The organism is Nocardia takedensis NBRC 100417 (genome assembly GCF_000308695.1).
Classification (GTDB): Bacteria; Actinomycetota; Actinomycetes; order Mycobacteriales; family Mycobacteriaceae; genus Nocardia; species Nocardia takedensis.
In genome coordinates this window covers 54816-166721 of sequence record NZ_BAGG01000115.1, presented here as the reverse complement: position 1 = coordinate 166721, position 111906 = coordinate 54816, and the positions used below count along the sequence as shown (strand labels likewise).

Annotated in this window: 114 protein-coding genes (1 of these 114 cut by a window edge); 65 read left to right on the top strand and 49 right to left on the bottom strand. The window is 69.1% G+C overall.

The features are described 5' to 3' along the window. Window positions 1–357: the 3' portion of a polysaccharide deacetylase family protein gene (locus tag ON30_RS25085; RefSeq protein ID WP_040710667.1), read on the top strand. 354 nt of this gene lie to the left of the window's left edge; the window shows 357 of its 711 coding nt (coding positions 355–711); the start codon falls outside the window, past its left edge; its stop codon occupies window positions 355–357. A gap of 3 nt (window positions 358–360) precedes the next feature. On the opposite strand, the gene ON30_RS25080 is transcribed toward ON30_RS25085, so the two are convergent. Both ON30_RS25080 and ON30_RS25075 read right to left on the bottom strand, forming a co-directional pair. Continuing rightward, entirely contained in the window at window positions 361–789 is a 429-nt protein-coding gene (locus ON30_RS25080) for a PPOX class F420-dependent oxidoreductase (protein WP_051029941.1), read from the bottom strand. A gap of 39 nt (window positions 790–828) precedes the next feature. After that, a complete protein-coding gene (locus ON30_RS25075; RefSeq protein ID WP_040710665.1) occupies window positions 829–1695 on the bottom strand; it encodes an SDR family NAD(P)-dependent oxidoreductase in 867 nt (288 codons plus the stop codon). A 45-nt stretch (window positions 1696–1740) separates the two neighbouring features. On the opposite strand from ON30_RS25075, the gene ON30_RS25070 reads away from it, so the two are divergent. After that, window positions 1741–2184, top strand: a complete 444-nt coding sequence (locus tag ON30_RS25070; protein WP_051029940.1) for a MarR family transcriptional regulator — start codon at window positions 1741–1743, stop codon at window positions 2182–2184. A 212-nt stretch (window positions 2185–2396) separates the two neighbouring features. Then, window positions 2397–3002, top strand: a complete 606-nt coding sequence (locus ON30_RS25065; protein WP_051029939.1) for a hypothetical protein — start codon at window positions 2397–2399, stop codon at window positions 3000–3002. 187 nt (window positions 3003–3189) lie between these two features. Here ON30_RS25065 and ON30_RS25060 read toward each other — a convergent pair whose 3' ends face one another. After that, window positions 3190–3735 (bottom strand): carboxymuconolactone decarboxylase family protein, encoded by a 546-nt coding sequence (locus ON30_RS25060; RefSeq protein WP_040710664.1) that lies wholly within the window; start codon window positions 3733–3735, stop codon window positions 3190–3192. Between the two features lie 143 nt (window positions 3736–3878). On the opposite strand from ON30_RS25060, the gene ON30_RS25055 reads away from it, so the two are divergent. Then, entirely contained in the window at window positions 3879–4757 is an 879-nt protein-coding gene (locus ON30_RS25055; RefSeq protein ID WP_040710662.1) for a nuclease-related domain-containing protein, read from the top strand. On the opposite strand, the gene ON30_RS25050 is transcribed toward ON30_RS25055, so the two are convergent. The 6 genes from ON30_RS25050 to urtA all read right to left on the bottom strand — a co-directional run bounded on the left by ON30_RS25050 (window position 4758) and on the right by urtA (window position 10271). Then, the gene (locus ON30_RS25050; protein WP_040710660.1) at window positions 4758–5456 is read right to left on the bottom strand and encodes a GntR family transcriptional regulator; all 699 of its coding nucleotides are present in this window, start codon (window positions 5454–5456) and stop codon (window positions 4758–4760) included. A gap of 8 nt (window positions 5457–5464) precedes the next feature. Beyond that, window positions 5465–6157, bottom strand: coding sequence for an urea ABC transporter ATP-binding subunit UrtE (gene urtE, locus ON30_RS25045; protein WP_040710658.1), 693 nt, complete (start codon window positions 6155–6157; stop codon window positions 5465–5467). Continuing rightward, complete coding sequence (urtD, locus tag ON30_RS25040; protein ID WP_040710656.1) at window positions 6150–6980, bottom strand: urea ABC transporter ATP-binding protein UrtD; 831 nt, start codon at window positions 6978–6980, stop codon at window positions 6150–6152. The genes urtE and urtD overlap by 8 nt, the downstream gene beginning before the upstream one ends. Then, window positions 6977–8125 carry an urea ABC transporter permease subunit UrtC gene (gene urtC, locus ON30_RS25035; RefSeq protein WP_040710654.1) on the bottom strand — a complete coding sequence of 383 codons (1149 nt, stop codon included), beginning with the start codon at window positions 8123–8125 and terminating at the stop codon, window positions 6977–6979. The genes urtD and urtC overlap by 4 nt, the downstream gene beginning before the upstream one ends. Then, entirely contained in the window at window positions 8122–9006 is an 885-nt protein-coding gene (urtB, locus tag ON30_RS25030) for an urea ABC transporter permease subunit UrtB (RefSeq protein ID WP_040710652.1), read from the bottom strand. Before urtB ends, urtC begins: the two co-directional genes overlap by 4 nt. A gap of 62 nt (window positions 9007–9068) precedes the next feature. Continuing rightward, window positions 9069–10271: an urea ABC transporter substrate-binding protein gene (urtA, locus tag ON30_RS25025; RefSeq protein ID WP_051029963.1), complete on the bottom strand. Its 1203-nt coding sequence runs from the start codon at window positions 10269–10271 to the stop codon at window positions 9069–9071. Window positions 10272–10742: 471 nt separating this feature from the next. On the opposite strand from urtA, the gene ON30_RS25020 reads away from it, so the two are divergent. The 3 genes from ON30_RS25020 to ON30_RS37765 all read left to right on the top strand — a co-directional run bounded on the left by ON30_RS25020 (window position 10743) and on the right by ON30_RS37765 (window position 15710). Next, window positions 10743–12569: an acyl-CoA dehydrogenase gene (locus tag ON30_RS25020; RefSeq protein ID WP_040710650.1), complete on the top strand. Its 1827-nt coding sequence runs from the start codon at window positions 10743–10745 to the stop codon at window positions 12567–12569. A gap of 296 nt (window positions 12570–12865) precedes the next feature. Next, a complete protein-coding gene (locus ON30_RS37770) occupies window positions 12866–14689 on the top strand; it encodes an ATP-dependent nuclease (RefSeq protein ID WP_157183826.1) in 1824 nt (607 codons plus the stop codon). A gap of 13 nt (window positions 14690–14702) precedes the next feature. After that, window positions 14703–15710 (top strand): DNA cytosine methyltransferase, encoded by a 1008-nt coding sequence (locus ON30_RS37765; protein WP_083911649.1) that lies wholly within the window; start codon window positions 14703–14705, stop codon window positions 15708–15710. Window positions 15711–15712: 2 nt separating this feature from the next. Here the strand turns inward: ON30_RS37765 and ramB are convergent, their stop codons facing one another. Further along, on the bottom strand, window positions 15713–17119 hold the full coding sequence (ramB, locus tag ON30_RS25005) for an acetate metabolism transcriptional regulator RamB (RefSeq protein WP_040710645.1): 1407 nt from the start codon (window positions 17117–17119) through the stop codon (window positions 15713–15715). Window positions 17120–17213: 94 nt separating this feature from the next. Here ramB and ON30_RS25000 point away from each other — a divergent pair, with 94 nt between their 5' ends. From ON30_RS25000 to ON30_RS24980, 5 genes are all read left to right on the top strand, one after another. Continuing rightward, on the top strand, window positions 17214–18752 hold the full coding sequence (locus ON30_RS25000) for an ATP-dependent DNA ligase (protein WP_040710644.1): 1539 nt from the start codon (window positions 17214–17216) through the stop codon (window positions 18750–18752). A gap of 92 nt (window positions 18753–18844) precedes the next feature. Next, on the top strand, window positions 18845–20260 hold the full coding sequence (locus tag ON30_RS24995) for an inorganic phosphate transporter (protein WP_245554198.1): 1416 nt from the start codon (window positions 18845–18847) through the stop codon (window positions 20258–20260). A 13-nt stretch (window positions 20261–20273) separates the two neighbouring features. Next, on the top strand, window positions 20274–20555 hold the full coding sequence (locus ON30_RS24990) for a hypothetical protein (protein ID WP_040710643.1): 282 nt from the start codon (window positions 20274–20276) through the stop codon (window positions 20553–20555). An 11-nt stretch (window positions 20556–20566) separates the two neighbouring features. After that, a complete protein-coding gene (locus ON30_RS24985) occupies window positions 20567–21016 on the top strand; it encodes a DUF3349 domain-containing protein (RefSeq protein WP_373282624.1) in 450 nt (149 codons plus the stop codon). A gap of 11 nt (window positions 21017–21027) precedes the next feature. After that, window positions 21028–21327, top strand: coding sequence for a DUF3349 domain-containing protein (locus tag ON30_RS24980; protein WP_040710642.1), 300 nt, complete (start codon window positions 21028–21030; stop codon window positions 21325–21327). 3 nt (window positions 21328–21330) lie between these two features. Here ON30_RS24980 and ON30_RS24975 read toward each other — a convergent pair whose 3' ends face one another. Together ON30_RS24975 and nagA are read right to left on the bottom strand one after the other, a co-directional pair. Further along, a complete protein-coding gene (locus tag ON30_RS24975) occupies window positions 21331–22284 on the bottom strand; it encodes a hexose kinase (protein WP_083911661.1) in 954 nt (317 codons plus the stop codon). Next, entirely contained in the window at window positions 22281–23435 is a 1155-nt protein-coding gene (nagA, locus tag ON30_RS24970; RefSeq protein ID WP_040710641.1) for an N-acetylglucosamine-6-phosphate deacetylase, read from the bottom strand. The genes ON30_RS24975 and nagA overlap by 4 nt, the downstream gene beginning before the upstream one ends. Window positions 23436–23662: 227 nt before the next feature. On the opposite strand from nagA, the gene ON30_RS24965 reads away from it, so the two are divergent. From ON30_RS24965 to ON30_RS24945, 5 genes are all read left to right on the top strand, one after another. Then, complete coding sequence (locus ON30_RS24965) at window positions 23663–24316, top strand: TetR/AcrR family transcriptional regulator (protein ID WP_040710640.1); 654 nt, start codon at window positions 23663–23665, stop codon at window positions 24314–24316. Between the two features lie 84 nt (window positions 24317–24400). After that, the gene (locus ON30_RS24960; protein WP_051029961.1) at window positions 24401–25252 is read left to right on the top strand and encodes an ABC transporter ATP-binding protein; all 852 of its coding nucleotides are present in this window, start codon (window positions 24401–24403) and stop codon (window positions 25250–25252) included. Next, entirely contained in the window at window positions 25249–25995 is a 747-nt protein-coding gene (locus tag ON30_RS24955) for an ABC transporter permease (protein WP_040710639.1), read from the top strand. Before ON30_RS24960 ends, ON30_RS24955 begins: the two co-directional genes overlap by 4 nt. Beyond that, window positions 25992–26789, top strand: coding sequence for an ABC transporter permease (locus tag ON30_RS24950; protein WP_040710638.1), 798 nt, complete (start codon window positions 25992–25994; stop codon window positions 26787–26789). Before ON30_RS24955 ends, ON30_RS24950 begins: the two co-directional genes overlap by 4 nt. Before the next feature lie 73 nt (window positions 26790–26862). Further along, window positions 26863–27933 carry an ABC transporter substrate-binding protein gene (locus ON30_RS24945; RefSeq protein ID WP_040710636.1) on the top strand — a complete coding sequence of 357 codons (1071 nt, stop codon included), beginning with the start codon at window positions 26863–26865 and terminating at the stop codon, window positions 27931–27933. 34 nt (window positions 27934–27967) lie between these two features. On the opposite strand, the gene ON30_RS24940 is transcribed toward ON30_RS24945, so the two are convergent. Together ON30_RS24940 and ON30_RS24935 are read right to left on the bottom strand one after the other, a co-directional pair. Further along, on the bottom strand, window positions 27968–29008 hold the full coding sequence (locus ON30_RS24940) for an XdhC family protein (protein ID WP_040710634.1): 1041 nt from the start codon (window positions 29006–29008) through the stop codon (window positions 27968–27970). A 6-nt stretch (window positions 29009–29014) separates the two neighbouring features. Beyond that, entirely contained in the window at window positions 29015–29629 is a 615-nt protein-coding gene (locus ON30_RS24935) for a nucleotidyltransferase family protein (protein WP_373282629.1), read from the bottom strand. Between the two features lie 175 nt (window positions 29630–29804). Between ON30_RS24935 and uraD the strand changes: the two genes are divergently transcribed. The 9 genes from uraD to puuE all read left to right on the top strand — a co-directional run bounded on the left by uraD (window position 29805) and on the right by puuE (window position 39867). Further along, window positions 29805–30299 (top strand): 2-oxo-4-hydroxy-4-carboxy-5-ureidoimidazoline decarboxylase, encoded by a 495-nt coding sequence (gene uraD / locus ON30_RS24930; RefSeq protein ID WP_040710632.1) that lies wholly within the window; start codon window positions 29805–29807, stop codon window positions 30297–30299. Beyond that, the gene (uraH, locus tag ON30_RS24925; protein WP_040710630.1) at window positions 30296–30613 is read left to right on the top strand and encodes a hydroxyisourate hydrolase; all 318 of its coding nucleotides are present in this window, start codon (window positions 30296–30298) and stop codon (window positions 30611–30613) included. The genes uraD and uraH overlap by 4 nt, the downstream gene beginning before the upstream one ends. Window position 30614: 1 nt before the next feature. After that, on the top strand, window positions 30615–31520 hold the full coding sequence (gene pucL, locus ON30_RS24920; protein WP_040710628.1) for a factor-independent urate hydroxylase: 906 nt from the start codon (window positions 30615–30617) through the stop codon (window positions 31518–31520). Then, entirely contained in the window at window positions 31508–32881 is a 1374-nt protein-coding gene (locus tag ON30_RS24915) for an 8-oxoguanine deaminase (protein ID WP_373282628.1), read from the top strand. The genes pucL and ON30_RS24915 overlap by 13 nt, the downstream gene beginning before the upstream one ends. Before the next feature lie 170 nt (window positions 32882–33051). Further along, complete coding sequence (locus tag ON30_RS24910) at window positions 33052–33897, top strand: FAD binding domain-containing protein (RefSeq protein ID WP_040710626.1); 846 nt, start codon at window positions 33052–33054, stop codon at window positions 33895–33897. Then, the gene (locus ON30_RS24905; RefSeq protein ID WP_040710624.1) at window positions 33894–36722 is read left to right on the top strand and encodes a molybdopterin-dependent oxidoreductase; all 2829 of its coding nucleotides are present in this window, start codon (window positions 33894–33896) and stop codon (window positions 36720–36722) included. Before ON30_RS24910 ends, ON30_RS24905 begins: the two co-directional genes overlap by 4 nt. Continuing rightward, entirely contained in the window at window positions 36719–38002 is a 1284-nt protein-coding gene (locus tag ON30_RS24900; protein ID WP_051029937.1) for a DUF6986 family protein, read from the top strand. Before ON30_RS24905 ends, ON30_RS24900 begins: the two co-directional genes overlap by 4 nt. Beyond that, window positions 38003–38968: an allantoicase gene (gene alc / locus ON30_RS24895; protein WP_040710623.1), complete on the top strand. Its 966-nt coding sequence runs from the start codon at window positions 38003–38005 to the stop codon at window positions 38966–38968. Then, window positions 38965–39867: an allantoinase PuuE gene (gene puuE, locus ON30_RS24890; protein WP_040710621.1), complete on the top strand. Its 903-nt coding sequence runs from the start codon at window positions 38965–38967 to the stop codon at window positions 39865–39867. The genes alc and puuE overlap by 4 nt, the downstream gene beginning before the upstream one ends. 4 nt (window positions 39868–39871) lie before the next feature. Here puuE and ON30_RS24885 read toward each other — a convergent pair whose 3' ends face one another. Further along, window positions 39872–41017 (bottom strand): lipase family protein, encoded by a 1146-nt coding sequence (locus ON30_RS24885; RefSeq protein ID WP_040710620.1) that lies wholly within the window; start codon window positions 41015–41017, stop codon window positions 39872–39874. Between the two features lie 433 nt (window positions 41018–41450). Between ON30_RS24885 and aceA the strand changes: the two genes are divergently transcribed. From aceA to metE, 3 genes are all read left to right on the top strand, one after another. Continuing rightward, complete coding sequence (gene aceA, locus ON30_RS24880; protein WP_040710618.1) at window positions 41451–42740, top strand: isocitrate lyase; 1290 nt, start codon at window positions 41451–41453, stop codon at window positions 42738–42740. A 341-nt stretch (window positions 42741–43081) separates the two neighbouring features. After that, the gene (locus tag ON30_RS24875; RefSeq protein WP_040710617.1) at window positions 43082–43951 is read left to right on the top strand and encodes a 3-hydroxybutyryl-CoA dehydrogenase; all 870 of its coding nucleotides are present in this window, start codon (window positions 43082–43084) and stop codon (window positions 43949–43951) included. 98 nt (window positions 43952–44049) lie between these two features. Next, a complete protein-coding gene (metE, locus tag ON30_RS24870) occupies window positions 44050–46350 on the top strand; it encodes a 5-methyltetrahydropteroyltriglutamate--homocysteine S-methyltransferase (protein ID WP_040710616.1) in 2301 nt (766 codons plus the stop codon). A 66-nt stretch (window positions 46351–46416) separates the two neighbouring features. Here the strand turns inward: metE and ON30_RS24865 are convergent, their stop codons facing one another. The 4 genes from ON30_RS24865 to ON30_RS24850 form a co-directional block, all read right to left on the bottom strand. Continuing rightward, on the bottom strand, window positions 46417–46737 hold the full coding sequence (locus ON30_RS24865) for a helix-turn-helix domain-containing protein (protein WP_040710615.1): 321 nt from the start codon (window positions 46735–46737) through the stop codon (window positions 46417–46419). Next, complete coding sequence (locus ON30_RS24860) at window positions 46734–47102, bottom strand: type II toxin-antitoxin system RelE/ParE family toxin (RefSeq protein ID WP_040710613.1); 369 nt, start codon at window positions 47100–47102, stop codon at window positions 46734–46736. Before ON30_RS24860 ends, ON30_RS24865 begins: the two co-directional genes overlap by 4 nt. Before the next feature lie 19 nt (window positions 47103–47121). Beyond that, entirely contained in the window at window positions 47122–48360 is a 1239-nt protein-coding gene (locus tag ON30_RS24855; protein WP_083911647.1) for an AI-2E family transporter, read from the bottom strand. 119 nt (window positions 48361–48479) lie between these two features. Beyond that, entirely contained in the window at window positions 48480–49532 is a 1053-nt protein-coding gene (locus ON30_RS24850; RefSeq protein ID WP_040710612.1) for an NAD(P)-dependent alcohol dehydrogenase, read from the bottom strand. Window positions 49533–49649: 117 nt separating this feature from the next. Between ON30_RS24850 and ON30_RS24845 the strand changes: the two genes are divergently transcribed. Continuing rightward, window positions 49650–50783 (top strand): S1C family serine protease, encoded by a 1134-nt coding sequence (locus ON30_RS24845; protein WP_040710611.1) that lies wholly within the window; start codon window positions 49650–49652, stop codon window positions 50781–50783. A gap of 1 nt (window position 50784) precedes the next feature. On the opposite strand, the gene ON30_RS24840 is transcribed toward ON30_RS24845, so the two are convergent. Next, on the bottom strand, window positions 50785–51351 hold the full coding sequence (locus ON30_RS24840; protein ID WP_051029936.1) for a vitamin K epoxide reductase family protein: 567 nt from the start codon (window positions 51349–51351) through the stop codon (window positions 50785–50787). Further along, window positions 51348–52103: a DsbA family protein gene (locus ON30_RS24835; protein WP_040710610.1), complete on the bottom strand. Its 756-nt coding sequence runs from the start codon at window positions 52101–52103 to the stop codon at window positions 51348–51350. Before ON30_RS24835 ends, ON30_RS24840 begins: the two co-directional genes overlap by 4 nt. A 382-nt stretch (window positions 52104–52485) precedes the next feature. Between ON30_RS24835 and ON30_RS24830 the strand changes: the two genes are divergently transcribed. Beyond that, the gene (locus tag ON30_RS24830; protein ID WP_040710608.1) at window positions 52486–53205 is read left to right on the top strand and encodes an ESX secretion-associated protein EspG; all 720 of its coding nucleotides are present in this window, start codon (window positions 52486–52488) and stop codon (window positions 53203–53205) included. A 21-nt stretch (window positions 53206–53226) separates the two neighbouring features. Continuing rightward, complete coding sequence (locus ON30_RS24825) at window positions 53227–54072, top strand: polyphosphate kinase 2 family protein (protein WP_040710607.1); 846 nt, start codon at window positions 53227–53229, stop codon at window positions 54070–54072. Between the two features lie 3 nt (window positions 54073–54075). Here the strand turns inward: ON30_RS24825 and ON30_RS24820 are convergent, their stop codons facing one another. The 5 genes from ON30_RS24820 to ON30_RS24800 form a co-directional block, all read right to left on the bottom strand. Then, the gene (locus tag ON30_RS24820; protein WP_040710863.1) at window positions 54076–54708 is read right to left on the bottom strand and encodes a class I SAM-dependent methyltransferase; all 633 of its coding nucleotides are present in this window, start codon (window positions 54706–54708) and stop codon (window positions 54076–54078) included. A 109-nt stretch (window positions 54709–54817) separates the two neighbouring features. After that, the gene (locus ON30_RS24815; protein ID WP_157183825.1) at window positions 54818–55123 is read right to left on the bottom strand and encodes a hypothetical protein; all 306 of its coding nucleotides are present in this window, start codon (window positions 55121–55123) and stop codon (window positions 54818–54820) included. Window positions 55124–55384: 261 nt separating this feature from the next. After that, window positions 55385–56635, bottom strand: coding sequence for a saccharopine dehydrogenase family protein (locus ON30_RS24810; protein ID WP_040710604.1), 1251 nt, complete (start codon window positions 56633–56635; stop codon window positions 55385–55387). 36 nt (window positions 56636–56671) lie between these two features. Beyond that, entirely contained in the window at window positions 56672–58096 is a 1425-nt protein-coding gene (locus ON30_RS24805) for an ABC1 kinase family protein (protein WP_040710601.1), read from the bottom strand. 180 nt (window positions 58097–58276) lie between these two features. Beyond that, a complete protein-coding gene (locus ON30_RS24800) occupies window positions 58277–59074 on the bottom strand; it encodes a TetR/AcrR family transcriptional regulator (RefSeq protein ID WP_083911646.1) in 798 nt (265 codons plus the stop codon). Window positions 59075–59214: 140 nt separating this feature from the next. Between ON30_RS24800 and ON30_RS24795 the strand changes: the two genes are divergently transcribed. The 5 genes from ON30_RS24795 to ON30_RS24775 all read left to right on the top strand — a co-directional run bounded on the left by ON30_RS24795 (window position 59215) and on the right by ON30_RS24775 (window position 63470). Beyond that, window positions 59215–60537 (top strand): DUF445 domain-containing protein, encoded by a 1323-nt coding sequence (locus ON30_RS24795; RefSeq protein ID WP_051029935.1) that lies wholly within the window; start codon window positions 59215–59217, stop codon window positions 60535–60537. A 177-nt stretch (window positions 60538–60714) separates the two neighbouring features. Further along, entirely contained in the window at window positions 60715–61254 is a 540-nt protein-coding gene (locus ON30_RS24790) for a helix-turn-helix domain-containing protein (protein ID WP_040710600.1), read from the top strand. Continuing rightward, a complete protein-coding gene (locus ON30_RS24785) occupies window positions 61251–61922 on the top strand; it encodes a hypothetical protein (protein WP_040710598.1) in 672 nt (223 codons plus the stop codon). The genes ON30_RS24790 and ON30_RS24785 overlap by 4 nt, the downstream gene beginning before the upstream one ends. A 59-nt stretch (window positions 61923–61981) precedes the next feature. Next, window positions 61982–62287, top strand: coding sequence for a DUF2516 family protein (locus ON30_RS24780; protein ID WP_040710597.1), 306 nt, complete (start codon window positions 61982–61984; stop codon window positions 62285–62287). A 139-nt stretch (window positions 62288–62426) separates the two neighbouring features. After that, on the top strand, window positions 62427–63470 hold the full coding sequence (locus tag ON30_RS24775) for an alpha/beta fold hydrolase (RefSeq protein ID WP_040710595.1): 1044 nt from the start codon (window positions 62427–62429) through the stop codon (window positions 63468–63470). Window positions 63471–63525: 55 nt separating this feature from the next. Here the strand turns inward: ON30_RS24775 and purU are convergent, their stop codons facing one another. Together purU and ON30_RS24765 are read right to left on the bottom strand one after the other, a co-directional pair. Next, the gene (gene purU, locus ON30_RS24770) at window positions 63526–64404 is read right to left on the bottom strand and encodes a formyltetrahydrofolate deformylase (RefSeq protein ID WP_040710594.1); all 879 of its coding nucleotides are present in this window, start codon (window positions 64402–64404) and stop codon (window positions 63526–63528) included. Between the two features lie 67 nt (window positions 64405–64471). Then, a complete protein-coding gene (locus ON30_RS24765) occupies window positions 64472–65011 on the bottom strand; it encodes a GNAT family N-acetyltransferase (protein WP_040710592.1) in 540 nt (179 codons plus the stop codon). A gap of 160 nt (window positions 65012–65171) precedes the next feature. Between ON30_RS24765 and deoC the strand changes: the two genes are divergently transcribed. Continuing rightward, the gene (gene deoC, locus ON30_RS24760; RefSeq protein WP_040710591.1) at window positions 65172–65840 is read left to right on the top strand and encodes a deoxyribose-phosphate aldolase; all 669 of its coding nucleotides are present in this window, start codon (window positions 65172–65174) and stop codon (window positions 65838–65840) included. Window positions 65841–66130: 290 nt separating this feature from the next. Here the strand turns inward: deoC and ON30_RS24755 are convergent, their stop codons facing one another. Next, window positions 66131–66637, bottom strand: coding sequence for a hypothetical protein (locus tag ON30_RS24755; RefSeq protein ID WP_040710590.1), 507 nt, complete (start codon window positions 66635–66637; stop codon window positions 66131–66133). 110 nt (window positions 66638–66747) lie between these two features. Between ON30_RS24755 and ON30_RS41270 the strand changes: the two genes are divergently transcribed. Together ON30_RS41270 and ON30_RS24745 are read left to right on the top strand one after the other, a co-directional pair. Then, window positions 66748–67836 carry a hypothetical protein gene (locus tag ON30_RS41270; protein WP_245554197.1) on the top strand — a complete coding sequence of 363 codons (1089 nt, stop codon included), beginning with the start codon at window positions 66748–66750 and terminating at the stop codon, window positions 67834–67836. Then, complete coding sequence (locus tag ON30_RS24745; protein WP_051029934.1) at window positions 67811–68665, top strand: hypothetical protein; 855 nt, start codon at window positions 67811–67813, stop codon at window positions 68663–68665. Before ON30_RS41270 ends, ON30_RS24745 begins: the two co-directional genes overlap by 26 nt. A gap of 187 nt (window positions 68666–68852) precedes the next feature. Here the strand turns inward: ON30_RS24745 and ON30_RS24740 are convergent, their stop codons facing one another. Genes ON30_RS24740 through ON30_RS24715 form a run of 6 tightly spaced genes read right to left on the bottom strand, consistent with a single transcriptional unit; the run spans window position 68853 to window position 75695 of the window. Then, window positions 68853–70088 (bottom strand): allantoate amidohydrolase, encoded by a 1236-nt coding sequence (locus ON30_RS24740; protein ID WP_040710589.1) that lies wholly within the window; start codon window positions 70086–70088, stop codon window positions 68853–68855. 29 nt (window positions 70089–70117) lie between these two features. Then, window positions 70118–71434 carry an FMN-binding glutamate synthase family protein gene (locus ON30_RS24735; protein WP_040710587.1) on the bottom strand — a complete coding sequence of 439 codons (1317 nt, stop codon included), beginning with the start codon at window positions 71432–71434 and terminating at the stop codon, window positions 70118–70120. A gap of 24 nt (window positions 71435–71458) precedes the next feature. After that, window positions 71459–72178, bottom strand: a complete 720-nt coding sequence (locus tag ON30_RS24730) for a GltB/FmdC/FwdC-like GXGXG domain-containing protein (protein WP_051029933.1) — start codon at window positions 72176–72178, stop codon at window positions 71459–71461. After that, a complete protein-coding gene (locus ON30_RS24725) occupies window positions 72163–73062 on the bottom strand; it encodes a class II glutamine amidotransferase domain-containing protein (protein ID WP_040710584.1) in 900 nt (299 codons plus the stop codon). Before ON30_RS24725 ends, ON30_RS24730 begins: the two co-directional genes overlap by 16 nt. 39 nt (window positions 73063–73101) lie before the next feature. Beyond that, complete coding sequence (glnT, locus tag ON30_RS24720) at window positions 73102–74466, bottom strand: type III glutamate--ammonia ligase (protein WP_040710582.1); 1365 nt, start codon at window positions 74464–74466, stop codon at window positions 73102–73104. A gap of 38 nt (window positions 74467–74504) precedes the next feature. Continuing rightward, window positions 74505–75695: an NAD(P)/FAD-dependent oxidoreductase gene (locus ON30_RS24715; RefSeq protein WP_040710580.1), complete on the bottom strand. Its 1191-nt coding sequence runs from the start codon at window positions 75693–75695 to the stop codon at window positions 74505–74507. Window positions 75696–75929: 234 nt separating this feature from the next. Between ON30_RS24715 and ON30_RS24710 the strand changes: the two genes are divergently transcribed. From ON30_RS24710 to ON30_RS24690, 5 genes are all read left to right on the top strand, one after another. Further along, window positions 75930–76313 carry a cupin domain-containing protein gene (locus tag ON30_RS24710; protein WP_040710578.1) on the top strand — a complete coding sequence of 128 codons (384 nt, stop codon included), beginning with the start codon at window positions 75930–75932 and terminating at the stop codon, window positions 76311–76313. A gap of 4 nt (window positions 76314–76317) precedes the next feature. Then, window positions 76318–77109, top strand: a complete 792-nt coding sequence (locus ON30_RS39375; protein WP_157183824.1) for a dimethylamine monooxygenase subunit DmmA family protein — start codon at window positions 76318–76320, stop codon at window positions 77107–77109. A 38-nt stretch (window positions 77110–77147) separates the two neighbouring features. Continuing rightward, window positions 77148–78044 (top strand): PDR/VanB family oxidoreductase, encoded by an 897-nt coding sequence (locus tag ON30_RS24700; protein WP_245554208.1) that lies wholly within the window; start codon window positions 77148–77150, stop codon window positions 78042–78044. A gap of 11 nt (window positions 78045–78055) precedes the next feature. After that, the gene (locus ON30_RS24695; protein ID WP_040710574.1) at window positions 78056–79084 is read left to right on the top strand and encodes a heme-dependent oxidative N-demethylase family protein; all 1029 of its coding nucleotides are present in this window, start codon (window positions 78056–78058) and stop codon (window positions 79082–79084) included. 84 nt (window positions 79085–79168) lie between these two features. Further along, entirely contained in the window at window positions 79169–80527 is a 1359-nt protein-coding gene (locus tag ON30_RS24690) for an ammonium transporter (protein ID WP_040710573.1), read from the top strand. 69 nt (window positions 80528–80596) lie between these two features. Here the strand turns inward: ON30_RS24690 and ON30_RS24685 are convergent, their stop codons facing one another. Together ON30_RS24685 and ON30_RS24680 are read right to left on the bottom strand one after the other, a co-directional pair. After that, window positions 80597–81271 carry a helix-turn-helix domain-containing protein gene (locus ON30_RS24685; protein WP_040710571.1) on the bottom strand — a complete coding sequence of 225 codons (675 nt, stop codon included), beginning with the start codon at window positions 81269–81271 and terminating at the stop codon, window positions 80597–80599. Between the two features lie 75 nt (window positions 81272–81346). Next, window positions 81347–82075, bottom strand: a complete 729-nt coding sequence (locus ON30_RS24680) for an LmeA family phospholipid-binding protein (protein WP_040710569.1) — start codon at window positions 82073–82075, stop codon at window positions 81347–81349. A gap of 98 nt (window positions 82076–82173) precedes the next feature. Between ON30_RS24680 and ON30_RS24675 the strand changes: the two genes are divergently transcribed. Next, complete coding sequence (locus ON30_RS24675; RefSeq protein ID WP_040710567.1) at window positions 82174–82782, top strand: type IV toxin-antitoxin system AbiEi family antitoxin; 609 nt, start codon at window positions 82174–82176, stop codon at window positions 82780–82782. Here ON30_RS24675 and ON30_RS24670 read toward each other — a convergent pair. The 3 genes from ON30_RS24670 to ON30_RS24660 form a co-directional block, all read right to left on the bottom strand. Then, complete coding sequence (locus tag ON30_RS24670; protein ID WP_245554196.1) at window positions 82756–83580, bottom strand: class I SAM-dependent methyltransferase; 825 nt, start codon at window positions 83578–83580, stop codon at window positions 82756–82758. The two genes, ON30_RS24675 and ON30_RS24670, sit on opposite strands and share 27 nt — an antisense overlap. Further along, window positions 83550–84071, bottom strand: a complete 522-nt coding sequence (locus tag ON30_RS24665) for a DUF2505 domain-containing protein (RefSeq protein ID WP_040710565.1) — start codon at window positions 84069–84071, stop codon at window positions 83550–83552. The genes ON30_RS24670 and ON30_RS24665 overlap by 31 nt, the downstream gene beginning before the upstream one ends. A gap of 263 nt (window positions 84072–84334) precedes the next feature. Beyond that, a complete protein-coding gene (locus tag ON30_RS24660; RefSeq protein ID WP_040710563.1) occupies window positions 84335–84823 on the bottom strand; it encodes a DUF2505 domain-containing protein in 489 nt (162 codons plus the stop codon). Window positions 84824–84865: 42 nt separating this feature from the next. Between ON30_RS24660 and ON30_RS24655 the strand changes: the two genes are divergently transcribed. Together ON30_RS24655 and ON30_RS24650 are read left to right on the top strand one after the other, a co-directional pair. After that, the gene (locus tag ON30_RS24655; RefSeq protein ID WP_051029959.1) at window positions 84866–85954 is read left to right on the top strand and encodes a UDP-N-acetylmuramate dehydrogenase; all 1089 of its coding nucleotides are present in this window, start codon (window positions 84866–84868) and stop codon (window positions 85952–85954) included. 69 nt (window positions 85955–86023) lie between these two features. After that, entirely contained in the window at window positions 86024–87262 is a 1239-nt protein-coding gene (locus tag ON30_RS24650; RefSeq protein WP_040710561.1) for a L,D-transpeptidase, read from the top strand. Between the two features lie 87 nt (window positions 87263–87349). On the opposite strand, the gene mscL is transcribed toward ON30_RS24650, so the two are convergent. Beyond that, window positions 87350–87904 (bottom strand): large conductance mechanosensitive channel protein MscL, encoded by a 555-nt coding sequence (gene mscL, locus ON30_RS36360; protein WP_306307395.1) that lies wholly within the window; start codon window positions 87902–87904, stop codon window positions 87350–87352. 92 nt (window positions 87905–87996) lie between these two features. Then, window positions 87997–88731 (bottom strand): SDR family oxidoreductase, encoded by a 735-nt coding sequence (locus ON30_RS24640; protein WP_040710558.1) that lies wholly within the window; start codon window positions 88729–88731, stop codon window positions 87997–87999. A gap of 65 nt (window positions 88732–88796) precedes the next feature. Here ON30_RS24640 and ON30_RS24635 point away from each other — a divergent pair, with 65 nt between their 5' ends. The 8 genes from ON30_RS24635 (at window position 88797) to ON30_RS24600 (ending at window position 97961) form a co-directional block, all read left to right on the top strand. Next, on the top strand, window positions 88797–89606 hold the full coding sequence (locus tag ON30_RS24635) for an alpha/beta fold hydrolase (RefSeq protein WP_040710556.1): 810 nt from the start codon (window positions 88797–88799) through the stop codon (window positions 89604–89606). Window positions 89607–89734: 128 nt separating this feature from the next. After that, the gene (gene mshA, locus ON30_RS24630; protein WP_040710555.1) at window positions 89735–91156 is read left to right on the top strand and encodes a D-inositol-3-phosphate glycosyltransferase; all 1422 of its coding nucleotides are present in this window, start codon (window positions 89735–89737) and stop codon (window positions 91154–91156) included. Beyond that, window positions 91153–91662 carry a type III secretion system chaperone family protein gene (locus ON30_RS24625; protein WP_040710554.1) on the top strand — a complete coding sequence of 170 codons (510 nt, stop codon included), beginning with the start codon at window positions 91153–91155 and terminating at the stop codon, window positions 91660–91662. Before mshA ends, ON30_RS24625 begins: the two co-directional genes overlap by 4 nt. Before the next feature lie 139 nt (window positions 91663–91801). After that, window positions 91802–92695 (top strand): ROK family protein, encoded by an 894-nt coding sequence (locus ON30_RS24620; protein ID WP_040710553.1) that lies wholly within the window; start codon window positions 91802–91804, stop codon window positions 92693–92695. Window positions 92696–92741: 46 nt separating this feature from the next. Continuing rightward, window positions 92742–93479 (top strand): phosphoglyceromutase, encoded by a 738-nt coding sequence (locus ON30_RS24615; RefSeq protein WP_040710846.1) that lies wholly within the window; start codon window positions 92742–92744, stop codon window positions 93477–93479. A gap of 263 nt (window positions 93480–93742) precedes the next feature. Further along, complete coding sequence (locus tag ON30_RS24610; protein ID WP_040710551.1) at window positions 93743–95794, top strand: CocE/NonD family hydrolase; 2052 nt, start codon at window positions 93743–93745, stop codon at window positions 95792–95794. A 245-nt stretch (window positions 95795–96039) separates the two neighbouring features. Then, a complete protein-coding gene (locus ON30_RS24605) occupies window positions 96040–97275 on the top strand; it encodes a sensor histidine kinase (protein ID WP_040710549.1) in 1236 nt (411 codons plus the stop codon). After that, window positions 97272–97961 (top strand): winged helix-turn-helix domain-containing protein, encoded by a 690-nt coding sequence (locus ON30_RS24600; RefSeq protein ID WP_040710547.1) that lies wholly within the window; start codon window positions 97272–97274, stop codon window positions 97959–97961. Before ON30_RS24605 ends, ON30_RS24600 begins: the two co-directional genes overlap by 4 nt. 60 nt (window positions 97962–98021) lie before the next feature. Here ON30_RS24600 and ON30_RS24595 read toward each other — a convergent pair whose 3' ends face one another. The 6 genes from ON30_RS24595 to ON30_RS24570 all read right to left on the bottom strand — a co-directional run bounded on the left by ON30_RS24595 (window position 98022) and on the right by ON30_RS24570 (window position 102266). Next, on the bottom strand, window positions 98022–98354 hold the full coding sequence (locus tag ON30_RS24595; RefSeq protein WP_040710546.1) for a hypothetical protein: 333 nt from the start codon (window positions 98352–98354) through the stop codon (window positions 98022–98024). A 107-nt stretch (window positions 98355–98461) separates the two neighbouring features. Then, complete coding sequence (locus ON30_RS36355; RefSeq protein WP_051029930.1) at window positions 98462–98947, bottom strand: hypothetical protein; 486 nt, start codon at window positions 98945–98947, stop codon at window positions 98462–98464. A 2-nt stretch (window positions 98948–98949) separates the two neighbouring features. Then, window positions 98950–99381: a hypothetical protein gene (locus ON30_RS24585; protein WP_040710545.1), complete on the bottom strand. Its 432-nt coding sequence runs from the start codon at window positions 99379–99381 to the stop codon at window positions 98950–98952. 22 nt (window positions 99382–99403) lie between these two features. Further along, on the bottom strand, window positions 99404–99937 hold the full coding sequence (locus tag ON30_RS40520; protein WP_040710544.1) for a hypothetical protein: 534 nt from the start codon (window positions 99935–99937) through the stop codon (window positions 99404–99406). Window positions 99938–100126: 189 nt separating this feature from the next. After that, window positions 100127–100951 carry a glycosyltransferase family 2 protein gene (locus ON30_RS24575; RefSeq protein WP_245554195.1) on the bottom strand — a complete coding sequence of 275 codons (825 nt, stop codon included), beginning with the start codon at window positions 100949–100951 and terminating at the stop codon, window positions 100127–100129. 460 nt (window positions 100952–101411) lie between these two features. Beyond that, a complete protein-coding gene (locus ON30_RS24570; RefSeq protein ID WP_040710844.1) occupies window positions 101412–102266 on the bottom strand; it encodes a DUF3109 family protein in 855 nt (284 codons plus the stop codon). 86 nt (window positions 102267–102352) lie between these two features. On the opposite strand from ON30_RS24570, the gene ON30_RS24565 reads away from it, so the two are divergent. The 9 genes from ON30_RS24565 to ON30_RS24530 all read left to right on the top strand — a co-directional run bounded on the left by ON30_RS24565 (window position 102353) and on the right by ON30_RS24530 (window position 110967). After that, on the top strand, window positions 102353–103387 hold the full coding sequence (locus ON30_RS24565; protein WP_040710541.1) for a Ppx/GppA family phosphatase: 1035 nt from the start codon (window positions 102353–102355) through the stop codon (window positions 103385–103387). Then, complete coding sequence (locus ON30_RS41265) at window positions 103384–104946, top strand: Rv0497 family membrane protein (protein ID WP_051029929.1); 1563 nt, start codon at window positions 103384–103386, stop codon at window positions 104944–104946. Before ON30_RS24565 ends, ON30_RS41265 begins: the two co-directional genes overlap by 4 nt. 5 nt (window positions 104947–104951) lie before the next feature. Then, on the top strand, window positions 104952–105866 hold the full coding sequence (locus ON30_RS24555; RefSeq protein ID WP_051029928.1) for a sugar phosphate isomerase/epimerase family protein: 915 nt from the start codon (window positions 104952–104954) through the stop codon (window positions 105864–105866). Window positions 105867–105986: 120 nt separating this feature from the next. After that, window positions 105987–106877 (top strand): thioesterase family protein, encoded by an 891-nt coding sequence (locus tag ON30_RS24550; protein WP_083911640.1) that lies wholly within the window; start codon window positions 105987–105989, stop codon window positions 106875–106877. Window positions 106878–106949: 72 nt separating this feature from the next. Next, on the top strand, window positions 106950–107786 hold the full coding sequence (gene proC / locus ON30_RS24545; RefSeq protein ID WP_040710540.1) for a pyrroline-5-carboxylate reductase: 837 nt from the start codon (window positions 106950–106952) through the stop codon (window positions 107784–107786). 252 nt (window positions 107787–108038) lie between these two features. Next, window positions 108039–108323: a helix-turn-helix domain-containing protein gene (locus ON30_RS24540; protein WP_174387558.1), complete on the top strand. Its 285-nt coding sequence runs from the start codon at window positions 108039–108041 to the stop codon at window positions 108321–108323. Between the two features lie 240 nt (window positions 108324–108563). Next, window positions 108564–108665, top strand: a complete 102-nt coding sequence (locus tag ON30_RS37755; RefSeq protein ID WP_003402602.1) for a 30S ribosomal protein bS22 — start codon at window positions 108564–108566, stop codon at window positions 108663–108665. 251 nt (window positions 108666–108916) lie between these two features. Beyond that, window positions 108917–109948, top strand: coding sequence for an NAD-dependent epimerase/dehydratase family protein (locus tag ON30_RS24535; protein WP_051029956.1), 1032 nt, complete (start codon window positions 108917–108919; stop codon window positions 109946–109948). Further along, complete coding sequence (locus tag ON30_RS24530) at window positions 109945–110967, top strand: lysophospholipid acyltransferase family protein (protein WP_040710539.1); 1023 nt, start codon at window positions 109945–109947, stop codon at window positions 110965–110967. Before ON30_RS24535 ends, ON30_RS24530 begins: the two co-directional genes overlap by 4 nt. A gap of 6 nt (window positions 110968–110973) precedes the next feature. Here the strand turns inward: ON30_RS24530 and ON30_RS24525 are convergent, their stop codons facing one another. Next, on the bottom strand, window positions 110974–111906 hold the full coding sequence (locus ON30_RS24525) for an HAD family hydrolase (RefSeq protein ID WP_051029955.1): 933 nt from the start codon (window positions 111904–111906) through the stop codon (window positions 110974–110976).

Sequence of the window (111906 nt, the reverse complement as noted above, 5' to 3'; positions counted from 1 at the left end):
GTGCGCGCCGAGATCGAGGACACCGACGCCGAGATCGCGAAGACCGGCTACACCGGCCCCGTCACCTTCCGCCCGCCCTACGGCAAGAAACTCTGGGCTCTGCCGAAGTACCTGTCCGACCACGACCGCACCACGATCATGTGGGATGTCGAACCCGACTCCGGCGTGCCCGCGAGCAGCGAGGAGATCGTGGCGGCCACCGTCGACCGGGTGCGTCCCGGCTCGATCGTGCTGCTGCACGTGATGGCCGATTCGCGTGGGCCGTCGCGGGCCGCGCTGCCCCGCATCCTCGCCGAACTGCGCTCGGCGGGCTACCGGCTCGTCACCGTGTCGGATCTGCTCGCGCGCGCGAGGTGACGCTCAGCGCGGCAGTTCCAGCATGCCGTAGGCGCGCTCGGGGATCAGCGTGACCAGCACGCGGCGGTCGCGGACCATCGCCCGCCGGTAGTCGTCCCAGTCCTCGTGCTCGCCGAGCGCCTCGCGGTAGTAGTCGACCAGCGCGTCGACGGCGGGATCGTCGGGCGTGGTCGCGACCTCGGTCAACTCCACGCGACTCTCCAGCACCACGTAGGAGTAGAAGTCCGCCGCGGTCACGTGCAGCGCCGCCCACGGTTCCCGGCGCAGGTTGAAGTATTTGGCGCGGTCGGCGGTGATCGAGATGCGGATGCGGCCGTCCGGGCCGGTCACGTGCAGGACGTTGGACAACTGCGGGCGGCCGTCGCGGCGCAGGGTGGTCAGCACCGAGTGTTTGGTCGTGGCGGCGTATTCCAGGGCGGTGGCGAGTTCCATGACGGGTGCAACCGCCGCGACCGGGTCCGCCTTCCCGCCTCACATGCCGTGACGGAATCGGGCGTGCCGGACCGCGTCGAACCGGTCCGGCAGGGTGCGGTCCAGGTGCGCGGCGAAACGGCCGAGCAGCGGCCCGATGCGGCGCGGTCGGTCGATGACGGCGTCGCAGACGACCTGCGCGCCCTGGTCGGCGGTCAGCGCGGGCGCGTCGCGGTGCACCGGGTTGGGCGCGATCATCGGCGTGCGGACCAGCGGCATGTAGATGGAGGTGAAGCGGACGTTCTCGGTGTGGGTCTCGATCTGGAGGGTGGCGGTCAGCGAATCCAGCGCGGCCTTGGACGCGACGTAGGCGCCGTAGCCGGGGCCGCCGAACAGGTTGGCCACCGACAGCACCGACACGATCTGGCCCTCGCGCCGCTCCCGCATGCCGGGCAGTACGGCGAGCATGAGCCGGGTCGGGGCCAGGTAGTTCAATCGCAGGGTGCGTTCGTAGTCGTGGAAGCGGTCGTAGGACTCGTCGAGTCTGCGCCGGATCGAGCGGCCCGCGTTGTTGACCAGGATGTCGACGCCGCCGTGTTCGGCGAGCACCCCGGCGGCCATGGCGTCCAACTGGTCGAAATCGTTGAGGTCGCAGGGGTGGACCGCGGCCGATCCGCCCGCGGCCTCGATCTCCTTCGCGACCTCGCGCAGTTCGGGTTCGCGGCGCGCGACCAGCAGCACGTGCGCCCCGGCCGCGGCCAGTCGCAGGGCCGCGGCCCGCCCGATCCCCGAGGACGCGCCGGTGATGAGGATCCGTCGGCCGTCGGCCATCTCGCGCAGCGTGCGACGCCGCCGCAGCCGGGTCAGGCTGATCTGGGTGTCGAGGCTGTTCCTGACGAGATGGGTCCACTCCCCAATTCCATACATAGTGATACATCTTAAGTTATATAACTGGTGATGTATATTGCCGGGATGGATGCCGCCGGGCTACATCTCATCGCACGCCGCCTGCGTGCCATCGCCTTCGCCGCCACGGGGACCACCGGCGCCCGCCGCTTCGCCCCCAGCGACTACGCCGTCATCGAGGACGTCGCCCTCTACCCCCTGTCCTCGATCCGCGACATCACCGAGCGCACCGCCATCGCCCAGAGCCTGGTCTCCCGCATCGTCGCCCGCTACCGCGAAGACGGCCTGCTCATCACCACCGCCGACCCCCGCGACGGCCGCCGCGTCCTGGTCAGCGTCGAACCCACCGCCATGGTCGAAGTCTTCCGCACCCGCGGCCGCGCCCCCATCGACACCGCCCTGGCCACCGAACTCCCCCACCTCACCCCCACCCAACTCCGCCGCCTCGACATCCTCCTCGACGAAGTGGCCGACATCCTCGCCACCGACCCCGAACCCCCTCTCTCCTAGCGGCCAACTCGTCCGCCGGATATGGCCGTCATCGAGGTCCGCGCGCGTGCTCCGAACATGCGAATCCGGCCGCGGTGTATCCGAACCGGTCGGACGGGACTTCGGAGTTGTAGGGACACAACGCAATTGCGCGCACCGACGCGCCGTGCGAACTGGGAGCTCCGGGCAGCCGACCCTACGCTTGCGCGGTGACGAACGACCCGAGAGTCCGCATGGTGGAGGAGGCGTATCGACGCTGCCGAGGTCCGGTCGCCTATCTGGACGAGTCCTATCAGGTTTCGGATCCGGTGGTGGCGCCTGCGGAGACCTTCTACATCTTCACGGCGGTGATCGTCGCGTTCGAGCAGATGTCGGAACTGCGTGAAGGTCTGGGGGACATCGCGCACAGCGGTCGATGGCACACGACCGAAGCGCTGTTGAGCGACAGCGGGCGCGCGAAGACGCGGGACATGCTGAAGTTTCTCGGCCACGGTCCGGAAACGTGCATCATCGCCTTCCGCGTTCCGGTGGACGCCGACGACCACGACGGCGAGGTCGCGCGGCGGGCTTGTTACCGCGGCTTGGCCGTCGCGCTCACCGGCGGTGGGGCGGGTGCATGGTCACCCGTGGAACTGTTGGTGCTCGAGGAGCGCAACCAGAACAACTTTCGCAACAAGGACCGCAAGAACCACAAAGAGTTGATCGCCGAGAAGCGGATTCCGCAGCCGACGCGCTTGCTGCAGACGTCGCCGGGGGTGGAGCGGCTGCTGTGGTTGCCGGATCTGGTGTCGTCCGCGTTTCGCCGCAGCATCACCCACACGGACGACACCAGGACGTAGTTCGATGAGGTGCGGGACCGAGTGCACTTCGTGGAGTCGATCGAGTGAGCGGACCCGTGCACTCGCCCTGAAAAGAAGCAGCCCCCGGCTGCCGTAGCTACACCGAGGGCCTGGCCGACTATCGCGAGGAACGTCGGGAACGCCAGCTCATTGCTCACCTCATTCTAGCACGGTGATCGCGCGCGATTCAGAGGCCGTCGCGTTGGATGCGGAGGGTGGTGATGGTGGAGGCGAGGCCCTCGTATTGGTTGACCAGCAGGACGAATTCGATGAGGCTGCGGTCGTCGTAGTGCGCGGACAGGAGGGTCCAGGTCTCGTCGTCGAGGTCGCGGGTCCGGACTATCTGGTCGACGGCGGTGAGCAGGGCTCGGTGCTTGGCGGACCAGTCGGGGGCGGTGGGCCCCGCCTGGATGCGGGTGAGGATTTCGGGGGTGATGCCCGCGCGGCGGCCGAGGCGGATGTGGTGATCGGTCTCGTAGTCGCACTCGCGCAGGTGGGCGACGCGCAGGATCACCAATTCGGATTCGTGCCTGGGCAATCGGCCGCCGGGCATGAGTTTGCCGGAATAGTGCAGCCAGCCGCGGAACAGGCCGCGGGTGCGGCCGAGGGTGGAGAACAGGTGGGCGTCGCCGGTGCCCGCGGCGCGGGAAAGGACCTGCCACACAGCCCAGTTGATCGGTCCGAGTTCGCGTAGTCGGCCGGGGGCGATGCGTGGTCGCGTCGTCGAAACCATGGTCCTTGCCTCTCGTCGTGCGCGGATGGGGAGCGCGGAACCGGTGTGTCAGCGTACCCTTTCGGTGGTCGCGATGTGCCGGGCGAATCTCGCGCACGTCGGTTCCGGCGCGTCGGATCGTGGTGGGCAGGGGTTGTTGCGCGATGCTGGTGAAGGTCAGGTCGGGGGCTGCGCTCTCGGGCGCGGAACGCGAGTTCGTCGATGCCGTGCGCGCGATCCCGGTGACCTGTCTGGCGGCGCTGGACGTGCAGGTCGGCGGTAACGGCACCCGCCGGGTGGACGCGGTGCTGTTCACGCCGCGGGGGATCACGGTGCTCGCGGTGAAGGGTTTCCGCAGGCGACAGAGCGGCATCCTCGATCTGTCCGACGACGGCCCGTGGACGATCAGCGATTCGCCGCTGGACCTGGACGAACAGCCGGGCGCCGATCCGGTGGCGCAACTGGAGCAGTCGGTGTTCGTGGTCCGGTCGGCGCTGGAGCGGTCGTTGCAGGACGCGGGGCACGTGTGCGGCGCGGTGCTGCTGGTCCCGTATCGCGGTGTGGTGGTGCGGCCCGCGCGCACGAGTCTGCGGCCAGGGCTGGACGTCGTGGTGGCCAATGTCCCCGATTCCACCGAGTTGCGGATCTATGTGGAGAACTTCTCGGCGGCCTCGCGGGACTGGACCGCCGACCGGGTGGTCGCGGCGACGCGCGCCCTCGGTCTGGACCCGCCTTCGCGCGCGGAACTGATCGCCGACGGGTTCGCCGCCGCCACGCCGCCCCCGATCGCGGCGGTGCTGCCCGAGTACCGGCCGAAACCGAAACCGGTGCCGGGTCCGGCCAGTCGCGGTCAGTCGATCGGGGGTTGGGCGGTGCTGGCGGTGGCGTTGATCGGGGTGGTCGTGGTGCTGGGCGTGGTGGTCACGGCGTGGATCGCGGACACCGACGGACCCGGGGAGCGGGCCACCCAGACCACGACGGCCGAACCGACGACGCCCGCGTCCAGGCCGCAGAACTGTTTCCCGTTCCAGACCGACTGCTGATCAATCCCGCATCGCGCGACCGAATTTGGTGAGCCGGAGGGCTTGTTGGGCGCGGGTCAGGACGTGCGCGCGGGACGTGTCGATGTGGGCGATGAGGGTGCGCAGCGCGGTGCCCGGATCGCCGGCGAGCAGTTGTTCGGCGATGCGGATGTGGTCGGCGGACATGGTCGCGATGCGGTCGGGGGTGGGCAGGTCGAGGGTGCGCAGTGGGCGCACCCGGACGTAGACGCCGGTGAGCGCTTCGGCGAGCGCGGTGTTGCCCGCCGCGGCGAGCAGGGTGGTGTGGAATTGTTCGTCCGCGGCGACCAGCGCGGGTCCCGGGTCGGGCGGCGCGTCGCGCAGGGCCCGCCAGCGGTCCAGTTCGGTGCGCACCAGGGTGAGGTCGTGGGCGGTGTCCTCGGCGTGGTCGAGGACGCGTTGGATTCCCCTGGTCTCCAACACGATCCGCAGTTCGTAGAGGTGGTCGAGTTCTTCGAGGCGGGGACGGTAGGGGTAGAGGCCGTCGCCGTGGCGTTCCACGAGTCCGTCGGCTTGCAGGCGGGCCAGCGCCTCGCGCACGGGTGTGCGCGAGACGCCGTAGGCTTCGGCCAGGCGTTCCTCGCCCAGGCGTTCGGTCGGCACGATCGCTCCGGCGGCCAGGTCCCGGCGCAGCGAGTGGTAGACCCGCTCGCTCAACGGGACCCGCCTGTTGCGAGCCACGGTCCCGCTCAGATCGCCATCGCCGAGCGCACGTCGGTCTCCGCGCCCGCGCCGCCCGCGCCCTCGGACCCGACCCGACCGGATTGCAGCACGTAGTAGCGTTGCGCGGCCTGCAACGCGAAGCCGATGTGTTGTTCGACCAGCAGCACGCTCAGACCGCCGCGCTGGGTCAGGTCGATGATGGTGCGTTCGATCTCGGCGACGACCGAGGGCTGGATGCCTTCGGTGGGTTCGTCGAGGATGAGCAGTTTGGGTTCGGTGATCAGGGCCCGCGCGATCGCCAACTGCTGGCGCTGGCCGCCCGAGAGCAGTCCGGCCTTGCGGGTGAGCAGATCCTTCAGCGCCGGGAACAGGTCCAATGATTCGGCGATGAGCGCTTTGCCGCGTTTGCGTCCGTCGGCGACGACCTGGAGGTTCTCGGCGGTGGTGAGTTGCGGGAAGCTCTGCTGGCCCTGCGGCACGTAGGCGATGCCGCGTTTGACCCGCCGCGAGGGCGGCATCTTGGTGATGGTCTCCCCGTCGAAGCGGATCTGACCGGATTTGGCGCCGATCAGTCCGACGGCGGTGCGCAACAGGGTGGTCTTGCCCGCGCCGTTGTGGCCCATGACGGCCACGACGCTGTCGTCGGGCACGGTCAGCGTGACACCGTGGATGACCTCGGTGCGGCCGTATCCGGAGCGGACATCGATCAGTTCAAGCATCTGCGGCCTCCTTGGTCGGCGCGGTGGACTCGTCCTCGAGTTCGGTGCCGATCGCGGCGGCGGTGCCGAGGTAGACCTCCTGCACCTTCGGGTCGGCCTGCACCTGTTCGACGGTGCCCTCGCTGAGCACCTTGCCGCCCGCGAGCACGGTGACGGAGGTGGCGAAGGAGCGCATGAAGTCCATGTCGTGTTCGACGACGACCACGACCCGCTCGCCGCCGATGCGGCGCAACAGGTTTCCGGTCTCGTCGCGTTCCTCGGCGCTCATGCCCGCGACGGGTTCGTCCAGCAGCAGCACCGAGGCGTTCTGCACCAGCAGCATGCCGATCTCGAGCCATTGCTTCTGCCCGTGGGCGAGCACGCCCGCGGGTTTGTCGCGCAGGTCGGTCAACCCGGTGATCTCCAGCGCCTCCTCGATGCTCGGGAGCACGGATTTGCGGCGGCGCAGCAGGGTCAGCGCGGAGCGGCCCGCGCCCGCGGCGATGTCGAGGTTCTGCAACACCGACAGCTGTTCGAAGACGCTGGCGGTCTGGAAGGTGCGGCCGACGCCGAGGCGGGCGATCTGGTGCACCTTCTTGCCGAGCAGTTGCGCTCCCGATTTGGTCGCCGATCCGGTGGCCGGGACCAGGCCGGTGATGGCGTCGATGAGGGTGGTCTTGCCCGCGCCGTTGGGGCCGATGAGGAAGCGCAGATCGCCCTGGAAGACGGTCAGGTCCACATCGGTGACGGCCTTGAAACCATCGAAACTGACCGAGAGGCCGCGGATTTCGAGGTATTCGCTGTCCATGCCCGCGTTGCCGCCGAGCTTGGGTTCGTTGCTCATCGCGTGTGCACCTTCTCCTCGACGGGCGTCGGTTCGGCGGGTTGCTCGACCGGTTCCGGTTGCGGCGGTTCGGTTTTCGCGAATCGCGCGAGGTAGGCGCCCTTGAGCATCGGCCACACGCCCGCGAGTCCGGCGGGGATGAACCCGACGACCACGATGAACAGGATTCCTTGCAGGTAGGTCCAACCCGAGGGGAACTGTTCGGACAGCGCGGTCTGCGCCCAGGCCACGCCGATCGCGCCGAGGACCGGGCCGAGCAGGGTGGTGCGTCCGCCGATGGCGACGCCGATCAGGAACGCGATCGACGGGACGACGCCGATGTCGGCGGGGGAGATGATGCCGACGATCGGGGTGAACAGCGCGCCCGCGATCCCGGCGAAGAAGGCCGCGACCACGTAGGCGACGATCTTGACGTTGGCGGGGTCGTAACCCAGGAAGCGCACCCGCTCCTCCTGGTCGCGCACGGCGACGAGCAGTTCGCCGTAGCGGCTGTGCATGAGTTGGCGGACCAGCGCCACCACCGCGAGCAGGGTGCCCGCGGCGATGAAGAACAGCATCTGCCGGTTGGCCGGGTCGGAGAGTTTGAAGCCGAAGAAGGCGCGGAAATCCGACAGGCCGGTGAAACCGCCGATGGCCTGCTGGCCGGTGAGCAGGATCGCCAGCGCCGCGGCCAGCGCCTGACTCAGGATCGCGAAGTACGCGCCCTTGACCCGCCGCTTGAACACGCCGTAGCCGAGCACGGCCGCGACCAGGCCGGGCAGGATCAGGATCGCCAGGATGGCGACCGGACCCGAGGCGAACGGCTGCCAGAACGAGGGCAGTTCGCGGATGCCCGAGATCTCCATGAATTCGGGGACGTCGTTGCCGAGGCGGGTGGCGTCGGCCATCTGCAGGTGCATGGCCATGATGTAGGCGCCGAGTCCGAAGAACACGCCTTGGCCCAGGGTGAGCATTCCGCCTCGCCCCCAGGCCAATCCGATACCCGCCGCGACGATCGCGAAGCACAGGAATTTCGCGAGCAGGTTCAACCGGAAATCGCTGAGGACCGCGGGGGCCACCGCGAACAACAGGATCGCGGCGACGGCGAAGCCGCCGAGCGCGGTCAACGAGGAGTGCGCACGCATCCGCTGGGTGAGTGTGGTCATGCCAGACTCCTTGTCCGAACGGTGAACAGGCCCTGCGGCCGGACCTGCAAGAAGATGACGATCACGACGAACACGACGACCTTGGCGATCGAGGCCGTGGTCGAGTACTCGATGAAGGAGTTGAGCAGGCCGAGCGCGAACGCCGCGATCACGGTGCCCTTGATCTGGCCGAGTCCGCCGATGACGACCACCAGGAACGCGTCGATCAGATAGCTCTGGCCGATCGTGGGGCTGGTCGAGCCGATCAACGTCAGCGCGACACCGGCCACGCCCGCCAGGCCCGAGCCGATGAAGAAGGTGCTGATATCGGTGAATCTGCTGGACACGCCGCTGGTTTCGGCGAGTCCGCGGTTCTGCACCACCGCGCGGATGCGGCGGCCCAGCGGTGTCGTCTTGAGCGCGATCGCCAGCACGATCACCGCGACGACGGCCAACACCAGGATGAAGATGCGGGTCTTGGGCACCACCGCGCCCAGGATCGTCACACCGCCGCCGAGGAATTCGGGGACCAGGACGTTCTTGGCGGGCGCGCCGAAGATGTCGCGCGCGGCCTGTTGCAGGACCAGGCCGACGCCGAAGGTCACCAGCAGGGTGTCCAACGGCCGGTCGTACATCCAGCGGATGAGTCCCATCTCCAGCGCCGCCCCCAACGCACCGCCGACCAGGAACCCGATGACCAGCGAGACCAGCAGTGACACGCCCGCCGAGCTGAACACCTTCTGCACGACGTAGGTGGTGTAACAGCCGGCCATGATGAACTCGCCGTGCGCCATGTTGATCACGCCCATCTGACCGAAGGTCAGCGACAGGCCCAGCGCCGCGAGCAGAAGAATCGATCCGAGGCTCAACCCGGTGAAGAGCTGACCGACGACGACATCCATAGAGTGCTCCTAACATCGGCCGGTGCGGGACGGTCGCGACCGTCCCGCACCGACGCGCACGATCACTTCAGGTTCTTGGCCCACTCGTAGGACTTCAGGTACGGGTCCGGCTGGATCGGGGAACCGGAATCCCACACCGTGTAGATGAGGCCGTCGGGGCGGATCTCACCGATGCGGGCGGTCTTGGTGATGTGGTGGTTGGAGCCGTCGATGGTGACCTTGCCCTCGGGGGCGTCGAAGCTCACGCCGTCGGCCGCGGCCTGGATGTCGGCGACCGCGAAGGAGTTGGCCTTCTCGACGGTGTTCTTCCACAGGAAGACCGAGGCGTAGGCGGCTTCCATCGGGTCCGAGGTGGGCTTGCCCGCGCCGAAGGCGGCCTTGTAGGCGTCGACGAACGCCTTGTTCTGCGGGGTGTCGACGGTCTGGTAGTAGTTCCACGCGGTCAACTGGCCCGCGATGTTCTGCGCGCCGATGCCCGCGACCTCCTCCTCGGCGATCGACACCGAGACCACCGGCATGTCGGCGGCCTTGAGGCCCGCGTTGGTGTACTCGCGGAAGAAGGCGACGTTGGAGTCGCCGTTGAGGGTGTTGAACACCGCGTCGGCGTCGGCGGTGCGCACCTTGTTGACGATGGTGGAGAAGTCGGTCGAGCCCAGCGGGGTGTAGTCCTCGCCCTTGATCTCGATGCCGTTGGCCGCCGCGTACGCCTTGATCTCGCGGTTGGCGGTCTGCGGGAACACGTAGTCCGAGCCGACCAGGTAGAGGGACTTGACGCCCTTCTGCTTGAGGTAGTCCAGCGCGGGCACGATCTGCTGGTTGGTGGTCGCGCCGGTGTAGAAGATGTTCTTGCTGTCCTCGAGGCCCTCGTACTGGACGGGGTAGTAGAGCAGCGAGTTCAGGCTCTCGAACTTGGGCTTCATGGCCTTGCGGCTCGAGGAGGTCCAGCCGCCGAACACCGCGGCGACACAGTCGGAGCTGATGAGCTTCTCGGCCTTCTCGGCGAAGGTCTTCGGGTCCGAGGCGCCGTCCTCCAGCACGATCTCGACCTTCTTGCCCAGCACACCGCCCGCGGCGTTGATCTGGTCGATCGCCAGCTTGGTGGAGTTGGCGACGGTGACCTCGGAGATGGCCATGGTGCCCGAGAGCGAGTGCAGCGAGCCGACCTTGATGGTGGGCTTGGACGTGTCGACGCAGGAGGCCGCGTTCGACCCTTCGGTGGTGGCGTCGTCCTTGGCGCCGCAGGCGGTCAGCAACAGGCCCGCCATCGCGAGCGCGGTCGGTGCGACCAGCACTTTCGTCAGGCGCGAGCGCGTCGACCCTGAGGTGGAACGAGGCCGGCGGGCGGCACGGGAATCAGGCATGGGGCGGGACCCTTCTCACTTCATCAGGTAGCGGCGGCGTTGGCTGCGCCGCGCCGAATACGCCCGCTTTCGCACCGGTCAGATGCGTAGACCGGTGTGTATACAACGGCTGTATTCGTGGTGCGAACGGTAGACGTCCGTTGTTGCGCCGGAATATCTCTCGGTGACGACTCGATTGCCGATGTTTCCGCGATGTGAACGTTTCCGGTTACCTTTCGGCCACCGGATGTGAGCGCGGAGTTCACCTACGACGATCGGCCGTGGTCCCTACGGTTGCGTAGCCCGAGTCGGGTGCGGCAGGCTGCGTTCGTACAACGTCAGAACACCCGATCGGGGGACGTGCGCCCCCGTGGTTCGTAGGTCGAGGAGGCCGGCGTGGGGCACTACAGGGCTAATGTGCGCGATCTCGAGTTCAACCTGTTCGAGGTGCTGGAACTGGGCAAACTCCTCGACACCGGGGCATACGGCGACCTGGACACCGACACGGTGCGGGAGATCCTGGCCGAGGTGCGACGGCTGGCCGAAGGGCCGGTGGCCGAATCCTTCGCCGCCGCCGACCGCGACCCGGTCACCTACGATCCGGCTACGTTCTCGGTGGTCGTTCCCGAACCGTTGCGACGCACCGTCGCCACCGTCCACGAGGCCGATTGGAGCCGACTCGGGCTACCCGAGGGCATGGGCGGCACCCCCGCTCCCGCGGCGGTGGTGTGGGCCGTCAACGAGATGCTGACCTGTGCCAATCCCTCGGCGAGCTTCTTCAACATGGGCCCGGTGATGGCCGCGGTGCTGTTCGGCATCGGCACCGACGAACAGCGCGAGTGGGCGCGCCAGGGCTACGAACGCGGCTGGCAGGGCACCATGGTGCTCACCGAACCCGACGCGGGCTCCGACGTCGGCGCGGGCCGCGCCAAAGCCGTCCCCCAGGAGGACGGGTCCTGGCACATCGAGGGTGTCAAGCGGTTCATCTCCGGCGCGGACGTCGGCGACACCGCGGAGAACGTCTTCCACCTGGTGCTGGCCCGCCCGGAAGGGGCGCGCGCGGGCACCAAGGGCCTGTCGCTGTTCTACGTCCCGAAATTCCTCTTCGACCCCGAGACGCTGGAACTCGGCGAACGCAACGGCGTCCACGTCACCGGGCTCGAACACAAGATGGGCCTGAAGTCCTCACCCACCTGCGAACTCACCTTCGGCGGCGACGTGCCCGCGAAGGGCTGGCTGGTCGGCGGCGAGCACAACGGGATCGCGCAGATGTTCAAGGTCATCGAGAACGCCCGCATGGTCGTCGGCATCAAATCCACCGGCACGCTGTCCACCGGATACCTCAACGCCCTCGACTACGCCAAACAGCGCGTGCAGGGCGCTGATCTGACGCAGATGGCCGACAAAGCCGCCCCGCGCGTCACCATCACCCACCACCCCGACGTGCGGCGCTCGCTGGCGATGCAGAAGGCGTACGCGGAGGGGCTGCGCGCGGTCTACCTCTACACCGCCGCGCACCAGAACGCCGACGTCGCGCAACTGGTCTCGGGCGCGGACCCGGATCTCGCGCACCGCGTCGACGATCTGCTGCTGCCGATCGTCAAAGGTGTAGGTTCCGAACGCGCCTACCAACTGTTGACCGAATCGTTGCAGACCCTCGGCGGCTCCGGATATCTCCAGGACTATCCGATCGAGCAGTACATCCGCGACGCGAAGATCGACTCCCTCTACGAGGGCACCACCGCCATCCAGGCCCAGGATTTCTTCTTCCGCAAGATCCTGCGCGACGGCGGCACGGCGCTCGGCCACCTGTCCGCGCGCATCCAGGAGTTCCTGGACACCGGTTCGGGCCGCTTGGCGACCGAACGCGCCCTGCTGGCCACCGCCGCCGCCGACGTGCAGGCCATGACGGCCGCGCTGACCGGTTACGCGCTGGCCGCCCAGCAGGAACCCACCGAGCTGTACAAGGTGGGGCTCGGCTCGGTGCGCTTCCTGATGGCGGTCGGCGACCTGCTCATCGGCTGGCGTCTGCTGGTCCAAGCCGAGGTGGCCGCCGCCGCGCTCGCCACCGGCCCCGCCGAGCGCGACCACGCCTTCTACACCGGCAAAGTCGCCGTCGCGCAGTTCTTCGCCCGCAACGTCCTCCCCCAACTCACCGCCACCCGCGCGATCATCGCCGCCCTCGACACCGACATCATGACCCTCGACGAAGCCGCCTTCTGAGCAGTAGCCTCAACACCCGCCCGAATCGGTTGCGGCGCTTGGCGAAGCCAGGGCAATGGGGGCGCGACCAGCGACCGTCATCGCAGATACGGTCGTGTTGACCGTCAACTGACGATGATGGTGACTTCTCGTATGTCGTTCGGGCGGTGTCGATCTCGTCGTTCTATGATGCTCCGTGAGTCGAGGAAGAGTTTGACGAATCGTTCCTCTGGGTACTCGCGGTCGGCGTAGCGTCTTCGGGCGAGCTGCGGTGGGGCCGAGGTGCCCCGTCGGAACACGAAGCGCTGGGGGAAAGATTGTCTGAAAAAGAGCACGAGAAGCTGAAGAAAATGTGGGAATCGAAGCAGTTCGAGCCTGCGATTCGCTACATCAGGTTCCCGATGTTCAGAAATCTATCGACAAACATGAGAATCGACTTCAAGTATCCGATAACCGCGCTTGTCGGACCGAATGGTTCCAACAAGTCGGCCATACTTCGTGCCTTGCAAGGCAGTCCTCGGGGAAATGATCTCGGTAGATACTGGTTTGGCACAGCCGTAGATGAGATATCGCCGCTTGAGCGCCATCGATTTATATATGGACGTCTGTCACCCAGCACCGGCGGTATGGTCGAGGTTGTCAAGACCAGGATCGGGAGAAGGCGAGAATCCAGAGCTGGGAAAATCGCCGATCCGGACCTGTTTGAACCGAGTCGACCTCTGACAACTTGGCCTGATGAGATGGAAAAGTTCTCCCCACCGGCTCGGGTTGTCGAGGGTGATGCTTCCTCCACGCGATGGTCCGCAATCGCAAAGGATGTAGTCTACCTGGACTTCCGGTCGCAACTGTCGGCCTTCGACTGGGCATTCCATCAGTCCGAGGTGGCTACCGAAGGAGAAGGGACTCCGACGGAAATCCAACTATTGAACGCTCGAAAACACAGAATCCGTAACCGTGCTGCCCGCCTCTCGAGGGCGGTGACGGATGCGCTGGGAACGGACCAATGGTTCAGAGTCGAGCGCGTGGTTGAATCAGTCAAGGATCTGGCAGATTCAGAGCGTCAATGGGTTTCGCGAATTCTCGGAAAAGACTACTCGCGTGTACGACTTATTCACCATCGGTATTTCAATCGGAACAGTGGAGGATGGACGGTTCTGCTCGAGTCCAAGGAGTTGCGGTATTCGGAAGCTTTTGCGGGCAGTGGGGAATTCGCGGTAGTGATGTTGGTTTATCGACTCAGTACTGCACGGCCGAAATCCTTGGTTTTGATCGACGAACCCGAGGTGTCGTTGCACCCGACGGCTCAGCGGATGCTGTCGGAGTATCTGGTGTACTCGGCGAAGACTCATAGACATCAAATTGTATTTGCGACACACTCCTCCGACATGATCCGCCGCCTGCCTGCTGAAGCCGTCAAAGTTCTGACGGTCCGTGCTGATGACGGCAAGGTGGACATCCCGATTCAGGACTCGCTGCCTCAGTATGCTTTCAATGCGCTTGGTGTAGAGTTCGAGCACGCCGCAGTGATAGTCGAGGATCAACTCGCAACAAAACTCGTGCAGTATGCCCTCGTGGGTTCGCCCGACGCGAACGCGGTAGACGTCAAGTTCATCCCCGGCGGAGCGGATACGCTGTGGACTTATTACATTCCGATGTGGGCGCACGAGGGGCGCGGAGATATCCTGCTGCTGCTGGATGGTGATCAGGAAGTTGCACCGCCGCGACCGGCGGCGAATATTCCGCCAGCAGAACTCGAAACTGAATTGACTGTGTCGTTCAAGGGGAACGCGCCGAAATTGCCCTACAGCTCCAAAGAAGAAGGAAATTCGGCGCTTCATCGTCAAGATTCAGTTGTCAAAACGTTGGAGTGGCGACGTCGGTTCGTCCGGTTCTTGCCCTGTCTGACGCCAGAGATCTTCCTATGGCCCCATCGCATCGCAGACGATCCGGGCCCGACGGCGACGCCGGACAACTGCAAACAGCTCTGGCGAGACTACGCCGAGGCCCAGACGGGCGAGCTGCCGGACGCGGATAGTATCCTTACGTTTCAACTTCAAGCGCTAAACCGCGTTCCAACTGACGATGTGGTGTTGGAGCGGATCCGCGAGGCCGTGAACGAGTTTATCAGGAGTCAGCCATGAACCCGACGGACATATCGGTTATCGATTTTTTTCGGGGTGCGGTGGCACGAGTCAAGGCTTCACGGAAGCGGGCATGCGTATTACTGGCGGTATTGATTTCGACCACGATTCCGCAGAGACATTTCGTGCAAATTTCCCACGGGCTCATTTTATAGAGGATGATATCCGCTCGATTCCGGTAGATCGGATTCGAGCGATCATGCCTAGTGGCCCAACGCTCTTTGCTGGATGTGCACCTTGTCAGCCGTTTTCTCGCCAGAACAAATCTGCCAACGAGGATGATCCGCGGAGGAATCTGCTATACGAATTCACCCGCTTCGTGGCCGAGCTGACGCCAGAGTTCGTGGTAGTGGAGAATGTGCCCGGCTTGCAGAATCCGAAGAAAAGTGGTCCACTTGATGACTTTCTTGCTGCGTTGAAAGGCGCGGGTTACCAATCCGAGGTTTCTGTGCTTCGAGCATTGGAGTACGGCGTCCCGCAGGAGCGGAAGCGGTTGGTGGTAGTTGCGTCGAGAGTCGGCATGCCGGCCCTGCCAGAACCGACGCACGTCGTAAATGGTGTGCCGGCACGCACCGTTCGTCAGACTATCTACGACCTTCCTCGAATAGGCGACGGTGAGGTCCATCCAGAGGATCCCGATCATGCTGCTATGCGTCTATCCGAGATCAACAAGATGCGCATCCGAGCCACACCTGAGGGCGGAGGGCGTCGCCACTGGAAAGATGAGCTGATTTTGCCCTGCCACGCCCGCCATGGTGGCCACACAGATACCTACGGACGCATGTGGTGGGATCGACCCGCATCCGGACTCACGACCCGTTGCATCTCCTATAGCAACGGACGCTTCGGGCACCCGGAGCAACACCGAGCCATCAGTGTGCGCGAAGCGGCCTGCTTGCAGACTTTTCCCGCGGCATTTCGCTTCTCGGGCACGATGACCTCGAAAGCGCGGCAGGTCGGAAATGCCGTGCCGCCGCTGTTGGCCCGACGCGTGGGCCAAGCGTTGGTAGCCGCGGCTTGAGCTTATTTCAGGACGTAGGGGGAGACGGAGCTGCGGTGTTCGCTGATGTCGAGGACCTTGCCCAGGGGTGGGAAGGCGCGTTGGGGGCAGTTGGCGCGTTCGCAGACGCGGCACCCGGCGCCGATGGGGGTGGCGTTTACTTCGCCGAGGTCTAGGCCGTCGGCGTAGACGACGCGGCCCGCGTGCCGTAGTTCGCAGCCGAGACCGATGGCGAAGGTCTTGCCCGCCTGGCCGTAGCGGGTGGCGCGGCGTTCCACGGTGCGCGCCACCCACAGGTATTTGCGGCCGTCGGGCATCTCGGCGATCTGGGTCATGATCTTGCCGGGGTAGGCGAAGGTCTCGTAGACGTTCCACAGCGGGCAGGTGCCGCCGCTGGAGGAGAAGTGGAATCCGGTGGCGGACTGACGTTTGGACATGTTCCCCGCCCGGTCCACGCGTACGAAAGAGAAAGGGACGCCGCGCAGTTTCGGCCGTTGCAGCGTGGACAGCCGGTGGCAGATCGTCTCGTAGCTCTGGGTGAAGAACGCCGAGAGCCGTTCGATGTCGTAGCGGAAATCCTCGGCGACCTCGTGGAAATGCGTGTACGGCAGCACGGTGGCCGCCGCGAAATAGTTGGCGAGTCCGAGCATGGCCAGTTTGCGGGTGTCCTCGGTGACGAAATTGCCTTCCTCCACCGATTTCTCCAAAAGGTCGCCGCATTCGAAGTAGGCCAGTTCGGCGGCGAGTTTGAAGGTGCGCTGCCCACCGGACAGGTGCGGGGCGATCTCCAGGCGGCGCAGTTCGGGGTCGTAGCGGTGCAGTACGCCTTCGCCGAGGTCGATGCGTTCGACGATGGTGACGTCGTGGGCGCGTAGTCGCCGGGCGATCTCGCTGTTGACGTCGCCGCCGTGGAAGCGGATGCGCGCGGTGAGTTCTTCGGCGGCGGTGTCGAGGTCGTGGATGTAGTTCTGCCGCTGGTAGAAGAAGTCGCGGACCTCTTCGTGCGGTTTGCTGATGGCCCCGCTGCCCGCGCCGTCGGCGAAACGGTCCTCGGTGGCGGCGGCCAACTGCGCGGTGGTGTTGCGGTAGCGGTTGTGCATGGTGACCAGCGCGCGCGCCATGCTGGGGTGCGCGGAGACGATGTCGGCGATCTCCTGGGTGTCGGCCTCGATGCCGAGTTCGCGGTCCATGACGACTTCCTGGAGTTCGGCGATGAGCCGGGTGTCGTCCTGGGAGGAGAAGAAGGTGGCGTCGACGCCGAAGACTTCGCTGATCCGCAGCAACACCGGTACGGTGAGCGGGCGGACGTCGTGCTCGATCTGGTTGAGGTAGCTGGCCGAGATCTCCAGTTTCGCGGCGAGTGAGACCTGGCTCAGCCCCCGCTCGGTGCGTAGCTGTCGAAGCCGGGCCCCGACGTAGGTCTTGGCCATATGTCCAGATTATGGGCGTCTTCGCAGACTTGCCAAGTAAAGAATTAGCAGTTGTCCTGAGCGATTTGTCACAGCGACGGGTTACGGTCGTCAGGTGCTGTTCTCGGATGTCGTGCAGACTTCGGAGACCGTTCGCGCGACCCGGTCCCGGAAGACGAAGATCGCCGCCATAGCCGCGCTGTTGGACGCCGCCGACCCCGCCGAGCTGGAACCGGTGGTCGCGTGGGTGTCGGGCGAACTCACCCAGGGCCGCCTGGGCACGGGGTGGCGCACCCTGTCGGGCCTGGCGATCGACCCCGCGCCCGAACCCGCGCTCACCGTCGAGGCGGTGCAGTCGGCGTTCACCGCGCTGGCCGGGACGGCGGGCGCCGGTTCCGCGGCCCGGCGCAAGCAACTGTTGGGCGACCTGTGGGGCGCGGCGAGCGCGCCGGAGCAGGCGTTCCTGCTGCGGTTGCTGTCCGGCGAACTGCGCCAGGGCGCGTTGACCGCGCTGGTCAGCGAGGCCGTCGCCCGCTCGGCCGATGTGCCGGTGGACGCGGTGCGCCGCGCCTACATGCTCTGCGGGCAACTGCCGCGCACCGCCGTGGCCGCCCGCGCGGGCGGCGAGCGGGCGCTGGCCGAGTTCCGGCTCGAGGTGGGCAGGCCGATCCGGCCCATGCTGGCCTCGCCGGGCGCGAGTCTGGACGAGGCGATGGCCGAATTCGACGGCGAGTTCAGCCTCGAGATCAAGATGGACGGCGCGCGCATCCAGGTCCACCGCGACGGGGAGGAGGTGCGGGTGTTCACCCGGACCCTGCGCGAGATCACCTCCGGTGTTCCCGAACTGGTCGAGTTGGTCCGCGGCCTGGACTGCACCAGTGTCGTGCTGGACGGGGAGACGCTCGCGCTGACCGACGACGGCCGACCCCGCCCGTTCCAGGAGACGATGAGCCGGTTCTCGGTGTTCGACCCCGCCCTGCTCGCGCCGGGGGTCAACCCCACCAGGGAACTGCTGCTGCACCCGTACTTCTTCGACTGCCTGCACCTGGACGGCCGCGATCTGCTCGACGAACCGCTGCGCGAGCGTCGCGCCGCGCTGGCGAAAGTGGCGGGCCCGCACAGCATCCCCGCGTTGACCAGGCCGGATGCCGAGGCCGCCGCCGAGTACGTGGACGGCGCGCTGGCGGCGGGGCACGAAGGCGTGATGGTCAAATCGCTGGAAGCGCCGTACGCGGCGGGTCGTCGCGGTCGCGCCTGGCAGAAGATCAAACCCATCCACACCCTGGATCTGGTGGTGCTCGGCGCGGAGTGGGGTTACGGGCGACGCACCGGCTACCTGTCGAATCTGCACCTCGGGGCGCGCGATCCGGAGACGGGCGAACCGGTGATGGTCGGCAAGACGTTCAAGGGCCTGACCGACGCGCTGTTGCAGTGGCAGACCGCCGAGTTCCCGCGGCACGAACGCTCCCGCGACGAGTACACCGTGTTCCTGTGGCCGGAATTGGTGGTGGAGATCGCCTTGGACGGCGTGCAGGTCAGTCCGCGCTATCCGGGCGGGGTGGCGCTGCGGTTCGCGCGGGTGGTGCGCTACCGGCCGGACAAGACGCCGGCCGAGGCCGACACCATCGATTCCGTGCGCGCGCTGTTGCCCTGAGGGCGGGCAGAACACCGTACTCGGTTGCGAAATGGTTCCATCCGCCGGTAGCGGTGTAGTAACCCGACTGACCGGTCTTGCACACTGGAGGGGTGACCGCCGAACTGCTGATTCTGCTGATCGTGATCGTCACGGCACTCGCGTTCGATTTCACCAACGGTTTCCACGACACCGCCAACGCCATGGCGACCTCCATCGCCACCGGAGCGCTGCGTCCCCGCGTCGCCGTCGCCCTCTCGGCGGTGCTGAACCTGGTCGGCGCGTTCCTGTCGGTCGCGGTCGCCGCCACCGTCGCCAAAGGGATCGTGCGACTCAACGAGGTCAGCGGACAGAACCTGCTGCTCATCGTGTTCGCCGGACTGGTCGGCGGCATCCTGTGGAATCTGTTCACCTGGCTGCTGGGCCTGCCGTCGAGTTCCTCGCACGCGCTGTTCGGCGGCCTGATCGGGGCGACCGTCGCCGCGCTCGGGTGGAACGGGGTGATCTGGGCCTCCGGCCAGGACGGCGTCCTGACCAAGATCGTGGTGCCCGCCGTGCTCGCGCCGATCATCGCCGCACTCGTCGCCGCCATCGGCACCTGGGGCGTCTACCGGAGCACCCGCCACTCCGACCAGGACAAGGTCGTCGAGGGCTTCCGCTGGGGGCAGATCGGGTCGGCCTCGCTGGTGTCGCTGGCCCACGGCACCAACGACGCCCAGAAGACGATGGGCGTGATCTTCCTGGCGCTGGTCGCCCACGGCACGCTCACCGCGAGCGACCCGATGCCGCTGTGGGTGATGGCCTCCTGCGCCGTCGCCATCGCCGCGGGTACCTATCTGGGCGGCTGGCGGATCATCCGCACCCTGGGCAAAGGGCTGGTCGAGATCGACTCCCCGCAGGGTCTGGCCGCCGAATCCTCCTCCGCCGCGATCATCCTGACCTCCGCCCACTTCGGCCTGCCGCTGTCGACCACGCAGACCGCCACGGGTTCGATTCTCGGCACCGGACTCGGCAAGGGAGCCGAGGTCCGCTGGTCCGTGCTGGGCCGGATGGCGGTGGCCTGGACGCTGACCCTGCCGATGGCGGGCCTCGTCGGCGCGCTCTGCTGGGCGCTGGCGCACCTGATCGGCGGACTGCCCGGTGTGCTGGTGGTCTTCGCGATCCTGCTCGTGCTGGCCGCGCTGATGTACGCGCGGTCGCGGCGCGACCCGGTCGACCGGACCAACGTCAACGACTGGCCGCCCGCCGACACGCCCGGGGGTGACGACACGGTGCGGGCCGATCCCGGACCCGGCGCGGTGGCCGCGCCCGCTCCCGTCGCCGACCCGCCGCGACCGGTGTCCGTGTCGAGTGTCGCGGTGGACGCGCCGGTCGAGCGGGAGCAGACTCCGGGTGAGTCGGTTCCGGCCGGTGGTCCCGCGAACGGCGAGTTGATCCACGATCCGCTCGCGTTGCCCGCCGACCGGGCGACCGACGGCGACCGGGACCCCACCCGACGGATGAACGGCGTGTCCGGAACCGAGCACTGAGGAGGCAGCGCACATGCACACGTTCGTGACGAATCTCCACTCGCTGTGGCAGGTCACCCTGGCGGCGCTGATCTTCGGCGCGGGCCTGCCGATCGTGTTCGCGGTCGGCGTGCGCTGGTGGTCGGCGACCCACACCGTCGACCCGGACGGCACCGCGCGCCGCGACAATGTCGCCTTCGCGGGCGCGCTGGCCTGTTTCGCGATCGTGCTCGCCGCGATCATCACCGGCATCCTCTACACGGCCAAGGCGTTCCTGTCCGCGCGCCTGGGCATCCACCTGTTCGGCGAATCCTGAAGGGCGCGCCCGTGACCGAACCTTTCGCGACCGACCGCACCTCCTCCGGCATGGACGACCACGTCGTGACGGCCGCCGCGTCGGACCACTCCGGCGGGTCGACCGGGCTGTTCGAGACCGCCGACCAGACGCCGACCGGCGATTCGATCGGCGCGCGCGGCAGCCTGCTCGAGCGGATCGTGGCCTGGTTGCGCGCCGGATATCCGCAAGGCGTGCCCAGCACCGACTACGTCGCGCTGTTCGCCGTCCTGCACCGGCACCTGACCGATTTCGAGGTCGCGGCGATCGCCGAGGAACTCGTGGAGGACAACCCGGACTCCGCGATCGGGCAGGAGGAGATCGAGGCCGCGATCGCCCGGGTGGCCCTGGAACAACCCGCGGCGGGGGATGTCGCCCGGGTCGCCTCGCATCTGGCGGCGGGAGGTTGGCCGTTGGCCGATCCACCCGTCGACCCGGACTGAGCGGGGACGCGATGCCGTCGTTCCTGACCGCGATCATCGAATGGCTGCGCGCCGGCTACCCCGACGGAGTGCCGGAGGCCGACTACGTTCCGCTGCTGGCGCTGTTGCGACGCAGACTCTCCGACGAGGAGGTGCGCGACCTCGCCGCCGAACTCGCGCGGTTGGGCGTCCTGCCGCACGAACGGGTCGACATCCAGGTGATGATCACCAAGGTCACCAACGAGATGCCCTCGGAGGCCGACGTGGCGCGGGTACGCGACCGACTGGCCGCGCACGCCTGGCCGGACCGGCCCGCCGCGGGCGAGGACTGAGCCTCAGTCCTCCCCCGAACTCGGTTGCGGCAGCGCCAATTTCTCCACCACGACATTGGGCGCGACCCGCGTGCGCAGGCAGCGGTCGATCTCGCCCGCCACCGGGATCACCACGGCCGCGGCGGCGGTGGCGACGGCGTCGGACAGGATGGCGGGCCAGTCCGGCGCGGACTTCTCCGACAGCGCCGCGATCACCGCCGCCGCCGCGGAATCATCGGCCCCCGTGGGATTTCCGGCGACCGATTCGTTCAGCAGCGCCGACCACGCGCCCGACGCGGTGACCGCGACCATGCCCTCCACGCACCGGTTGGCGATCACCGCCCTCGTCCCGTTCTCGATCAGCGGCCACACCGCGGCTACGACCTCCTGCGCGTCACAGGGTTGCTGCCCGGTCAACCTGCGCAATTCCTCGCGGTTGAGCATGAGCACCACGCCCGGCACCTGCGCCGTCAACCGCAGCGCCTCGCCGTCGATGTCGCACAGCGTGGACACCCCGTGCTCCACCGCGAGGCGGGCGATCTCGGCGGGCAGCGCCGGATCGACGCCGCCGGGCAGCGAGCCGGCGATCACCAGGCCGTTGATATCGGGCAGCAGACCGCTGACCCGGGTCCGCAACTGTTGGGCGGCATGGGGATTGGAGACCCGCGCGCCCGGTTCCAGCAACGCGGTCGCGGTGCCGTCCTCGGATTCGCTGATCACCACCGTGCGCCGAACCCACGGCAACGCGTGCACGAAATCCACCGGGAGTTCGAGTTCGGCGGCCGCGGCGAAGGCGTGATCGGAGAAACCGGTCGCGCGCGCGTACTTACCCAGCTGGTTCAGCACGCGGGTGACATTGATGCCTTTGCCGCCGATGCGCTGTTCCACCGAGCGGACCCGGTGGGCCTGCCCGCGCTCGAACCGCTCGACCCGATAGGTCATGTCGTAGGCCGGGTTCATGGTCACGGTGAGGATCACGTCAACCACTGTCCATGTCTGAGTACCCCGTGTAGCTCTAGATCGTCATCGAGTATTACCAGATCGGCGAGCCGGTCGGCCCGCAGATCGCCGACCTCGCGCAGGCCCGCGGCACGCGCGGGAACCGAGGTCGCCGCGAGCACGGCCGCGCGCAACGGCAGCCCCGCTCCGCGCACCGCCCATCGCAGACATTCCAGCAGCGTAGCGGTACTGCCCGCCAGACAGCCGTCGGGCAGTCCCGCGACGCCCGCGCGGACCGCGATCTCCCGTTCGCCGAGCCGGTAGCGACCGTCCGGCATCCCGGCCGCCTGGATCGCGTCGGTGACCAGCGCGACCCGCTCCGGCGCCGCCGCGAACGCCAGCGCGGCGAAACCGGGATCGATGTGCACGCCGTCCCCGATCACCTCGACCACCGCCGAGGTCGTGGCGGCCGCGTGCAAGGCGGCGGCCACCGGGCCGGGGGCGCGGTGATGCAGCGGGGGCATCGCGTTGGCCAGGTGGGTGACCAGCGTGGCGTCACCGTCCGGGGGCAGCGCGGCACGGAAGACCGCGTAGTCGGCGTCACTGTGACCGAGCGCCACGACGACGCCCGCCTCCCGCAGTCGCCGCGCGGCCTCGCGATAACCGGGCAGTTCGGGGGCCAGCGTCACCACCCGCAGGTGTCCCTCCGCCGCCGCGATCATCCGGTCGACCAGGTCGAGATCGGGTTCGCGCAGGTGACGAGGGTCCTGCGCGCCGTGCCGGGCCGGTGACAGGAACGGTCCCTCGGCGTGGATTCCGGCCACGAACCCCGCCGCCGCGACCTTCCGCAGCGCGGTCACCTGCGCGAGCATGGTCGCCGCCGAGCCCGTGACCAGGCTCGCGAGCACCGTGGTCGTCCCGCGCGCGTGATGGAACCTGGCGGCCGCCTCGGCCTCGGCGGGCGATTCGGTGTCGAACCGGTACCCACCCCCGCCGTGCACGTGGATGTCGACCAGGCCCGGCAGCAGGAGGCCCCGGTACTGCGGCTCGGCCACCCGCGGATGCCTGGCCCGCCACACGTCGAAAGGCAGCACTTCCTCGATCCGCTCGCCCCTGACCGTGACGATGCCGTCATCGAGGAGGTGCGCGGCGCTGATGACGCGTCCGCGCAGCACCGTGGAGTCGGTCACGGTCCTCCTCTCGGAACGCCGCCGCTGCCGCGCTCGTCGCTGTCCCGACCCATCCTTGCCGACCGGCGCGGCCCATACCTCTCGATCCGCGCAGATCGACGCCGGACCGGCACACGGGCGCGCATACCGGCCGTTCGCCGGTGAGATATGTTGTCGCCCTTGCGGTGCGGACCGGGGGAAATGCGGGGCACGGCCTCGATTCGGGAACAAGACGGTAAACTCGGGGTGTGGTGCGGCGCGTGGACGACCCCGGCGAGGGGCGCAGTTACGGCGGTCTGACCCGGGAGCAACGGGTGGCCCAGCGGCGGATTCGGCTGATCGACGCCGCCTTGGAGCTGTACGGGACCCAGGGGTACGCGGCCACGTCGATCGAGCGGTTGTGCGCGCTGGCGAACGTGTCGACCCGCAGTTTCTACGAGGATGTGGGCAGTCGCGAAGCCTTGTTGATCGCGGTGGTCGACCGGACGACCAGTCGGGCGATGGACGCGGCGGTGGCGGCGTTGCGCGCGGTGGACAACGAACCGCTGCCGGTGCGGGTCAAGGGCGCTTTCCGCGCGTACCTATCGGTCACCTGCCGTGATGTGCGCACCGCGCGGGTGCACTACGTCGAGGTGGTCGGGGTCAGCGAATCCGTCGAGCAGTGGCGTTGTCGTCAGCGCCGGTTGGTCGCCTCGCTGCTGGTCGGTGAGGCCGAGCGCGCGGTGGCGCGCGGCGAGACCGCGCCCCGCCGTTTCGACCTGTTCGCGCTGGCGGTGATCGGTGCGGTGAATTCGCTGGCCCAGGAACTGGGCGGGTCCGCGGGCAAACGTCCGTCGCTGACGTTGGACGAAATCACCGCCGAGGTCTCGAATTTCGTGATCTCCGGCTTCGACCGTCACTGAGCGCCGCGCAGCCGTAACGGCGACGCAACCTGGGGCCGCGCGCGGGCAATACCGGTGCAATCGAGCGCTTCTATGGTGGCCGACATGAGTACCGAGACCGAGGTCGGCGGGGAAGAGCGCGGCGGGCCCGATCCGGCCGCGGGCGGTACCGGCCTGCACATCCGCGGGTTGACCAAATCGTTCCGGGCGGGCCGGCGCACCGTGCACGCCTTGGATTCGGTGGATCTGCACACCGCCAAGGGCACGTTCCTCTCGCTGCTCGGCCCCTCGGGCTGCGGCAAGTCGACGGTACTGCGCATCCTGGCCGGTCTCGAGGAGCCCAGCGCGGGCACCATCCTGGTCAACGGCGAGACGCCCGCCGAACTGCGCCGCCATCACGAACTCGGCATCGCCTTCCAGGACGCCGCGCTGCTGCCGTGGCGGTCGGTGCGCGCCAATATCGCGCTGCCATTGCAGGTGGCCCGGATGGCACCGGAACCGGGCCGTATCGACGAGTTGATCCGCCTGGTCGGGTTGGAGGGGTTCGAGAAGGCCAAACCGGCGCAGTTGTCCGGCGGTATGCGTCAGCGTGTCTCGATCGCCCGCGCCCTGGTGGTGCGTCCGACGGTGCTGCTGCTGGACGAACCGTTCGGCGCGCTGGACGATATGACCAGGCAGCGGCTGAATCTGGAGTTGCTGCGGATCTGGACGGAGAAGCCCGCGACCACGTTGATGGTCACCCACGGCATCGCCGAAGCCGTCTTCCTGTCCGACACGGTGGCGGTGATGAGTCCGCGGCCGGGCCGGGTGCTGGAACTGGTCGACATCGATCTGCCGCGTCCGCGCCTGCCGGAGATGACGCGCACCCCGGAGTTCCACGCGCTGCACGACTACCTGTCGGAACTGCTGTTCGGTCGGACCGGGACCGGTGGGGTCGCGGCGGACGGTGCGGCATGAAGTACGTCGGGGGCGCGGCGGGCGTGCTGGGGATGATCGCGGTGTGGTGGCTGTGCGCGGCGCTCGGCGTCGCGGGCGGCACCATTCCGAGTCCGTGGACGGTGGTGCACACCATGTACCAGGACGGATGGCAGCTCTACGGCCCGAACGTCGGCATCACCGCCCAAGGGGCGCTGCGCGGTTTCGTCTGGGGCAACGTCGCCGCCGTGGCGCTGGCGGTTCTGGTGGTGCTGATCCCGCCGATCGAACCGCTGGCGACGCAGTTGGCGATCCTCAGCTACTGCACGCCGCTGCTGGCGCTGGGCCCGATCATCCTGGTGGTCTTCGGCGGCCGCACCCCGACGGTCTTCCTGGCCGCCATGTACTGCTTCTTCACCACGATGGTCGGTACGGTCGCCGGCCTGCGTTCGGCCGACCGCGCCGCTTTGGACCTGGTGCGCGCCTACGGCGGCGGACGGTTCCAGCAACTGTTGCGCGTCCGGATAATCGCCGCGTTGCCGAACCTGTTCGCGGCGTTGAAGATCGCCGCGCCGTCGGCGGTGCTGGGCGCGATCATCGGTGAATACCTCGGCGGGGTGGACAGCGGGATCGGGGTGGCGCTGACCGCCGCCCAGACCGCCTACAACGTGCCGCGAACTTGGGGGATGGCCTTGGCCGCGGCGGCGTTGGCCGGTCTCGGCTACGCGATCGTCGCGCTGGGCGCTCGACTGGCCGCGCCCTTGACGGCGGGACAGGCGCGATGACCGCGGCCCGCCGGATCGCGGTGTTCCTGTTCCCGCTGCTGACCTCGCTGCTGCTGATCCTGGTGCTGTGGGAACTGTTCCTGCGGGTCTTCCCGCAGGTCGGTCCCCGGGTCGGCAAATCACCCGGCGACATCTGGCGCTACCTGGTGACCGCGCCCGGCGCGCCCGCCGCCCGCTCGGCCATCCTCGACGACCTGATGATCACGCTGCGCGACGCGGCCATCGGCTTCGGTCTCGGCATGGGCGCGGCGCTGGTCATCGCCGCCTTGTTCGTCTCGGTGACGGCCCTCGAGCAGACTTTCATGCCGGTGGCGATGCTGTTGCGTTCGGTGCCGCTGGTCGCGCTCGCGCCGATCATCGTGCTGGTGTTCGGCCGCGGATCGGGCGGCGTCGCGGTGATGGCCGCGATCGTCGTGCTGTTCCCGGCGCTGGTGATGATCGTGACGGGGTTGCGCGGCGCGCCGCGCCAGGCGTTGGACGTGGTCGCGGCCTACGGCGGGTCGCGCTGGACGGGGCTGCGCATGGTCGCGCTGCCCGCCGCGCTGCCCTCCGTGTTCGCCGCCGCCCGGATCTCGGTGCCGGGCGCGCTGATCGGCGCGCTGATCGGCGAATGGCTGGGCAGTGGAACCGGTTTGGGAGCGAGTCTGATCCGGGCCATCCCCACCTTCCAGTACAACAAGCTGTGGGCGAGCATCGTGATCGTCACACTGGTGTCGGTGGCGCTCTACGCGATCGTGGGCGTGGTGGAGAACCTGGTCCTGGCCCGATTCGGCGCGCCGCGCGAGCCGGACTGACCCGCCGGGCCGCGGCGAACGGTCGGAACGCGGAGGTAAACAAACCGAAACCGGCCGACCCTAGATTCGGTCCATGACACCAGTGTTCGATCGTCGCCGTTTTCTCCGCTATTCCGCGCTCACCGGTGCCGTCCTAGGGGGCGCCGCGACGCTGGCCGCCTGCGGTGACGACGCGGCGGAATCCTCCGGCGGGTCGCGCGCGGACGGCTCTAAATTCGGCGCCGTCGCGATCCAGTTGTCCTGGTTGAAGAACATCGAATTCGCCGGTGAGTATTTCGCCGATTCCCGCGGCTATTTCCGCGACGCCGGATTCGGCGCGGTGGATCTCATCGCGGGCGGCGCCGCCAGCACGTCGGTCGAGGCCGGACTCGACACCGGAAAGGTGTGGTTGGGGCTGTCCGCGCCGCAGACGACTGCCCCCGCGATCCTGGAAGGTCTGCCCGCGAAGATCGTCGCGACCACGTTCCAGAAGAATCCGTTCTGCATCGTCAGTTCGGCCGGGAAACCGATCGGCTCGCCGCAGGAGATGAAGGGCCGCAAGATCGGCGTGCAGGACACCAATCAGTTGATCTTCAACGCGTTGCTCGCCGCGAACGACATGAAACCCTCCGACGTGACGATCGTTCCCGCGCAATACGATCCGACACCGCTGGCCAACGGTGAGGTCGACGGCTGGGTCAGTTACGTCACCAACGAACCGATCACGCTGGCCGCCAAGGGCTTTCCGAACGCGAATTTCCTGTTCGCCGACTACAACCTGCCGCTGGTCGCGGAAACACTCACCGTGCTGCAATCCACCATCGACGACGAACGCGACAAACTGAAGGCGTTCCTGGCCGCCGAGATCAAAGGGTGGAAGGACGCGGTCGCCGACCCGGCCGAATCCGCGCGCCTGGCCGTCGAGGTCTACGGCAAGGACCAGAATCTCGACCTGGCCGAACAGACCCAGGAGGCCACGGCGCAGAACGGCCTGGTGGTCTCGGCCGACACGGCCGCCAACGGCCTGCTGACCATGACCGATCGCCTGGTCGAACAGAACATCGCCGCCTTGCGCACGGCGAAGATCGACATCACCGCCGACCAGTTGTTCGACCTGTCGGTGCTGCGCGAGGTCTACGCGGAGAATCCGGGTCTGAAGCAGTAATCGCTGACGGGACCACGTCGTCGGGGCCCGGTCGTCACAGGGCGACCGATGCCCTCGCGCCGAAGACGTCCTCGGCGTGAACCACATCGGCCCTACCAGGGTGGACGGGGACGCTCCGTCCACTGCGCGCCGCGAGCAGTTCCGCGGCGATGGCGATGGCGTGCTCGGTCGCGGTGCGCGCCCCCACGGCCAGACCGGCGGGGGAGTGCAGTCGCGCCATCGTCGCGTCGCCGAAGCCGCCCGCCCGCAGGTCCTCGACCCGGCGGTGGTGCGCGGCCATCGTGCCCGTCGCCCCGAGGTAGGCCAGTTCCGGCAGGCGCAGCGCCACCGTCAGCAGCGGGATCTCGAAGGTCGGATCGCCCGAGACCACCACGATCGCGGTGTCGGCGTCGATCTCGCCCGCCGCGGAGAGCGTGTTCAGGTAGCGGTGCGGCCAGTCCACCACGACCTCCGCGCCGGGGAAGGCGTCGGCGGAGATCAGGTCGTCGCGGGAATCGCAGATCGTCACCCGGTAGCCGAGCAGGCGGGCCTGCACCGTCAGAGCGGCGGAGATCGCGGTCGCGCCGAAGATGATCATCCGGGGCGGCGGTGCGAACGAGCACACGAACACGTCGGATTCGGGCAGGGCCACCAATTCGGTGGCGTGGCGCTTGTCGGTCACCAGGTGCTGACCGATCAGGTCGCCGTCCGGATTCCACACCACGGTGAAGATGGTGGTCCGGCGGTGCGCGGCGATCTCGGCCGCCACGGTCGGGAATTCGGGGAAGTCGCGGCGGGAGAAGGGTTCGGCGAAGACGTCGATCATGCCGCCCGCTTCGTTGCCCGCCTCCGTGGCGGGCACACCGAAGCGGTGCATGGCCCGGCGTCCGGTGCGGGCCGCGGCCAGCGCCGCCTCGCGCACCGCGGATTCCACCGCCCCGCCGAGAACCGAGCCGTAGGCAGCGCCGTTGGCGTCGACGAGAATCGCCGAGCCGACGTCCAACGGCCCCGAACCCACGGTTCGCACGACGGTGGCAAGTCCTCCGGTCCGGCCGGAGTGCCACACCCGCAATAGGTCATCGACGATGTCGCGCATCTGTTTCTAGCTCCGATCACCGGGCGTCGTGGCCGGGAAGTCGCGATCGAGTCCCGTCGCCAAATCGTCGCACGTGACGCACACCATATCCTCTCGACCGACCAAATAGGTGCGGGCTCCCGAATCTGCTACCGCGCTCGACCAGACCGAGGTCCAGTGCTTGTGGCCGATCACAACCGGGTGCCCGGGTGTGCCGCGGAACACAGCTCTGGCCAGCCCGCTCGGCGCGGTGCGGGCGGCCGCGACGACCCGCGTCACCACCTCGGGGCCGACATCGGGAGTGTCCACCGGCATGATCGCGACGTAGTCCGCCGCGGTGTCCGCCACCCGCGCCAGGCCGGCCCGCAGCGAGGCGCTCAGCCCTCTCGCCCAGTCGGCGGCCCACACGTGCTCCGCGCCCGCGGGCAGCGGCATCGGCTCCGGACCCGTCGCGCCGAGGACCACCACGACCGGCGCGCAGCCGCCGTCACGCAGGGCGGCCACCGCCGCGCGCAGCCACGCGCCGTCCTCGGCCAGCGCTTTGGGCATCCCGTAGCGGGTCCCGGCGCCGGCCGCGAGCACGATCCCCGCGCATGCGGCGGGGGCACTCGGGGCGGGGGCGGTGGAGCTCACGCCCGCCACCGTAGCGGCGAACCATTGCCCGTGGGTTACCTCCGCCCGCACGGTGGGGGAATTCTGACGTTTTCATGACGAAGTTCTCGCTTCGACAGACCCGACGGCGGGTGGCGGGCGAATTCCCGGCGGGTCGCGGCCCGTTCGGGTGGCGGCCCGGCAGGCGGTGGCCGATGCTGGAGCGATGACGCAGCCCGCTCTCGATCTCGCGCGGTTCAACGCGATGTCCGCGGACGCGGCCGAGGCGGTCCTGCGGACCTGCTGCGATTCCCCCGACTTCGCGCGCGCGGTGGCCGCCGCGCGCCCGTTCGCCGACCTCCCCGCGGTGCTGCACGCCGCCGCGAACGCACTGGCCCTGCTGTCCGAGGACGAACTCGACCGCGCGGTCGCGGCGCACCCGCGCATCGGCGGGCCCACCACGTCCGCGAGCTCGGCCCGGGAACAGGCCGGCGTCGACCCGGACGATCGCGACGCGCTCGCGGCGGGCAACACGGCTTACGAACTGCGCTTCGGTCACCGGTATCTGGTGCACGCCGCCGGCCGCGGCGGCGCCGAACTGCTGGACCTGCTGACCACCCGGCTGGGCAACGACCCCGCGACCGAGCGGCGGATCATGCGCGTGGAACTGGGCCGGATCAACCGGACGCGGTTGCTGCGTCTGTTCGGAGCCGAGGCGTGAGCTCGCTGAGCACCCACGTCCTCGACGCCGTGCGCGGCGCACCCGCCGCGGGCGTCGCCGTCGACCTGTACCGGGGCGATCGGCTCCTCGGCACGGGATCGACCGATGCCGACGGACGCGTCGCGCGCTTGGCCGATGACCTCACGCCCGCGGTCTACCGGTTGGTGTTCGACACCGGTGGGTACTTCGCGCAGCAGCGGATCGACACGTTCTACCCGGAGGTGTCGATCAGCTTCGCCGTCGGCGAGGAGCGGCACTACCACGTCCCGTTGTTGTTGTCGCCCTTCGCCTTCTCCACCTACCGAGGGAGCTGAGATGCAACTGAGCGGGCCGATCGTGTTGTCGGACAACCGGTACGGCAAAGCCGAGAACCGGATCGTTCGCGTCTACCGCGATGCCGCGCGCCACGAGATCCGCGACCTCAACGTCTCCACCGTGCTGCGCGGCGATTTCGCCGACGCCTACGTCGCGGGCGACCAGCGCAAGGTGCTGCCCACCGATTCGCAGAAGCAGACCGCCTACGCCTTCGCCAAGCGGCCCGGCGCGCAACCGGTCGAGGACTACGGTTTGGCGCTGGCCGCGCATTTCGTCGACGAGATCGAACCGGTGCGCAGCGCGCGGGTGGAGATCGACGAATACGCCTGGGAGCGGGTCGCGGTGGGCACACTCGAGCACGACCACACCTGGGTGCGGCGGGGGCCGGAGATCCGTACCGTGACGGTCACCGTCGCGGGCGTCGGCCCCGAGCAGCGGGCCTGGGTGATCGGCGGGGTGAAGGACCTGGTCATCCTCAAATCCACCGGGTCGGAATTCGCCGATTTCCTCGTCGACGATTTCACCGTGCTCGAGCCCACCTCGGACCGGATGCTGGCCACGTCGCTGAACGCGCAGTGGCGCTTCACCGCGACCACCGGGGTCGACTGGGACGAGACCTACCTCGGCATCCGCGCCGCCATGCTCGAGGTCTTCGCCACCCTGCACTCGAAGGCGTTGCAGCAGACACTGTTCGAGATGGGCAAAGCCGCGCTCGAGGCGTATCCCGTCCTGGCCGAGGTCCGGTTGGCCGCGCCCAACCGTCACCACTTCGACTACGACCTGGGGCGTTTCGGCATCCCGAACCACGGGGAGGTCTACCACGCCGACGACCGTCCCTACGGACTCATCCACGCCACCGTCGCCCGTCAGGACGCGCCGGAGCCCGGCCCGGCCTGGGACCTGTGACCGTGCCGCCCGCGGCGACGTGGGTCATCGAGGGCTGCGCGATCGCCACGGTCGACGCGGCGGGAACCGAATACCGCGACGGTCACGTGGTGGTGCACGGCAACCGGATCGCCGCCGTCGGCGCGGGCCACGCCCCGCAGACGGCCGGTCCGCGCATCGACGGGCGCGGATGTCTGCTGACGCCGGGGTTGGTCAACACCCACCACCACCTCTACCAGTGGATCACCCGCGGACTCGCCGCCGACAGCACCCTGTTCGAGTGGCTGACCACGCTGTATCCGGTGTGGTCCGGCATCACCGAGGATTCCGTGGCGATCGCCGCGACCGGCGCGCTGACGGCACTGGCCCGCACGGGATGCACCACCAGCAGCGATCACCACTACCTGTTCCCGCGCGCGGGCGGTGACCTGCTGGCCGCCGAGATCAGGGCGGCCGCGCGGGTGGGTCTGCGATTCCACCCGTGTCGGGGGTCGATGGATCTCGGCGAGAGCGCGGGCGGACTGCCGCCGGACGACGTGGTCGAATCCCTGGACACGATCCTCGCCGCGAGCGCCGACGCGATCGACCGCTGGCACGACCCGGCCTTCGATTCCATGCTGCGGATCGGCTTGGCCCCGTGCTCGCCGTTCTCGGTGACCGCCGACCTGCTGCGGGAATCGGCCGCGCTGGCACGCGCGCGCGGCGTGCGACTGCACACCCACCTCGCCGAGACGACCGACGAATCCGACTACTGCGCGACACAATTCGAGTGCACACCCGCCGAATACATGCACCGCGTCGGTTGGCTCGGCGAAGACGTGTGGTTCGCCCACGGCGTGCACTTCGACGACCCGGCGATCACGGCGCTGGCCGCCTCCGGCACCGGGATCGCGCACTGCCCGACCTCCAACGGCCGCCTCGGCGCGGGTATCGCGCGCACCGCCGACCTGCTGGCCGCGGGTGTACCGGTCGGCCTCGGCGTCGACGGCGCGGCCAGCAACGAAGCGAGTTCCATGATCGAGGAACCGCGCAACGCCCTGCTCTACGCGCGCGCCGTCGGCGGACCGCGCGCGATGAGCGTGCGCACCGCCCTCGAACTGGCCACCATGGGCGGCGCGCGCGTCCTCGGCCGCGCCGCCGAGATCGGCTCCGTGGAACCCGGCAAGCTCGCCGACCTCGCCCTCTGGCGCCTCGACACCCCCGCTCACGCGGGCATCGAGGACCCGATCACCGCCCTCGTCCTCGGCTCCCCACCACCCCTCGCCGCCCTGCTCGTCAACGGCCGGGAAGTGGTCCGCGACGGCGCCGTCACCACTGTGGACGAATCCGAAGTCGCCACCCAGGTCGCCCGAGCCCAGAAGACCCTCGTCACCGGCCATTGATCAGCTCATCCAGCCGAATCGGTGCTGTGAGCATTCGCACTTCGGGGTGGGGAACGGCGCAGGTCGGGTGGGGCGGGTAATGCGGGGGAAATCTGGACCCGGTGTCGTGCAACATCCCGGCAACCCGCGGTCTCTAGGGTGGTAACAGGTGCTGTGGAGTGAGGTGAGAAGTGGACCTGGACACGATCCGGGAGGTGGTCACGGCCCGGGAGCGGGCGGATCTGGCCTGCCTCGACGCGGACACCGCGATCCTGGCGGGCGGCACCTTCCTGTACTCCGAACCGCAGGAGCATCTGCGCCGCCTGGTCGACCTCACCGGCTTCGAGTGGCCCGCGCTGGTCGAGACCTCCGCGGGCCTGGAAATCGCCGCGACCTGCACGCTCGCCGAATTCGCCGGCACCGTCCCCGGTCGGGAACTCGGGGGTCCGCGCCCGGACCTGCCCGGAACCGCGCTGTTCGCGGCGGGCTGCCGGGCGCTGCTGGCCTCGCACAAGATCTGGCGCACCGCGACGGTCGGCGGCAACATCTGCCTCGCGCTGCCCGCGGGCGGCGTACTGGCGGCGCTCACCGCGCTCGACGCCGACGCGCTGATCTGGTCGCCGGACGGCGTCGACCGGCGAATCGCGCTGCGCGAGTTCGTCCTCGGACCGCAGCGCACCGCCCTCGCGCCCGGCGAAGTACTCCGCTCGGTCACGGTGCCGAGACGAAGTCTGCTCTCGCACACGGCGTTCCGGAAGATCGCGATCGCGCCGACCGGACGCTCCGGGTCGGTCGTGATGGGCCGTCGCGAACCCGACGGGCGCGTCGCGCTGACCATCACCGGCGCGACCATGCGACCTGTCGTCCTCGACTTTCCCGCGCCCCCTGACCTCGACGATCTCGACACCGCGCTGGCCGCGCTCGACCCGCGCCTGTGGTTCGACGACCCGCACGGCGCGCCCGACTGGCGTCGCCACGTCACCGGAATCCTCGCCCGTGAGGTAGCCGAGGAGTTGCGGTCCGGCGGTCGGTCATGAGGTTCGAGGTGGACGGCGAGACCGTCGAAGCCGACCCGCGCCCGGGGCAGTGTCTGCGCACCCTGCTGCGCGAGCACGGTCATTTCGCGGTCAAGAAGGGATGTGACACCGGCGACTGCGGCGCGTGCACGGTGAACCTGAACGGCCGCACCGTGCACTCCTGCCTGATCCCCGCCCACCGCGCCGCCGACAGCACCGTGGTCACCGCCGCCGGTCTCGGCACCCCGCAGCGGCCCCATCCGGTCCAACGGCGTTTCCTCGACGCCGCCGCCTTCCAATGCGGCTTCTGCACCGCGGGCATGGTCGTCACCGCCGCCGGACTGGGTTGCGGCACCGAGGATTCAGCCCTCGAACCGGACCTGGTCCCGGAACTCATGAAGGGCAATCTGTGCCGCTGCACCGGCTACCGCGCCCTGCGCGAGGCCCTGACCGGTGAGCCCGTCGCGACCGGAGTCGGCGCACCGGCAGGCCCCCGCGTGGTGACCGGCGTCGAACCCTTCACCTTCGACGTCCTGCCCCGCGACGCGGGACCCGAGTCGGCGGGGAGAACGTCCGGCGGTCCACCGCACCTGTCGCCGCCCGAGCCTGTCGACGTCCCGCCGCCTGGATTCGGAATGCCGACACCGACGCGCGTGCGCCCCGAAGACGCGCCACCCACGAGCCCGCTGCACCTGGCCGTCCTTCGCAGCCCGCACGCCCACGCGCGCATCCGCGCGATCGATACCTCCGCCGCCGACGCGCTTCCGGGTGTGCGCGCGGTCCTCACCCACGCCGACGCGCCCGCGGTCGCCTTCTCCACGGCCCGCCACGAACTGCGCGAGGACGATCCCGACGACACGTTCGTGCTGGACAGCACGGTGCGTTTCGTGGGGCAACGGGTCGCGGCGGTGGTGGCCGACACCCTCGACATCGCGCGGGCGGCGTGCCGACTGGTGCGGGTGGACTACGAACCGCTGCCCGCGGTCTTCGATCCGGCGGAGGCGTTGCTGCCCGGTGCGCCGCTGCTGCACGCCGACAAGCCTGCTTCCGCGCGGATCGCCGACGCCGGACGAAACCTGGTGGCCGAAGTGCACGGCGGCGTGGGCGATCTCGCCGACGGGCTGGCACGGGCCGCGAAAGTGGTGCGCGGGGAATGGTATTCGCCGCGCGGTCAGCACGTGCACCTGGAGACGCACGGCGGTATCGGGTGGCTGGACGAGGCGGGCCGGTTGGTCATCCGGTGCAGCACGCAGGTGCCGTTCCTGGTGCGCGACGAATTGTGCGAGGTGTTCGGGCTGGAACGCGACCGGGTGCGGGTGTTCGCCGCCCGCGTCGGCGGCGGGTTCGGCGCGAAGCAGGAGATGCTGGTCGAAGACCTGATCGCGTTGGCCGTCCTGCGCACCGGGCGGCCCGTGCACTACGAGTACACGCGCGCCGAGGAGTTCACCGCCGCGACCACCCGGCACCCGATGCGCGTGCGGGTCACCGCGGGCGCGGACGCCGACGGCGTGCTCACCGCCTTGGCGATCGACGTGCTGGCCGACGCGGGCGCGTACGGAAACCATTCGGCCGGTGTGATGTTCCACGGGGTCAGCGAATCCGTGGAGGTGTACCGCTGTCCGAACAAGCGGGTCGACGCGCGGACGGTGTACACGAATTCGGTGCCTTCGGGTGCGTTCCGTGGCTACGGACTCGGCCAGATCATCTTCGGTGTGGAGTCGGCGCTGGATCGGTTGGCCGCCGACCTCGGCATCGATCCGTTCGAGATGCGCCGCCGCAACGTGGTGGTTCCGGGCGACGCGTTCGTGGGTTCGAGCGCGCACGAGGGCGACCTGATCTTCGGCAGTTACGGCCTCGGCCAATGTCTCGACCTGGCCGAGGCGGCGCTGCGCCGAGGGAACGGGGTCCGAGCGCCCGGTCCTGACTGGCGGGTGGGCACGGGGATGGCGCTGTCCATGATCGCGACCATTCCGCCGCGCGGTCACCGGTCGGACGCGGTCGCGGCACTGCGCCCGGACGGCTCCTACGAACTCCGGGTCGGCACGGTCGAATTCGGTAATGGCACCACCACTGTGCACGCCCAACTCGCCGCCGCCGCGCTGGCGACCGACGTGACCCGCGTCCGTGTGCGCCAATCCGACACCGACCTGGTCGAACACGACACCGGCGCGTTCGGCTCCACCGGAATCGTGGTGGCGGTCAAGGCCTCCCATCTGGCGGCGCTGGCCCTGCGCGAAAGGATGCTGCACCGCGCGGCCCGAGTGACGGGCACCGATCCGGCCGACGCCGAACTGGTGGCCGACGGGGTGCGCTGCGGCGACCGACTGGTGCGGGCCGCCGAACTGCTGGCGGAGGGGGAACTCTCGGCGCACGGCTCGCACGCGGGCAGCCCCCGCTCGGTGAGCTTCAACGTGCACGCTTTCCGGGTCGCGGTGCATCCGGAGACGGGCCTCGTGCGCATCCTGCAGTCGATCCAGGCCGCCGACGCCGGCACGGTGCTCAATCCGACGCAGTGCCGCGGGCAGGTGGAGGGTGGGGTGGCCCAGGCCATCGGCACCGCGCTCTACGAGGACCTTCGCCCCGTCGACGGCGTCCTCACCGTGCACGCCCTGCGGCACTACCACATCCCGCAGTTCGCCGACATTCCCGTGACGGAGGTGTATTTCGCCGAAACGAGTGACGAGCTCGGCCCTCTCGGCGCGAAATCCATGAGTGAATCGCCCTACAACCCGGTCGCGCCCGCCCTGGCCAACGCCATCGCCGACGCGGTCGGGGTGCGGCCGGATCGGCTGCCCATGACGCCGGAACGGATCTGGCGCGCCCTGCGGAAAGGACCTCGCGGATGAATCGACTGCCCGAGCACATCCGGGCCCGTGTGCACTCGATCCTCGACGCGGTCGACGCCGACCTGCGGGCGCGCTACCCGGACCCGGACCAGCGCGTCCAGCCCGTGCACACCGTGTACGTGCCCGCCGACAAGGTTGCCGCCGACACCCCGCGCGGATGGGGCGCGGCCGCGCTGGCCCTGTTCGACGGCCACCGCGACCTGCTCGCCGAACTGGACACCGCCGACTCGCTGGACGCGGTCCGCGACCGCCTGGCCCGCGATCCGGTCCAGGACCTGCGCATCGATTTCGAGGACGGCTACGGCTTCCGCCCCGACGAGCAGGAAGACGGGACCGCCGAGGTCGCGGGCCGGATTCTCGCGGGCTGGGCTGCCGACCCGGACGCGCCGCGCGGATTCGGGATCAGGATGAAAGGGTTGGCCGGGCCGGAGCGGGGACGCGCGCTGCGCACCCTCGAAATCGTGCTGGAAGCCGCGGGCGGCATCCCGGACGGGTTCGTTCTCACCGTGCCGAAGATCCGTGCCGTGCAGCAGGTCTCGGCGCTGACCGCGCTGTGTCACGGTCTGGAACGCGGTTTCGGCGCTCCCGAGGGCGCGCTGCGTTTCGAGTTGCAGATCGAATCGCCGCAGGCGATCCTCGCACCCGACGGCACGGCCGCGGTCTCCGGCCTGCTCGGTGCGGCCGAAGGACGGTGCAGCGCGCTGCATTTCGGCACCTACGACTACACCGCCGCGTGCGGCATCGCGGCCACCGATCAAGCGCTGGACCATCCCGCCGCCGATCACGCGAAGGCGGTCATGCAGGTGGCCGCCGCGCAGACGGGGGTGTGGATCTGCGACGGCTCCACCCAGATCGTCCCGGACGCCGACCCGGCGGCGGCGCTGCGCAACCACCACCGCCTGGTGACGCGCGCGCTGCGGCGCGGCTACTACCAGGGCTGGGACATGCATCCCGGCCACCTGGTCACCCGGTGGCTGGCGACCTACGCCTACTTCCGGCAGGCGGTCGAGGTCGCGGTGCCGCGGTTGCGCGACTACCTGGGTCGGCGCGGCGGCGACGTCGTCGACGAACCCGCCACCGCGCAGGCGCTGGCCGCCACCGTCACCCGGGCACTGGCCTGCGGCGCGCGCACCGAATCGGACCTGCGCGCACAAGCCCCGGAACTGACCCCGGACGTGCTGCGCGCGCTCGTGACCCGCGCTCCGGTGCCGACACCCACGCAACCGATGCCGCCGCGCCCGGCGCAGGATTCACCGCCGTATCCCGCAGAGGAGAACTGAATGCACGACGACGATTTCACGCTACTGCCCGATCTGGCGGTGCGCGCCCTCGGCGGCTCGGTGATCTGGGCGAACGACGAGTTCTTCGCCGAGAAGGAGAATCTGATCACGGCCGCGCCCGCCGAGTACCGGCCGTCGACCTTCGGGCACAAGGGGCAGATCTACGACGGGTGGGAGACGCGCAGGCATCGCGGCGAACCGGGCGAGGACGCCGCGGTGGTGCGACTCGGCGTGCCCGGCGTGATCCGCGGTGTCGTCGTCGACACGGCGTGGTTCACCGGCAACTATCCGCCCGCGTTCTCGCTGTCGGCGCTGGAGGTGCAGGGGTATCCGCCCGCCGGGGAGATCGCGGCGCGCACGGACTGGACGCCGCTGATCGAACACGGGAAGCTCACCGGCGACAGTCGCAACCCGTTCCCGGTCGAGGACGAGAACCGGTGGACCCACGTCAAACTCACCATGCATCCGGACGGCGGCATCGCCCGTCTGCGCGTGCACGGCGAGGGCAGGCCCGATCCGGCGCTGCTGGGTCTGGGCCCGTTGGACCTGGCCGCGTTGGAGAACGGCGCGCTGGTGCTGGACTGCTCCAACCGCTTCTACAGTTCGCCCAACCAACTGCTCTATCCGGGCAACGCGCGCAGCATGGGGGAGGGCTGGGAGACCGCGCGTCGCCGCGACGACGGCAACGACTGGGTGCGGATCCGGCTGGCGGGTCCGGGTCTGATCCGGCTCGCCGAGATCGACACGTCCTGGTTCCTCGGGAACAGTCCCGGCGCGGCCCGGCTCACCGGCACCACCGCCGACGGGACCGAGGTGGAACTGCTGCCCCACACGGCGTTGCTGCCCGATACCCGGCACCGCTTTCCGATCGCCCCCGTCGCGGCTTCGGTCGAAGAGGTCCGCCTGGACATCCATCCCGACGGCGGGCTGGCGCGCCTGCGCCTGTTCGGCGAGTTCGGCGGATGAGCGCCCCGCGCGATTTCGTCGGCTACGGTCCGACGCCGCCGGACCCGCGCTGGCCCGGTGGGGCCCGGATCGCCGTGCAGTTCGTCCTGAACTACGAGGAGGGCGGGGAGAACTGCGTCCTGGACGGCGATCCGCATTCGGAGACCTTCCTGTCCGAGATGACCCCCGCCGAGGCGTTCCCCAACCGCCACATGAGCATGGAATCGCTGTACGAGTACGGCGCGCGGGCGGGGGTATGGCGGGTGCTGCGCGCCTTCGAGCGGCGCGGCCTGCCCCTGACGATCTTCGCGGTGGCGCGCGCGATGCAGCGCAATCCGGAGGTGGTGGCGGCCTTCGGCGAACTCGGTCACGAGATCGCGAGTCACGGTCTGCGCTGGAAGTCGTATCAGCTGACCGATCGGGAGACCGAACGCGCGGACATGGCTGAGGCGGTCCGCGTGCTCACCGAACTGACCGGAGCGCCACCGCGCGGGTGGTACACCGGCCGCGACTCACCGCACACCAGGGAACTGGTGGTCGAACACGGCGGTTTCGCCTACGACTCCGACTCCTACGCCGACGATCTGCCCTACTGGGTGCGGGTGGGGGAGGCCGACCATCTCGTCGTCCCCTACACCCTCGACACCAACGACATGCGGTTCGCCTCGCCCGCGGGCTTCCCCACGGGCGAACAGTTCTTCGCCCACCTGCGCGACGCCTTCGACGTGCTCTATCGCGAAGGGAGCGAGGGCAGCCCGAAGATGCTGTCGGTCGGGTTGCACTGCCGTCTGGTCGGGCGTCCGGCCCGGCTGGCCGCGCTCGAACGCTTCCTCGACCACGTCCAGTCCCACGACCGCGTCTGGGTCGCGCGCCGCATCGACATCGCCGAACACTGGCGCGCGACCCACCCGGTGGGTTGACCGGTCAGGCGAACAGGCGCTGGACGAAGGGCAGCGAGTCGACCAGGGAGGCGTTGACCGTGCCGCTGTGGTCGGTGGGATAGGTGTGCAGGGTGACCGGTTGGCCGTTGGCGCGCAGGCGTTCGGCGTAGAGCAGGGTCGCCGGGGTGATGACGTCGGTGTCGCGCAGGCCCTGCCCGAGGAACAGCGGGCGGTCGAAGCCGGATTCGGGCAGACCCATCGTGCGGGTCAGGACGCCGAGCAGGTCCGGGATCTGCGCCAACGGGCGGCTGAACTGGTCGCCGACGATCACGCCCGCGGCGCTCAATTCGTCGCCGAACTGCTCGAGGCAGGCGGTGCGACCGCGTTCGAGCCAGTAGCGGCCCGACGGGGTGAGGTAGGACTCGATGTCCAGGTCGGGGTAGCTCGCGCGCAGGCCGTTGAGGATGTAGAAGACGTAGGCCGTGGTGTGCGGGCCCAGGGCGATCGGCGGCACGCCCGGACCCAGCGGTAGCAGGATGTCCTCGATGTAGGCCGGGACGCCGGTGCCGACCGCGCCGCGGTAGTCGAGTTCGGGTCCGCCGAATTCGGTGGCGTAGCGCGCGGTGAACACGGCCGCGCCGCCGCCCTGGGACTGGCCGACCACGGCCCACTTGTTCGACAACTGGGGGTACTGCCGCTCGGCCGCCTTCACCGCGTCGACCACGTTGTGCGCCTCGACCCGGCCGTTGAGGTACGGGTGCTCGCCGGGCGAGCCGAGCCCGGCGTAGTCGGCGGCCACGATCGCGTAGCCCTGGTCCAGCCAGGTGCCCAGGTAGGACCAGTCCCGCTCGACCTCGCCCGGTCCGGCGACGCTGTAGGCGCAGTCGTCGCCGAGTCCGACGGTGCCGTGCGCCCACGCGATGACCGGCCAGCCGCCTTCGGGGGCCTCGCCCGGCGGGAACCAGACGGCCGCGCTCGCGGTGGTCGACGCCTCGCCGACGGTGGTCGTCTCGTAGCGCAGTCGCGCGGAGTTCACCGATCCCGGGAGGATGGCGGCGGGCGAGAGCGGTTCGATCGCGACGACCGTGCCCGGGTCGGCGCTCGCGGCGGGGACGAAGGCGCTCGGCAGGCCGATCGTGGCGGCGGCGATCGTGGCGGTGGCGATCACGGCGGGGCGCAGAGGTCGCATGGGGCTCCTGTTCGGTGTGTCCGGTTCGGTCCATCGTGGCGCACCGGGGGCCGCGGATGTGGCCCGGCGCACACAGCAGGCGGCTGCCCCTACTTGTGAACGTCCTCACAAGCGGTCGGCGTCGAGGGTGGGTTGGCCACCGTCGGGGCCGCTCTCAAACAGTACGACCGTAACGTAAAAATCCCACGTCAGGGCTACCGACGAGTAGGAAACATGCTTGCAATTCAATGGCAAATTTCGCAAAGTTGGCAAACCGGCTGTGAAACCTAGCTTCGATTCACAGTAGCAACAGGTAGACGGCCATTTCTGGGTGTGCAATCGTGTGGAAGTACACCCCAAGGGCATAGCAAGCCTGCGAATTGCCGACACAGCAGTCCGAGCGGAAATCTCGGGACAGCGGCAACCAGACCGACCGAAGGAAGTGGAGTCAGAGATGTCGACCACCGGCACCCCGAAGACCACCGCGGAAATCCAGCAGGATTGGGACACCAACCCGCGCTGGAAGGGCGTTACCCGCAACTACACCGCCGACCAGGTGTCGAAGCTCCAGGGCACCGTCGTCGAAGAAGCCACCCTCGCCCGGCGCGGCTCGGAGATCCTGTGGGACCTCGTCAACAACGAGGACTACATCAACTCCCTCGGCGCCCTCACCGGCAACCAGGCCGTGCAGCAGGTCCGCGCCGGCCTCAAGGCCATCTACCTGTCGGGCTGGCAGGTCGCCGGTGACGCCAACCTATCCGGCCACACCTACCCCGACCAGTCGCTGTACCCGGCCAACTCGGTGCCCTCGGTCGTGCGTCGCATCAACAACGCGCTGCTGCGCGCCGACGAGATCGCCAAGGTCGAAGGCGACACCTCGGTGTCGAACTGGCTGGCCCCGATCGTCGCCGACGCCGAAGCCGGCTTCGGTGGCGCGCTCAACGCCTACGAACTCCAGAAGGCCATGATCGCCGCAGGCGCCGCCGGTGTGCACTGGGAAGACCAGCTCGCCTCGGAGAAGAAGTGCGGCCACCTCGGTGGCAAGGTGCTCATCCCCACCCAGCAGCACATCCGCACCCTGACCTCCGCGCGCCTGGCCGCCGACGTCGCCGACGTCCCCTCGGTCATCATCGCCCGCACCGACGCCGAAGCCGCCACCCTCATCACCTCCGATGTGGACGAGCGCGACCGCGAATTCCTCGACGGCACCCGCACCGCCGAAGGCTTCTTCGGTGTGAAGAACGGCATCGAGCCCTGCATCGCCCGCGCCAAGGCCTACGCGCCCTACGCCGACCTCATCTGGATGGAGACCGGCGTGCCGGACCTCGAGGTCGCCCGCAAGTTCGCCGAGGCCGTCCGCGGCGAATTCCCGGACCAGCTGCTGGCCTACAACTGCTCGCCCTCCTTCAACTGGAAGGCGCACCTGGACGACGCCACCATCGCCAAGTTCCAGCGTGAACTCGGCGCCATGGGCTTCAAGTTCCAGTTCATCACCCTGGCCGGCTTCCACTCGCTCAACTACGGCATGTTCGACCTGGCCTACGGCTACGCCCGCGAGGGCATGACCGCCTTCGTCGACCTGCAGGAGCGCGAGTTCAAGGCCGCCGCCGAGCGTGGCTTCACGGCGATCAAGCACCAGCGCGAGGTCGGTGCCGGCTACTTCGACACCATCGCCACCACCGTCGACCCCAACACCTCGACCGCGGCCCTGAAGGGCTCGACCGAAGAAGGTCAGTTCCACTGAGTTGAATGGCGTCGCCTTCGGCGACGCGGGGTTTGCGGCCCCTGGTGTCTCGCGTTCCAGCGGGCGAGACTCGCGCCTTCGGCGCATGCGCTTCGCCCACTGGAACGCGAGACGGCCGCAAACCCCTCGGGCGATACCGGTGTCGGTGTCGTTTCGAGGTCCGCACCTCGGTGCGGTGACAGTTCTACAGCGCCCCGGCGCTGGGTGGTTTCGACCGCACGATCTCCTACGCCAGTAGGGGTGTACCGCCCTCCTCGCCGCAGCCCCGGCGAGGAGGGCATCCCTATCCCTTGGGCCGGCAGGCCAACCCGACCAGTCACAACGAACAGCAGGAGCGGGACGTGAGCAGCGAGAAGATTCAGCGCGTCGGAATCATCGGAGCCGGACAGATGGGTGCCGGCATCGCGGAGGTGTGCGCCCGCGCGCACGTCGACGTACTCGTCTACGAACAGACCAGGGAACTGGCCGCCGCGGGGCGCGCCCGGATCCTGCGGTCGCTGGACCGCGGCGTGTCCAGCGGCAAGATCACCGAGCGTGAACGCGAACAGGCCGCCTGGCGACTGCGCTTCACCTCCGACCTCGGCGATTTCGCCGACCGCCAACTGGTCGTCGAAGCCGTGCTCGAGAACGAAGAGGTGAAGACCTCGATCTTCGCCGAACTCGACAAGGTCGTCACCGACCCGGACGCGGTGCTGGCCTCCAACACCTCCTCCATCCCGATCATGAAGATCGCCGTCGCCACCGCCAACCCCGAGCGCGTGGTCGGCATGCACTTCTTCAACCCGGTGCCGGTGCTCCCGCTGGTCGAACTGGTCACCACCCTCAAGACCGCCGAATCGGTGTCCGAGCGGGCCATCGCCTTCGCGGGCGAAGTGCTCGGCAAGCAAGTCGTCCGTTCGGCCGACCGCTCCGGCTTCGTCGTCAACGCCCTGCTCGTCCCCTACCTGCTCTCCGCGATCCGCATGGTCGAATCCGGTTTCGCCACGAAGGAAGACGTCGACAAGGCGATGGTGCTCGGCTGTGCGCACCCCATGGGTCCGCTGGCGCTGACCGACCTCGTCGGCCTCGACACCGTGAAATCGATCGCCGACTCGATGTACACCGAATTCAAGGAACCGCTGTACTCGGCCCCGCCGCTGCTCATGCGCATGGTCGAAGCCGGCCTGCTCGGCAAGAAGACCGGCGCGGGCTTCTACCAGTACCGGGCTTGATGCCGGTGCGTGCGACGCGCGCCCGGACGTGATCCGATTGCTAGCGGTGCGCTGGTAAGACTCGAACCGGCGGGGAGCCGGGATCGAAAGGGAGAGACATGGTCAACGCGACCGACGGATACGGCAGCAGCATCCTCGGCTACCCGAGGATCGGTCCGCACCGCGAACTGAAGCGGGCGCTCGAGGCGTACTGGCGCGGGGCGCTCGGCAGGGAGGACCTGCTCGCGGTCGGCCGTGACATCCAGGATCGCCAGTTCAGCGAGCTGGCCGCGACCGGACTGACCCAGGTCCCCGGCAACACTTTCTCCTTCTACGACCACGTCCTGGACAACGCGCTGCTCTTCGGCGCGGTGCCGTCCCGTTTCGCGGCCCACCGCGGCGAGTTGGACCCGCTGGACTTCTACTTCCTGATGGCGCGCGGCAGGCCGGACCTGCCGCCGCTGGAATTGGTGCGTTACTGCGGCACCAACTACCACTACCGGCAGCCCGAACTCGACGCCGACACCGAGTTCTCCCTGCACCCGCAGGCCCTGCTCGACGAATTCGACCGCGCGATGGCGCGGGGGATCGAACTGCGGCCGGTGGTGTTGGGTCCGGCCTCGCTGCTGCTGCTGTCCAAGGCGGGGCAGGTGCCCGGTGAGACCGAATTCGACACCCTCGGGCTGTTGGATCGGTTGCTGCCGGTCTACGAGGAACTGTTCGAGGTGCTCGCCAAGCGCGGCGCGACCTGCGTGCAGTTGGACGAGCCCGCCTACACCAGTGAGCGCACGCCGGCCGAGTTGGCCGCCTTCGAGCGCGCCTACCAGCGACTATCCAAGGCGCCGCTGCGTCCGCGCATTCTGGTCACCGGACAGTACGGCGATTTCGGCGAAGCCTTGACCATCCTGGCGGGCACCAACGTCGAGGCGGTCGGCCTGGACCTGGCCACCCACCGGATGCGTGCGGAAGATCTGGCGAAGATCCCCGGCATCCGCCGCAAGCGGCTCTACGCGGGCGTCATCAACGGGCGCAACGTGTGGCGCGCGGATCGTTACGTGACGCTGAACTACTTGAACGAATTGGCCGCGGTGTGCCCGGATCTGGTGGTCTCCACCGGCACCACACTGCTGCACGTGCCCTACGACGTGCTCGCCGAATACGACATCGAAGGCAATGTCGCCGACCGGTTGGCGTTCGCGAAACAGAAAGTGGGCGAGGTGGTCTCGCTCGCGAAGGCGTTGACCGAGGGCCCGTCGGACAAGTGGCGCAAGCGGCCGACCGAAGTGCACTTCAAGCAGAAACACGCTGTGCGCCAACGGGTCTACGCGATCACCCCCGGTATGCGTGAACGCGAGCCCTACGAGGTGCGCCGCGCCGCCCAGCAGGAGCGGCTGGACCTGCCCGTGGTGCCCGCGACCACGCTGGGGTCCTTCCCGCAGACCGGCCGCGCCCGGCAGGCCCGGCACGACCTCGGCGCGGGCCGACTGTCCTACGAGGAGTACCGCAAGCGGATCGAGGCCGAGATCGAGGCCACCATCCGGTTGCAGGAGGACATCGGCCTGGACGTGCTCGTGCACGGCGAACACGAACGCAACGACATGATCCAGTACTTCGCCGAACTGCTCGACGGTTTCGCGACCACCCGTTTCGGGTGGGTGCAGGTGTACGGGTCGCGGTGTGTGCGCCCGCCGATCATCTACGGTGACGTGTCACGGCCGGCGCCGATGTCGGTGGAGTGGATCAGCTACGCGCAGTCGCTGACCGACAAGCCGGTCAAGGGCATGGTGACCGGCCCGGTGACGATGATCGCCCGGTCCTTCGTGCGTCAGGACCAACCGCTCTACGAGACCGCCGACCAGGTCGCCTTGGCGATCCGGGACGAAGTGGTGGATCTGGAACGCGCGGGCATCGCCATCATCCAGGTGGACGAACCCGCGATCCGTGAACTGCTGCCCGCCCGCCCCGACGGCCGCCCCGAATACCTGCGCTGGGCGGTGGCCGCGTTCCGCCTGGCGACCTCCGGTGTCGGTCCGGCGACCCAGATCCACACCCACATCGGCTATTCCGGCCGCGCGGACGTGGTGCAGGCGATCGAGGAACTCGACGCCGACGTCACCGCGATCGTCGCGACCCGCTCGATCGAATGGGTGCTCGAAGCCCTGACCGAGGACTACGCCTCCGGCCGCGGCCTCACCCACGGCGTCGGCCCCGGCGTCTATGAGAGCCGTTCGGCCCGCATCCCCGACATCGACGAACTAGACGAGTTGCTCACGGCGGCAGCCGAAGCCGTCACCCCGCAATACCTGTGGGCCAACCCCGACGGCGGCCTCAAGACCCGCCACTACTGGCAACTCGAACCCTCCCTGCGCAACCTGGTCGCCGCCGCCCGCCGCGTCCGCCGCCGCGCCACCAAGGATTAGTTTGCGCCACGCCTTCCCGCCTCGTCCGATTCAGGGCGAGGCGGGAAAGCGAGAGTCGGAAAACGCTCAGGCGGCTGGGCCGGTCGGCATTCTCAGCAGATGTCCTCCGATGTCCACCAGCAACTCCAGTTTTCCACCCAATGCGGAAACGTATGCGGCGAGAGCTTCGACTGTCGCCACTTCGCCGTGCTCGATCTGCGACACCCGACCCGGGCTGACACCCATGATGTCGGCCAGACCGGCCTGGGTGAAGCCCAAGCGTTTCCGCTCTTCGGCGAGTTGATGGCCCCACTGTTCCGCCATGATCGCGCGACGTCGCCGGGCGGCTTCCTCCTCGCCCACACGATGTCGATAGCCGTCGCGGTCCCACTTGGTGAACTCGCTCATCGCTGTTCCTCCTCCGTCCGCTCTTTGAGATACGCCGCGAAGAGTTCTTCGGCATACGGAATCGCGTGCTCGTACCAGCTCGTCCACAAGCCGGATTTGTCGCCGCCGGTGAGCAGGATGACCGACCGCCACGGATCGAAGGCGAACAACACGCGAATCATCGTCTGTCGGGGACGCAACTCTTTCAAGTTCGCCAGGCGAGAACCTGTCAGGGTATCGACCAGCGGGCGACCGAGGGTGGGTCCGTGTTCGGCGAGCACGTCGACCGCCGCCTCGACCCGTTCGGCCGAGATCGGATCGGTCCACCGCAGTTCGGCCATCCAGGCGGCGATATCGTCGGTTTGGTAGATCTCCCACTGACCCACGAGTGAACTATAGCAAATCCTATACTTTCGAATCCGGTGGTATCGGTCTCGATTCGCGTGGGCCGGCGAATTTGGCGAGGCGGGAGAGGAGGGTGCGGCGGGGTGGGGGTGGGGTGGCGGTGGTGTCTTTGACTTCGTAGCGGCGGATGTAGGCGCCGGCGAAGGCTTGGACGGTGGCGGTGACGGGGATGGCCAGTAAGGCGCCGGTCGCGCCGAGTAGGGCGACGCCTGCCAGGACCGCGCCGAAGGCGACGGCGGGGTGCATGTCCAGGGTGGTGGCGGTGATGCGGGGTTGCAGGACGTAGTTCTCGAACTGCTGGTAGAGCACGATGAAGCCGAGGATCCACAGGGCGGTGGCGGGGCTCTGTACGAGGGCGACGATGACCGGGAGCGCGCCCGCGAGATAGGTGCCGACGGTGGGGATGAACTGGGACACCACCCCCACCCACAGGGCAAGCGCGAACGCGGAGGGCACGTCGAGTACGCGCAGCGCGACGTAGTGCGCGATGGTCGAGCACAGCGCGAGCAGGCCGCGCGAGTAGATGTAACCGCCGGTCTTGTCGACCGCGATGTCCCAGGCGCGCAACACGTGACGTTGCCGGCTCGGCGGCAGCAGTGAGCTGACGGCGTGCCGGAAGCGGGGGCCGTCGGCGGCGAAGTAGTAGGTGAACAGCAACACGCCCAGCGCCTGGAACAGCGCGCCGATCGCGGCCGTGCCGATGCCCCAGGCGTTCTCGGCCAGACCGACCAGGTAGCCCTCGAGTTTGTCGCTCCACTCGGTGGCGTACTTCTGGATGTCGGTGCCCGAGATGTCCTGGTCGAAGGTGTGATTGAACCAGTCGACGACCTGGTCGGCGTATTCGGGCGCGTTCTGCACCAGCGTGGTCACCTGGTCGACCAGCAGCGCGCCGAGCGTCCAGACGAAGCCGATCGCGATCAGCAGCAGGCCGAGGAAGACGATGCCGGTGGCGAGTCCGCGCTTGACCCCGCGCGCGGCCAGCCAGTTGACCGCCGGTTCGATCGCGAAGGCCAGGAACAGCGACACCAGCAGCACCGTGAGCAGGCCCTGGAGTCGTTGCAGGACCCAGAATCCCGCGATGAGCCCGGCCACGGTGGCCGCCGCGAGCAGGAACGCGCGCAGCAGCCACGGCGGCGGGGCGGCGGTGGGATCGGCGGCGTAGCGGGGGTTCTCGGCCGCGTCCGACCCGGTCGACCGGGCCGGGTCGACGGGCGGTGTGGCGGCGGCATCCTCGGGCACGAGGTCAACGTACCCATCGCGGACCCCGATGCACGTGGGCCGCGCGCGTCGTCGGGCGATGTCGGTGTCATCACCCCACCGCGGGGGCGTGCCGGTTGGGCAGCGCCCCTACGGCGGGCTCAGATCGTGGCGGCGTCGATGACGAACCGGTAGCGCACGTCGCTGGCCACGACGCGTTCGTAGGCGCTGTCGATCTCGTCGGCGGAGATCAGTTCGATCTCGGCCCCGATCCCGTGCTGGGCGCAGAAGTTCAACATCTCCTGTGTCTCGGCGATGCCGCCGATCATCGACCCGGCCAGCGAGCGGCGGAAGCCCGCGACGGTGAACGACCGCACGCTCAGCGGGTTCTCCGGCAGACCGAGGATGACCAGCGTGCCGTCCAGGCCGAGCAGGCGCATGTAGCTGTCGATGGGCAGGTCGGCGGAGACGGTGTTGAGGATCAGGTCGAAGCGGCCGCGCAGTTCGCGGAAGGTCTGCTTGTCGGAGGTGGCGTAGTAGTGCTGGGCGCCGAAGCGTCTGCCGTCCTCCTGCTTGCTCAGCGAATGGCTGAGCACGGTGACCTCGGCCCCCATCGCGGCGGCGATCTTCACCCCGACGTGTCCGAGGCCGCCCATGCCGATGATCGCGACCTTCTTGCCCGGCCCCGCACCCCAGTGGCGCAGCGGCGAGAACAGGGTGATGCCCGCGCACAGCAGCGGGGCCGCGACGTCGAGGCCGATGCCTTCGGGGATGGCGAGCACGAAATCCTCGGTGACCACCACCTGCGTGGAGTAGCCGCCCATCGTGTGGCCCTCGGCCTGCACTTCGGGATCGACGGCGGTGTTGTAGGTCATGGTGGCCCCGCGCAGGCAGTACTGCTCTTGATCGGCCAGGCAGGAGGCGCAGACCCCGCACGAGTTCACCATGCAGCCGACGCCGACCCGGTCGCCGACGGCGTGCTTGGTGACGGCCGTGCCGATCGCGGCGACGGTGCCCGCGATCTCGTGCCCGGGCACGCACGGGTATTTCGCGCCGCCCCACTCGTTGCGGGCGGTGTGGATGTCGGAATGGCAGATGCCCGCGTAGGCGACATCGATCAGGATGTCGTGCGGGCCGAGCTCACGGCGCTCGATGGTGACCTTCTCGAAGGCCCCGTCGGGAGCGGATACGGCATACGCGGCGGCACTACTCATGCGTACATGCCTACCGTCGCATCGGCCGGTTTGCCAAGCGGAGTTCGCGGAGTCGTCCGCACGCGCCGGATTCGTGGTCACAATGGAATCCGGTCATCAATCGACGGCGGGAGAGCGATGGACGAGCAACGATACTCCGCTACCGATCCACTCCGGCCCGACACGCCGGGGGGTGCGGGTCGGGTGCTGGCGTTGATCGTCGCCGCCGTCCTGGCCGCGACCGCATTCCTCGGCTATCGCGGGGAGATCCCCGGCTTCGCCTCCTTCGGCGGGGCGGGCAGCGTCGTCGCCCCCGTCACCCAGGAACCGCTGCCGCCGCTGGACTCGGCGGCCGTGGCCGCGCTCGTGCAGCCCGCCCTGGTCAACATCAGCACCTCCTCGCGTCCGCTGGGGTCGGGGTCCGCGGGGACGGGCATCGTGCTCAGCGCTGACGGACAGGTGCTGACCAGCCATCACGTGGTCAAAGGCGCGGACACGGTGACGGTCACCGACGTCGGCAACGGTGTGGTCTACCGGGCCACCGTCCTCGGCTACGACTCGACCGCCGACATCGCGTTGATCGCGCTGGCGGGCGCGCAGGGCCTCGCGGTGGCGCGGATGGGCAGTTCGGCGGCGGTGCGGATCCGTGACGAGGTGCTGGCCATCGGCAACGCGGGCGGCACCGGCGGGCCGCCGACCGCGATCGGGGGCACCATCACCGACGTCGACAGCACCATCGTCGCGTTGAACGCCGCCGATCTGACCCGCAAGGCGCTGACCAACATGCTCGAGGTGGCCGCACCGGTCAGTTCCGGGCAGTCCGGCGGCGCGCTGGCCGATCGCTGGGGCGCGGTGGTCGGCGTGGTGACGGCGGCCTCGGGCGAACCGCAGCGCGCGGCGGGCGAGGAGCCCAACGGGTACGCGGTGCCGATCGACACCGCCATGCGGGTGGTCGAGCAGATCCGCTCGGGACTGCCCACCGACACCGTCCACATCGGCCCGACGGCCACGTTGGGTGTGCTGATCTCCGATGCCGTGCCCACCGGGGCCCGCGTGGACGTCTCGTTGCGCGGTTCCCCGGCCTACGCGGCCGGACTGGGCGACGGGGAGGTGATCGTGGGCATCGACGAGGAGGCGATCACCAGCGCGCGGGCGCTGCGGGTGGCCATCAACCTGCGCCGACCCGATCAGGTGGTGCGGCTGACGGTGCTCGGGACCGACGGTGTGCGCCGCGACGTGGACGTCACCCTGGGGTTGGGCGCGCCCAACTGAGTCACACCAGCGACAGCCAGTAGTCCTGGAACCGCAGGAACACCAGGACCAGCACGATCGCGACGAACAGCGCGACCAGGGTCCAGCGCCATTCGGCCAGGATGCCGAGCGGTCCGCGGTGGCCGTTCCACAGCACGCCGGTGACCACCGCCAGCAGCGGGGCCGTCACCGCCCACACGACCATGCAGTACGGGCACAGCGCGTTGATGCGGTAGAGGCTCTGGAAGATCAGCCAGCAGATGAACACGACGCCGAGCAGCAGCCCGAACCACAGCCCGCCCCAGATCCAGCGCGGGAAGCGGACGGCGGCCACGCTGAGCACGCCCAGGGTGACCACCACCGAGAACCCGACCACGCCCATGAGCGGGTTGGGGAATCCGAAGACCGCGGCCTGGTCGGTGACCATCACCGATCCGCAGGACAGGATCGGGTTGATGCTGCACGAGGGTCGGTAGCCGGGGTCGGTGAGCAGTTTGAAGCGTTCCACGGTCAGCGCGACCGAGGCCAGCCAGCCCGCGAGGCCGCCGAGCAGCAGCAGCCACGCCGAGCGGGGCGGTGCGTCGATCACTGTCCGCTCGCGGCGGTGATCGCCTGGGCCAGGTTGGCCGGGTTGATCTTCTCGTTGTTCACGTAGACCGTCGGCGTGGAGTCCACGCCGCTGTCGAAGGCCTGCTGCGTGGTGGAGGTGACGAACTTCGCGTAGGTCTTGTCGGTGATGCAGCTCGCGACCTCGTCGGTGTAGCCGACCGATTTCGCGATCTCGATCAGTTGGTCGTCGGTCAGACCGGCGCCGCCCTCGGCGGGCTGGCGCTCGAACATGGTGGCGATCCAGGTCTGGTACTTGCTCGGGTCGGCCTGGGCGACGCAGTAGGAGGCGTTCGCGGCGCGGCTCGAGTACTGGTTGGTGCTGGCTTTGTCGAGGAAGGAGATGATGTTGTACTCGACGGCCGCGGTGCCGCTGTTCACGGCCTGCGACAGCGTCTGTTCGTTGGCCGCCTCGAACGCCTTGCAGGCCGGGCATTGCAGGTCGGCGACCACGCGCACGGTGACCTTGGCCTCCGGCTTGCCGATGCGGACCGCGCCGCTGTCGGTGACCGTGCCGGTGACCCCGGCCGCGTTCGACGGGGCGGCGATGCTGGGAACGGGGCCCGTGCCGTCGTCGTCGGAGTTCTTCAGCGCGATGCTGATGCCGATCGCGGCGACGAGGCCGACCAGGACCGCGGCCACGCCGACCTGGATCGCGATGCGGCGATTGCGGTCGGCCTTGTTCGCTTTCGTGAGGACACTCGGGGTCTTCCGTCCAGCCGGATTCCTGCTCACCGCGCGTTCACCACACCTTTCGCTCGCCTGCCCGGTCGCGCCTGCCGTCCCGATGGTAGTTCGGGTTCTCGGCGTCCGGCGGAGGGAACGCCCGGGAAGCCACGGCGTCGGCGCACGGGGCCCATCATCGTGGGTGAACCTGAGAGATCGCGAAGGATCGTGAGCGCGGGGCCGCGCGGCGGAGAGACGCGCGTCTCGATTCGCGATCCTGCGAACCCAATCGTGCGACACATCACAGCGGCGGGGCCGGGCCAAGGAGGTAACGATGGACGTTACCTACCGGTAGAGTGCCGTCCAGTATGGCGGAGGGTGGACCTGGCCGAGGGGTGGCCCGGATGACGGAAGTCGCCCACCGAGCCCCCGACGGCGGGAGCGGCGCACGGTGCGATGGGTTTTCACCCCGGATGAATTCACCCATGTCTGGGAGAGCGAGACGAGTCTGGATCGGCGTCCCTATCCGATCAACATGATGCCCGCGGCCACCGTACGAACCGAAACCGAATACGCCGCATTGCGTTTGCCACAGCGCTTCGCCAATCGGGCGGATCCGGAACTGGCCGCGGCGCTGGCGCTGTGCGCGCGCGAGGACGCCACCACGGTCACGATCTCGGGCGAGCGCGTCGCGGGCCCGTTGCGCGGCGGCGAACCGGTAGAACAGCGCATCCTGGCCTTCGCCGCGGTGGTCGACAAACACGCGGGCATCCTGGTCGCGGACCCCGACAAGGTGAGCGTGCAGTTGTGTCACGCGAGCGAACTCGGCGAACGCCTGGTGCGCGTCATCGGGACGGCGCGGCCCGGCGGCCTGGGCCCGATGCGCGAGCCGCAGACCGAGGTTCTAAGTCCCGGATCCGGTGCGCCGGAAGGCCATCGGGGCGCGCGGCGCTTTCGCGAGACCTTGCGCAAACCCGTCGACTGCCGCGGCTTCATCACGGTGACGGTCGCGCCCGAGGACCCGATGTCCCCGCCCACCCGCCACTGCACCTGGCTCGACTTCACCGGCGACGGCCGCTACCTGCTGACCACCGCGCACGATCTGGAGCTCATCCCGGTCGGCGACGCCGATTTCGCGGGCCGCCTTCTCCACCTCGCGCGCATCCACTGATCACCGTGGTAGTGATGGGGGATGGCGAAGCACTGGTCGATCCCCGCCGTGGAGGCGCTGCGCGCCGACGGCGTCCGTATCGAGGATCTGGACACCTCGGCCACCCCCGGCTTCCGCGGCGACAAGAGTTCGGGTCTGCCGCTGCTGGCCCAACGCACGACCGTGCTGTCGGACCTGCAGGAGAAGCTCTACGCCAACGGCCGCTCGGGCGACAAACGCAGCGTGCTGCTGGTCCTGCAAGGGATGGACACCGCGGGTAAGGGCGGCATCGTGCGTCACGTTATCGGGTCGGTCGATCCGCAGGGCGTCGACCACGCGGCCTTCGGCGTGCCGACGCCGGAAGAGCAACGGCACCACTATCTCTGGCGTATCCGTAAGGCGCTGCCGCGCGGTGGGCAACTGGGCGTGTTCGACCGCTCGCACTACGAGGACGTGCTCGTGGTGCGCGTGCACGACCTGGTGCCGCGCGCGGAATGGGAGCCGCGCTACGACGAGATCAACGCCTTCGAGCGGGAATTGACCGACGAGGGCACGACCGTGGTGAAGGTGGCGATGTTCGTCTCCTTGGACGAGCAGAAGAGCAGGCTGCGCGAACGCCTGGAACGCCCCGACAAGTACTGGAAGTTCAATCCCTCCGACATCGACGAGCGCGCGTTCTGGCCCGCCTACCAGGAGGCGTATCAGGCGATGCTGGAGCGTACGAACACACCGTACGCGCCCTGGTACGTCATCCCGGCGGACCGGAAGTGGTTCTCCCGCTTGGCGATCACCGAACTGCTGATCGAGGCGCTGGAGACCTTGGACCTGGACTGGCCGAAGGCGACCTTCGACATCGAGGCCGAGAAGCGCCGCCTGGAGAAGGCGTGAGTCTCAGCGCGGACGGGTCGCGCTGAGGTACTGGAACGTGCGGTGCACCCGCTGCTCGATCTCGACCAGGCCCAGTTCCGCGAACAGGTCGGGGAAGGTGTGCTCGTCGAAGACCCGCAGGCCCAGCAGTCCGCCGCCGAAGCGACTGGCGTGGCCGACGAGGTTGTCGGCGTGGTGGCTGGTGGTGATCGCGATCCGGCCGCCGGGGGCCAGTACCCGCACCATCTCCGCGGTCGCGGCGAGCGGGTCGGGGATCAGGTAGAGCGCGCCGAAACAGGCGACCGCGTCGAAGCTCGCGTCGGCGAAGGGGAGTTCGCGGGCGTCGCCGCGCAGGTAGCCCACCCGGGGGCCGGTGTTGTCCACGACCGCGCGGGCCAGCATGGGTTCGGAGTAGTCGACGCCGACGGCGTAGCCGCCGCCGGAGAGGCGCTCACCGAGGAAGCGGGTGAAATTGCCCGGGCCGCAAGCCAGATCGAGGACGCGTTGTTCGCCGCCCAGACGCAGCGCGGCGGCGGCGTAGCGGCGGTCGGCGGCGGTGGTGCGCCCGGTGGCCAGATAGAAGATCGCCGGCCGCCACGCTTTCTCGTAGATCGCCGCGACGACGGGCGCGTTCATGCTGAGTCTGGCGAGATTCATCCGACGGTCCTTCGGCTGTGCGGTGGTGCCGCGACACCGCCGCCGTCGGTCGACGGCGGCGATGCCGGTCACGGCTCAGCCTAGCCGCGGGGTTCCGCCCGCCGGAAGCTCAGTACAGGCCGGTGCAGTTGTTCGGGATCGCCGAACCGGAGATCACGCCGCAGATGCCGGTGGTGACGATGTTGAGCGGCAGGGTGACCAGGACGCCGAGGATCCCGATGATGTTGCCCTGGCCCGCCAGCACTCCCAGCGATTCGACCGCCGCGGAGCCGGTGTCGACCGCGGACGAACCGGAGGGTGCGGCGACGGCGGTGGCCGGGTCCGTGGTGGTCGGGGCCGCCGTCGCGCCGGCGGCCGTGACGACGAGACTCGCCGCCGCGACCGAGGCGGCCGCGAAGCGGAGGTGGGTACGCATCATCGCGCTCCTAAGTTGGTGAATCGTTATTAACATACTAACCGAGGAGGGCGAATCTGTACCGGTGAATGTCGGACCGATGATCAACTCCGCCGCGGCGGGCGTGACCTGGAAAAATTCCCGTCGTGTGGCCGTGAAATGGGAGGATTGCCGCTCATCGGGCGCGGGACGACGAACGAAGGCTCGGCGGGCGACCGTCGCAGCCAGCCCCGCCGAGCCTTCGATGTTGTGGAATCAACCGGAACTTAGCGCTCCGGTTCGCTACTCGTGGACGCGGTCGACGTCGATGGTCATCCCGGCCGCGCGCAGCCGAGCGGTCAACACCTCGCCCATCGCGGCCGCGGGCGTGAGGATGCCCGCGATCTCGGGCTTGTCGTCGAAGGCCAACGCGAGGCCGCTCTCGCCGAGCAGGACCGCCGTCGCCTGATAGCCCGGATCGCCCTTGCCCGCGAACGTCGCCACATAGCGGGCCCCCGAGGTGGTGCGCGCGTAGGTGCGCATCCGGAACCACCCGCTCACCCGGGTCTGCTCGCTGGGGCCGGTTCCGGGCTTGGGCAGCACCCGATCGAGCAACCTGCGGCCCACCGCGGTCCGCGACAGCAGCGACCCCACCGTCAGCGCCGCGACGATGCCGCCGGTCATCCCCGCCGCCACCAGCGGCGCCACGCGCGAGTCGCCCGCGCCCATGACCTCCTGGTAGCGGAAGTTCTTGCCGTAGGGCCACCCCAGCAGACCGTTGCTGCGGCGCACGATCCTGGTGTTGTGCGAGGCCATCACGAAAGTGCCGACCCAGCCGTCCAGCGACGGATCGATGGTGTTCGCGCGGCGCACGGCCATATCGGTCTGCCTGCCGACATCGGGATCCATCGACTTGTCGGGGCTCAGCGAGTACGGGTGCGCGAGCACCTTGGCCTTGGACGAATCGGCGGCCACCGCCTCCATCAGCGCGCGGCCCGAATCGACGGTGCCGCCGCTGACCCCGCCCTTGAGCGTGGCGATCAGGGTGGTGTCGGTGAGTTCACCGGTGTTGTCCTCGACGGTGCGACGGTAGAGGCGGTAGACGCTCAGATCCGAGGGCACCGAGTCGTAACCGCAGGAATTGACGATCTTGGCCCCGGTCCGCACCGCGAGATCGTGGTAGGTGTCGATGGCCTCGCGGACGAACAGCGGTTCGCCGGTGAGGTCGGCGTAGTGGGTGCCCGCCTCGGCGCAGGCCGCCACCAGCGGCATGCCGTAGCGCAGGTACGGGCCGACCGTGGTGACGACCACCGTGGTGCGCGCGGCCATCTCGTTCAGCGCGGCCTGATCGGTCGAATCGGCCACCACCAAGCCCCAGTCGGCGGCCTTGGGCCCCAGATCGGCGCGCACCGCCTCGAGTTTGTCCTTGGATCGCCCGGCCACTGCTATCCGCGCGTCGGCGGGGGCCGCGCGCAGCAGGTATTCGGCGGTGAGTTTGCCGACGAACCCCGTCGCGCCGTACAGGACCAGGTCGAATTCTCGCGTTTCGGTCATGAATGCTGCTTTCCGTTCGTGGTCGGGGCTCGACGGTCAGGATCGGGGGCGGCGGGTGCGGCTCTTCGCGGCGGGCAGCCGTTGCGGCGGTCTGGTCTCGGCGAGCCACCGGTGGTGCGCCACACCGAGTTCGGTGACGGGCGCTTCGTCGTAGAGCCATTCGCGGGCGACCTTGTGCCAGTTCGCGGTGGCCTCGAGTTGGCCGAGCATGCCGAAGGTGAGGAAATCCGCGCGCCGGGAGAACAGGTGCTCCGGCGGCAGGTTCTGCTGTTTCATGCCCGCGAACTCACTGGCTCTCGGGTCGACCGCGAGCAGGAACGCGCCGCTGGCCAGTTCCGGGGTGATGGTCAGTTCCTCGTCGGTCAGACACCACTCCGAGGCGGAGAGCACGTACTCCAGACACTCCTCCGCGCCGATCTCCTGCGGCGAATCGATGACGCCGCGCTGGATCATCAACTCCCGGAGATCCTCCGCGCGTTCCTCGGCCGCCGCGCGCAGGCAGATCTTCTCGAATTCGACGTGGTCGACGTCCATCCGGTTGAACAGGCCGAAATCCAGGAAGCCGACGCGACCGTCCTCGGCGAGCAGCACATTGCCCGGGTGCGGGTCGCCGCAGAACTCGTTGAAGGTGAACAGCGAGCCGACGTAGAAGCGGTAGATGATCTCGCCGACGCGGTCGCGGTCGGCGCGCGGCAGCGTGCGGATCTCGTCGAAGCCGCTGCCCGCGAGGTATTCGCTGACCAGCACGCGGGTGGTGCTGAGTTCGGGCAGCGAGCGCGGCACGGCGATGAACGGGTGCCCGGCGTAGAGTTCGGCGATCTGCGACTGGGTGGCGGCCTCGGCCTGGTAGTCGAGTTCGCTCTCCATGTTCAGGCGCAGTTCGTCGAGGACGGCGGGGGTGACCCACGGCATCGCCGACTGGAGCACCTTGCGGAACATGGTGAGGTTCTTCAGGTCCGCGCGCACCGCGATGTCGATGCCCGGGTACTGGACCTTGACCGCGACCACCCGGCCGTCGTGCAGGGTCGCCCGATACACCTGGCCGATCGAGGCAGCGGCGATCGGTTCGGGCTCGAATTCGGCGAAGATGCGGTCCAGCGGTTGGTCGAAATCCTCTTCGATCACCTGGCGCATCGACTCGAACGACACCGTGGGCGCCGCGTTGCGCAGGACCGCGAGGCGCTTCTGGAAGCGTTCGCGATGTTCCTCGGGAACCAGGTCCAGATCCAGGACCGACATCATCTGTCCCAGTTTCATCGCCACGCCCTTCATGGTGCCCAGCACCATGACCACCTGTTCGGTGGTGCGCAGCATGGATTCCTCGGCCATCTTGGCCCGGACGGCCTCCGAGCGGCCCCGCATGGACAATCTGGTCCGCTGAGTGCGCAGGACCGTACCGGCCGCGACCGCCCCCAGTTTGGTGCCACGAGCAAGCCGGGACGTCGGCACTTGCTTCGCCATCGAGGTACCTCCATCGGTGCCGCGGTCGGTGCGACGGGCACGCGGGCGAAAGGGCGACTCCACCGCGCGGAACACGTTGCGTGCGGTGACCTACCCCACTGTGGCGACACCGCTCGGGTTCAGACTAGCCAACGGTCCGACAAAGTCGAGACCGCCCGGGGGGTCTGGGTCCGAACTGTCTCAGTCGGTAGTCGCGGAGTCCGGGGGAGTCACCGGATGATCCGGCAACTCGTGCGTCCGCGCGTTGAAGATCTCGCGCGATCCGCCCGCGCGCATCATGCCCTCGATGGCGCTCCAGGCCATCATCGTCAGATAGTCGATGACTTCCTCGCGCGACATCGTCTTGTCCGTGGTCCACCAGTGCGTGGCCAACTGGATGCCGCCGACCAGCACATACGACCACAGCATCGCGCCGTCGGTCTGCGCGCCGTGCTCGCGGCCGCGCGCGACGATGACGGTGGAGACCACCTCGGCGAACAGCTTCTCGAATTCGGCCAGCGAGGACGCGTCCGAGCCGTTGCCCATGATGAACCGGTAGACCTCGGGGTCCTCGTCGACCGTGCCGACGTAGGCGGCCATCGCCGAGCGGACCAACTGGAACTCCGCGGCGTCCAGACTGATGGCCTCGTAGACCCGCGGCATCAGCGTGGTCTCGATGAACCGCTGCATGGTCGCGTGGACCAGGTCGTTCTTGTCGGAGAAGTACCGGTACAGCACCGTCTTGGAGACGCCGATCTCGGCGGCGATCTCGTCCATGCCCGCATTCGAGCCGCGCTTGCGGACCGCGGCCAGGGTGCCGTCGACGAGTTCCTCGCGACGGTCGATCTTGTGCTGGCGCCAGCGCCGTTTGCGGCCGTCCACTCCGCCGCTACGGACCGCAGTCGGTCGCTCGGTGCGCTCACCGACATCGACAAGGTCTTCGGTGGACAGCGTGGGCTCCCTCGTTCGTGTGGTGTGTGCCGTGCGTGATACCGCCATCGTGGCACCCCCAGCTTAGGTGCAGGCCATCGCGCAGACTGGCGTTTGGTACGCCGATGCGGCGCGAACCACACAATCGGCGACCGATCGGGGGCCGCGCGGCCGGTACCCATCGGTTCCGACACAGCAGAATGGGAGGCATGCAGAAAGCTCCCGGCAACACAGCGGTGCTCGACGCGCCGAACCCGGCGGGGCCGACCGGCTTCTTCGTCGACGAGGCGAGCAAGCGGCGCGACCTGTTCCGGATGAAGGCGCTCGCGACGGGTCTGCTCGCCGTCGCCAGCTTGATCTACCTGTTCTGCCGCTGGCTCGAATCGCGCGGTCAGGGCGGGGACTGGGTGGGTTATGTGCGCGCGGCCTCGGAGGCGGGCATGGTCGGCGCGCTGGCCGACTGGTTCGCGGTGACGGCGCTGTTCCGTCATCCGCTGGGCCTGCCGATCCCGCACACCGCGATCATCCGCAAGAAGAAGGACCAGTTGGGGGCGAGCCTCGGCAGTTTCGTCGGCACCAACTTCCTGTCTCCCGAGGTGGTCTCCGCCAAGGTGGCCTCGGCGCAGATCTCCCTGCGGGTGGGCCGCTGGATGGCCGATCCCGGGCACGCGGCGCGGGTGGCCGAGGAGAGTTCGACGCTGTTGCGCGCGGTGGTCGGTGTGCTGCGCGACGAGGACGTCGAGCAGATCATCGACAACACCATCGTCAAACGGATCGCCGAACCGCTGTGGGGTCCGCCGATCGGTCGGGTGCTGACCGAACTGCTGGCCGACAACCGGCAGTCGGCCCTGCTCGACCTGCTGGCCGAGCGCGCCCACCAGTGGGCGCTGAGCAGTCAGGAGACCATCGACCGCATCGTGTTGCGGGACGCGCCGCAGTGGGCGCCGAAGTTCGTCAACATCATGCTGGCGGAGAAGATCTACCGCGAACTGGTGGAGTTCACCTGGAAGGTGCGCTCGAATCCGGAGCACGAGTTGCGCTTGGCGGCCAACCGGTTCCTGGAGGAGTTCGCCCACGATCTCCAGTACGACGACGCGATGATCAAGAAGGCCGAGCGGATCAAGGCGCAGGTGATGGGCCGCGAGGAGATCACCGGGATGGCCTCGGCCACCTGGCGCGCGGCCAAGCGGCTGATCCTGGAGTCGGCCGACGATCCGAACAGCACGTTGCGCCGCAAGGTGGCCGAGAACGTCCAACTGCTCGGTGAGCGGTTGCGCGACGACGAGCAGATGCGCGGCCGGGTGGACGGCTGGATCGATCGCGGCGCGCGTTACGTGGTGGGCAACTACGCGGGCGAGATCACCACCCTGGTCACCGATACCGTGGCCAAGTGGGATGCCGAGGAGGCCAGTAAGAAGATCGAGTTGCAGGTCGGGCGCGATCTGCAGTTCATTCGCATCAACGGAACGGTCGTGGGTTCGCTCGCCGGACTGGTGATCTATTCCGTCTCGCAGTTGCTCTTCCACGGCTGATCTTCGGCGTGTCGTCCGACACGGTCCGCGGGTGGGCGTGAAACCGCCGGTCGACGGATGGTTCTTCGATGTGAAACCCGCGCGCTGCGTATTTGCTCGAAAGGTGCTAGCAGACTGCTTGCAAGAGCTAGCACCCTGACCTAGACTGAGAACCGTACAACCGCCAGAAGGTGAGTGATGGCAGAGAAGCCCGAGGTTTCCGCCGAGTACACCGGTCATCCGTCCGATCCGTCGGACGGCGCCGGGGAACGAGGGGGGCGTGTCGCCACCGCGGCGCACGACATCGGTGGTTTCATCAGGTCGCAGCGGGAAGCCGCGCAGGTCTCGCTACGACAGCTCGCCGCGCTGGCGGGGGTCAGCAATCCGTACCTCAGCCAGATCGAGCGCGGATTGCGCAATCCCTCCGCCGAGGTCCTCGCGCAGATCGCCAAGGCACTGCGGGTGTCCTCGGAGGTGCTGTATGTGCGGGCGGGCTATCTGGAGCAGCGGCCGCACAGTCCGATCCGGGACGCACTGCTCGCCGACACCGAGATCAGCGAGCGACAGAAACAAGTGCTCCTGGAGATCTACGAGTCGTTTCGCCGCGAAAACGGAGGAAGCGAGCCCGTACACGGGGGGCTGAGGGCCACCGCGCCCGGGGCCGAAGAGCCCCAGTGGGACAGCGACGTTCCGCGTACGACAACCGACACTCCGCTACGCCAGGAGAACGAAGAATGACCGAGAAGAACGCCACCGTCACCAAGCCCCTGTTCGCCGCGGTCGGCGCCGGTGACGCCGTCTACGCCGCCGCCGTCGACGTCGTCACCCAGGTCCGCGAGCGCGCGGCCACCACCGACGTCAGCGCGCGGGTCGAGGAGGCGCGCGGTCGGATCGCCACGGTGCCCGCCGACGTGCAGGCCCAGTTCGAGTCGCTGCGCGGTCGGCTGGCCGGGCTGCCCTCGGAACTGCCGGAGGACCTCGCCGAACTGCGCGAGAAGTTCACCGCCGAGGAACTGCGCGTGCTGGCCGAGAAGTACTACCGCCAGGTGCTCGACGCCTACGCCGATCTGGCCGTGCGCGGCGAGGAGACCTACGGTCGCCTGCGCGCCAACCACCTCGTCGAGGATCGGATCGTCCGCGTCGAGGGTCTGTACAAGGACGCCGCGGGTCGCGCCGAAGAGGCCATCGGCCGGGTGAACGGCCTGCTGGGCCGCACCAAGGAGACCGTCGAGTCGGCCGTGCCCGCCGAGGTGGTCGTCGAGGCCGAGGTGGTCGGCGTGTCCACCGAGGCCGAGCCCGCGCCCGCTCCCGAGGCCGAGCCCGTGGTGAAGAAGGCACCCGCCGCCCGCAAGGCGCCCGCTCCGAAGAAGGCGCCCGTGAAGAAGGCCGCTCCCAAGGAGATCTGAGTTTCCGGGTATCGAAGCGTGGCCCCGCACACCGGCGTGTGCGGGGCCACGCTCGTATGATGGATCGGGTGAACACCGTGAACGGGTTGACCGGAACGATAATGCTCGTGCTGTGGCTCGCGGCTCTCGGCGCGACGATCTTCGCGCTGATTCACGCCATCCGCCAGCGGCCCGACGCGTTCACCGCGGTCGACAAGCAGACCAAACCCATCTGGCTCGCCATTCTCGGCGTGGCCCTGCTGTTGCTGTTGCTCTCGCCGGCCGGGTTGGGTCTGCTCGCGTTCATCGCGATCATCGCCACCGGTGTCTACCTGGCCGACGTGCGGCCCAAGGTGGACGAGATCCAGCGTGGTCCGCGCTGGTAGAGGCTGTTCTCCGCGCGCCCGTCGCCGCGGTGTCCCGCTCCGGGGCGCTTCGGGGCGGGCGTTTTTCGTGTGCTAGCTCTGGCTAGCAGCCTCCCGAGGGGTTACTGTATCTATCAGTAACACAAAGGAGTGTCGGAGAATGCGCGTACTGACGCACTGGTCGGCGAACCTCTCGGGACGAGCCCGTGGGCGACTCGACCTGCACCGGACTTCCCTGCGGTCGCGCACCTACGCGACCGCCGCGTTCAACGCGCCCACCGTCGAACACGAGGTCGTCACGGTCACCACCGACGACGGCGCACGACTCCGGGTGCACGCCTACGGTCCCGCCGACGCGCCGGTCATCGTGCTCGTGCACGGCTGGACCTGCGCCATCGAATACTGGAACGCCCAGATCAACGCCTTCGCCGGGCCCTATCGGGTCGTCGCCTACGACCAGCGCGGCCACGGCGAGAGCGACTACGGAACCGTCCCGCTGAGCATGGACCTGCTCGCCGACGACCTGAACACCGTCCTGGACGCGACCGTGCCCACGGGGGAGAAGGCCGTGCTGGTCGGCCACAGCCTCGGCGGCATGACCCTGCAAGCCTGGGCGGGCCGCTTCCCCGAGCAGGTCCCCGCCCGCGCGCACGCGGTCCTGCTCACCAACACCGCCTCCGGCGCGCTGGTCGCCGAGACCACCGTCCTGCCGCTGTTCAACCGATTGCTGCCGCGCGGTCTGCGTATCGCGCTGCCCGCGTGGCTGGGTCGCCGTGGCCTCGGCACGCCGGTGCTGCTCCCGCCGCTGCTGCCGATCCGCTGGATCTTCACCCGGCAGATCATGCACACCAACGCCACCAGGGAACTGGTCGACTACAGCATGGCCGTGGTGCGGTCCTGCCCCGCCCGGGTGCGCGCCGCCTTCGGCCTGCTGCTCGCGGAGATGGACCTCGGCGACGCGGCCCGCCACCTGGTGGTGCCCACCACCGTGATCGCCGGTTCGGCCGATTTCATGACCCCGCCGATCCACGCCGAGCGGATCGCCGCGACGCTGACCGAAATCGATTCGCTGGTGCGCCACGAGGTGCTCGAAACCGGTCACCTGGGCAATGTCGAAGCCCACGAGCGGTTCAACGAGGAACTGGCCACCCTGCTCGACGTGGTCGCGGACGCGCGGCGGCAGGTGGACGCCGCCGTCGGCTAGCGCGGCCGGTTCGGGACCGGGTTCAGTAGCGGCCGGGCTCAGGAGAAGGCCGGGCTCAGGAGAACACCACGGTGCGTCGCCCGTGGACCAGCACGCGTCCCTCCAGATGCCAGCGCAGTCCGCGGGCGAGCACCACGCGTTCGATGTCGCGGCCCTGCCGGACCATGTCGCGGACGTCGTCGGCGTGGTCGATGCGGCTGACGTCCTGTTCGATGATCGGGCCCGCGTCCAGTTCCGCGGTGACGTAGTGGCAGGTCGCGCCGATGAGTTTGACCCCGCGCGCGAACGCCTGGTGGTAGGGCCGCGCGCCGACGAACGAGGGCAGGAAGCTGTGGTGGATGTTGATCGCCCGGCCCGTCCAGTGCTCGCACAGTTCGGGGGGCAGGACCTGCATGAAGCGGGCCAGCACCACCGCGTCCGGTTCGTGCGCGTCGACCAGGGCGCGCACCTGCTCGAAGGCCGGGCCACGCTCGGCCGGATCCTTCGGGAACTCGATGTGGTGGAACTTCACGCCGTGCGCCTCGGTCATGGCGGCCAGGTCGGCGTGGTTGCCGATCACCGCCTCGATCGTGGCGGGCAGTTCGCCGCTCGCCGCCCGGCCCAACAGGTCGTGCAGGCAGTGGCCGTCGCGGCTGACCAGCAGGACGGCGCGGCGGCGCTCCCCGGAATCGTGCACCTGCCACCCGGTCTCCGAACCGAGGTCGGCGGCGATGCCCGCGAAGCGCTCGCGCAGGTCCTCGGGGCCGAAGGGCACGGTGTCGGCGGCGATGGCCTGGCGGGTGAAGAACCACCCGGTCTCCGGGTCGGAGTGGTAGCCGGCCTCCACGATCGACCCGCCGAACTCGGCGATGAACGAGCTGATCCGGGCGATGACGCCCGGTCGGTCCGGACATCCCAAGGTCAACACGTAGCGGCGGTCGTGGGCAACACTCATCCGACCATTGTCCCAGGCGGGTTGCGCCGGGTATGCCGGGGTCGGCGGCCGGCCGCCCCGGCACGGCTCAGAGGTCGTAGAACGGCTCGGCGTAGTGGAATTCGCCGGTGATCTGCGGTTCGAAGGCCGTCAGCGCCCGCGCTTGGAAGTGCGGAACCCAGTCGGGGTCGTCGGGGGCGATGCCGAGTCGGGCGGCCGGGACGAAGCCGAAGCGCGGGTAGTACTCGGGACTGCCGAGCAGACACACCAGCGGTTCGTCCAGCGCGTCGGCCGCGCCGAGGGCCGCGTGCACCAGCGCCGAGCCGATCCCGTCGCGTTGGCGGTCGGCGAGCACGCCGATCGGACCCAGGCCCAGCACCGGGAACGGCCCCACGCTCGCGCGGGTCAGGCAGACGTGACCGACGACCGCCTCGAACTCCACGGCGACCAGCGACAGCGTGGGTATCCAGCCGGGGTCGCCGCGCAACGCCTCGACCAAGGCGACCTCGGGTGGGTCGGCGTCGGCGGGGGCATCGGGCCGTTCAGCCCGGAACCCCGGGTCGAACGCGCTGCGATGCACCGCGGCGATGGCGGTCGCGTCCTCGGCGCGTTCGCGACGGATCAGCACGGGTGCGGGCTCCTCCCCGACGAATGTGGCCACCCGCGTGCGCCTCGGACCTGCGGCCGGACATCAACGGGTGTCCGGTCGTGCACCGGCCCTACGAGTCTGCTGGACGAGGTCGAGGCACGCAACGCAATTCGCCGTCGGTATGCCAGACTCTCACCTCATGGCAGACTCCGCGCCACCGACTCGTTCCGCAGTGGCCGCCCGCATCGATCACACCCTGCTCGCCCCCACCGCCACACCGGCCGAGGTCGACGCGTTGATCGCGGAAGCGCGGGAACTCGGGGTCCACGCGATCTGCGTCTCGCCGTCGATGCTGCCGGTGCGCGCCGAGGGGTTGGTGGTCGCCACGGTCGCCGGATTCCCCTCCGGCAAACACCATTCGCTGGTCAAGGGCGCGGAAGCGCGGCTCGCGGTGGATCAGGGCGCGGCCGAGGTCGACATGGTCATCGACGTCGGCGCGGCGGTGGCGGGCGACTACACCGCGGTGCTCGCCGACATCGTGACCGTCCGCGAGGCCGTCGCCGACCGGGCCGTACTCAAGGTCATCATCGAATCGGCCGCGCTGAGCGACGAGGCGATCGTCGAGGTGTGCCGGGTCGCGGCCCAGGCGGGCGCGGATTTCGTGAAGACCTCCACCGGATTCCATCCCGCGGGCGGGGCCACCGCGCACGCGGTGCGACTCATGGCCGAGACGGTCGGGGGCCGCCTCGGGGTGAAGGCCAGCGGGGGCATCCGCACCGCCGAGGCCGCCGCGGAAATGCTCGCCGCGGGCGCGACCCGACTGGGCCTGTCGGGTTCCCGCGCGGTACTGGACGGGTTCTGTGTTTAATCTGCCGCGCCTTCGGCGCGGCGGGTTCGCGGCCCCTTGTGTCTCGTCGCTCAGCGGTCGAGACTCGCGACTGCGTCGCATGCGCTTCGACCGCTGAGCGACGAGACGGCCGCGAACCGGTCGCTCGTAAGACTCGCTCCGGGTGGGGTTGCGTCAGGTGGGTCGTGTCGGGTGGGGTGGGTCGTGTCGGGTTTCACCTGTCCGGTGGGGCGGTGATCCAGTCGGCCATGACGTCGGCCAGGGCCGATGCTCCCGTGCGGCAGTCGTCGGGGGCGGCGAATTCCGCCGGGTCATCCGCGGATCACGATTTCGATGGAGTCGATGCTCACGCCGTAGGTCGCTGCGAGTCCGGCTTTCGCTTGCGCGATCGTAAGTCCGGTCGCTGCGGTGGCGGTCGCTCCGGTGGCGGAGCGTTCCATCTTCTGGAACTTCACCCCTTTCGGATCTATGCCCAGCGCGCCGAGACTGGTGTAGCGAACCGGGTTGCGGTCACCGCCCCACACGTTGGACCGGTCGAGGCGGGCGTATTCGCTGACCTCGATCATCCAGCGGTCTTCGCCTCCAGGATCGGTGGCCGGGGTGATGCGCGCGATCCGGCCGATCAAGAAGGCGCTGCCATGGGGGGCGGCGCCATCGGCATAGTCCTCGTAGTTGCGGGCGTTCTGGGTGCAGACGAGCCATTCGCACCGCTTGGCCCGCGACCGGTCGAGTTTCCATGCCTGGGAGCCGCCCTCGCGCACGATCTTCTCGAAGCTCTTCCCGGTGAAGACGACGACGGTGTTCTCACGCTCGCTCATAAGGGCATTGTAGCAACTATGTACGAACTATGTTTGAAGTATTGTTCCGTTCACGTAATCACTCTTCTCCGTACGGTACGGAATGTGGGTATTATCCGAACATGCCTGGTATGGAGCTCGAACCACCGCGAAACGAGAGAGAAGCGATCGTTGTCGCCGCTAACGCCATCCGAGAACGCCTACCGCCGACCTGGACCCTCCGAGTCGGCGAACCGCTCACCCACCGTGCCGGCGACCGCGGCTATGACGCGGAGTTCGCCCTGTCCGCGCCGAACGGGCTCGTCCTCGTTCTCCTCGTCGAGGCAAAGAACGTCGTCCGGCCGCAGGACGTCGACCGGATACGCAAGGGCCTCGTCAACGCCTCCTCGCAGCACCCGGGAAGCGCCGGTCTCGTGTTCGCTCGGCACCTGTCCACTTCGACACGGCAACGCCTCGAAGAAGCGGGGCTCTCCTACGTGGATGCGACCGGCAACATGATGGTGCGCGCTGACGAGGCGGCCGTGTTCCTTTCTGCGGTCGGTGCCGAGACCGACCCATGGCGCAGTCCGGGGCGCCCACCCGGTGACCTCAAAGGGGAACCGGCCGCGAAGGTCGTCCGCGCGCTGCTCGACTTCCAGGGCCCGTGGAAGCCTCGCGATCTCGCCGAGCTCGCGGAAGTCTCCACCGGTTCGGTCTATCGAGTACTGCACTTCCTCGAACGCGAAGCGCTGATCACCCGTCAGAGCAAAGGGGTGCACTCCCCGAACTGGAACGCGTTACTACGTCGTTGGAGTGAGGACTACCAGTTCCTGCACACGAACAAGGTCACGCCATGGATAGCGCCCCGTGGGCTGCCCGCCTTCCTGGAACAACTCGGCCGTTCCCAGATCACCGACTACGCGGTGACCGGTTCGATCGCGGCCGCGACATGGCAGCCCTACGCGCCGCCTCGATCAGCGATGGTGTTCGTCGATGATCCCGGAACGGCCGCCAAGGCCTGGAGATTACGTCCCACCGACACGGGGGCCAATGTGTTGCTTGCCGTGCCCGCCTATCCTGTCCTCCTCGCCCGAAGTGGAAAAGGGTTCCAGGACATCAGAATCGCGGCACCGACCCAGGTGGCCGTCGACCTGATGACGGGTCCAGGGCGAGCACCTTCGGAAGCAGAGGAACTACTCAATTGGATGGGGACGAATGAACAAAACTGGCGTCGCGGTTGACAGCGCTTTCTACTTGCTCGCCCGTACGCGCACCGTACTACTCGATGCGCTCGAAGCGCTGGTCGAGCACCGGGATGTCGTGGTCGTCGTCGGCGCCCAAGCGGTCTACCTACGCACCGGCGGGATCCAGGTCGCCATCGCCGAGGCCACCAAGGACAGCGACGTCGCCATCGATACCCGTGACCTCGGAGAAGACCCGACAATCAACGCCGCCATGGAGAAGGCAGCCTTTATCCGTTCTCCGAGCGGGCAGCCTGGTGCCTGGGTCACTTCGGACGGTATCCCTGTGGACATCATGGTGCCTGACGCCATCGCCGGAGGGAAAGGCAGTCGCAGCGTGCACCGACCACCTCACGACAGTAAGGCGATGCGGCGCACGCGCGGCCTGGAAGCAGCGATAGTCGACAACAGCGAGATGCTCATCGAGCCTCTCGCCGAAGCCGACAACAGGACAATCACCGCCAAGGTCGCCGGACCCGCGGCCCTGATCGTCGCCAAGTGCCACAAGATTTTCGAGCGCGTCGACAGCCCTGACCGCCTTCAAGACAAAGACGCCCACGATATCTACCGGATCTTGACCGCATTCGAGCCTGAGGAATTGGCCCCGACCTTCATTCGCCTGCTCGCTGAGGATGTCAGTGCCGAGGTGACCAACGAAGCGGTCGATATCCTCCAGAGGCTGTTCGCCGTCGGGCACGACGCGATCGGATCCATAATGGCCGGCCGGACCGAGGAAGGCGTAGGTGATCCCGAACAGGTCTCACACTCGATCCAGTTCCTGGCCGAAGACCTGCTCAACGCCATTCAGGACATCGCGCAAACCGGTTGACTCTCGACCCCGGTCGCGTAGTCGTCCACGCGACTGGAGGACGGCTGATCGCAGTGACCGACGCGGGCGTGTTGATCAGGGTGATCAACACGCCTCACCCGCTGTGCCGAAGCGCTACCCGGTACGGGGTACCTTGCGGCGGCATGTTGGGATGCGTGGGGTGGTCGACCTCGCTTCGGTGGGACCGTCAAGTGTTCTCGGGCGTGGTGATCCAGTCGGCCATGACGTCGGCCAGGGCCGATGCTCCCGTGCGGCAGTCGTCGGGGGCGGCGAATTCCGCCGGGGAGTGGGAGATGCCGGTGGGGTTGCGCACGAACAGCATCGCGGTCGGCAGTACGGCTGAGAGGATGCCCGCGTCGTGACCCGCGGCGGTGGGCAGGACCGGCACGTCGCCGAGGCCGCCGAGCGCGCGGGCGATGCGGTCGCGGGGGCCCGCCGGGAATTCCACGATGGGCGTGACGGATTCGGCTTCGATCCGCAGGCCGACGCCGTCGCAGGCGGCGTGGTCACGGGCTTCGGCGCCGATCCGTTCGACCAGTCGACCCAAGGTGTTCTCGTCGGCGGCGCGGGCGTCGAGCCAGGCCAGCACTTCGGACGGGATCGCGTTGGCCCCGTTGGGCAGCACCCGGATCTTGCCGAAAGTGGCGACGGCTTCGTGCAGTTCGGCGGCGTGTCGGGCCGAGTGCACCGAGGAGGCGAAGGCCAGCATCGGGTCGCGGCGGTCGACCAGTCGTGTCGCGCCCGCGTGATTGGCCTCGCCGGTGAAGGTGAACAGCCAGCGGCCGTGCGGCCAGATCGAGGAGGCCAGCGCCAGCGGCCGATCCACCAGATCCAGCGCGCGCCCCTGTTCGACGTGCAGTTCCACGTAGACGCCGACCCGGTCGGTCAGGTGCGGATCGGGGCCGAGGTGGCGCGGATCGCGCCCCGCCTTCGTCATCGCCTCGGCCAGCGACACCCCGTCGGCGTCGCGCAGGCCCAGCGCGCGTTCCGGCGCGAGAGCTCCCGTGCTGAGTTGGGAACCCACGCAGGCGACGCCGAAGCGCGCGCCTTCTTCGTCGGAGAACGCCGTCACCGCGACCGGCCTGCGCGGGACGACGCCCCGCGCCCGGACCTCATCGACCGCCGCGAACGCCGACACCACGCCCAGCGGTCCGTCGTAGGCGCCGCCGTCGGGGACCGAGTCCAGGTGCGACCCGGTGACGAAAGCGTCGGCGGGATCGCCGGACCATCCGGGCGGCAGCCACCAGGCCCACAAGTTGCCGTTGCGGTCCTCCTCGACGGTCATGCCGCGTTCGGCGGCGCAACTGTCGAACCATTCGCGCAGCGTCAGATCGGCGTCGTTCCAGGCGAATCGGCGGTAGCCGCCGGTCGCGGGGGCGCGCCCGACGGTCAGGATCGAATCCCACAGGGCGTCGAAGGTCATGGGACGGCAGTCCTTTCGTGAGGGGCGACTCAGAGACGGCCGGGAATCCAATTGGTGCCCGCCAGCGGGACCCGCGCCATCGCCGACGCCTCGACGGTCAGCGCGACCAGGTCCTCCGGTTCCAGGTTGCGCAGGTGGGATTTGCCGCAGGCCCTGGCCAGGGTCTGCGCCTCCATGGTCAGCACCCGCAGGTAGTTGGCCAGCCTGCGCCCCGCGGCCACCGGGTCCAGGTTGCGGGCCAGTTCCGGGTCCTGGGTGGTGATGCCCGCCGGGTCGCGGCCTTCCTGGAAGTCGTCGTAGAAGCCGGCGGCCGACCCGAGCGCCGCGTACTGCTCGGCGTAGCGGGGGCTGTTGTCGCCCAACGCGATCAGCGCGGCGGTGCCGATCGCGACGGCGTCCGCGCCCAGGGCCATCGCCTTGGCGACGTCCGCGCCGCTGCGGATCCCGCCGGACACGATGAGCTGCACCTTCCGGTGTACCTCGAGTTCCTGGAGGGCCTGCACGGCCTGCGGGATGGCGGCCAGGGTGGGAATGCCGACGTGTTCGATGAAGACGTCCTGGGTGGCGGCGGTTCCGCCCTGCATGCCGTCCACGACGACCACGTCCGCGCCCGCCTTCACCGCGAGGGCGACGTCGTAGTAGGTCCGGGTGGCTCCGACCTTGACGTAGATCGGCTTCTCCCAGTCGGTGATCTCGCGCAGTTCGATGATCTTGATCGCCAGGTCGTCCGGGCCGGTCCAGTCCGGGTGACGGCAGGCCGAGCGCTGGTCGACGCCCTGGGGCAGGGTGCGCATCCGGGCGACCCGTTCGGTGATCTTCTGCCCGAGCAGCATGCCGCCGCCGCCGGGTTTGGCGCCCTGTCCGAGCACGATCTCGATGGCGTCGGCCTTGCGCAGGTCGTCGGGGTTCATGCCGTAGCGCGACGGAAGATATTGGTAGACCAGATGTTTGGACTGGCCGCGTTCCTCGGGGGTCATACCGCCGTCGCCGGTGGTGGTGGAGGTGCCGACCTCGCTCGCCCCGCGCCCGAGCGCCTCCTTCGCCGCGCCCGACAGGGCGCCGAAGCTCATGCCCGCGATGGTGACGGGGATGTCCAGGTGCAAGGGGAATCGCGCGTGCCGGTCGCCGAGCACCACGTCGGTGTCGCAGCGTTCCCGGTAGCCCTCGAGCGGGTAGCGCGACATCGACGCGCCCAGGAACAGCAGGTCGTCGAAGTGCGGGAGCGGGCGTTTGGCGCCCCACCCGCGGATGTCGTAGATGCCGGTCTCGGCGGCGCGCTGGATCTCGGCGATGACGGCTCGCGGAAAGGTCGCCGACTCGCGCAGGGTGGGATCGGTGGTGTGCATCGGTGGCCTCCTGGTCCGGGTCGACTAGTACGCGGCGACGTTGTCGACGTGGAAGTTGTAGAGTTCGCGGGCCGAGCCGTAGCGGGTGAACTCGGCCGGGTCGGCGTCGAATCCGGCCGCCGTCAACAGGTCTCGCAGTTCGGCCAGATGTTCCGGGCGCATCTGTTTGGCCACGCAGTCCGCGCCGAGCGAGGCGACCGTGCCGCGCACGTAGATCCGCGCCTCGTAGAGCGAGTCACCCAGCGCCGCACCGGCGTTCCCGCAGACCACCAGTCGTCCGGCCTGCCCCATGAACGCGCTCATGTGGCCGATATCGCCCCCGACGACGATGTCGACGCCTTTCATCGAGATCCCGCAGCGCGCGGCCGCGTTGCCCTCGATCACCAGCAGTCCGCCGTGCGCGGTGGCCCCCGCCGACTGGGAGGCGTCCCCGGTGACCCGCACCGTGCCCGACATCATGTTCTCGGCGACCCCGACCCCGGCGTTGCCGTGCACGGTGACCGAGGCGCGCTGATTCATGCCCGCGCAGTAGTAGCCGACGTGCCCGCGCACCTCGACCTCGATCTCGTCGTCGAGGCCGCAGGCCAGCGCGTGCGCGCCGCGCGGGGAGGTGAGCACCACCCGCCTCGGCGCGCCGGGCGCGTGCAGCAGGTCGTTGACCTCGCGGACCGCGTGTTCGCGCAGGTCCAGGGTGACCGTATCCACCTCGGCGGCCGCGGTGGCCGTGTTCACTGTCGGTGCCATACGTAGACCTCTTCCGGTTCCGGTTCGAAGATGCGGGCCTGCTCCACGCCCGGCAGATTCGCCAAGGCGCGGTATTCGGAGGCCATCGCCACCCAGCGCGGCGTCTCGGCGACGACGGCGGGTTTGCAGGCGATGGGATCGCGCAGCACGGCGAAGGATTCGCGGTTGGCCACGAGCAGGGTGTAGAAGCCGTCGAAGCGTTCTTCGAGCAGCAGCAGCGCTTTCTCCAGGTCGACGCCCTGGGCGAGTTGGCCCGCGATGAACCGCGCGCCCACCTCCGTGTCGTTCTCGCTGTCGAAGACAACGCCCGCGCGCTCGAGTTCGTGCTTGACGCCGCGGTGGTTGGAGAACGACCCGTTGTGCACCAGGCACTGGTCCGGTCCGACCGCGAACGGATGCGAACCGGCCGCGGTGACCGCGGATTCGGTGGCCATCCTGGTGTGCGCGACGCCCTGCCAGCCCGAGGCCGCGGGCAAGCCGAACCGGTGGGCGAGTTCGGTGGGGTTGCCGACGCCTTTGACCACGGTCAGCTCCTCGCCGAACCCGATGACCCGGGCGACCGGGTCGACGCGCCGGGCGGCGTCGGCGAGCACGTCGGCGGCGACGGGCGCGTGCAGCACGGTCGTGGGCGACAGGTCGATCGCGGTGACGGTGGCGCCGACCTCGGTCCGCAACCGGGCCGCGAGTTCGTCGGCGGGCAGCGCGGCGTCCAGCAGCGAGACCGTGGATTCGCCCGGCGGCGACCACACCGGGTCGCCGTAGACGGCCATACCCGCCGAATCCGGTCCGCGGTCGCAGAGGTGGTCGAGCATGTCGGTGAGCAGGGCGCCGAGGCGCGGGTACAGTGCCGGGTCGCGCAGGTGCAACCCCACGATTCCGCACATGGGTACCTCCTGGTGTGGTGGGTGATCCGACCCGGCGGGTCAGAAGGCGGTCAGGTACTGGTCGATCTCCCAGGCGGAGACCGTGTTGTGCCAGGCGAAGAACTCCTCGCGCTTGAGCGCGGTGAAGTACTCCCCGACGCCCGGTCCCGCGATGTCGAGCGCGCCGGTCAGCACCGGGTCGGCGGCCAAGGCGTCCATGGCGTGCAGCAGTGTCATGGGCAGGGTGTCGCCGTCGTCGCGGGTCGCGCCGGGGTCGCCCGGGTCCAGGGCGCGGTCGACGCCGTCGAGTCCGGCGGCGACGGCGGCCGCGATCGCCAGGTACGGGTTGGCCGATCCGTCACCGCCGCGCAGTTCGACGCGGTGGTGGTCGGGAACGCGCAGGTAGTGGGTGCGGTCGTTGCCGCCGTAGGTGGCCCGGCGGGGTGACCAGGTCGCGCCGCTGCTGGTCGAGGTGGCCCCGATCCGCTTGTAGGAGTTGACCGTCGGGGCCAGCACCCCTTGCAGGGCGCACGCGTGCTCGAGGATACCCGCGATGAACGAGTACGCGGTGGGGGACAGGCCCAGGCCGCGCGCGTCACTCGGGTCGGGGAAGGCCGAACCGCCCGCGTTCCACAGCGACAGGTGCAGGTGCATGCCCGACCCGGTCCGGTCGGCGAACGGTTTGGGCATGAACGTGGCCCGCATCCCGCGCTTCTCGGCGATCACCGAGAGCAGGTAGCGCGCGGTGATGACCCGGTCGGCGGTGGTCATCGCCTCGGCGTAGGCGAAGTTCTGCTCGAACTGACCGTTGGCGTCCTCGTGGTCGCTGGCGTAGTTGCCCCAGCCCAGGGTGTTCATGGCCGCCGCGATCTCGGTGAGGTGGTCGTACATGCGGGTGACGTCGCGGGCGTCGTAACAGGGTTGGCGACTGGTGTCGGCGGCGTCGGCGGTGCGCAGCGCCCCGTCGGGGTCGCGGTGCACCAGGAAGTACTCGATCTCCGCGCCCACGTTGACGGTCAGGCCGCGCGCGTGCGCCCCCGCCAGCACGCCCGCCAGGATGTTGCGCGGCGCGAACGGCCACGGCTTGCCTTCCACGTGCGGGTCGCAGTGCACCAGCGCCAGTCCGGGGCGCACGAACGGGATCGGGGTGAACGACCTCGGGTCCGGCACCGCGATCAGGTCCGGGTCCTTCGGCTGCTGACCCATGGTGCCCGCCGCGTAACCCGCGAAACCCGCTCCGTCGGAGACGAGTTGGTCGACGGCCTCGACCGGGACCAGCTTGGCGCACGGCTTGCCCGCCAAGGTGACGAACAGCGCGAGGATGTAGCGGGTGTCGGTCGCCTCGGCCAACGCGGCCAGATTCGGCGGGGCGGAGGCGGACCCGTTGACGGGGAGGTGGGTGGCGGTGGCGGTGTCGATGGCCATGGCGGGCTCCAGGGGATTCGGACGGAACGGATGGTGGCTCAGCGCATTTCGCCCGCGCCGCGATACGGGTGCGGACTCAGCAGCGGCTCGCCCTCGGCGAAGCGGGACCAGCGGAAATCCTCGGGGTCCACGTTCGGCAGGTCGGTCTTCCCGTCGACGATCAGGTCGGCGGCGAGTTTGCCCACTGCGGGCGAGATCTTGAATCCGTGGCCGGAGAAACCCGCGGCGAGGAACAGTCCGTCCACGGGCGCGGGACCGATGACGGGGTTGTAGTCGGGCGTGACGTCGTAGGCCCCGACGTAGGAACCGGTGACGCGCGGGTCGGGCATGTCCGGCAGGCGGTGGCCGAGTTTGGCGATCGCGGTGTCGATGGTGGATTCGTCGGCCCGGTTCACGTAGTCGTCCGGGTCCAGGTACTGCGGCGCGCTGTGGTCGGAGTTGCCGAACAGGATCTCTCCGTTGGGTTCCCGGCACAGGTAGGACAGGCCCGCCAGATCCGAGAGCACCGGCACGACCGGAGTCGGCGCGCCCTGATCGACCAGCACCAATTGGGCGCGCTGGGCGCGGATGTCGAGGTCGACCCCGACGCCCGCGGCCAGTGCGGGCGTCCACGGGCCGGTCGCCAGGACCACCGTGTCGGCGTGGATCTGCGAGCCGTCCCCCAGTTCCACGCCGTACACGCGGCCGTCGGGACGTTGCAGCAGCGCCCGCACCGGGGTCGACTGGCGGATGCGGACGCCGAGCGCGCGCGCCGTGGCGGCGAAGGCCATCCCGGTCAGGTACGCCTCGCCGCGCCCGCCCTTGGGTTCGTAGGCGAAGGCCGCGAAATCGTCCAGATGCAGACCCGGCCAGAGGTCCGCGACGGTGTCGTGGCCGACCAGGTCCACCTCGATGCCGAGTCCGCGCATCATCGCGACGTTGGCGTGCAGCGGATCGAGATTGTCCGCGCCGACGCCGACGAGGTAGCCGCACTGCTGGAACCCCATGTCGTCGCCGAAGATCTCGGCGGCCCGGCTGAAGATCTCCACGCCGTACCAGGACATCGCGGCCAGCGAGGGCGCGCCGTAGTGGCAGCGCACCACGCCGCTGGACTTGCCGGTCATCCCGGAGCACAGGGTGTCGCGTTCCAGGACGACGACGTCGGTCTCGCCGCGTTCGGCCAGCGACCAGGCGATGGCCAGGCCCTCCAGGCCGCCGCCGACGATCACATGACTGTGGGTCTCGCTCACGGGCCGTCCTCGTCGTTGTTTCATGTGGTGATTCGCTGTCAGTTCTGATGAAACACTCGGAATGTGACGACGGCATTACGCGCGGATCAGCTGTGGATGAACCGATCGCCGGTCTGTCAGTGGTGTAGACGTGCGGCGTGGAAGTGGACAGCTGTGGATTAATCGGCTCGTAACCCCGGAATTCGTTTCATGTGGTTACTCTCTGTTTCATATCGAGTGGAGTAGGAGTCATCCATGACCGCATCCGAACCGACCGTCACCGCCCCGTTCCTGGTCACCTCGGGCTTCTGGGAATCGTTGCCGCGCATGTCGGTCCAGGACTATCCCGGCACCGAGGGCTACATCGACGACGTCTATGCCAACCCGGGCGGTTCGGAGATGTCCTCGGGCTACTTCGCGCTCACCCACACCGACGCCCCGCTGGACTACCGCTACGACTACGACGAGATGAAAGTGGTCCTCGACGGCGAATTCCGGCTGGAGAACCTCGAAACCGGACAGGTCGAGACCGCGGGCCCGCGCGACGCCATCTTCTTCCCCAAAGGCTCGTTCATCCGGTTCACCACCCCGACCCGAGCGCTGGCCTTCTTCGTCGGCCACCGCTCCTTCGCCCCCTGAACCGATGAGCGCGCCGCAGTGCGCGGGAGTTTCCCCCGCCCACACCAGCGTGCCCCGCTGCACGGCGCGCACCGCCGCCGCCCTGCCGGTCGACCCGCTCGCCGCGGGCTACGTCGTGGTCGCGACCGCGCCCGAAGCCCGCTCCGCCGCAAGACAATTCGCCGCTCGCCTACCGATGCCCGCGATCATGGTCGATGCCTTCCCCGGAACTGCTCCTGGTGCGCGCCCCGGGGAGGATTCGGAGGGCGACCCCGTCGCCGACGCGAGCCGTGGTCGGCGACCCGGTGTCGATGCTGGTCGAGGCCCCGGCGTGGATGCCGGTCGGGGACTCGACCGCGATGCCGGTCGGGGACTCGACCGCGATGCCGGTCGGGGACTCGGCCGGCTGACGGATGTCCTCGCCACCGTGCGGGTCGGTTGGCGCTTCGCCGTCATCGGTCCCGAACCGATGCGCTCGCGCAGCCGTGCCGCCATCCTCGCGGCCGGTGCCATCGACGCCGAGATCGTGACGGCGGCACTGGGATTCGGATCGCGCGCGGCGCCTGGTGGACCGGCCGAGGATGTCGACGGTGCTGTACTGGGAGTTCCCGCCCGATGCGGGCCCACGCACGAGACCGGCGACGACCTGCGCGAAGTGTTCTGCGCGCATTGCCGGACCGTCACCGTGGCCGATGTGCCCGTGGGCGGTGAGACAGGCTGTGCGGGATGCGGTCACCGGCTCGCGGTGTACCACCACTTCTCCCGCCGGTTGCACGCCTATCTCGGTTACCGGCCCGACGCGGAGGAGTTGCGGTGACCGCGCGGGACCTGCGGCTGACGGTGGCCGAGACCAGGATGCTGTGTCCTGATGTCCGCGAGATCGTGTTCCGCGATCCGCGCGGCGCGACGCTGCCGTCCTTTCCGCCGGGCAGTCATCTGGCCGTGCGGTGGGCTCCGGGGCGGCGCAACGCCTATTCGTTGACCGGGCAGTCGCTGGAACCGGACCGGTACGCGATCTCGGTGCGGTTGGACCCGAACGGGCGCGGCGGGTCCCGGTGGATGCATCGGTTGCGGGTGGGCGAGACGGTCGAGGCGTCCGCGCCGCGTAGTGCTTTCGCCCCGGTCGCCGCCGCGCGGCACCACCTGCTGCTCGCCGGCGGGATCGGGGTGACGCCGATCCTGTCGCACGTGCGCGCGGCGGTGCGTTGGGGTCGGTCCTTCGAGGTGCTGTACGCGCACCGGTCCGGTGTCGCGCCGCATCGCGCGGAACTGGTCGACCTGTGCGGTCCCCGGCTGACTCTCGCGACTTCGCGCGCGGTGTTCCGCGAGCGGTTGCTGTCGCGGCTGTCGAGCAGTCCGCTGGGCGCCCATCTCTATGTGTGCGGTCCGACCGGGATGGTCGAGGACGTCACGGCGGCGGCACGCGCGGCGGGTTGGCCCGCCGGGCGTGTGCACGTCGAGGCGTTCGGGGAACCGGCGGTCGCCGGAGGGGCGGCGTTCACCGCGCGACTGGTCCGCAGCGGCCGCGAGGTCGCGGTGGCGGCCGACGTCAGCCTGCTCGACGCGCTGTGCGCGAGCGGGACCGCGATCCCGAACCTGTGCCGTCGCGGGGTGTGCGGCGAATGCCGGGTCGGCGTGCGCGCGGGCGGGGTCGACCATCGCGACAGCTACCTGACCGAGGAGGAACGGTCGGTGGCCCTGATGCCGTGCGTGTCCAGGGCCGCCGCCGCGTCGCTGGAGTTGGACCTGTGAAGGGAGTCGAGATGGGCGCGCCCGCGTTCACCCCCGAGGACGTCGCCCGCTACCCGTTCCCGCTGCCGGGGCCGAGGTACCGCTACAGCACCAACGTCGAACCGTCCGGCGGCCGGGTCGTGACCGCGGCGGGCGGGTGGGGCGCGCACCGCGTCGACGTCGATCGCCACTACCGGCGCGAACTGGACCTGCGTGCGGGAATCCTGGCCGCCGACCCGAGCAGGCACGCGGTGCTGCCGCACATGCGGGTCGCGGCCTGGGACGCGCTGCTGTTCGGTCTGCGCGAACTGGCCGACGCCCATCCGGACCGGATGCGGTTGACGCGGTCCGGGCCGGAATACCACTGGCGCAACACCGAACTCGGCATCGATCAGCGTTTCGTCTTCGGCGAGGACGCGACGCTGCCGTGCGATCCGCTGGCCTACCTGTGCGGGCAGATCCAAGAGGACGTCGTGCTGCTCGACCAGCGCGACGGCGCGCTGTGGGCGGATGCGGGGGTCGTCACCTTCGCGGCGGACTGGTCCTTCGGCTTCGACGTGGGCATGAGTTTCCTGGAGATCCACGGCCCGGTGCCGCGTATCCACACCGAACGCGTCATCGCCCGCGCGCACGAATTCCTGATGCGGCTCGAACCGGGGGAGAGCTATCGGCGCACCAACTGGACCCTGACCGTGGACGGTCGTCTGGACACCGGCACCGAGACCTACCCGGAGTGGGGGCGGGACCGGCGCACGGTCGCCGAAGGCCCCCTCGAGGACGTCGGCGACCGGTTGTGGTTGCGCACCGAGGTGCAGCACCTGATCCGGCTGCCGTACTCGGGGGCGGTCATGTTCTTGATCCGCACCTATCTGCTCCCGTTCCGCGCCGTCGCGACGGTGCCGGAATGGGCCGAGCGGTTGGCGTCGGTACTCGCCGATCTGCCCGCTGACATGGCCGAATACAAGGGGCTGGCGCGCACCCGCGCGCCGGGCCTGCGCTGGCTGGCCGCCCACGGCGGCATTAACAGAAACGTCACCGACGTGCCGTCGTCGGCAATGTGACGCGTCGTCTACTGATATCCGGAGCCGTCCACTCCCGAGAGACGACGACTATCGACGGCAGACCATCACGATGAGGGAAGAGCAATGACAGAAGCGATCGCCGCGGCGAATACCGCGTGGATACTGGCGGCATTCGCCGCCGTGAGCCTGATGGTGCCCGGTCTGGCCATGTTCTACGGCGGCATGGTCAGCATCAAGAACACCCTGAACATGGCCATGATGACCTTCGGCGCGTTCGCGGTGGTCGGCGTGCTGTGGATCATCTTCGGCTACTCTGCCGTGCTGGGCGACTCCCTCGGCGGGGTCGGACTGCTCGGGGACCCGCTGGAATTCTTCGGCTCCAGCCAACTGCTCACCGCCCCGGCCGAACCCGCGCTGCCGCCCGCCCTGGTGTCCGGCTTCCAGATGCTGTTCGCCTGTATCACCGTCGCGCTGATCTCCGGCGCGGTCGCGGACCGGATGAAATTCGGCGGGTGGATGCTGTTCGCGGGCCTGTGGGCGACGCTGGTGTACTTCCCGGTGGCGCACTGGGTCTTCGCCTTCGACTCCGCCGACGGTTCGGTCATCGGCGGCTGGATCGCCAACAACCTCAAGGCGATCGACTTCGCGGGCGGCACGGCGGTGCACATCAACGCGGGCGTCGCGGCGCTGGCCCTGGTGATCGTGCTCGGCAAGCGCTCGATCTTCCCCAACGTGCCGCGCCCGCACAACCTTCCGCTGACCGTGCTCGGCGCGGGCATCCTGTTCTTCGGCTGGTTCGGCTTCAACGGCGGTTCCGCGCTGGCGGCGGGCAACAGCGCCTCGGTGGTCATCCTCAACACCGTCGCCGCCTCGGCCGCGGGCATCTGCGCCTGGCTGGTCGTGGAGAAGTTCCGCGAGGGGCGTTCCACCTCCCTCGGCGCGGCCTCCGGCCTGATCGCCGCCCTGGTCGGCATCACCCCCGCCTGCGGTGCGGTCGCCCCGATCGGCGCACTGGTCATCGGCGCGGCGTGCGGCGCGGTGTGCTGCTTCGCGGTGTCGCTGAAATACCGCTTCGGTGTGGACGATTCGCTCGACGTCGTCGGCATCCACCTGGTCGGCGGCGTGCTCGGCACCGTGCTGATCGGCCTGCTCGCCGACCCCGACGCCCCCAACGCGGTCGCGGGCCTGTTCTACGGCGGTGGCGTGGACGTGCTGTGGCGTCAGGTCGTCGCGGTGCTGGCGGTCCTGGCCTACACCTTCGTGGTGACGATGATCATCGCGACCGTGCTGGACAAGACGATGGGTCTGCGGGTCACCGAGGAGCACGAACTCGAGGGCCTGGACACCGCCACCCACGGCGAATCGGCCTACATCATGGACGTCGTGACCGTCACCACCAAGGCGGCCGAACCCGAGGACGCGGTGGAGGCCGCCGAGACCATCGCCGTGAGCGCGGCGGCCCGTGCCGGAGTCGCCGATTAGCGGAGCGGAACCGGTGGAACAGGGCCGGTCGTTCGGGACGCCACCCCCGAACGACCGGCCCTGCCCGTGTCAGTGCTCTTCGTGGTTGTCGGGGTAGGCCGTCACCGCGAGGAATCGGATCGGCAGGCGCACGAGTTCGTTCGGACCGTGGATGCCCTCGCCGTCCAGCAGCAGCGAATCACCGGGCCGCAGCGTGTATTCGGCGTCGCCGTGGCCGTAGACCATGACCCCCTCCAGCATGTAGAGCAGTTCCGTGCCCGCGTGCTGGAAGCGCGGGAACACCTCGCTGGCGTCGGTCAGCGTGACCAGCACCGGCTCCAGCCTTTTGTGCTGCCCCCGAAGCGAACCCAGCAATTCGTAGTGGTGTCCGACGCGGGTGCCGCGCCCCACGATGACCGCCCCGTTGCCCGCGGGCACGTAGACCGCCTCGCGGGCGGTGTCCGCGCCGCGGAACAGCGAGGTCACCGGAACATCCAGTCCCGCGGCCAATCTGGCCAGGGTGGACAGGCTGCACGAGGTCTGCGCGTTCTCGATCTTCGACAGCATCGCCTTGGAGATGCCCACCCGGCTCGCCATCTCGCCGACCGAGAGTCCGCTCGCGCGGCGCAGCGCCCGCACCTGCCGCGCGATCGCGGCCTCCAGATCGCCCGCGGTGGCGGGCTCCCCGACGACCTCCCGCTGCACGGGGGCCGGATCGCCGGTGTCGCGATGGATCTGCTGGGTGCTCTCGATCGAATCCGGCATTGCCCCATTCTAACCGGAGTCCACTGACAGTGGACGACACGCCGGGTGTCGTCCACTGGATGGGCGGGGGAGCCCTCAGCAGGTCACTTCGGTGTTCTGCTCGCTCGCGGGCAACTCGGTCCGGCCGCCTGCCAGGGCGACGTCGATCCCGGAGTCGGTCACCTTGATCTGCGTGGGCTTCAAGCCCATCGGGTAGCTCTGCAAACTCTGACCGAACAGATCGACGATGCCCTGCACCAGATCCGTCGGCAAGCCCATGCCCAGCAGCGCCGCCGACTTGGTCTGCACCGTCACCGCGCCGTCACGCACCTGCGGTTGCACCTCGAGCTGGGCCAGTCCGCCGAGCACGTCCAGCGTCAGCATGCCGGTCGAGGCCGAGGACTTCACGCCCGTCACCAGGCCGCCCATCGTCTCCTGGATGCCTTCGTTGCTCCAGGTGACATCGGCCGAGGAACTGCCGACCGTGCCGCCGCCGCGCCCGCCGTCCTTCATCTCCAGATCGTTGAATTTCGCGTGCACCACCATGCCGACCGCGGGACCGAACTTGTCGCCCTCGCTGTCCACCGTCACCGAGGACAGTTTGCCGTCGATCATGGTGACCAGCAGTGGTTTGGCGCCGAACCCGACATCGATGCTCGACCCCATCTCCTGCTGGAACTGGTCGCTGATGCAGCCCGCCATCCGGTGTCTGGCATACGCCTCACCGCCGATCAGGGCACCTGCCAGCAGTGTCGCGACCACGACCAGCGCGATCACCAGAGTGCGTCGGCTCACCTTCGAGGTGGCGGGGGTCTTCGTCGTCATGGATGTGATTCTTCCCGACATTCCTGTGTCCGCTCTGTGGCCTCGGTGAGGGGGTCATTTGTGATATGCGGCACTTGTCCGGCAGGTAACCTCTAACCATGGCTGGCGACGCGGCGGGCCGCCCCGAGGACTCCGTTGACCACGGCTGGCGTGTGCTGCGCCGCCTCGCCGGACGCCACGCCGGATTCTTCACCACCCGCCAAGTGCTGCGCACCGGATGCGAAACCCGCGTCCGCGCCGGACTCGGCGAAGGCACCGTCACCCGCGCGGGCGTCGGACTGCTCCGCCTCGCCGAATGGCCCCCGGGCCCCCTCGACGAATACGCCATGTGGGCCGCCTGGTTCGACGGCGCCGCCGCCGTCTCCCACCACAGCGCCGCCGAACTGCACGGCATCGGCAGACTGCGCCCCCAATACCTGCACATGTCCGTCGGACGCGGTCGACCGCCGGTCACGCCCCGCCTGATCGTGCTGCGCAGGCCACTGGCCACCCTCGACGTCGAATCGGCGGGCCCGTTCCTGGTCACCACACCCGTGCGCACCGTCCTCGACCTCGCCGAATCCGACATCGGCCAAACCGCCCTCGACGAAGTGGTCGGCGACGCCCTCGCCATCAGCCGCTGCGCGGGCGAGGAGATCCGCTGCGCCGGAACACTGTCCACTCCGCGCGCCGCCTCCCGACTACACCGGGCGCTGACCGGTCTGTGAACCGAGCGGCGCCACACACGACCACGGCACCGACAACACGCAGTCACGCATCCGCCTGCGATACACCCGCACCGGAAAACCCTCCGCGCGCAACACCTCCGAAGCCGCCCGCCACCGCGCTCGCGGACCGAACGGCGCCGCGTGCGCGGCCACCGCCCACGCGCGATCCGCCGCCGCCAGCAGCGCGTGCACCGGCTCACCCGGAACATTGCGGTGGATCAGCGCTTTCGGCAGCCGCTCGGCCACCTCGGACGGCCGCGGCACCGAGAACGGGTCCCACGCCAACGTCAACGACAGCGGCCCGGACCGGTCCAACAGCACCCACGCGCACCGACGGCCCACCTCGTCACACGTGCCGTCCACCAGCAGGCCACCCGGCGCCAGCCCCGACAGGATCCGCTCCCACGCCGCGGGCACCGCCTCTTCCGGATACTGGCGCAACACGTTGAACGCGCGCACCAACACCGGACGCAGACCCGCCAACTCGAAACCCCCGCGCGCGAACACGACCCCGTCGCGCGCGGGCGCCACCCGGGCCGGATCGATCTCCAGACCCACCACCCGCACATCCGGGCGCACCGCACGCCACCGGGCCGCCAACTCCAACGTCGTCCACGGACTCGCGCCGTACCCCAGATCCACCACCAGCGGATCGGCGGCATCCAGAATCCGCGAACGCACGAACTCGTCGTGCGTCAGCCACCGGTCGCTGCGCCGCAACCGATTCACCCCGGTCGTGCCGCGCGTGACGACACCGACCGGACGACTCAGGCGGTCGGCTTCCGCTCTTCCAGCCACCGCGTCGTCTCCTCCGCCTCCGCGCGGAACAGATCCACCAGATTCACCAGCATCATCTGCTCGAGCCGCGGCCCCACCATCGGGATGAACACCTTCGCCTCCGAGGAGAACCGCATCGTGCACCCGGTCTCGGTGGGGAACAAGCGGATCGAACCGCCCAGACTGCCCGGACCCGCCGGAATCGACGCCGAGAACTTCCCGACCGTCTCCTCCTCGCCGAACAGCCTCCAGCTCTCCTTACGGGTGATGACCATGTCCTTGCGCATCACTGTCTGCGCGATCTCCGGCAGCATCTCCCGCGGCAACGTGTGGTGCAACACCACCTCCACCCCCGCGTCGGTCACCTCGAAGCCGACCACCTCGTTGTCCGGGGTGTACTTGCGCATCTCCGCGACCCGCGCCTCCCAGTACTCCCGAGACGACAGCGCCTCGTACAGCTCTTTCGTGCTGTGCAGGGGGTAGCGGGCGGAGTAATCCAGTCGGCGTGCCATGAAGGAGAGGGTACCGAGCGGGGTTCGGGGGGAGAGGGGGCGCGCGTCAGGGGCGGGGTTTGCGCCTGGGGCGGAGGCGCTTGGGGCGGTCTACGGAGAGGCGGCCGGTGGGGGTGGCGCGCAGGACTCGTTCGGTGGGGGCGGGGGTGTGGACGGTGAGGGAACGGTCTGCGTGCGAGGGGTGGTTCATGTGCTTCTTCGCGGTCGTGTGCGGGTGTGGGCGTACTCGGCCCCGCACGAAAGCGGGGCCGAGAGGTGGTGCGTCAGTTGGCTTTCGCGAGCCAGGTGTTGGTGAATTCCTCTTCCGAGCGCAGCAGGTCGGTGAGGCGTTCCTCGATGGCGGCTTCGATCTTGCCGCCGAAGAGCGGGACCTTGACCTCGATGCGGCCTTCGACGGTGGCGGTGGACCCGCCGGCGTCGCCCGCGAGCACGATGCTGCCGGTGACTTCGGCGGGCGCGCCTGCGACACCGGCCGAGAAGGTGGCGGTGGTGCCCGTCCAGGTCTCGGTGCGGGGAATGATCAGGTCACCGGGGCGCACGGCGGTGATGGCGGGGGGCAGCAGTTCGGCGGCGATGGCCTGGACCATCTCGACGTGCACGCGGTCGCCTTCGATGACGACCGAGTCCAGGCGCGCGTTCGGTCCACCGACCTCGGCGACGCGGTCCTTCCAGTACTGCTCGTCGGCGATCGCGGCGCGTACCGACTCGACCGGATGGGTGTAGCGGGCCGTGTACGCCAAGGGTGTAGCCATGGTCGGACACGCTACCGTCTGGGGGTGCGAACTTCTCGGGTGGTGTCGGCGGACTCCGTGCGTGACGTGCTGGTCGACACCGGTGCGCGGGTGCGCGCCGAGGTGCGCCTGGCCGAGTTGACGACGCTGCGGGTCGGCGGCCCGGCGACGGTGGCCGACTGCGAGTCCACGGACTCGCTGGTGGCGACGGTGCGCGCCCTGGACGCCGCGAAGATCCCGACGCTGATCCTGGCGGGCGGTTCCAATCTGCTGATCGGTGACGACGGCTTCGACGGCGTGGTGGTCCGGGTCGCGACCGGTGCGGTGCGGTTGGGCGCGGAGTCGGTCTACGCGGAGGCGGGCGCGCCGTGGGACGGGGTCGTCGCGGCCACGGTCGAGGCGGGGGCGGGCGGTCTGGAGTGCCTGTCCGGCATCCCCGGGTCGGCGGGTGCGACGCCGGTGCAGAACGTGGGGGCCTACGGGGTCGAGGTCGCGCAGTCGCTGCGGCGGGTGGAACTGCTCGACCGCACCGACGGCGTGCGCCGCTGGGTCGAGCCGGCCGAACTGGGTTTCGGCTACCGCACCAGCGTGCTCAAACACCGGGACGACGCGCTGGTCCTCGCGGTCGAGTTCGCCCTCGACCCGGCCGGTCGCAGCGCGCCGCTGCGCTACGGGGAACTGGCCAAAAGTCTCGGCGCCGCCGACGGCGAGACCCGCCCGGCCGCCGACGTGCGCGCCGCGGTGCTGGCGCTGCGGGCGGGCAAGGGCATGGTGCTCGACCCGGCCGATCACGACACCTGGAGCGCGGGCTCGTTCTTCACCAACCCCGTGGTGCCCGCCGACCGCGAAGCCCAGGTCCGGGCCGCGATCACCGCCCATGTGGGTGATGTCACGATCCCCACCTATCCCGATCCGGGCGGGGTCAAGTTCTCGGCGGGCTGGCTGATCGAGCGCGCGGGGTTCGCCAAAGGGTTCCCGGGGGGCGGCGCACGCGCCACGCTGTCCACGAAACACACGCTGGCACTGACCAATCGGGGTTCGGCCAGCGCGGACGACCTGGTGTCGCTGGCCCGTACGGTCCGCGACGGGGTGGCCGAGCGGTTCGGCGTCGTGCTCGAGCCCGAACCGGTGACGGTGGGCGTGCGCCTGTAGTTCGGTGGATCGCACGACACGGTCGGAGCGGGGCGGGCGGTTCGTCCCGCGCGCGTAGATTCGAACACCGTGAGCACACGTCGAGGTATCCCCGGTCCGACTGCCCTGTGGTGGGTCGCCGTGCTCGCCGTCCTGGCCCTGGTAGCGGGGTGCTCCGGCGACGGCGGCGGCGAGCAGGCCCGCGAGAACGGCCCGGTCGCGCAGGTCGAATTCGACCCCGGCGACGGCAGCGACGGGGTCAGCCCGATCGCGCCGGTCTCGGTGCGGGTCGAGGACGGCGTCATCGATCAGATAGCGCTGACCAACGCGGCGGGCAAGGCGGTCACCGGCGAACTGTCCCCGGACAAGCGCGGTTACCGCGTCACCGAACCGCTGGGCTACGACGCCGCCTACACCTGGTCCGGTTCGGTCACGGGGACCGACGGCAAACAGGTCCCGATCGAGGGGAAGTTCAGCACGCTGGCTCCGCGCCGCACCACCGCGGCCACGATCAACATCGGCGACGGGCAGGAGGTCGGCATCGCCGCGCCGATCATCCTCCAGTTCAACGCGCCCATCGAGGACAAGGCGGCGGCGGAGAAGGCGTTCACCGTCACCACCGATCCGCCGACGGCGGGGTCCTGGGCGTGGCTGCCCGACGACAACGGCGGCGCACGCGCGCACTGGCGTCCCGAGAAGTACTGGGTTCCCGGCACCTCCGTGCACGTCGGGGCGAAGCTGTACGGGGTGGATCTGGGCGAGGGCGAATACGGCGATTCCGATCTGACCTCCGATTTCCGGATCGGCCGCGGTCAGATCGTGAAAGCCGACGCACCGACTCACCGCATGCAGGTCGTCCGCGACGGGCAGACGATCTTCGATTTCGCGGTCAGCTACGGCGAGGGCAACGAGGCGCGCAACGTCACCCGGTCGGGCGTGCACGTGGTCACCGAGAAGTACGAGGACTTCCTGATGTCGAATCCGCCGTTCTACGAGAACGTCCGGGAGCGCTGGGCGGTCCGCATCTCCAACAACGGCGAATTCATCCACGCGAACCCGGAATCGCTGTCGGCGCAGGGGTCGGCGAACGTCACCAACGGCTGTATCAACCTCTCGCCCGGCGACGCCCAGGCGTATTTCCCGACCGCGCTGTACGGCGATCCGGTGGAGGTCACCGGCACCTCGATCGCGTTGTCCGCGGCCGACGGCGACCTCTACGACTGGACCATCGATCAGGGCACCTGGGCGTCGATGTCGGCGTTAAATTCGGGGTCGGCCCCGGTCGTTTCGGCGACGCCGGTCGCGCCACGCGCTCCCGGCGCGCGCTGAGATCCGCCGCGCCGAGATCCGCCGCCGAGTACCGGAATCGACCGGCGCTCGGGCACCCGGACTCTCCGGCGCAGGCGCGGAAACGGCTCAGCCGCGCGCCCGCACGGGCACTTCCTCGCGTCGATCCGTGCCGTCACGTCGATCCGCGCTGTCGGTCGAGGACGCGCTGCGCTGAGCCGTCTGATCGGTGCCCGCTTCCTCGGTGCCCTCGGACAGCGAGGTCTCGGCGGTGGCGGTCGTCTCGCCGGACTGCTTCGCGAGCAGGTCGCGGATCTGGATGAGCAGTTCGGTCTCGGTCGGCTCGGCCGCCTTCACCGTGCCGAAGCGGTTCTTCAGCGTGTTCATCGGCATGATCAGGACGAAATAGAGCGTCGCCGCGACGATCGCGAAGTTCAGGATCGCGGAGACGATCGGGCCGACCTCGATGAAGGTGGCCGGTTTGGAGGGCACCAGGTGGAAGCCCAGGCCGAGTTCGCCGCTCTGGCCGAACACGGCCAGCAGCGGATTGATGACGCCTTTGGTCACCGAGGTCACCACGGCCGTGAAGGCGGTACCCATGACCACCGCGACGGCCAGGTCGATGACATTGCCCCGCATCAAGAAGTCTTTGAACCCCTTGAAGCCCTTGAACCTTCGAAACACCGGAGAATCTCCCATCCTGGCTCTGAAATCCCTCGTGTCGTCCCGCCCCCGAGTACCCCGTCCGTCCGCGTCGATACCCATGTGTCGGCGTGTCAGCTGCGCCGGGCGAAGCGCGTCGGCTCGGCCTGGTCGCGGGGTTTGACGATGATCTGGTCCAGGTTGACGTGCGGCGGTCGCGAGGCGACGAAGCCGACGATCTCGGCGATATCGGCCGCGACCAGCGGATCGATGCCTTCGTAGACCTTCGCGGCGCGGTCGGCGTCGCCGTCGAAACGCACCAGGGAGAACTCGGTCTCGACCGCGCCGGGCGCGATCTCGGTGAGCCGCACGGGTTTTCCGAGCAGTTCGCCGCGCAGCGTGCGGTGCAGGACGGCCTGGGCGTGTTTGGCCGAGGTGTAGCCGGAGCCGTTGTCGTAGGCGTGGAAGGCGGCCACCGAGGTGATGGTGACGATGAGTCCGTCGCCGGAGGCGATGAGCGCGGGCAGCAGCGCCTTGGTGACGCGCAGCGTGCCGAGCACGTTGGTCTCCCACATCCAGCGCCAGTCGTCGAGGTCGGCTTCGGCGACGCTCGCCAGGCCCTTGGCCCCGCCCGCGTTGTTGACCAGCACGTCCGCGCGCTCGACGGCGGCGGCGAAGGCGCGCACCGACTCGTCGTCGGTGACGTCGAGCGCGTGGGCGGTGCCGCCGATCTCCTCGGCGAGCGCGCGCAGTCGGTCGATCCGGCGCGCGCCCACGTGGACGTGGTACCCCTGGGCGGCCAGTTGCCGTGCGGTGGCTTCACCGATGCCGGAACTGGCCCCGGTGACGATCGCGGTGCGTGTGCTCATGCGGCGATCCTAGGGGCGGGTAGCGGGCGGTCGCAGTTGCCCGTATCACCGTTAACCTCGATCGCATGGCTCTACGGGATGCGCTCAGCGCCGACGGCACCTCCATCGCATACCGGGTCGACGCCCCCGAGGAGGGCAGGCCGCTGGTGCTGGTGCACGGCTGGTCGGCGGACCTGCGGTGCTGGGGTGCGGCGGCGCGGTCGCTGGCCGAGCGGTTCCGGGTGATCGCGGTGGATCTGCGCGGGCACGGCTATTCGGGGGCGCCGGAGTCCGGGTACGACGATCCGGCGAACTGGGCGGCCGATCTGGCGGCGGTGCTGGCCGCGGAGGGGGTGGATTCGGGGGCGGTGCTGCTCGGGTGGTCCTACGGCGGCATCGTGGTCTCGGACTATCTGACGGCGCACGGCACGGGCGCGGTGGCGGGTGTGGTGTTCACCGGGTCGATGGCCAATATCGGCCGCGAGGCGCCGGGCGCGGGGACCGGCCGGGCGCTGGTGGAGGCGATGCCGGGGGTGTTCGAGGAGTCGCCGGGGCGCGCGGTGCGGGCTTTCGCGGGTTTCGGCGACGCCAACGGCGGCACGGGCGTGGACGCGCAGCGCCTGTTCGGCGCGAGTCTGTCGACCCCGCCGCGGGTGCGCAAGGCGCTGTTCTACCGCTCGGTGGACAACACCGCGACGCTGGCGGCGTTGACGGTGCCGGTGCTGGTGCTGCACGGGCTCGAGGATCCGGTGGTCCCGCCGGAGAACGGCCGCTACGTGCTCGACACCGTTCCCGACGGGCGCGGTTCGTTCTGGGAGGGCGGCAGGCACGGGCTGTTCCTGGAGGACCCGGAGCGTTTCGTCGCCGAGGTCGGCGGTTTCGTCGACAGCCTGTAGTCCCTGGTCGAACGCCTATTCGAGGATCAGCGCGGCGAGCGTGAGCGTCGTCACGAAGGGCTTGTGATGGCTGTCACCTTGCCGGACATGGTTGCGGTCGCGTCGTATACGCCGTGCACTATGGATGTGTGAGTCAACGCCCGGATCTACGGCCGGATCGGATCGCCGTGCTGTCGGTGCACACCTCACCACTGGCCCAACCGGGCACTGGCGACGCGGGCGGCATGAACGTGTACGTGCTGCAAACAGCCGTACAGCTGGCCCAGCGCGGCATCGAAGTCGAGATCTTCACCCGCGCGACCTCCTCGAACCTGCCGCCGGTCCAGGAGGCCGCGCCGGGCGTGCTGGTCCGCAACGTCGTCGCGGGCCCGTTCGAGGGCCTGGACAAGCAGGATCTGCCCACCCAGCTGTGCTCGTTCGCCGCGGAGGTGCTGCGCCAGGAGGCCAAGCACCAGCCCGGCCACTACGACTTGGTGCATTCGCACTACTGGCTCTCCGGCCAGGTCGGCTGGCTGGCGCGCGACCGCTGGCGGGTGCCGCTGGTGCACACCGCGCACACTTTGGCCGCGGTGAAGAACGCCGCGCTGGCCGAGGGCGACGCCCCCGAACCGCTGACCCGCGAGATCGGCGAGAAACAGGTCATCACCGAGGCCGACCGCATGGTCGCCAACACCGTCGAGGAAGCGCGCCAGCTGGTCGAGCTGTACGGGGCGCGCCCCGACCGCATCGACGTGGTGCCGCCCGGCGCCGACCTGTCGCGCTACCGGCCCGGCGACAAGGCCGCGGCCCGCGCGCTGTTCGGCATCGACCCGAACGAGCGGGTCGTCGCCTTCGTCGGCCGCATCCAGCCGCTCAAGGCCCCCGACATCCTGGTGCGCGCCGCCGCCGAGGTGCTGCGCGGCCCCGACGCCGATCGCGGCGGCAGGCTGCGGGTGCTCATCGTGGGCGGGCCGTCCGGAACCGGGCTGGAACGTCCCGACGCGCTCATCGAACTGGCCGCCGAACTCGGCATCGCCGACCGCGTCACCTTCCTGCCGCCGCAGCCGCCGCAGCGGTTGGTGCAGGTCTATCGGGCCGCCGATCTGGTCGCGGTGCCCAGCTACAACGAATCGTTCGGTTTGGTCGCCATCGAGGCGCAGGCCAGCGGCACGCCCGTGCTGGCCGCGCACGTGGGCGGGCTCGGCACCGCGGTCCGCGACGACGAGACCGGCGTCCTGGTCGCGGGCCACCGCATCGGCGACTGGGCCGCGGCGCTCGGCGCCCTGCTCGGCGACCCGGAACGCCTGCGGCACATGGGGATTCGCGCGGTCGAGCACGCCGCCCACTTCTCCTGGGAGCACACCGCCGCGGGCCTGCTGGACAGCTACCTCGCCGCGGCCGCCGATTTCACCGACGCCCCGCACCCGGGCACGACGCCGTCGGTGCTGGACGAGCCGTACGGTGTGCTGCGTGAGGACCCGCGCGACCGGGTATCCGCCGAACGCGCGGGTCTGGGCGGCCCGGCCAGACCGAGGGCGCTGTGGCGGCGACGGATGGGAGTACCCCGATGACGGAGCAGACGACCGAGAGCACGGCGCGCCTGGTCGAGCAGACTTTGCGCGAGCGCGAGATCGAGTACACCCGCCCCGGCGAGGACGTCTTCGTCGTGGTGCTGCCGGGTGAGCGCAAACTCAAGACCACCGTCATGGTCACGGTCGGCACCCACGGTCTGCGGATCGAATCGTTCGTGTGCCGCAAACCGGACGAGAACTTCGAGGGCGTCTACAAATTCCTGTTGCGTCGCAACCGCAGGCTCTACGCGGTGGCCTACACCTTGGACCGGGTCGGCGACATCTACCTGGTCGGCCGGGTCTCGCTGCACGCGGTGACCGCCGACGAACTGGACCGGATCTTCGGGCAGGTGCTCGAGGCGGTCGACGCCGATTTCAACACCCTGCTCGAACTCGGTTTCGCCGAATCCATTCGCAAGGAATGGAAGTGGCGGGTCTCGCGGGGCGAATCGCTGAAGAATCTGCGCGCCTTCGAGCATCTGGTGGACTCCGCCGACAAACCCTGAGCCGCCGCCCGCCCCTGATCCGCGCGGGGTCGTCGGTGTCGCCGGTCCGCACTCCCGTAGCGTCTCCCCCCGTACGGAAGGCAGCCGATTCCGGGAGCCGTAAACGCTGCGATCCCGGATCTTTCGATGTGGGGGTGAGATGACGGCATTGGCGCTGGACATCGGTGCGACCAAGATGGCGGTCGGACTGGTGGGCCCGGACGGGGTGACCCACGAGGTGGGGCGCATCCAGGTCCCGGAGGCGGGGGTGTGGGAGGCGTGCCGCGGACTGCTGCTGGCGGCCGCGAACGGGTCCGAGGTGCGCATGGTCGGCATCGGCGCGTGCGGTCCCGTCGACGCGCCGGCCGGGCAGATGCAGCCGTTGAACATCCCGGAGTGGGCCGACGGATTCCCGATCGTGCCCGCCGTGCAGGACCTGTTCCCGGGCGCCTCGGTGCGTTTCGCGATCGACGGGGTGTGTCTGGCCTTGGCCGAACGGCATTTCGGCGCGGCGCGCGAGACGCCGGACGCGTTGGCGATGACGGTGTCCTCGGGCATCGGCGGCGGGGTCATCGTGGGCGGCATGGTCGCGGTGGGGCACACCGGCAACGCCGGACACATCGGCCACGTGGTGGTGCCGGGGTCGACCGATCCGTGCGCGTGCGGCGGGGTGGGCTGCGTGGAGGCCATCGCCAGCGGGCCGTCCTCGGTGCGGTGGGCGCGTGAGCGCGGGTGGGTGGGCGAGACCGGCAAGGAACTGGCCGAATCCGCCGAGGCGGGTGACCGGATCGCCAAGGCGGCGCTGCGGCGCGCGGGTATCGCGCTGGGGCAGGCGATCTCGTCGGCGGCCGCCCTGCTCGACATCGACCTGGTCGTGGTCGGCGGCGGTTTCGCGCAGGCGGGCGAACCGCTGTGGCGGCCGATGCAGGAGGCGTTGGGCGCGCACGCGCGACTGGGCTTCCTGCGCGATCTGCGGGTGGTGCCCTCGGAACTGGGCGAGCACGCGACGCTGGTGGGCGCGGGGTTGCTGACGGCGTTGACCGTGCAGGCCTGACGGGCGCGGGTGAACGGTACGGGGCGGGCGTGCCAGAATGGCCGCCATGACGTACACCCTCGTGCTGCTGCGCCACGGCGAGAGCGAATGGAACGCCCTCAACCTGTTCACCGGCTGGGTCGATGTGCACCTGACCGACAAGGGCGTCGCCGAGGGCAAGCGCGCGGGCGAGTTGCTGGCCGAGCACGGCATCGCGCCCGACATCGTCTACACCTCGCTGCTGCGCCGCGCGATCAGCACCGCGAACATCGCGCTGGACGCCGCCGACCGGCACTGGATTCCGGTGGTGCGCGACTGGCGGCTCAACGAGCGGCACTACGGCGCGTTGCAGGGCAAGAACAAGGCCCAGATCCGCGACGAGTACGGCGAGGACCAGTTCATGCTGTGGCGGCGCAGCTACGACACCCCGCCGCCGCTGATCGATCCGGCCGACGAGTACAGCCAGGACGCCGATCCGCGCTACGCCGAGATCGAGGTGCCGCGCACCGAATGCCTGCTCGACGTGGTGAACCGGATGATCCCGTACTGGGAGTCGACGATCTCGCGGGATCTGGTGGCGGGCAGGACCGTTCTGGTGGCGGCGCACGGCAATTCGCTGCGGGCGCTGGTGAAGCATCTGGACGGCATCTCCGACGAGGACATCGCGGGTCTGAACATCCCGACCGGCATCCCGCTGCGCTACGAACTGGACGAGAACCTGCGTCCGGTCCGGCCGCGCGAGTACCTCGATCCGGAGGCCGCCGCCGCGGGCGCCGCCGCCGTGGCGAATCAGGGCGGCAAGTAACTCGTTTCGCACGTCTCCGACGCGCCGTGGTGGTTCGCGACCGCGGCGCGTCGTTGTTTTCGGTGGTTGTCAACCCGGGCTGGTGAGCGTGAATTCTGGACGAAGGTCCAGTGATTCGGTGGGCGCACGCTCTGTCTTTGTCCGATTTTTCCGTATATGTTGACGGTCATTCTGAACATGACAGGGAGGCCGGTCTTCCTTACCGGGCAGTAGGTTAGGTAGGCTCCAGCGGTTCTTCCCGTCCGAGAGGTGGATAACGTCCGATGAAGTACGCGTTGCGTACGGCGGTGGCCGCGATGGCCACCGTCGTGCTCGTCCCCTTCCTCAGTTCCGGCGCCGCCGCGTCGCCCGCGCCCACCGGCCCCGACGGCGGTGCGGCGGGCGCGTCCTGGGTGGCGACCCAGGACGCCGCGCAGCAGTACCCGAACATCTTCATCGAGTGGGACGTCCCGATCACGATGAGTGACGGCACGGTGCTCAAGGGCAACGTCTACCGGCCCGCCGACGCCTCGGGACGCCCGGTAGAGACCCGCACGCCCACGGTGGTCAACCTGACCCCGTACACCAAGCTGGTCTCCAACCTCGCCGACCACGCCAGCGCCGTGCCGGGTCTGTCCGACGCCCTGATCGACGCGCTGCGCCGCTTCGACCTCTCCGGCACCCCGCTGTCCGGCGTCACCGACCTCACCAAGGCGTTCGGCGGCGGTGAACTGCGCAACTTCTCCGTGGACCGCCAGCTGATCAAGAGCGGCTACACCCAGGTCGTCGTCGACGTCCGCGGCACCGGCTTCTCCCAGGGCGAATGGAATCTGCTGCGCGCCCGCGAACAGCAGGACACCGTCGAGGTCATCGACTGGGCCGCGGCCCAGCCCTGGTCCGACGGCAACATCGGCATGAGCGGCATCTCCTACTCGGCGATCAACCAGGTGCAGGCGGCCGCCAAACAGCCCGAGCACCTCAAGGCGATCTTCCCGATCGTCCCCGGCAGCGACCTGATCAACGATGTGCTCGCGCCCGGCGGCGGCTTCGGCTTCAACTTCATCCCGCTGTGGCTGACCGCGGTCAACGCCCTCAAGTGGCTGCCGGACGCGCAGGCCATCGCCAACGGCCGCTTCGACCAGCAGTGGCTCGCCGACCGCGCCGCCTCGCCGCTGACATTCATGGACGTCTTCCTCAACGCCTACACCTCGACCCGCATCGAGGACGCCGACCCGCGCCTGAAGGAACTGCTCAGCGCGAGCAGTCCGGCGCGTCAGGAGTACCTGGCCGATCCGAGCGCCATCCGGGTGCCGACCTTCGTGGTCGGCGGCTGGCACGATCTGTTCACCTACTCCGAATCCAAGATCTACAACCAGATCCCGCTGCCCGCGGGCCAGAAGCAGTTGCTCATGGGCAACACCTACCACCTGAACTCGGGCAACGAGTACGGCAAGCCGGGGCTGCCCCCGCGCCTGGACGTGCTCCAGCGCGCCTGGTTCGACAAGTGGCTCAAGGGCATCGACAACGGCATCGACGGTTACGGGCCGGTCACCCTGCGTCAGCAGGGCGGCGGCTGGGTCACCGCCAACGGCTTCGGTGACAGCGCCACGGGCGGCGACGAGGCCACCCACCGTCGGATGTACCTGTCCTCGGCGGTCAGCGGCACCGCCGCGAGCGTGTACGACGGCTCGCTGCGGCCCGACCCGGTCGCCGACGGCGACCGGCTGACCCTCGGCCCCGGCCTGAGCACGGTGTGCTCCAACGACGCGGCCCAGGGCACGGCGGGCGTGCTCTCGGTCATCGACGGCTGCGCCAAGGACTCCCGGATCGCCGAGACCAACGCGCTGACCTTCACCAGCGCGCCGGTGGCCGAGGAGACGGCGATCTCGGGTCCGATCGCGGTGCGGCTCAACACCGTCCAGGACACCGAGGACGGCTACTGGACCGTGACGGTCAACGATGTCGCCCCGGACGGGCAGTCCTCGGTGCTGTCCTCGGGTCAGCTCATGGCCTCGCTGCGGCAGGTGGACGACGCCAACAGCACCCGTTCGGCCAACGGCGACTACACCGATCCCCGTCCGTTCACCTCGCTCGAGCACCGGCAGCCCACGGTCCCCGGTGAGGCGACCACGCTCGACATCACCCTGACCGCCACCGAGGCGGTGCTGAAGCCGGGCCACCGACTGCGGGTGGACGTGTTCGCGGGCAACTTCCCGAAGGGTCTGCCGGTGCTGGCGATGTTGGTCGACACCGGCTTGCGCCCCCAGCACGTGCAGCTCGACCCGAACCGGCCGAGTTTCGTGAACGTGCCGCTGCGGGGCAACCCCGGCTGGTGATCCCGCTTCCCCGAGCAGTCTGGGAGACGGCCTGAGCGAGGCCCGGTGCGCGCACCGGGCCTCGCTTCTTTTCGAACCGCGCGGCGCGACCGATTTCCGCCACGTTCACCTGCCCGGTTCATCCCGAATCGGTATACCGAACAACGCGTAAACACATGGCTAACGATCTCCGAAGTGGTCGTGACCTGCGCGAAACTTCTTGTACCCCCCGTTTGGCCCCCCGTAGACGACCGTACGATTCAGGGGTGAGTGTTCCGCAGGCCGTGATGTTGGCAGTCCTCGCGGCTGTCGTCGGCCTGGCAGTCGGCGGGCTACTGATCCCCTACGTCAACGCGCGCCAGGCCGCGCGGCGACAGGCCGACTCCGGACTCACCATGTCCCAGGTGCTCGACCTCATCGTCCTGGCCTCCGAGAGCGGGATCGCCGTCGTCGACGAATACCGCGACGTGCTGTTGGTCAACCCGCGCGCCGAGGAACTCGGCCTGGTCCGCAACCGACTCCTGGACGAGCGCGCCTGGGCCGCGGTGGAGAAAGTGCTCGCCAGCGGCGAATCCGCCGAATTCGACCTCACCGCCAAGAATCCGCTGCCCGGCCGCAGTCGGATCGCCGTGCGCGGCGTCGCGCGGGCCCTGTCACCCGAGGAGACCACCTTCACGGTCCTCTTCGCCGACGACGACTCCGAGCAGGCCAGGATGGAAGCGACCCGCCGCGATTTCGTCGCCAACGTCAGCCACGAACTCAAGACCCCGGTCGGCGCGATGAGCCTGCTGGCCGAGGCGCTGCTGGAGTCGGCCGACGACCCCGACGCCGTGCGACATTTCGGCAACCGCGTCCTGGACGAATCGCGCAGGCTCGGCAAGATGGTCACCGAACTCATCGCGCTCTCGCGCCTGCAGGGTGCGGAGAAATTGCCGGAACTCGAAGTCGTGGACGTCGACACCGTCGTCATGCAGGCGGTCGACCGCTCCCGCACCGCCGCCGAGGCCGCGGGCATCACCGTCAGCACCGACCGGCCCAGCGGACTCGAGGTGCTCGGCGACGAGACCCTGCTGGTGACCGCCCTGTCCAACCTGGTGGAGAACGCCATCGCCTACTCGCCCGCGGGTTCGCACGTGTCGGTCAGCCGCTCGCTGCGCGGTGACCACGTCGCGATGGCCGTCACCGACCGCGGCATCGGCATCGCCAAGGAGGATCAGGAGCGCGTCTTCGAACGATTCTTCCGTTCGGACAAGGCGCGCTCGCGCTCCACCGGGGGTACCGGGCTCGGGCTGGCTATCGTCAAACATGTCGCGGCCAACCACAACGGTGAGATCACCCTGTGGAGCAAGCTCGGCACCGGATCCACGTTCACCCTGCGAATACCCGCCCACCGTGAATCCGACGGCGAAGAAGACGTCGACGGCATCGTGGTGAGCACGAGAGATATGAGCCCGCGCCCCACGGGGGCGGGTCGACCCAATGGTGTGGAGGCACGCAGATGACGAGTGTTCTGATCGTCGAGGATGAGGAGTCGCTGGCCGATCCGCTCGCGTTCCTGCTGCGCAAGGAGGGTTTCGAGGTGACCGTCGTCGGCGACGGCCCTTCCGCGCTGGCCGAATTCGACCGCTCGGGCGCCGATATCGTGCTGCTCGACCTGATGCTGCCCGGGATGAGCGGCACCGACGTGTGCAAGCAGTTGCGCACTCGCAGCGGCGTGCCGGTCATCATGGTCACCGCTCGCGACAGCGAGATCGACAAGGTCGTCGGGCTCGAACTCGGCGCGGACGACTACGTCACCAAGCCGTACTCGGCGCGCGAGTTGATCGCGCGTATCCGGGCGGTGCTGCGCCGCGGCGCGGGTGACGAGATCGACGGCTCCAACGAGAGCGGCGTCCTCGAGGCGGGCCCCGTCCGGATGGACGTCGACCGGCACACGGTGCTGGTCAACGGCAAGCCGGTGACGTTGCCGCTCAAGGAGTTCGACCTGCTCGAATACCTGCTGCGCAACTCCGGCCGGGTCCTGACCCGCGGTCAGCTCATCGACCGGGTGTGGGGCGCGGACTACGTGGGCGACACCAAGACCCTCGACGTGCACGTCAAGCGGTTGCGCTCGAAGATCGAGGCCGATCCGGCCAAGCCCGAACATCTGGTGACCGTGCGCGGCCTGGGCTACAAGCTCGAAGCCTGACCCGGACACGGGAACGGGGCCGCGCCGATCAGCCGCGCGGCCCCGTGAACAGAGGGGGAATCAGGGCAGGTAGGTCCAGGTGGGGCCGATGCCGGGGACGTCGATGACACGCAGGGAGATCCATCCGAGGTCGTCCTCCTGCATGCAGTCGTAGATCGGCACGTCCGCGCCGTTGCCGCGGCAGGCGATGGTGTGCGCGGTGCCGTACGGGCTCATGATGAGGTACTTGCCCTGCTCCTTGGCGCTGAGCGCGGCCGGATCGGTGGCGGGGACGAAGTTCGCGGTGAAGTCGGCGAACTTGTGGGGATCGCCGTTGGGTTCGGCGTGCGCGCCGCCCGCCAGCGCGACGCCCGCGCCGAGAACGATTGCCGCCAGGGTGAACATTTTCTTCATGACCGTGCATCCAACCCGAAGCGGGTGAAATGCGCATGGCGGGCGGGTGACCGGCCGGGGCGCGCGCACGCGTCCCGGCCGGTCGTCGACCGTGTTGCGGCGGATGTTCAGCTACTCCCGAACATTCCCGCGAACAGCCCTCCGAGCAGGGTGGCGAGCACCTTCGTCGCGCTGCCGGTGCTCGTGCTGCCGGTCCCGGATTCGGCGCTGCCGGACCCCGCGCTCCCGGTGCCGGAAGACGCCGCGGTGACATTCACCACGGTGGACCGGACGCTGCCGCCCTGTTCGACCGTGAGGATGTGCTGTCCGGGGGTGCTGGGTTTCCAGACGATCTGCGCCTGACCCGGCGGCCACGGCACCTGGGGCGCCCCGATGAATTCGCCGTTGTCGCTGAAATAGACCAGCAGACCCGCCGAGGCGCCGGTCAGGCGCGCCTGGATGGTGTAGGTGGTGCCGACGACGTGGTTGCCGCTGCCCTCCACGGCCACCGCGTCGACGGCGGCCGAGGCCGAGGGCGCGGTCGCCACCGCGACGGTGGCGACCGCGGCGAGCGCGGCGGCCGCGAGACCGCCGCGCACCGAGGTGTTCCCCACGGCTAGCTGCTCCCGAACAGGCCGCCGAGGCCCGGGAAGGTGGCCGCGCTGCCGCTGCCGCCGGGGGTGCCCGGGTCGACCTCGTCGGCCGGGTCGATGACGTTGACGACCACCGTCTTGGTGCTGCCGCCCTGGGAGGCGGTGATGACGTGCTGGCCCTTGGTGGTGGGGGTCCAGGTGATCGTCGACTCGCCGATCGGCCACGGCACCTTCGGGCCGGTGATGGCCTCGTTGTTGTCGGACCAGTAGACCAGCAGGCCGATGCTGACGCCGCTGAGTTTCGCGGTCAGCGTGTACTCGGTGTTGATGGCGTGGTTGGTTCCCGACACGGTCACCGAGTCCACGGTGGCGTGCGCGTTGGGCGCCATGAGAACGGAGACCGCGGCGGCGGCGCCGAAGGCGGTCAGTCCCGCGCGGGTGATGAACTGGCTCATCGTGCTACTCCTGCGTTGTCGCTCAGCCGAAGCTGCCGGTGTTCGGCTTGGGCGGCGTGGTGGTGACGGGGGGTGTGCTGGCCGGCGGTGTGGTGGTGGTGGGGGGCGGCGTGGTGGTCGTCGGCGGCGGCGTTGTCGTCGTCGGGGGAGGTGTGGTGGTGGTCGGCGGCGGGGTCGTGGTGGTCGGCGGTGTGGTGGCGCCGGAGGTGACCGTCACGACGACCGATTTGGTGCTGCCGCCCTGCGACGCGGTCAGCACGTGCTGACCCGCGGTCTTCGGCGTCCAGTCGATCGAGGATTCGCCGACCGGCCACGGGACCTTGGGCGGGGCGATGGCTTCGCCGTTGTCGCTCCAGTAGACGAGCAGGCCGAAGGACGCCCCGCCGACCTCGGCGCGCAGCGTGTAGGTCTGGTTGATCTTGTGGTCCGCGCCCGAGACGGTGACCGATTCGACCGTGGCGTGGGCGGGGCCTGCGAGCACGGCGACCGCGGCGGCGGTGGTCAGGCCCGCGAGGCCGACGGCGACCCGGCGGCGGGTGAAGAACGTGGATGTCATGTGGTGCTCCTGTGCTGACCCACGACTGTGTGGGTCACCGCACAGTAAGTGACCTCAGGTGTGAAATGTCAGCGTTTCGCAAAAAAGCGAGCAATGTTCGTTTCACACGGAGTTCGCTGGTCACAGCGTACGGACAAGATCGCGGAGGCGGGCGCGATCCACCCGCACCCCGCCACCACGAGGTCCGATCTACTCGCCGACCGCCGAGATCCGCGCCGCGCCGGGACGCAAGGCGAAGCGTCGCCGCTCGAAGTCCCAGAACCGGTGGATCGGCCACTGCGCGGTGTGGCCCAGCCACGCGCCGCACACGATCGCCCGATGCGCGAACCGCACCTGGAACCCGTGATCGCGCAGCGTCCGCAACCCGATCCGGTGGAACCGCCAGTGCTCGCGCGGACTCTGCCGCCTGCGTCGCGCGGAGGTGCGCGCCCGCATGTCGACCAACTGATCGATGCGCAGGCCGCGCTTGGTCAGGCACAGGGCCATGTCCAGATCCTCGGCCACGTCCGCGCGGGACTGCACGTCCGCGCGGATCGCCGCCCACGCTTCCCGGCGCAGCGCCATATTAGGCCCGTACATGTTGCCGACCCGGCCGCCGAGTCTGCCCCGGCTCACCAGCAACGCCTGCCCCGTCGCGAGCAGGAAGCCGACCGGCGAATCGTGATAGGTGCACAGTCCGGTCACCGCGGCCGTCTCCGGGTTGCCGTCGAGGAACGCGCGGATCGTCGCCCCCCAGTTCTCGTCCACCAGGGTGTCGCCGTCGGTGCGGGCGATGATGTCGCCGCGCGCCTTGTCGAAGCCGGCGTTGCGGGCGGGCGCGATCCCGCGCGCCGGTTCGTGCACCAACTCCACCGCCGGATGTAGTTCCGCGAAGCGCCGCACGATCTCCGGGGTGCCGTCGGTGCTGCCGTTGTCCACGACGACGATCTCGTCGACGGCGTCCTGCGCGACCAGTCGCGACAGGGTCCGCTCGATCGAGGCGGCCTCGTCGAGCACCGGAACGATTACCGACATGACTACAGAATTGTTGTGATCGACCATTGTGTCCTTCGTCCTGGAACGAACGACCCGAAATTCGGCGCGACGAAAACCGCCGATATTCGAGCAATTCGAAATCCACCCACCCGAAATGCAAACAGACACACGGAAACCGATGGCATATTCGGCTGTGCGACCGGACCGTCCCCGTGACACGCGCCGGATCGAGGTCGGCGTTCGGCGGCGACATCGACGCCCCGACCCGCGTAATCCGCTGTGCGGCTACACCTTATACGCACGGGTGGGCAGCGAGGCAAGACCGGGAAACTTGTTCGGCGCGCCTCGTTTCTGCGTGTCGAGAAACGAACCCCGCAGTCCATTGCCAACGATTTCCGGGGCCCGTCCGGGCGGTGCCGAGGTATATCACCGAATTATCGGAACGCCTATCCGTCGAATGGTCGACACGGCGTGATCGCGCACCGGGAACACGCCGGGATCAGTGGATGTGCGCGTCGTTCTGTTCGGCGATTCGAGCGGCGTGCACGGTGGCCGGATGGACGGCGACCAGGCCGAGACCTTCCCGCCGACGGCAGTGCCTGGCCAGTTCGGCGTAGGCGGGTTCGCCGAGCAGTTCGGTCAGTTCCGGGCCGTAGGACTGCCAGACGGGTTGCGCGCCCACGTGCGCGTCGGGCGAACCCGAGCAGTACCAGTCCAGATCCAGACCGCCCGGTCCCCAACCGCGCCGGTCGTATTCGGTGACGACCGTGCGCAGGATCTGCACGCCGTCGGGGCGATCCACCCACTCCTGGGTGCGCCGGATCGGCAACTGCCAGCACACATCCGGCTTCACCGTGTGCGGGAGCAGACCCCGGCGCAGCGCCATGGTGTGCAGCGCGCAGCCGACGCCCCCTTCGAAGCCGGGACGGTTGAGGAAGATGCACGCGCCTTCGTAGCGCCGGGTGCGCAGCGCGGGTTCGTCCTCGAGTTCGTCGACCTCCAGATAGCCCTTGCGCGTGAGCTTTCCCTCGGCGTTGCGGGCCTCGTCGCGCAGTTGCCAGTCCTGCGGTGTGAGCATTTTCACAGCCTTGTCGAGGCGCTTCCTGTCGTCCTTGTCGGACAGGAAAGCGCCGTGCGAACAGCAGCCGTCATCGGGCCGATCGGACAAGATGCCCTGGCAGGCGGGCGTGCCGAAGACGCACGTCCAGCGCGACAGCAGCCAGGTCAGATCGGCCGCGATCAGATGCTCGTCATTTGCCGGGTCGACGAACTCGATCCATTCGCGCGGGAAATCCATATCGACCTCGGGACTCGGATCGATCTTCCGCGCTGGTCCGGGTCGGGTCGGGCTCATGGCGTCGCCGCGTTCCGTCACACCTCGAGACGCTAACAGCTCGGTCGCCTGGACCGCAGTGCGGACCGACCGCGTACCGTATTCATGTGCGCCTAGGGGTACTCGATGTCGGAAGCAACACCGTCCACCTGCTGGTGGTCGATGCCCATCGGGGTGGCCACCCGATGCCCATGAGCTCGACGAAGGCCACGTTGCGGCTGTCGGAGAACATGGACGACAAGGGCGCGATCACCGCCGAGGGCGCGCAGCGACTCATCGCCACGGTGGCCGAATTCGCCAGCATCGCCGAGACGTCGCGGTGCGTGGAACTGATGCCCTTCGCCACCTCCGCGGTGCGCGAGGCCACCAATTCCGAGGACGTGCTGGCCCGGGTCCGCGCCCAGACCGGCGTCGATCTGCGGGTGCTCTCCGGCGTCGACGAGGCCCGTTCGACCTTCCTGGCCGTGCGTCGCTGGTACGGCTGGAGCGCGGGCCGCATCCTCAATCTCGACATCGGCGGCGGCTCGCTCGAGGTGAGCAACGGCGGCGACGAGGAACCCGACGTCGCGCTGTCGCTGCAACTGGGCGCGGGCAGGCTGACCAGGGACTGGCTGCGCGAGGACCCGCCCGGCAAACGCCGCGTGGCGGTCCTGCGCGACTGGCTCGACGCCGAGTTGGTGCTGCCCGCCAAACAGCTGATCGACGCCGGGCGTCCCGATCTGGCCGTTGGCACGTCCAAGACATTCCGGTCGCTGGCCCGGCTGACGGGAGCGGCGCCCTCTGCCGCCGGACCTCGGGTTCGTCGTACACTCACCAGCTCCGGTCTGCGGCAGCTGATCGCGTTCATCTCGCGAATGACGGCCGCGGACCGGGCAGAATTGGAAGGCGTGAGTTCCGATCGGTCGCAGCAACTGGTGGCCGGCGCATTGATCGCGGAGGCGAGTATGCGGGCACTGTCGCTGGATACCCTCGAGATTTGTCCGTGGGCACTGCGTGAGGGTCTCATCCTGCGCAAACTGGATACCGATATGAACGGCGGACCGAGGGCGACCCACCTACCCGGGCCCGCGGCCGGTGACGGTTCGCGCGGCGCCGAGGGTGGGCCACCGCTGTCGGGCCCGATCGAAACGGTGTCGTCATGAGTGGTGAAGATTCCAAGCAGCTGTCGGTCGCGGAGCTGCTGGCCCGCAACGGCGCGCAGGGGGCCCAGTCCTCCGGCGGCGGCAGGCGCAGGCGCGGCGGTCGCGGCATCTCCGTCGCCGAATTGACCGGCGACCTGCCCGTCATCCGGGACGGCGGCGGGCATTCGGCCCACGCGGCGCCCGAGCCGGAGGCGGCCGAACCCGCCTACGAACCGCCCGCTCCCGAACCGCGGTCGTGGGACGCCACCGCCTACGAGGCGCCCCGCTCGGATTTCGGCGCTTCCTCCTACGCCCCCGAGTACCCGGGGCCCGTCGAGGACGAGCACTCCCCGATGTCGGGGCCGATCACCCGTTACGACCCGCTGGCGGGGTACGCGCCGGAACCGCCGCGTCCCGAACCTTTCGGCCACTCCGCGCGAGTGATGCCCGGCCGCGAGATGCCGGGTCCGACCGCGCGGCACGGCGCGCCGGAACAGCCGCCGGTCTCCGACCCGTACGGTCCCGGCGTCTCCGATCCGTACGGCCCCGCGGCCGTCGATCCCTACGGACCGCCCGCCTACGGGCCCGCGCCCGCCGCCTACGTCCCCGAACCGGCCCCCGAGCCGTCGCGCGGGGGCCGCAGGCACCGCCCGGATCCGGACGAGTCGGCCACCGAGGTTTACAAGCTGCCCGATATGGCCGAACCGCCCCGCCGCGAACGCGCGGGCCGCAACGGCCGTCGCGGCGCGAACGGTGAGGTGCCCACCCGAGAAGGCGGCCGCCAGAGCCGGGCCGATCGCAGGCGCGCGGTCGAGGAACAGGAAGAAGGGCCGTCGACGGCCGCGTGGTCGCCGGTCGCGGGGGACTACCCGCCCGCGCCGCAAGCCGCGCCGCCGATGCCGGAACCCGCGCCGCGCACCGCGCCCCGACGCGAGGGCGGCCTGCCCGCTTGGTCGGCGCGACGGCACAAGCCGGCGGGCCCGCCCCCGGACGCGCCGGAATCCGGCGGCCTGCCCACCGCGGCGTGGTCACTGGCCAGCCAGGACCAGCAGTTGCTGTCCGGGCAGACAGTGGCGGGCGACCTGCTGCGCGACGGCGCCGAACGCGCCGAGCGCGACCGGCGCGGCCGTGACGATCTACTCGACGCCGACGACGGTCCGACCGAGTACTACGACGAGTTCACCGGTGAGCACGAGCCTTTCGACGACGAGGACGATCTCGACCCGCCCCCGTCCCGGCTGGGCCGCTCCCGGGCGAAGGACAAGAAGAAGAAATCCGCGACGGGCGGACGCGCCGCGCGCCGGGTCGAGCACGACGTCAACCGCAGGCAGTGGTTGATCCTCGGCGGTCAGAGCGCGGGCGCCGCGATCGCGGGCATGTTGCTGTTCAAGGGTTTCGAGAGCATGTGGGAGATGCTGCCGTGGGTGGCGCTGGCGTTGGCGATGATCGTGATCCTCGGTCTCGTCGCGCTGGTGCGCATCCTGCGGCGCACCGATGACATCCTGAGCACGGTCATCGCCGTGGTGGTCGGCATCTTCGTCACGCTCGGGCCGTTGGCCTTCCTGCTCAGTACGAACTGAGGCGGATCGTGGGGCATTCCGGGGAGGAGCGCGAGATCGGCGTCGAGGAGTCGGGCGAGGCCCGACAGATCCTGGTGGGTCTGTCGACGGCCTCGGTGTATCCGCAGAACACCGAGGCGGCGTTCCGCTACGCGGCCGAACTCGGGTACGACGGCGTGGAATTGATGGTGTGGGCCGAACCGGCCAGCCAGAACATCGGCACGGTGCAGGAGTACTCGCGCCGCTACGAGGTGCCGATCCTGGCGGTGCACGCGCCGTGTCTGCTGATCTCGCAACGGGTCTGGGGTTCGGATCCGGTGGCGAAGCTGGAACGCAGTGTGCGTACGGCCGAGACGCTGGGCGCGGACACGGTGGTCGTGCATCCGCCGTTCCGCTGGCAGCGCCGCTACGCGCAGGGTTTCGCCGCGCAGGTCGCCGAACTCGAGGAACACAGTCCGGTCGTGGTCGCGGTGGAGAACATGTTCCCGATGCGCGCGGACACCTTGTTCGGCAGGCGTACCGGCGCGGTGAAGCGCCTCGAGCGCCGCGGCGGGCCGGGGCCGGGGTTGACGGCGTTCAGTCCGTCCTACGATCCGACCGACACCGGGTTCCGGCACTACACTCTCGACCTGTCGCACACCGCGACGGCGGGGGCCGATCCGCTGTCGCTGGCCGCGCGGATGGGCAGCGGGTTGGCGCATCTGCATCTGGCCGACGGTCGGGGCGCGGCCCACGACGAGCATCTGGTGCCGGGCGAGGGCACCCAACCGTGCGCGGAGGTCTGCGCGAAGTTGGTGGAGACCGGGTTCACCGGTCACGCGGTCGCCGAGATCAACACCCAGAACGCGCGGACGACCGCGGAACGTTCGGCGCTGCTGGGCAAGACGCTGGAATTCGCGCGCGTGCATCTCAACGGAAGGGCTCCGGCGACCCTGGTGTGACCGCGGGGTCGACCCGGCGCGGCGCGGTTCGGCGGAGCCGCGTTGTACGCTGTACGAACGCCGTGCGCCGGTGACCGCCCGCGTGGCGCGCCGCGCGGACGGCGGACGACAGGAGTGACGATGACGACGGAGTCGCTCGCCGGGAGCCCGGCGACCACGACCGATGCCCCGTTCAGCCGGGTGTGCGCGCTGACCGAGACCACCGCGACCGCGCCGGACACCGGCCGCTACGCGGGCGTCATCGACGACATCTGGACCATCGGCAAGAAGGTGCACGGCGGCACCATGGTGGCCGCGAGCGCGGCGGCGGCCGCGAACTGGTTGCGCGCGCGGGACCCGGCCCTGGCCGAGATGGCCCCCGTGGCGGCCAGTTCCGACTTCCTCGGCGCGCCCGACGCGGGCCCGGTCGAGTACGAGGTGCGTATCCGCAAGATCGGCCGCCAGATCTGCCTGGCCGACACCACCCTGATCCAGGGCGAGCGCGGCCTGGTCCGCACGGCCTTCACCTTCAGCAGACTCGACGACGCCGAACCGGTGCACGTCGCCGCCTTCGAGGAGATGCCCACCGAACCGCCCGCCGACGCGATCGGCTACGAGGACGGTTCGCAGATGGGCTCGATCGTGCACGTGGGCCGCGGCGCGGATCTGTTCCTGGACCGCGCGTGGTCGCCCTTCCTCGCGGGCGAACGCGGCGAACCCCGGTTGCGGCTGTGGATCCGGCCGCGTCCGGGCGATCAGGCCGATCCGGAGGTCGCCGCCTACTTCGCCATGATGGCCGCCGACATGAGCCCGCCGGTGCCGATGAACCTCGGCCATTTCGGCTGGGCCCCGACCGTGCAGATGACCACCTACCTGCGCCGCAGGCCCGCGCCCGGGTGGCTGCGCGTCATCGCGACCACCCGCGAGGTCGGCAACCGCATGTTCGACGAGGACCAGTTGGTGATCGACGCGACCGGCGCGGTGGTCGCGCAGAGCCGACAATTGGCGCTGATTCCGGCGGGCCGCCCCTGACCTCGGCGGTCCTCCACGGACCGGTCGCCCGGTTTCGGTCGCCCGCGTCGCGGCGGTCTAGCCTTGTTCCCCATGACGAGAATTGCGGTGATCGGTGGCGGTCGCATCGGTGAGGCGTTGATCGCCGGACTGCTCGAATCGGGTCGGGCGAGCAAGGATCTGGTCGTCGTCGAGACCCACGCCGACCGGGCCGAACAGCTCGCGGGCCGCTTCGGCACGCGGGTGACCGATTCGGTGGAGGACGCGGTCGTCGGCGCCGATCTGCTCGTCATCGCGGTCAAGCCGGGCGATGTCGATGCCGTGCTGACCCAACTCGGCAAGGCCGAACTCAACGGCGGCGACCAGGATCAGGTGCTGGTGTCACTGGCCGCGGGCGTGCCCACGGCCCGCCTCGAGGCCAAACTGCCCGCGGGCTTCCCCGTCGTGCGCGTCATGCCCAACACCCCGATGCTGGTCGGTCAGGGCATGAGCGTGCTCGCCCCCGGCCGCTACGCCCGCCCCGAACAGTTGGCGCTGGTCACCGAGGTGCTCTCGGCGGTCGGCCAGGTCGCCACCGTCGCCGAATCCCAGATGGACGCCGTCACCGCCGTCTCCGGTTCCGGCCCCGCGTACTTCTTCCTCGTGGTCGAGGCGCTGATCGACGCGGGTGTCGGCCTCGGGCTGTCCCACGAGGTCGCCACCCAACTCGTCGTCCAGACGATGATCGGCTCGGCCGCGCTGCTCGACGAATCCGAGCAGAGCGCCGTCGAATTGCGCGCGGCGGTCACCTCGCCCGCGGGCACCACGGCCGCCGCCCTGCGCGAACTCGAGCGCGGCGGGGTCCGTTCGGCCTTCCTGGAGGCGCTGCACGCCGCGAAACAACGCGCCGCCGAACAGGGCGTCGGCGAATCCGGTCCCGGCGCTTCCTGACCGCGTTCGCGCCGGTCCGAACCGGTCGATCGAATCGTTATCGACAGCCGCGTGATGCCGGCGCATCATGGAAGACGCCAATCGAACACAGCGCGTCCGCTGAGTGACTCGCCGATGCCCAGTAAGCGACGCTGATTTCTCACACCCGTCGCAGTAATCCCACTGGCAACGCTAAGCTTCAAGGAGCACGTGCGTGTCTGTTCCGCCGGTGGGGAAGCCGGCGGCGCGGACGTGCCGGAGGTCAATGGTGCAATGATGTCTTCCAACAAGATGTCTGCGAACAGTTCGGGGTCGTCCCCCGGTTCGTCGGGTCCGTCGAGCGGTCGTCCGAGTTCGGGCCAGCAGCCCGTCCTGGGCGGCGGTACGCAGTTCCTGACGGTCGCCGAGGTGGCGAATCTGATGCGAGTGTCGAAGATGACGGTCTATCGGCTGGTGCACTCGGGCGAATTGCCCGCCGTGCGCGTCGGCCGTTCGTTCCGAGTCCACGCGAAAGCGGTGCACGAGTACTTGGAGACGTCCTACTTCGACGCGGGCTGAACCGGATGTGATTCGCAGGGTCGCCGAGCAGGGGTCCGCTCCCGACCGACAGCGTGAGACCAAGGGCCCCGGAAGTGCCGTCATCGGACACGGTAGGATCAAACCTCGGTTCGTGTCCGTCTGTCGGCGGCACCGCTTCGTGGTGCCCGGTGCTCGTCTACGGCGCGGACACCATGAAGAACGTGCGTTTCCGAGCGCGCGTGCCGACCAAGCCGAGTAGAGAGAACGCGAGGAAACCCTATGGGTTCAGTGATCAAGAAGCGTCGCAAGCGCATGTCGAAGAAGAAGCACCGTAAGCTGCTTCGCCGTACACGTGTGCAGCGGCGCAAACTCGGCAAGTAGGCTCCGCGCTCGGCAGATGAGGCCCGTCACCTTCTCGGTGACGGGCCTCTGCTTTTGAAACAACGCGATTTGAAACGTTCGGAATGTTTCCGGTGACCGAAGTCATCGTTAGAACCTGGTTAATACCCTCGGTGACGTGCAGGTCAGCGGTTACTCTGGGAACCGCCAGAAAAATGGAAATGAGGCCCTCGTAGGTGGGATCCGGTGCCGTGGGATCTGAGGTAAGAGACGGGAACACACCCAAGGTGGTGATGGTGACCGGCGCCAGCCGATTCTTCGGCGGCAACATCGCTTCTCGGCTCGCGCAGGACCCGAGTGTCGAGCGGGTCGTCGCGGTCGACACCACCACGCCCCCGCGCGAGTTGCGCCGCCGTATGGGCCGCGCCGAATTCGTCCGCGCCGATATTCGTAATCCGTTGATCCGCAAGGTGATCGACGGCAACGAGGTCGACACGGTCGTGCACGCGGCGGTGCTGTCACGCCCGCCGTCAGGTGGTGGCCGGGCGGTGATGAAGGATCTCAACGTATTGGGCGCGATGCAATTGTTCGCGGTTTGTCAGAAGTCGCCATCGGTGCGCCGCGTGGTGTTGCGTTCCACATCGGGGGTATACGGATGTAGTGCGAAGGACCCCGCGAAATTCACCGAGGAAATGAGCGCACGGCGACCGCCGCGCGGATGGTTCGCGCGCGATCTGATCGAAATCGAGGGTTTCGTCCGCGGTATGGCGCGACGACGGCCCGATATCGCTGCCTCGATATTGCGTTTCGCGCCGATCGTCGGACCGCGATTGGCGGGCCGCGGCGTGCAGTACCTCCAGTCGCCGGTCGTCCCCACCGTCTTCGGCCGCAACGCCCGCCTGCAACTGCTGCACGAGGAGGACGCGGTGGCCGCGCTCGCGCAGGCCGCGCGCATGGCCCCCGGGGGCACGTACAATATCGCTGGAGACGGTGCGTTGACACTGTCGCAAGCGGTCCGCCGCGCGGGCCGCGTCGAACTGCCGGTGCCCTTCGTCCTGTTCCGCAGTGCGGGGCGGGCGTTGATGGGTCCGGTGATGCGTGAGTTCACCGGCGAACAACTCGACTATTTCCACTTCGGATGTGGTCTGGACACGACCCGTATGCGGACCGAACTCCAGTTCGTTCCGCGATGGACCACGGTGCAGGCGTTCGACGACTTCATCGGGGGCGCAGCGTTGCGGCCCGTCTTCGATCCGGCGTGGATCGATGCCGCGGAGAAAAAACTGCTCGGCCTGCTCGGGGCCGGTACGGGAGCACATCAATGAACCACGTGGCGAAAGTGATTCATCTGCACGATCAGACCGTGGAGTCGGGACGGCGCACCGCCGAACGTCGTCGTCCCGAGACCCTCGGTCGCACGGCCACCGGGGTGACCTCGCTGACCGATCGCCTGGCCGCGGCGGAACAGCCCGCCCCGCGTTCGGTCGGTGACCTGCTGCGCGGTGCGCTCGGCGGTCAGATCAGCCGCACCGCCGAATTCGCCCGCCGCCGCCTCACCGGCGATTACCAGATCGATGAATTCGGCTTCGACGAACATCTGCTCGAATCGGTCATCCTGCCCGCTCTGCGCCCGATGTCGGACCTGTGGTTCCGCGTCCAGGTCAGCGGGATGCAGAACATCCCGGAGGTGGGCGGCGCGCTGATCGTGGCCAACCACGCGGGCACGGTGCCGTTGGACGGCCTCATGCTGCAACTGGCCGTGCACGACCACCACCCCAAGCAGCGCGCCCTGCGCCTGCTCGCGGCCGATCTGATCTTCGAGATGCCGGTCCTGGGGGCGATGGCGCGCAAGGCAGGCCACACCCTGGCCTGCCGCGAGGACGCCGAACGCCTGCTGCGCTCGGGCGAACTGACCGGCGTCTTCCCCGAGGGGTTCAAGGGCGTCGGCAAGAACTACGCCGACCGCTACAAGCTCCAGCGCTTCGGCCGCGGCGGTTTCGTGGCGGCGGCGGTGCGCACGGGCGTGCCGATCATTCCGTGCTCGATCGTCGGTTCGGAGGAGATCTACCCGAAGCTGGCCGACCTCAAGCCGCTGGCCCGCCTGCTCGGCCTGCCCTACTTCCCGGTCACCCCGCTGTTCCCGCACCTGGGTCCGCTGGGCGCGGTGCCGCTGCCCTCGAAGTGGTACATCGAATTCGGCGAACCGATCACCACCACGTCCTACGAGCCCGAGGCCGCCGACGACCCGATGACGATGTTCGAGGTCACCGACCAGGTCCGCGAGACCATCCAGCAGACGCTGTACCGGTTGCTCACCAAGCGCCGCGGCGCCTTCACCGGGTAGGGCGGATCAGCCCGCCTTGCGGCGGGTGATCGCCGCGGCCACCGCACCGCCCGCCGCCCCCAGGGCCAGGGCGGTGGGGACGCCGATCTTGGCGGCCTTGCGCCCGGTTCGGAAATCGCGGATCTCCCAGCCCCGGTTCTTGGCGACCTCGCGCAGATCCGAATCCGGGTTGATCGCGACCGACGTGCCGACCAGCGACAGCATCGGCACGTCGTTGTGGCTGTCGGAATAGGCGGTGCAGCGCTTGAGGTTCAGGCCCTCGCGGATCGCGAGCGTGCGCACCGCGTGCGCCTTGCCGAGCCCGTGCAGGATGTCGCCGACCAGGCGGCCGGTGAACTTCCCGTCGACGCTCTCGGCGACCGTGCCGAGCGCACCGGTCAACCCCAGTCGCTTCGCGATCACCTGGGCCAATTCGACCGGTGTGGCCGTCACCAGCCAGACCTGCTGGCCCGCGTCCAGGTGCATCTGCGCCAGCGCCCTGGTGCCCGGCCAGATCTTGTCGGCGATGATCTCGTCGTAGATCTCCTCGCCCAGGGCCGCCAGTTCGGCGGTGGGGCGTCCGGCGATGAAGGCCAGCGCCTTCTCCCGGCCCGCCTGCATGTCGGTGCTGTTCTCCTTGCCGGTGACCCGGAATTTGACCTGCTTCCAGGCCACGTCGACCAGATCCGAGGTCTTGAAGTACTTGCGCGCGGCCAGACCCCGGGCGAAATGCACGATCGAGGCGCCCTGGACCATGGTGTTGTCGACGTCGAAGAACGCCGCCGCCGTCAGGTCGCGGGGGGCCTCGGGGCCGCGCTGTTCGGGTTCGCCCGCCGCGAGTTCGGCGTCGTGCAGCGACAGCGCGGCATCCGCGCTGGCCTCGCCCGCGAGATTGGCGCGGACCTCTTCCTCGCTGGGGCCGAAGGGGCTGCGGGAGATGCGGGCGAGCTGATCCTGCAG

Bases quoted from the DNA above. Each gene is read 5' to 3' on its own strand.
- ON30_RS25080 (WP_051029941.1), bottom strand. From the start codon at position 789: ATGGAACTCGCCACCGCCCTGGAATACGCCGCCACGACCAAACACTCG.
- ON30_RS25075 (WP_040710665.1), bottom strand. From the start codon at position 1,695: ATGTATGGAATTGGGGAGTGGACCCATCTCGTCAGGAACAGCCTCGAC.
- ON30_RS25070 (WP_051029940.1), top strand. From the start codon at position 1,741: ATGGATGCCGCCGGGCTACATCTCATCGCACGCCGCCTGCGTGCCATC.
- ON30_RS25065 (WP_051029939.1), top strand. From the start codon at position 2,397: ATGGTGGAGGAGGCGTATCGACGCTGCCGAGGTCCGGTCGCCTATCTG.
- ON30_RS25060 (WP_040710664.1), bottom strand. From the start codon at position 3,735: ATGGTTTCGACGACGCGACCACGCATCGCCCCCGGCCGACTACGCGAA.
- ON30_RS25055 (WP_040710662.1), top strand. From the start codon at position 3,879: ATGCTGGTGAAGGTCAGGTCGGGGGCTGCGCTCTCGGGCGCGGAACGC.
- urtE (WP_040710658.1), bottom strand. From the start codon at position 6,157: ATGCTTGAACTGATCGATGTCCGCTCCGGATACGGCCGCACCGAGGTC.
- urtD (WP_040710656.1), bottom strand. From the start codon at position 6,980: ATGAGCAACGAACCCAAGCTCGGCGGCAACGCGGGCATGGACAGCGAA.
- urtC (WP_040710654.1), bottom strand. From the start codon at position 8,125: ATGACCACACTCACCCAGCGGATGCGTGCGCACTCCTCGTTGACCGCG.
- urtB (WP_040710652.1), bottom strand. From the start codon at position 9,006: ATGGATGTCGTCGTCGGTCAGCTCTTCACCGGGTTGAGCCTCGGATCG.
- urtA (WP_051029963.1), bottom strand. From the start codon at position 10,271: ATGGCGGGCCTGTTGCTGACCGCCTGCGGCGCCAAGGACGACGCCACC.
- ramB (WP_040710645.1), bottom strand. From the start codon at position 17,119: ATGGCCAAGACCTACGTCGGGGCCCGGCTTCGACAGCTACGCACCGAG.
- ON30_RS24990 (WP_040710643.1), top strand. From the start codon at position 20,274: ATGCACACGTTCGTGACGAATCTCCACTCGCTGTGGCAGGTCACCCTG.
- ON30_RS24980 (WP_040710642.1), top strand. From the start codon at position 21,028: ATGCCGTCGTTCCTGACCGCGATCATCGAATGGCTGCGCGCCGGCTAC.
- ON30_RS24960 (WP_051029961.1), top strand. From the start codon at position 24,401: ATGAGTACCGAGACCGAGGTCGGCGGGGAAGAGCGCGGCGGGCCCGAT.
- ON30_RS24955 (WP_040710639.1), top strand. From the start codon at position 25,249: ATGAAGTACGTCGGGGGCGCGGCGGGCGTGCTGGGGATGATCGCGGTG.
- ON30_RS24950 (WP_040710638.1), top strand. From the start codon at position 25,992: ATGACCGCGGCCCGCCGGATCGCGGTGTTCCTGTTCCCGCTGCTGACC.
- ON30_RS24945 (WP_040710636.1), top strand. From the start codon at position 26,863: ATGACACCAGTGTTCGATCGTCGCCGTTTTCTCCGCTATTCCGCGCTC.
- ON30_RS24940 (WP_040710634.1), bottom strand. From the start codon at position 29,008: ATGCGCGACATCGTCGATGACCTATTGCGGGTGTGGCACTCCGGCCGG.
- uraD (WP_040710632.1), top strand. From the start codon at position 29,805: ATGACGCAGCCCGCTCTCGATCTCGCGCGGTTCAACGCGATGTCCGCG.
- pucL (WP_040710628.1), top strand. From the start codon at position 30,615: ATGCAACTGAGCGGGCCGATCGTGTTGTCGGACAACCGGTACGGCAAA.
- ON30_RS24905 (WP_040710624.1), top strand. From the start codon at position 33,894: ATGAGGTTCGAGGTGGACGGCGAGACCGTCGAAGCCGACCCGCGCCCG.
- ON30_RS24900 (WP_051029937.1), top strand. From the start codon at position 36,719: ATGAATCGACTGCCCGAGCACATCCGGGCCCGTGTGCACTCGATCCTC.
- alc (WP_040710623.1), top strand. From the start codon at position 38,003: ATGCACGACGACGATTTCACGCTACTGCCCGATCTGGCGGTGCGCGCC.
- puuE (WP_040710621.1), top strand. From the start codon at position 38,965: ATGAGCGCCCCGCGCGATTTCGTCGGCTACGGTCCGACGCCGCCGGAC.
- ON30_RS24885 (WP_040710620.1), bottom strand. From the start codon at position 41,017: ATGCGACCTCTGCGCCCCGCCGTGATCGCCACCGCCACGATCGCCGCC.
- aceA (WP_040710618.1), top strand. From the start codon at position 41,451: ATGTCGACCACCGGCACCCCGAAGACCACCGCGGAAATCCAGCAGGAT.
- metE (WP_040710616.1), top strand. From the start codon at position 44,050: ATGGTCAACGCGACCGACGGATACGGCAGCAGCATCCTCGGCTACCCG.
- ON30_RS24865 (WP_040710615.1), bottom strand. From the start codon at position 46,737: ATGAGCGAGTTCACCAAGTGGGACCGCGACGGCTATCGACATCGTGTG.
- ON30_RS24850 (WP_040710612.1), bottom strand. From the start codon at position 49,532: ATGAGTAGTGCCGCCGCGTATGCCGTATCCGCTCCCGACGGGGCCTTC.
- ON30_RS24845 (WP_040710611.1), top strand. From the start codon at position 49,650: ATGGACGAGCAACGATACTCCGCTACCGATCCACTCCGGCCCGACACG.
- ON30_RS24825 (WP_040710607.1), top strand. From the start codon at position 53,227: ATGGCGAAGCACTGGTCGATCCCCGCCGTGGAGGCGCTGCGCGCCGAC.
- ON30_RS24820 (WP_040710863.1), bottom strand. From the start codon at position 54,708: ATGAATCTCGCCAGACTCAGCATGAACGCGCCCGTCGTCGCGGCGATC.
- ON30_RS24815 (WP_157183825.1), bottom strand. From the start codon at position 55,123: ATGCGTACCCACCTCCGCTTCGCGGCCGCCTCGGTCGCGGCGGCGAGT.
- ON30_RS24810 (WP_040710604.1), bottom strand. From the start codon at position 56,635: ATGACCGAAACGCGAGAATTCGACCTGGTCCTGTACGGCGCGACGGGG.
- ON30_RS24805 (WP_040710601.1), bottom strand. From the start codon at position 58,096: ATGGCGAAGCAAGTGCCGACGTCCCGGCTTGCTCGTGGCACCAAACTG.
- ON30_RS24800 (WP_083911646.1), bottom strand. From the start codon at position 59,074: ATGGCGGTATCACGCACGGCACACACCACACGAACGAGGGAGCCCACG.
- ON30_RS24795 (WP_051029935.1), top strand. From the start codon at position 59,215: ATGCAGAAAGCTCCCGGCAACACAGCGGTGCTCGACGCGCCGAACCCG.
- ON30_RS24790 (WP_040710600.1), top strand. From the start codon at position 60,715: ATGGCAGAGAAGCCCGAGGTTTCCGCCGAGTACACCGGTCATCCGTCC.
- ON30_RS24785 (WP_040710598.1), top strand. From the start codon at position 61,251: ATGACCGAGAAGAACGCCACCGTCACCAAGCCCCTGTTCGCCGCGGTC.
- ON30_RS24780 (WP_040710597.1), top strand. From the start codon at position 61,982: ATGGATCGGGTGAACACCGTGAACGGGTTGACCGGAACGATAATGCTC.
- ON30_RS24775 (WP_040710595.1), top strand. From the start codon at position 62,427: ATGCGCGTACTGACGCACTGGTCGGCGAACCTCTCGGGACGAGCCCGT.
- purU (WP_040710594.1), bottom strand. From the start codon at position 64,404: ATGAGTGTTGCCCACGACCGCCGCTACGTGTTGACCTTGGGATGTCCG.
- deoC (WP_040710591.1), top strand. From the start codon at position 65,172: ATGGCAGACTCCGCGCCACCGACTCGTTCCGCAGTGGCCGCCCGCATC.
- ON30_RS24755 (WP_040710590.1), bottom strand. From the start codon at position 66,637: ATGAGCGAGCGTGAGAACACCGTCGTCGTCTTCACCGGGAAGAGCTTC.
- ON30_RS41270 (WP_245554197.1), top strand. From the start codon at position 66,748: ATGGAGCTCGAACCACCGCGAAACGAGAGAGAAGCGATCGTTGTCGCC.
- ON30_RS24745 (WP_051029934.1), top strand. From the start codon at position 67,811: ATGAACAAAACTGGCGTCGCGGTTGACAGCGCTTTCTACTTGCTCGCC.
- ON30_RS24740 (WP_040710589.1), bottom strand. From the start codon at position 70,088: ATGACCTTCGACGCCCTGTGGGATTCGATCCTGACCGTCGGGCGCGCC.
- ON30_RS24735 (WP_040710587.1), bottom strand. From the start codon at position 71,434: ATGCACACCACCGATCCCACCCTGCGCGAGTCGGCGACCTTTCCGCGA.
- ON30_RS24730 (WP_051029933.1), bottom strand. From the start codon at position 72,178: ATGGCACCGACAGTGAACACGGCCACCGCGGCCGCCGAGGTGGATACG.
- ON30_RS24725 (WP_040710584.1), bottom strand. From the start codon at position 73,062: ATGTGCGGAATCGTGGGGTTGCACCTGCGCGACCCGGCACTGTACCCG.
- glnT (WP_040710582.1), bottom strand. From the start codon at position 74,466: ATGGCCATCGACACCGCCACCGCCACCCACCTCCCCGTCAACGGGTCC.
- ON30_RS24710 (WP_040710578.1), top strand. From the start codon at position 75,930: ATGACCGCATCCGAACCGACCGTCACCGCCCCGTTCCTGGTCACCTCG.
- ON30_RS39375 (WP_157183824.1), top strand. From the start codon at position 76,318: ATGAGCGCGCCGCAGTGCGCGGGAGTTTCCCCCGCCCACACCAGCGTG.
- ON30_RS24700 (WP_245554208.1), top strand. From the start codon at position 77,148: ATGCTGTGTCCTGATGTCCGCGAGATCGTGTTCCGCGATCCGCGCGGC.
- ON30_RS24695 (WP_040710574.1), top strand. From the start codon at position 78,056: ATGGGCGCGCCCGCGTTCACCCCCGAGGACGTCGCCCGCTACCCGTTC.
- ON30_RS24690 (WP_040710573.1), top strand. From the start codon at position 79,169: ATGACAGAAGCGATCGCCGCGGCGAATACCGCGTGGATACTGGCGGCA.
- ON30_RS24685 (WP_040710571.1), bottom strand. From the start codon at position 81,271: ATGCCGGATTCGATCGAGAGCACCCAGCAGATCCATCGCGACACCGGC.
- ON30_RS24680 (WP_040710569.1), bottom strand. From the start codon at position 82,075: ATGACGACGAAGACCCCCGCCACCTCGAAGGTGAGCCGACGCACTCTG.
- ON30_RS24675 (WP_040710567.1), top strand. From the start codon at position 82,174: ATGGCTGGCGACGCGGCGGGCCGCCCCGAGGACTCCGTTGACCACGGC.
- ON30_RS24665 (WP_040710565.1), bottom strand. From the start codon at position 84,071: ATGGCACGCCGACTGGATTACTCCGCCCGCTACCCCCTGCACAGCACG.
- ON30_RS24660 (WP_040710563.1), bottom strand. From the start codon at position 84,823: ATGGCTACACCCTTGGCGTACACGGCCCGCTACACCCATCCGGTCGAG.
- ON30_RS24640 (WP_040710558.1), bottom strand. From the start codon at position 88,731: ATGAGCACACGCACCGCGATCGTCACCGGGGCCAGTTCCGGCATCGGT.
- ON30_RS24635 (WP_040710556.1), top strand. From the start codon at position 88,797: ATGGCTCTACGGGATGCGCTCAGCGCCGACGGCACCTCCATCGCATAC.
- ON30_RS24625 (WP_040710554.1), top strand. From the start codon at position 91,153: ATGACGGAGCAGACGACCGAGAGCACGGCGCGCCTGGTCGAGCAGACT.
- ON30_RS24620 (WP_040710553.1), top strand. From the start codon at position 91,802: ATGACGGCATTGGCGCTGGACATCGGTGCGACCAAGATGGCGGTCGGA.
- ON30_RS24615 (WP_040710846.1), top strand. From the start codon at position 92,742: ATGACGTACACCCTCGTGCTGCTGCGCCACGGCGAGAGCGAATGGAAC.
- ON30_RS24610 (WP_040710551.1), top strand. From the start codon at position 93,743: ATGAAGTACGCGTTGCGTACGGCGGTGGCCGCGATGGCCACCGTCGTG.
- ON30_RS24600 (WP_040710547.1), top strand. From the start codon at position 97,272: ATGACGAGTGTTCTGATCGTCGAGGATGAGGAGTCGCTGGCCGATCCG.
- ON30_RS24595 (WP_040710546.1), bottom strand. From the start codon at position 98,354: ATGAAGAAAATGTTCACCCTGGCGGCAATCGTTCTCGGCGCGGGCGTC.
- ON30_RS24585 (WP_040710545.1), bottom strand. From the start codon at position 99,381: ATGAGCCAGTTCATCACCCGCGCGGGACTGACCGCCTTCGGCGCCGCC.
- ON30_RS40520 (WP_040710544.1), bottom strand. From the start codon at position 99,937: ATGACATCCACGTTCTTCACCCGCCGCCGGGTCGCCGTCGGCCTCGCG.
- ON30_RS24575 (WP_245554195.1), bottom strand. From the start codon at position 100,951: ATGTCGGTAATCGTTCCGGTGCTCGACGAGGCCGCCTCGATCGAGCGG.
- ON30_RS24570 (WP_040710844.1), bottom strand. From the start codon at position 102,266: ATGAGCCCGACCCGACCCGGACCAGCGCGGAAGATCGATCCGAGTCCC.
- ON30_RS41265 (WP_051029929.1), top strand. From the start codon at position 103,384: ATGAGTGGTGAAGATTCCAAGCAGCTGTCGGTCGCGGAGCTGCTGGCC.
- ON30_RS24550 (WP_083911640.1), top strand. From the start codon at position 105,987: ATGACGACGGAGTCGCTCGCCGGGAGCCCGGCGACCACGACCGATGCC.
- proC (WP_040710540.1), top strand. From the start codon at position 106,950: ATGACGAGAATTGCGGTGATCGGTGGCGGTCGCATCGGTGAGGCGTTG.
- ON30_RS24540 (WP_174387558.1), top strand. From the start codon at position 108,039: ATGATGTCTTCCAACAAGATGTCTGCGAACAGTTCGGGGTCGTCCCCC.
- ON30_RS37755 (WP_003402602.1), top strand. From the start codon at position 108,564: ATGGGTTCAGTGATCAAGAAGCGTCGCAAGCGCATGTCGAAGAAGAAG.
- ON30_RS24535 (WP_051029956.1), top strand. From the start codon at position 108,917: ATGGTGACCGGCGCCAGCCGATTCTTCGGCGGCAACATCGCTTCTCGG.
- ON30_RS24530 (WP_040710539.1), top strand. From the start codon at position 109,945: ATGAACCACGTGGCGAAAGTGATTCATCTGCACGATCAGACCGTGGAG.